This window comes from Bacillus aerolatus (genome assembly GCF_009183655.1).
Classification (GTDB): Bacteria; Bacillota; Bacilli; order Bacillales; family Domibacillaceae; genus Pseudobacillus; species Pseudobacillus aerolatus.
In genome coordinates, this window is record NZ_WEIO01000007.1 from 56,991 (window position 1) to 172,333 (window position 115,343).

Annotated in this window: 106 protein-coding genes and 3 other annotated features (2 of these 109 cut by a window edge); of the genes, 84 read left to right on the forward strand and 22 right to left on the reverse strand. The window is 43.4% G+C overall.

Annotated features, from left to right (window positions below):
* The 6 genes from F9802_RS12445 to motS form a co-directional block, all read left to right on the forward strand.
* Positions 1 to 324, forward strand: partial view of a YtxH domain-containing protein gene (locus tag F9802_RS12445; RefSeq protein ID WP_225435340.1) — the final stretch only. It extends 402 nt beyond the left edge of the window; the window shows 324 of its 726 coding nt (coding positions 403-726); its start codon lies off the left edge, out of view; it ends in the stop codon at positions 322 to 324.
* Positions 325 to 373: 49 nt separating this feature from the next.
* A complete protein-coding gene (gene ytxJ, locus F9802_RS12450; protein ID WP_152152393.1) occupies positions 374 to 694 on the forward strand; it encodes a bacillithiol system redox-active protein YtxJ in 321 nt (106 codons plus the stop codon).
* A gap of 284 nt (positions 695 to 978) precedes the next feature.
* Entirely contained in the window at positions 979 to 2,055 is a 1,077-nt protein-coding gene (locus F9802_RS12455) for a bifunctional 3-deoxy-7-phosphoheptulonate synthase/chorismate mutase (protein WP_152152395.1), read from the forward strand.
* Between the two features lie 72 nt (positions 2,056 to 2,127).
* Positions 2,128 to 3,123, forward strand: a complete 996-nt coding sequence (ccpA, locus tag F9802_RS12460; protein WP_152152397.1) for a catabolite control protein A — start codon at positions 2,128 to 2,130, stop codon at positions 3,121 to 3,123.
* A 60-nt stretch (positions 3,124 to 3,183) separates the two neighbouring features.
* The gene (gene motP, locus F9802_RS12465; protein WP_152152399.1) at positions 3,184 to 3,993 is read left to right on the forward strand and encodes a flagellar motor protein MotP; all 810 of its coding nucleotides are present in this window, start codon (positions 3,184 to 3,186) and stop codon (positions 3,991 to 3,993) included.
* Entirely contained in the window at positions 3,990 to 4,709 is a 720-nt protein-coding gene (motS, locus tag F9802_RS12470) for a flagellar motor protein MotS (protein WP_152152401.1), read from the forward strand. Before motP ends, motS begins: the two co-directional genes overlap by 4 nt.
* 197 nt (positions 4,710 to 4,906) lie before the next feature.
* Here motS and F9802_RS12475 read toward each other — a convergent pair whose 3' ends face one another.
* The 3 genes from F9802_RS12475 to F9802_RS12485 are packed head-to-tail and all read right to left on the reverse strand — an operon-like array spanning position 4,907 to position 7,361.
* The gene (locus tag F9802_RS12475; RefSeq protein ID WP_152152403.1) at positions 4,907 to 6,067 is read right to left on the reverse strand and encodes an acetoin utilization protein AcuC; all 1,161 of its coding nucleotides are present in this window, start codon (positions 6,065 to 6,067) and stop codon (positions 4,907 to 4,909) included.
* The gene (locus F9802_RS12480) at positions 6,064 to 6,711 is read right to left on the reverse strand and encodes an acetoin utilization AcuB family protein (protein WP_152152405.1); all 648 of its coding nucleotides are present in this window, start codon (positions 6,709 to 6,711) and stop codon (positions 6,064 to 6,066) included. Before F9802_RS12480 ends, F9802_RS12475 begins: the two co-directional genes overlap by 4 nt.
* Before the next feature lie 17 nt (positions 6,712 to 6,728).
* Positions 6,729 to 7,361, reverse strand: a complete 633-nt coding sequence (locus F9802_RS12485) for a GNAT family N-acetyltransferase (RefSeq protein ID WP_152152407.1) — start codon at positions 7,359 to 7,361, stop codon at positions 6,729 to 6,731.
* A gap of 191 nt (positions 7,362 to 7,552) precedes the next feature.
* On the opposite strand from F9802_RS12485, the gene acsA reads away from it, so the two are divergent.
* From acsA to tyrS, 8 genes are all read left to right on the forward strand, one after another.
* Entirely contained in the window at positions 7,553 to 9,271 is a 1,719-nt protein-coding gene (acsA, locus tag F9802_RS12490; RefSeq protein ID WP_152152409.1) for an acetate--CoA ligase, read from the forward strand.
* 447 nt (positions 9,272 to 9,718) lie between these two features.
* Complete coding sequence (locus tag F9802_RS12495; RefSeq protein ID WP_152152411.1) at positions 9,719 to 11,320, forward strand: ATP-binding protein; 1,602 nt, start codon at positions 9,719 to 9,721, stop codon at positions 11,318 to 11,320.
* 18 nt (positions 11,321 to 11,338) lie between these two features.
* Positions 11,339 to 12,016 carry a response regulator gene (locus F9802_RS12500; RefSeq protein WP_152152413.1) on the forward strand — a complete coding sequence of 226 codons (678 nt, stop codon included), beginning with the start codon at positions 11,339 to 11,341 and terminating at the stop codon, positions 12,014 to 12,016.
* 35 nt (positions 12,017 to 12,051) lie between these two features.
* Positions 12,052 to 13,020 (forward strand): tripartite tricarboxylate transporter substrate binding protein, encoded by a 969-nt coding sequence (locus F9802_RS12505; protein ID WP_152152414.1) that lies wholly within the window; start codon positions 12,052 to 12,054, stop codon positions 13,018 to 13,020.
* 184 nt (positions 13,021 to 13,204) lie between these two features.
* A complete protein-coding gene (locus tag F9802_RS19700; RefSeq protein WP_191991930.1) occupies positions 13,205 to 13,363 on the forward strand; it encodes a hypothetical protein in 159 nt (52 codons plus the stop codon).
* Between the two features lie 285 nt (positions 13,364 to 13,648).
* The gene (locus tag F9802_RS12510) at positions 13,649 to 14,773 is read left to right on the forward strand and encodes an AbrB family transcriptional regulator (RefSeq protein WP_152152416.1); all 1,125 of its coding nucleotides are present in this window, start codon (positions 13,649 to 13,651) and stop codon (positions 14,771 to 14,773) included.
* 231 nt (positions 14,774 to 15,004) lie between these two features.
* Complete coding sequence (locus tag F9802_RS12515) at positions 15,005 to 16,312, forward strand: CitMHS family transporter (RefSeq protein WP_152152418.1); 1,308 nt, start codon at positions 15,005 to 15,007, stop codon at positions 16,310 to 16,312.
* 74 nt (positions 16,313 to 16,386) lie between these two features.
* Positions 16,387 to 16,600 (forward strand) — a binding site (T-box leader).
* Positions 16,601 to 16,969: 369 nt separating this feature from the next.
* Entirely contained in the window at positions 16,970 to 18,232 is a 1,263-nt protein-coding gene (gene tyrS, locus F9802_RS12520) for a tyrosine--tRNA ligase (RefSeq protein ID WP_152152420.1), read from the forward strand.
* A 357-nt stretch (positions 18,233 to 18,589) separates the two neighbouring features.
* Here tyrS and rpsD read toward each other — a convergent pair whose 3' ends face one another.
* From rpsD to hisJ, 3 genes are all read right to left on the reverse strand, one after another.
* Positions 18,590 to 19,192, reverse strand: a complete 603-nt coding sequence (gene rpsD / locus F9802_RS12525; protein ID WP_152152422.1) for a 30S ribosomal protein S4 — start codon at positions 19,190 to 19,192, stop codon at positions 18,590 to 18,592.
* Between the two features lie 244 nt (positions 19,193 to 19,436).
* A complete protein-coding gene (locus F9802_RS12530; protein ID WP_152152424.1) occupies positions 19,437 to 19,916 on the reverse strand; it encodes a GAF domain-containing protein in 480 nt (159 codons plus the stop codon).
* Between the two features lie 31 nt (positions 19,917 to 19,947).
* The gene (gene hisJ / locus F9802_RS12535) at positions 19,948 to 20,766 is read right to left on the reverse strand and encodes a histidinol-phosphatase HisJ (RefSeq protein ID WP_152152426.1); all 819 of its coding nucleotides are present in this window, start codon (positions 20,764 to 20,766) and stop codon (positions 19,948 to 19,950) included.
* Positions 20,767 to 20,964: 198 nt separating this feature from the next.
* On the opposite strand from hisJ, the gene ezrA reads away from it, so the two are divergent.
* The 4 genes from ezrA to mbcS all read left to right on the forward strand — a co-directional run bounded on the left by ezrA (position 20,965) and on the right by mbcS (position 27,041).
* Positions 20,965 to 22,653 (forward strand): septation ring formation regulator EzrA, encoded by a 1,689-nt coding sequence (gene ezrA / locus F9802_RS12540; RefSeq protein WP_152152428.1) that lies wholly within the window; start codon positions 20,965 to 20,967, stop codon positions 22,651 to 22,653.
* 280 nt (positions 22,654 to 22,933) lie between these two features.
* Positions 22,934 to 24,070: a cysteine desulfurase family protein gene (locus F9802_RS12545; RefSeq protein WP_152152430.1), complete on the forward strand. Its 1,137-nt coding sequence runs from the start codon at positions 22,934 to 22,936 to the stop codon at positions 24,068 to 24,070.
* Between the two features lie 5 nt (positions 24,071 to 24,075).
* A complete protein-coding gene (thiI, locus tag F9802_RS12550) occupies positions 24,076 to 25,278 on the forward strand; it encodes a tRNA uracil 4-sulfurtransferase ThiI (protein ID WP_152152432.1) in 1,203 nt (400 codons plus the stop codon).
* 182 nt (positions 25,279 to 25,460) lie between these two features.
* Positions 25,461 to 27,041, forward strand: a complete 1,581-nt coding sequence (mbcS, locus tag F9802_RS12555; protein WP_152152434.1) for an acyl-CoA synthetase MbcS — start codon at positions 25,461 to 25,463, stop codon at positions 27,039 to 27,041.
* 211 nt (positions 27,042 to 27,252) lie between these two features.
* Here the strand turns inward: mbcS and F9802_RS12560 are convergent, their stop codons facing one another.
* Positions 27,253 to 28,053 (reverse strand): NAD kinase, encoded by an 801-nt coding sequence (locus F9802_RS12560; RefSeq protein ID WP_152152436.1) that lies wholly within the window; start codon positions 28,051 to 28,053, stop codon positions 27,253 to 27,255.
* Positions 28,054 to 28,193: 140 nt separating this feature from the next.
* Here F9802_RS12560 and sppA point away from each other — a divergent pair, with 140 nt between their 5' ends.
* The 8 genes from sppA to F9802_RS12600 all read left to right on the forward strand — a co-directional run bounded on the left by sppA (position 28,194) and on the right by F9802_RS12600 (position 35,584).
* Entirely contained in the window at positions 28,194 to 29,204 is a 1,011-nt protein-coding gene (gene sppA, locus F9802_RS12565; RefSeq protein ID WP_152152438.1) for a signal peptide peptidase SppA, read from the forward strand.
* A gap of 88 nt (positions 29,205 to 29,292) precedes the next feature.
* A complete protein-coding gene (locus F9802_RS12570) occupies positions 29,293 to 29,817 on the forward strand; it encodes an RDD family protein (RefSeq protein ID WP_152152681.1) in 525 nt (174 codons plus the stop codon).
* Between the two features lie 111 nt (positions 29,818 to 29,928).
* Positions 29,929 to 30,540, forward strand: coding sequence for a DUF2953 domain-containing protein (locus F9802_RS12575; protein WP_191991932.1), 612 nt, complete (start codon positions 29,929 to 29,931; stop codon positions 30,538 to 30,540).
* A 15-nt stretch (positions 30,541 to 30,555) separates the two neighbouring features.
* The gene (gene ytfJ / locus F9802_RS12580) at positions 30,556 to 30,987 is read left to right on the forward strand and encodes a GerW family sporulation protein (protein ID WP_152152442.1); all 432 of its coding nucleotides are present in this window, start codon (positions 30,556 to 30,558) and stop codon (positions 30,985 to 30,987) included.
* A 117-nt stretch (positions 30,988 to 31,104) separates the two neighbouring features.
* Positions 31,105 to 31,605 carry a thiol peroxidase gene (gene tpx, locus F9802_RS12585; RefSeq protein ID WP_152152445.1) on the forward strand — a complete coding sequence of 167 codons (501 nt, stop codon included), beginning with the start codon at positions 31,105 to 31,107 and terminating at the stop codon, positions 31,603 to 31,605.
* Positions 31,606 to 31,690: 85 nt separating this feature from the next.
* Positions 31,691 to 32,680 (forward strand): class I SAM-dependent methyltransferase, encoded by a 990-nt coding sequence (locus F9802_RS12590; protein WP_152152447.1) that lies wholly within the window; start codon positions 31,691 to 31,693, stop codon positions 32,678 to 32,680.
* 55 nt (positions 32,681 to 32,735) lie between these two features.
* Complete coding sequence (locus tag F9802_RS12595; RefSeq protein ID WP_152152449.1) at positions 32,736 to 33,926, forward strand: acetate kinase; 1,191 nt, start codon at positions 32,736 to 32,738, stop codon at positions 33,924 to 33,926.
* A gap of 317 nt (positions 33,927 to 34,243) precedes the next feature.
* On the forward strand, positions 34,244 to 35,584 hold the full coding sequence (locus F9802_RS12600; RefSeq protein WP_152152451.1) for an outer membrane protein assembly factor BamB family protein: 1,341 nt from the start codon (positions 34,244 to 34,246) through the stop codon (positions 35,582 to 35,584).
* Positions 35,585 to 35,656: 72 nt separating this feature from the next.
* Here the strand turns inward: F9802_RS12600 and F9802_RS12605 are convergent, their stop codons facing one another.
* The gene (locus tag F9802_RS12605; RefSeq protein ID WP_152152683.1) at positions 35,657 to 36,241 is read right to left on the reverse strand and encodes a YitT family protein; all 585 of its coding nucleotides are present in this window, start codon (positions 36,239 to 36,241) and stop codon (positions 35,657 to 35,659) included.
* A gap of 285 nt (positions 36,242 to 36,526) precedes the next feature.
* Between F9802_RS12605 and F9802_RS12610 the strand changes: the two genes are divergently transcribed.
* Positions 36,527 to 37,372 carry an EcsC family protein gene (locus tag F9802_RS12610; RefSeq protein ID WP_152152453.1) on the forward strand — a complete coding sequence of 282 codons (846 nt, stop codon included), beginning with the start codon at positions 36,527 to 36,529 and terminating at the stop codon, positions 37,370 to 37,372.
* Between the two features lie 16 nt (positions 37,373 to 37,388).
* Here F9802_RS12610 and F9802_RS12615 read toward each other — a convergent pair whose 3' ends face one another.
* The gene (locus F9802_RS12615) at positions 37,389 to 37,685 is read right to left on the reverse strand and encodes a hypothetical protein (RefSeq protein WP_152152455.1); all 297 of its coding nucleotides are present in this window, start codon (positions 37,683 to 37,685) and stop codon (positions 37,389 to 37,391) included.
* Between the two features lie 209 nt (positions 37,686 to 37,894).
* On the opposite strand from F9802_RS12615, the gene F9802_RS12620 reads away from it, so the two are divergent.
* Positions 37,895 to 39,109 (forward strand): argininosuccinate synthase, encoded by a 1,215-nt coding sequence (locus F9802_RS12620; protein ID WP_191991954.1) that lies wholly within the window; start codon positions 37,895 to 37,897, stop codon positions 39,107 to 39,109.
* Positions 39,106 to 40,500 carry an argininosuccinate lyase gene (argH, locus tag F9802_RS12625; protein WP_152152459.1) on the forward strand — a complete coding sequence of 465 codons (1,395 nt, stop codon included), beginning with the start codon at positions 39,106 to 39,108 and terminating at the stop codon, positions 40,498 to 40,500. Before F9802_RS12620 ends, argH begins: the two co-directional genes overlap by 4 nt.
* Positions 40,501 to 40,720: 220 nt before the next feature.
* Here the strand turns inward: argH and F9802_RS12630 are convergent, their stop codons facing one another.
* Together F9802_RS12630 and F9802_RS12635 are read right to left on the reverse strand one after the other, a co-directional pair.
* Positions 40,721 to 41,170, reverse strand: a complete 450-nt coding sequence (locus tag F9802_RS12630) for a universal stress protein (RefSeq protein WP_152152685.1) — start codon at positions 41,168 to 41,170, stop codon at positions 40,721 to 40,723.
* Between the two features lie 81 nt (positions 41,171 to 41,251).
* On the reverse strand, positions 41,252 to 42,346 hold the full coding sequence (locus tag F9802_RS12635) for a M24 family metallopeptidase (RefSeq protein ID WP_152152461.1): 1,095 nt from the start codon (positions 42,344 to 42,346) through the stop codon (positions 41,252 to 41,254).
* Between the two features lie 141 nt (positions 42,347 to 42,487).
* On the opposite strand from F9802_RS12635, the gene F9802_RS12640 reads away from it, so the two are divergent.
* Positions 42,488 to 43,168, forward strand: coding sequence for a metal-dependent hydrolase (locus tag F9802_RS12640; protein WP_152152463.1), 681 nt, complete (start codon positions 42,488 to 42,490; stop codon positions 43,166 to 43,168).
* Between the two features lie 114 nt (positions 43,169 to 43,282).
* Positions 43,283 to 44,596, forward strand: a complete 1,314-nt coding sequence (locus tag F9802_RS12645; protein WP_152152465.1) for a DRTGG domain-containing protein — start codon at positions 43,283 to 43,285, stop codon at positions 44,594 to 44,596.
* Between the two features lie 442 nt (positions 44,597 to 45,038).
* On the opposite strand, the gene F9802_RS12650 is transcribed toward F9802_RS12645, so the two are convergent.
* A complete protein-coding gene (locus tag F9802_RS12650) occupies positions 45,039 to 45,341 on the reverse strand; it encodes a YtpI family protein (protein WP_152152467.1) in 303 nt (100 codons plus the stop codon).
* 97 nt (positions 45,342 to 45,438) lie between these two features.
* Between F9802_RS12650 and F9802_RS12655 the strand changes: the two genes are divergently transcribed.
* Positions 45,439 to 46,380, forward strand: a complete 942-nt coding sequence (locus tag F9802_RS12655; RefSeq protein WP_152152469.1) for a DHH family phosphoesterase — start codon at positions 45,439 to 45,441, stop codon at positions 46,378 to 46,380.
* A gap of 3 nt (positions 46,381 to 46,383) precedes the next feature.
* Here the strand turns inward: F9802_RS12655 and ytrI are convergent, their stop codons facing one another.
* Positions 46,384 to 46,893, reverse strand: a complete 510-nt coding sequence (gene ytrI, locus F9802_RS12660; protein ID WP_152152471.1) for a sporulation membrane protein YtrI — start codon at positions 46,891 to 46,893, stop codon at positions 46,384 to 46,386.
* Positions 46,890 to 47,225 carry a YtrH family sporulation protein gene (locus F9802_RS12665; protein WP_152152473.1) on the reverse strand — a complete coding sequence of 112 codons (336 nt, stop codon included), beginning with the start codon at positions 47,223 to 47,225 and terminating at the stop codon, positions 46,890 to 46,892. Before F9802_RS12665 ends, ytrI begins: the two co-directional genes overlap by 4 nt.
* 144 nt (positions 47,226 to 47,369) lie before the next feature.
* Between F9802_RS12665 and dnaE the strand changes: the two genes are divergently transcribed.
* From dnaE to F9802_RS12705, 8 genes are all read left to right on the forward strand, one after another.
* The gene (gene dnaE, locus F9802_RS12670; protein ID WP_152152687.1) at positions 47,370 to 50,723 is read left to right on the forward strand and encodes a DNA polymerase III subunit alpha; all 3,354 of its coding nucleotides are present in this window, start codon (positions 47,370 to 47,372) and stop codon (positions 50,721 to 50,723) included.
* A 108-nt stretch (positions 50,724 to 50,831) separates the two neighbouring features.
* Positions 50,832 to 52,070 (forward strand): NAD(P)-dependent malic enzyme, encoded by a 1,239-nt coding sequence (locus F9802_RS12675; RefSeq protein ID WP_152152475.1) that lies wholly within the window; start codon positions 50,832 to 50,834, stop codon positions 52,068 to 52,070.
* Between the two features lie 4 nt (positions 52,071 to 52,074).
* Positions 52,075 to 52,692, forward strand: a complete 618-nt coding sequence (locus tag F9802_RS12680) for a FadR/GntR family transcriptional regulator (protein WP_152152477.1) — start codon at positions 52,075 to 52,077, stop codon at positions 52,690 to 52,692.
* Between the two features lie 77 nt (positions 52,693 to 52,769).
* Positions 52,770 to 53,642, forward strand: coding sequence for an acetyl-CoA carboxylase, carboxyltransferase subunit beta (gene accD / locus F9802_RS12685; RefSeq protein WP_152152479.1), 873 nt, complete (start codon positions 52,770 to 52,772; stop codon positions 53,640 to 53,642).
* A complete protein-coding gene (gene accA, locus F9802_RS12690; RefSeq protein WP_152152481.1) occupies positions 53,639 to 54,589 on the forward strand; it encodes an acetyl-CoA carboxylase carboxyl transferase subunit alpha in 951 nt (316 codons plus the stop codon). The genes accD and accA overlap by 4 nt, the downstream gene beginning before the upstream one ends.
* Positions 54,590 to 54,873: 284 nt before the next feature.
* Positions 54,874 to 55,833: a 6-phosphofructokinase gene (gene pfkA / locus F9802_RS12695; RefSeq protein ID WP_152152483.1), complete on the forward strand. Its 960-nt coding sequence runs from the start codon at positions 54,874 to 54,876 to the stop codon at positions 55,831 to 55,833.
* Positions 55,834 to 55,861: 28 nt separating this feature from the next.
* Positions 55,862 to 57,622, forward strand: a complete 1,761-nt coding sequence (gene pyk / locus F9802_RS12700) for a pyruvate kinase (protein ID WP_152152484.1) — start codon at positions 55,862 to 55,864, stop codon at positions 57,620 to 57,622.
* A gap of 128 nt (positions 57,623 to 57,750) precedes the next feature.
* A complete protein-coding gene (locus F9802_RS12705) occupies positions 57,751 to 58,137 on the forward strand; it encodes an FxsA family protein (RefSeq protein WP_152152487.1) in 387 nt (128 codons plus the stop codon).
* 207 nt (positions 58,138 to 58,344) lie between these two features.
* On the opposite strand, the gene ytvI is transcribed toward F9802_RS12705, so the two are convergent.
* Complete coding sequence (gene ytvI, locus F9802_RS12710; RefSeq protein WP_152152488.1) at positions 58,345 to 59,475, reverse strand: sporulation integral membrane protein YtvI; 1,131 nt, start codon at positions 59,473 to 59,475, stop codon at positions 58,345 to 58,347.
* A gap of 164 nt (positions 59,476 to 59,639) precedes the next feature.
* Here ytvI and F9802_RS12715 point away from each other — a divergent pair, with 164 nt between their 5' ends.
* The 21 genes from F9802_RS12715 to rplT all read left to right on the forward strand — a co-directional run bounded on the left by F9802_RS12715 (position 59,640) and on the right by rplT (position 81,674).
* Positions 59,640 to 60,071, forward strand: coding sequence for a DUF441 domain-containing protein (locus F9802_RS12715; RefSeq protein WP_152152689.1), 432 nt, complete (start codon positions 59,640 to 59,642; stop codon positions 60,069 to 60,071).
* Between the two features lie 286 nt (positions 60,072 to 60,357).
* On the forward strand, positions 60,358 to 61,476 hold the full coding sequence (gene citZ, locus F9802_RS12720; RefSeq protein WP_152152490.1) for a citrate synthase: 1,119 nt from the start codon (positions 60,358 to 60,360) through the stop codon (positions 61,474 to 61,476).
* Positions 61,477 to 61,584: 108 nt separating this feature from the next.
* Positions 61,585 to 62,853: an NADP-dependent isocitrate dehydrogenase gene (icd, locus tag F9802_RS12725; protein WP_152152492.1), complete on the forward strand. Its 1,269-nt coding sequence runs from the start codon at positions 61,585 to 61,587 to the stop codon at positions 62,851 to 62,853.
* Between the two features lie 78 nt (positions 62,854 to 62,931).
* Positions 62,932 to 63,870, forward strand: coding sequence for a malate dehydrogenase (gene mdh / locus F9802_RS12730; protein WP_152152494.1), 939 nt, complete (start codon positions 62,932 to 62,934; stop codon positions 63,868 to 63,870).
* Positions 63,871 to 64,048: 178 nt separating this feature from the next.
* Entirely contained in the window at positions 64,049 to 64,762 is a 714-nt protein-coding gene (locus tag F9802_RS12735; RefSeq protein ID WP_152152496.1) for a response regulator transcription factor, read from the forward strand.
* Positions 64,759 to 66,534, forward strand: a complete 1,776-nt coding sequence (pnpS, locus tag F9802_RS12740) for a two-component system histidine kinase PnpS (RefSeq protein ID WP_152152498.1) — start codon at positions 64,759 to 64,761, stop codon at positions 66,532 to 66,534. Before F9802_RS12735 ends, pnpS begins: the two co-directional genes overlap by 4 nt.
* A 263-nt stretch (positions 66,535 to 66,797) precedes the next feature.
* Complete coding sequence (gene polA, locus F9802_RS12745; RefSeq protein WP_152152500.1) at positions 66,798 to 69,425, forward strand: DNA polymerase I; 2,628 nt, start codon at positions 66,798 to 66,800, stop codon at positions 69,423 to 69,425.
* 30 nt (positions 69,426 to 69,455) lie between these two features.
* Positions 69,456 to 70,292: a DNA-formamidopyrimidine glycosylase gene (gene mutM / locus F9802_RS12750; RefSeq protein WP_152152502.1), complete on the forward strand. Its 837-nt coding sequence runs from the start codon at positions 69,456 to 69,458 to the stop codon at positions 70,290 to 70,292.
* Positions 70,293 to 70,358: 66 nt separating this feature from the next.
* Entirely contained in the window at positions 70,359 to 70,991 is a 633-nt protein-coding gene (gene ytaF / locus F9802_RS12755; protein ID WP_152152504.1) for a sporulation membrane protein YtaF, read from the forward strand.
* A gap of 21 nt (positions 70,992 to 71,012) precedes the next feature.
* Positions 71,013 to 71,615 (forward strand): dephospho-CoA kinase, encoded by a 603-nt coding sequence (coaE, locus tag F9802_RS12760; RefSeq protein WP_152152506.1) that lies wholly within the window; start codon positions 71,013 to 71,015, stop codon positions 71,613 to 71,615.
* Between the two features lie 502 nt (positions 71,616 to 72,117).
* Complete coding sequence (locus tag F9802_RS12765; protein ID WP_152152508.1) at positions 72,118 to 72,330, forward strand: helix-turn-helix transcriptional regulator; 213 nt, start codon at positions 72,118 to 72,120, stop codon at positions 72,328 to 72,330.
* Entirely contained in the window at positions 72,320 to 72,622 is a 303-nt protein-coding gene (locus F9802_RS12770) for a DUF2178 domain-containing protein (RefSeq protein ID WP_404799168.1), read from the forward strand. Before F9802_RS12765 ends, F9802_RS12770 begins: the two co-directional genes overlap by 11 nt.
* Positions 72,623 to 72,867: 245 nt before the next feature.
* The gene (locus tag F9802_RS12775; protein ID WP_152152513.1) at positions 72,868 to 73,896 is read left to right on the forward strand and encodes a glyceraldehyde-3-phosphate dehydrogenase; all 1,029 of its coding nucleotides are present in this window, start codon (positions 72,868 to 72,870) and stop codon (positions 73,894 to 73,896) included.
* Positions 73,897 to 74,277: 381 nt separating this feature from the next.
* Positions 74,278 to 74,655: an adenosylmethionine decarboxylase gene (gene speD / locus F9802_RS12780; RefSeq protein ID WP_152152515.1), complete on the forward strand. Its 378-nt coding sequence runs from the start codon at positions 74,278 to 74,280 to the stop codon at positions 74,653 to 74,655.
* A gap of 274 nt (positions 74,656 to 74,929) precedes the next feature.
* Positions 74,930 to 75,388, forward strand: a complete 459-nt coding sequence (gene nrdR / locus F9802_RS12785) for a transcriptional regulator NrdR (RefSeq protein WP_152152517.1) — start codon at positions 74,930 to 74,932, stop codon at positions 75,386 to 75,388.
* Positions 75,389 to 75,568: 180 nt separating this feature from the next.
* On the forward strand, positions 75,569 to 76,969 hold the full coding sequence (locus F9802_RS12790; protein WP_152152519.1) for a replication initiation and membrane attachment family protein: 1,401 nt from the start codon (positions 75,569 to 75,571) through the stop codon (positions 76,967 to 76,969).
* A complete protein-coding gene (gene dnaI, locus F9802_RS12795) occupies positions 76,956 to 77,888 on the forward strand; it encodes a primosomal protein DnaI (protein WP_152152521.1) in 933 nt (310 codons plus the stop codon). The genes F9802_RS12790 and dnaI overlap by 14 nt, the downstream gene beginning before the upstream one ends.
* 62 nt (positions 77,889 to 77,950) lie before the next feature.
* Positions 77,951 to 78,177, forward strand: a binding site (T-box leader).
* Positions 78,178 to 78,270: 93 nt separating this feature from the next.
* A complete protein-coding gene (thrS, locus tag F9802_RS12800; RefSeq protein ID WP_152152523.1) occupies positions 78,271 to 80,211 on the forward strand; it encodes a threonine--tRNA ligase in 1,941 nt (646 codons plus the stop codon).
* 122 nt (positions 80,212 to 80,333) lie between these two features.
* Positions 80,334 to 80,464: a sequence feature (ribosomal protein L20 leader region), on the forward strand.
* A gap of 77 nt (positions 80,465 to 80,541) precedes the next feature.
* A complete protein-coding gene (infC, locus tag F9802_RS12805) occupies positions 80,542 to 81,060 on the forward strand; it encodes a translation initiation factor IF-3 (protein WP_191991956.1) in 519 nt (172 codons plus the stop codon).
* 22 nt (positions 81,061 to 81,082) lie between these two features.
* Complete coding sequence (rpmI, locus tag F9802_RS12810) at positions 81,083 to 81,283, forward strand: 50S ribosomal protein L35 (RefSeq protein WP_041097707.1); 201 nt, start codon at positions 81,083 to 81,085, stop codon at positions 81,281 to 81,283.
* Positions 81,284 to 81,314: 31 nt separating this feature from the next.
* A complete protein-coding gene (rplT, locus tag F9802_RS12815) occupies positions 81,315 to 81,674 on the forward strand; it encodes a 50S ribosomal protein L20 (protein WP_152152527.1) in 360 nt (119 codons plus the stop codon).
* A 60-nt stretch (positions 81,675 to 81,734) separates the two neighbouring features.
* Here the strand turns inward: rplT and F9802_RS12820 are convergent, their stop codons facing one another.
* Positions 81,735 to 81,944 carry a hypothetical protein gene (locus F9802_RS12820; RefSeq protein WP_152152529.1) on the reverse strand — a complete coding sequence of 70 codons (210 nt, stop codon included), beginning with the start codon at positions 81,942 to 81,944 and terminating at the stop codon, positions 81,735 to 81,737.
* A 348-nt stretch (positions 81,945 to 82,292) separates the two neighbouring features.
* Here F9802_RS12820 and F9802_RS12825 point away from each other — a divergent pair, with 348 nt between their 5' ends.
* From F9802_RS12825 to F9802_RS12840, 4 genes are all read left to right on the forward strand, one after another.
* Positions 82,293 to 82,514, forward strand: coding sequence for a DUF1294 domain-containing protein (locus F9802_RS12825; RefSeq protein ID WP_152152691.1), 222 nt, complete (start codon positions 82,293 to 82,295; stop codon positions 82,512 to 82,514).
* A gap of 17 nt (positions 82,515 to 82,531) precedes the next feature.
* Positions 82,532 to 83,020, forward strand: a complete 489-nt coding sequence (locus tag F9802_RS12830; RefSeq protein ID WP_152152531.1) for a dUTP diphosphatase — start codon at positions 82,532 to 82,534, stop codon at positions 83,018 to 83,020.
* Positions 83,021 to 83,095: 75 nt separating this feature from the next.
* Entirely contained in the window at positions 83,096 to 84,181 is a 1,086-nt protein-coding gene (locus F9802_RS12835; protein WP_152152533.1) for a M42 family metallopeptidase, read from the forward strand.
* 392 nt (positions 84,182 to 84,573) lie between these two features.
* Positions 84,574 to 84,900, forward strand: a complete 327-nt coding sequence (locus F9802_RS12840; protein WP_152152535.1) for a CHY zinc finger protein — start codon at positions 84,574 to 84,576, stop codon at positions 84,898 to 84,900.
* Between the two features lie 424 nt (positions 84,901 to 85,324).
* On the opposite strand, the gene F9802_RS12845 is transcribed toward F9802_RS12840, so the two are convergent.
* Positions 85,325 to 85,771: a YueI family protein gene (locus F9802_RS12845; protein ID WP_152152537.1), complete on the reverse strand. Its 447-nt coding sequence runs from the start codon at positions 85,769 to 85,771 to the stop codon at positions 85,325 to 85,327.
* 215 nt (positions 85,772 to 85,986) lie between these two features.
* Here F9802_RS12845 and F9802_RS12850 point away from each other — a divergent pair, with 215 nt between their 5' ends.
* The 8 genes from F9802_RS12850 (at position 85,987) to F9802_RS12885 (ending at position 95,088) form a co-directional block, all read left to right on the forward strand.
* Positions 85,987 to 86,298, forward strand: coding sequence for a hypothetical protein (locus F9802_RS12850; RefSeq protein ID WP_152152539.1), 312 nt, complete (start codon positions 85,987 to 85,989; stop codon positions 86,296 to 86,298).
* Positions 86,299 to 86,394: 96 nt separating this feature from the next.
* The gene (locus tag F9802_RS12855; RefSeq protein ID WP_152152541.1) at positions 86,395 to 86,883 is read left to right on the forward strand and encodes a DUF1648 domain-containing protein; all 489 of its coding nucleotides are present in this window, start codon (positions 86,395 to 86,397) and stop codon (positions 86,881 to 86,883) included.
* Positions 86,884 to 87,352: 469 nt separating this feature from the next.
* Positions 87,353 to 90,112 carry a response regulator gene (locus F9802_RS12860; RefSeq protein WP_152152543.1) on the forward strand — a complete coding sequence of 920 codons (2,760 nt, stop codon included), beginning with the start codon at positions 87,353 to 87,355 and terminating at the stop codon, positions 90,110 to 90,112.
* 37 nt (positions 90,113 to 90,149) lie between these two features.
* Positions 90,150 to 90,992 (forward strand): CheR family methyltransferase, encoded by an 843-nt coding sequence (locus tag F9802_RS12865; protein ID WP_152152545.1) that lies wholly within the window; start codon positions 90,150 to 90,152, stop codon positions 90,990 to 90,992.
* Positions 90,964 to 93,015, forward strand: coding sequence for a PAS domain S-box protein (locus F9802_RS12870; protein WP_225435341.1), 2,052 nt, complete (start codon positions 90,964 to 90,966; stop codon positions 93,013 to 93,015). The genes F9802_RS12865 and F9802_RS12870 overlap by 29 nt, the downstream gene beginning before the upstream one ends.
* Positions 93,016 to 93,527: 512 nt before the next feature.
* Positions 93,528 to 93,716, forward strand: a complete 189-nt coding sequence (locus F9802_RS12875; RefSeq protein WP_152152549.1) for an antitoxin VbhA family protein — start codon at positions 93,528 to 93,530, stop codon at positions 93,714 to 93,716.
* Positions 93,709 to 94,293 carry a Fic/DOC family protein gene (locus tag F9802_RS12880; protein WP_152152551.1) on the forward strand — a complete coding sequence of 195 codons (585 nt, stop codon included), beginning with the start codon at positions 93,709 to 93,711 and terminating at the stop codon, positions 94,291 to 94,293. Before F9802_RS12875 ends, F9802_RS12880 begins: the two co-directional genes overlap by 8 nt.
* A gap of 198 nt (positions 94,294 to 94,491) precedes the next feature.
* Positions 94,492 to 95,088 carry a hypothetical protein gene (locus tag F9802_RS12885; protein ID WP_152152553.1) on the forward strand — a complete coding sequence of 199 codons (597 nt, stop codon included), beginning with the start codon at positions 94,492 to 94,494 and terminating at the stop codon, positions 95,086 to 95,088.
* Positions 95,089 to 95,249: 161 nt separating this feature from the next.
* On the opposite strand, the gene F9802_RS12890 is transcribed toward F9802_RS12885, so the two are convergent.
* Positions 95,250 to 95,834: a GbsR/MarR family transcriptional regulator gene (locus tag F9802_RS12890; RefSeq protein ID WP_152152554.1), complete on the reverse strand. Its 585-nt coding sequence runs from the start codon at positions 95,832 to 95,834 to the stop codon at positions 95,250 to 95,252.
* A gap of 333 nt (positions 95,835 to 96,167) precedes the next feature.
* Between F9802_RS12890 and F9802_RS12895 the strand changes: the two genes are divergently transcribed.
* From F9802_RS12895 to F9802_RS12915, 5 genes are all read left to right on the forward strand, one after another.
* A complete protein-coding gene (locus tag F9802_RS12895) occupies positions 96,168 to 97,412 on the forward strand; it encodes a quaternary amine ABC transporter ATP-binding protein (RefSeq protein ID WP_152152556.1) in 1,245 nt (414 codons plus the stop codon).
* Positions 97,413 to 98,261 (forward strand): ABC transporter permease, encoded by an 849-nt coding sequence (locus F9802_RS12900; protein WP_152152558.1) that lies wholly within the window; start codon positions 97,413 to 97,415, stop codon positions 98,259 to 98,261.
* A complete protein-coding gene (locus tag F9802_RS12905) occupies positions 98,258 to 99,169 on the forward strand; it encodes a glycine betaine ABC transporter substrate-binding protein (RefSeq protein WP_152152560.1) in 912 nt (303 codons plus the stop codon). Before F9802_RS12900 ends, F9802_RS12905 begins: the two co-directional genes overlap by 4 nt.
* Before the next feature lie 174 nt (positions 99,170 to 99,343).
* A complete protein-coding gene (locus tag F9802_RS12910) occupies positions 99,344 to 102,067 on the forward strand; it encodes an ATP-binding protein (RefSeq protein WP_152152562.1) in 2,724 nt (907 codons plus the stop codon).
* A gap of 304 nt (positions 102,068 to 102,371) precedes the next feature.
* Positions 102,372 to 105,086 carry a sensor histidine kinase gene (locus F9802_RS12915; RefSeq protein ID WP_152152564.1) on the forward strand — a complete coding sequence of 905 codons (2,715 nt, stop codon included), beginning with the start codon at positions 102,372 to 102,374 and terminating at the stop codon, positions 105,084 to 105,086.
* 158 nt (positions 105,087 to 105,244) lie between these two features.
* On the opposite strand, the gene F9802_RS12920 is transcribed toward F9802_RS12915, so the two are convergent.
* Together F9802_RS12920 and F9802_RS12925 are read right to left on the reverse strand one after the other, a co-directional pair.
* Complete coding sequence (locus F9802_RS12920; RefSeq protein ID WP_191991934.1) at positions 105,245 to 106,633, reverse strand: S-layer homology domain-containing protein; 1,389 nt, start codon at positions 106,631 to 106,633, stop codon at positions 105,245 to 105,247.
* A gap of 153 nt (positions 106,634 to 106,786) precedes the next feature.
* Entirely contained in the window at positions 106,787 to 106,930 is a 144-nt protein-coding gene (locus F9802_RS12925; RefSeq protein WP_152152568.1) for an acid-soluble spore protein N, read from the reverse strand.
* Positions 106,931 to 107,493: 563 nt separating this feature from the next.
* Between F9802_RS12925 and F9802_RS12930 the strand changes: the two genes are divergently transcribed.
* A complete protein-coding gene (locus F9802_RS12930) occupies positions 107,494 to 108,945 on the forward strand; it encodes an N-acetylmuramoyl-L-alanine amidase (protein ID WP_225435345.1) in 1,452 nt (483 codons plus the stop codon).
* Between the two features lie 66 nt (positions 108,946 to 109,011).
* Here F9802_RS12930 and F9802_RS12935 read toward each other — a convergent pair whose 3' ends face one another.
* Positions 109,012 to 109,215 (reverse strand): hypothetical protein, encoded by a 204-nt coding sequence (locus F9802_RS12935; protein WP_152152571.1) that lies wholly within the window; start codon positions 109,213 to 109,215, stop codon positions 109,012 to 109,014.
* Positions 109,216 to 109,309: 94 nt separating this feature from the next.
* Between F9802_RS12935 and F9802_RS12940 the strand changes: the two genes are divergently transcribed.
* The 4 genes from F9802_RS12940 to F9802_RS12955 all read left to right on the forward strand — a co-directional run bounded on the left by F9802_RS12940 (position 109,310) and on the right by F9802_RS12955 (position 112,512).
* On the forward strand, positions 109,310 to 110,749 hold the full coding sequence (locus tag F9802_RS12940; RefSeq protein WP_152152573.1) for an FAD-binding oxidoreductase: 1,440 nt from the start codon (positions 109,310 to 109,312) through the stop codon (positions 110,747 to 110,749).
* Positions 110,746 to 111,285: an MFS transporter gene (locus tag F9802_RS12945; RefSeq protein WP_152152574.1), complete on the forward strand. Its 540-nt coding sequence runs from the start codon at positions 110,746 to 110,748 to the stop codon at positions 111,283 to 111,285. Before F9802_RS12940 ends, F9802_RS12945 begins: the two co-directional genes overlap by 4 nt.
* Positions 111,286 to 111,310: 25 nt before the next feature.
* Positions 111,311 to 111,697 carry a hypothetical protein gene (locus F9802_RS12950; RefSeq protein ID WP_152152576.1) on the forward strand — a complete coding sequence of 129 codons (387 nt, stop codon included), beginning with the start codon at positions 111,311 to 111,313 and terminating at the stop codon, positions 111,695 to 111,697.
* A 107-nt stretch (positions 111,698 to 111,804) separates the two neighbouring features.
* Positions 111,805 to 112,512 carry a DUF4306 domain-containing protein gene (locus F9802_RS12955; RefSeq protein ID WP_191991936.1) on the forward strand — a complete coding sequence of 236 codons (708 nt, stop codon included), beginning with the start codon at positions 111,805 to 111,807 and terminating at the stop codon, positions 112,510 to 112,512.
* 63 nt (positions 112,513 to 112,575) lie between these two features.
* On the opposite strand, the gene F9802_RS12960 is transcribed toward F9802_RS12955, so the two are convergent.
* Positions 112,576 to 113,964 (reverse strand): Mur ligase family protein, encoded by a 1,389-nt coding sequence (locus F9802_RS12960; RefSeq protein WP_191991938.1) that lies wholly within the window; start codon positions 113,962 to 113,964, stop codon positions 112,576 to 112,578.
* A 311-nt stretch (positions 113,965 to 114,275) separates the two neighbouring features.
* On the opposite strand from F9802_RS12960, the gene F9802_RS12965 reads away from it, so the two are divergent.
* Positions 114,276 to 115,343: the 5' portion of a M48 family metallopeptidase gene (locus tag F9802_RS12965; protein WP_152152582.1), read on the forward strand. 336 nt of this gene lie beyond the right edge of the window; only the first 1,068 of its 1,404 coding nucleotides appear in the window; its start codon is at positions 114,276 to 114,278; its stop codon lies beyond the right edge, outside the window.

A 115,343-nucleotide genomic window follows, 5' to 3' on the forward strand; every position in this document is an offset into this window, starting at 1 on the left:
GATTCCGTGAAAGAATCTGTTGCGCAAAAGCTCGAAGAAACAAAAAAAGCGTTTGAACAAACGGAAAAAAGCATAGATCAATCAAGCGGGTCAGCGAGCAGTTCAACAAGTGCCCTTAGCAGCTCTTCCGACTCATCTAAACCAGCGTCTTCAGCCCAGGCGAATCCGGCTGATGTGGGAATTAATGAAAAAAGCGGAAGTCAGAGTACAACAGGCATCGCCACTAAAAACAACAGCAATTCTTCCAACAAACCGGGCCTGAATAGTAATAGTTCCAATAACAATAACAGCAGCAGACAAAATAATAAAAAGAACAATAAGTAATGAAAACAGCGGGTAATGCCCGCTGTTTTTGAATGGAAAGGTGACTATTTTGGAAAAAGTTGAATTGATTGCTGATTTTGAAAGACTCGTGGAAGAGAACGAACGCTTCTTTTTTTTCAAACACAGTACGACATGTCCGGTAAGCGCTAATGCCTTTGATGAATACACGGCATTTTTAAATGAGCACCCGGATGAAAAAGGCTATTATTTAGCTGTGCAGGATTCAAGAGAGCTGTCGAACTACATTGCAGATGAATACGGTATTACTCATCAATCTCCGCAAGCGTTTTTATTTGAAAGCGGAAAGCCTTCCTGGCATGAATCACATTGGAAAATCACACAGGAACAATTAAAAAGCTCAAGTTCTTAAAAAAGACACAAAATGATAAAGATGGCTAAAAAGGCTTTTTAACGCCTTTTTAGCCATTGTTTTTTCACTCTCCCGCTTTAACGCTTAAAAGCGTTTAATAAATAAAGAAAATTATTCGTGACATTTCAGAATGTTTGATTTATAATAATCCCTAATATTAAAAATAAATGTTTCTCCTCTGGACCATTCTTTCAGCCGGCGAAAGAGTGGAAGCTTATTAGAGGAAAGATTCAAGTGAATTTATTGGAAAATTTGGACACCATAAAAGCGGAAGGATGATAATTGTGAGTAACCAAGACTTAAATCAGTTAAGACAGCGTGTTGACGAAATAAACGGAGAGCTTTTGAACCTTATTAGCGAGCGTGCATCGCTTGTTCAGGAAATTGGAAGAGTTAAAGAAAAGCAAGGTGTCAACCGTTATGATCCTGTCCGCGAAAGAGCTATGTTGAATAAAATCGTTGACAGCAACAATGGTCCGTTTGAAAATTCAACGATCGAACATTTGTTCAAAGAAATTTTTAAAGCAGGACTGGAATTACAGCAGGACGATCACCGCAAAGCGCTTCTCGTTTCCCGTAAAAAGAAGCCGGAAGACACAATCGTCGAGATTCGCGGGGAAAAAGTAGGGAATGGTTCGCCGACATTCGTGTTTGGACCGTGTGCAGTAGAATCTTACGAACAAGTAGCAGAAGTGGCACAAGCCATTAAAGATAAAGGATTAAAGTTAATCCGCGGGGGCGCATTCAAACCGCGTACATCTCCTTACGATTTCCAAGGACTTGGTCTGGAAGGACTGAAAATCTTAAAGAGAGTAGCTGATGAGTACGATCTTGGCGTTGTCAGCGAAATTGTTAATCCGGCCGACGTAGAGCTTGCTTGCGACTACATTGACGTCATTCAAATTGGTGCCCGTAACATGCAAAACTTCGAGCTGTTAAAAGCAGCCGGCGATGTGAAAAAGCCAGTATTGCTGAAGCGCGGTTTGGCAGCAACGATCGAAGAATTCATTAACGCGGCCGAGTACATTATTTCACGTGGAAATGATCAAATCATTCTATGTGAGCGCGGCATCCGTACATACGAGCGCGCGACACGCAATACACTCGACATTTCAGCAGTGCCGATTTTAAAACAAGAAACACATTTGCCAGTCCTTGTTGATGTGACACATTCTACGGGACGCCGTGATTTATTAATTCCAACAGCGAAAGCAGCGCTTGCTATCGGGGCAGACGGTGTGATGGCTGAAGTGCATCCGGATCCGGCAGTAGCCCTCTCCGACTCCGCTCAGCAAATGAATTTGCAACAATTTAATGAATTTTACAGTGAAGTCCTTCAATCTATTCCTGTAAAAGCGTAACTCCTGTGTATTCACAGGGGTTTTTTTTGTTAAGATAGAGATAGAAGCTAATATGAAGGAGAAGATAATAAAATGAATATAACGATCTACGATGTGGCGAGAGAAGCGAGTGTCTCGATGGCAACCGTTTCCCGGGTAGTAAACGGCAACCCAAACGTGAAACCAGCTACACGAAAAAAAGTACTTGAAGTGATTGAGCGGCTCGGCTACCGTCCGAATGCCGTCGCCCGCGGACTCGCCAGCAAAAAAACGACGACAGTCGGTGTGATTATCCCTGATATTTCAAATATTTTTTATGCGGAGCTGGCGCGAGGCATTGAAGACATTGCGACGATGTATAAATACAATATTATTTTAAGCAATTCTGACCAAAATGCAGACAAAGAACTCCATTTGATCCACACGATGCTCGGCAAACAAGTAGACGGACTTGTGTTCATGGGCGGACAAATTACGAAAGAACATGTGGAAGAATTTGAACGCTCGCCTGTTCCAGTTGTACTCGCAGGCTCTGTAGAATCAACCGGCCGGATCCCATCGGTCAACATTGAATACCGGGAAGCAGCCATTGACGCTGTCAGCATGTTAGCGGAAAAAGGCCATAAAAATATTGCTTTTGTCGCCAGCCCGCTTCACGATACGATCAACCAATACGTGTTAAATGGGTACAGGGATGCACTTGTTTCTGCTGGTTTATCGACAGCAGATGAACTTGTAGTGGAAGGCGATTATACGTATGACTCCGGCATAGAAGCGTGGCATAAGCTTCAGGAAGCATCGGTCAAACCAACCGCTGTTTTTGTCAACAATGATGAAATGGCTCTTGGTGTCATTCACGGTGCCCAAGACAGCGGTGTGAAGATTCCTGAAGAACTCGAAGTTATCAGCTTTGACAGCTCAAGACTTGCCTTAATGGTTCGCCCACAGCTGACGTCTGTCGTTCAGCCGCTATATGACATTGGAGCGGTCGCAATGAGACTGTTAACGAAATACATGAATAAAGAAGAAGTTGAAAGCCCGATTGTCGTACTGCCCCACCGAATCGAAAAAAGAGGGTCAACAAAGTAAGTTTTCCTCCGATAGTAAAAGTATACTTAAGTTTTTTCGATAGAGAATAGGGGAGGAAAGATGAAAAAGTTTGATGCACTGACGCCAATTGGAATTCTCATTGGATTTGTGCTGCTGATGCTTGCAATTTTAACGAGCGGCGGCACAGAAGGCTTCTCTTCATTTGTCCATTTGCCGTCAATCTTAATCGTTTTGGGCGGACTGACAGCCGGCTTGCTGATCAATTTTCCGCTGAGTGATGTCAAGCAGTTATTTACAGTTGCGAGCCAAGCTTTCCGTGAAGAAGAGAATGATTTGGAAGCGCTCATCCAACGATTCGCAACGTTGTCAGAAAAAGCCCGCCGTGAAGGGTTGCTTACACTCGAAACCGAATTGAAGGATGGAGAAGATGAGTTTTTAAAAAAAGGCATGCTGCTGGCGGTCGACGGTCTTGAACAAGACATGATCGTAGACATTTTAAATGCTGAGATCATTGCTTTAGAAGAGCGGCACCGCAAAAAAAGAAGCATGCTGGAAAAAGCAGGGGAATATGCACCGGCTTGGGGAATGATCGGTACACTGATTGGCCTCGTACTCATGCTGAAAAGCTTGGATGACCCAGCTTCACTCGGGCCTAATATGGCAGTAGCACTTTTGACAACCTTTTATGGGGCACTGCTTGCGAACCTCGTCTTTTTGCCACTGGCTGCCAAGCTGGAATTAAAAACAGAAAAAGAAGTGTTTTTCCGTGAAATCATTATTGAAGGAGTTGTCGGGGTACAGTCGGGACAAAACCCTAAAATCCTTCAGGAAAAGCTGCAGGCATTTTTAGCTAAAGACAAAAGGAAAATAAAAGAAGTCATAGCAGCAAGTGAGGCGGCAAGGGCATGATTAGCCGGCGCCGCCCCTCCCGCAAGCCGAAACAAAAGGGGTCTCCTAAATGGATGGTGACGTTTGCCGATCTTGTGACGCTCGTATTAGTTTTTTTTATTTTACTTTTTTCTATGTCCCAAATCGATATGATCAAATTTAAAGCCATCGCGCAGGCATTCAAACAAGATGCCGTCTTTGAAAAAGATTCTTCTATCATCCCGGGGGAATATCCGGCGGAAGAAATGAATAAAGAAGAAGCGGATCTAAATGAACAATCACTTGATCAGCTTGCTGAAGAAGTGCAGAAGTATTTACAGAAGAATGAGCTGGAAGATACAGCGGCGGCGATCAGGAACGAACGCGGCGTTGTACTCGTGTTGCAGGAGCAGATCGTGTTTAGTACGGGGGATGCTGTCGTTTTACATGAAGCGTATCCATTTTTAGAAAAAGTCGGCAAATTGCTGGAAACGATGCCTAACTTAGTAAAGGTGGAGGGACATACGGACAACCGGCCGATTAAAAATTCGATTTATCCGTCTAACTGGGAACTATCCAGTGCGCGGGCAAGCAGCGTCATCCGTTTTTTTATTGAAAATGGCCGGCTGGCCCCCGAGCGGTTCATCGCTGTCGGATACGGAGATACGAGACCGCTTGCTCCGAACATAAGTAAAGACAATATGCAAAAAAATCGCCGAGTAGAAATCATTATTTCTGACCCGGCTTATAAAGAATAAAGAAAAGCGGAAGCGCCTTGATCAGCCCCGACAAGCAAATGTTCTTTCACCAAAGAAGTCCGCTTTTTGACTTCCTTGGTGAAAGGTTATTTGACCTCGAGGGGCTAGGCGCTGGAGCTAGACAACAAAACTAAGTATAAAAAACTTATACTTTTTTATTCATTAAAGAAAAGCTGCCGATGATTCGGCAGCCTTTTTCATTTTTTTTGCTGGCGAAGTGAGTACAATGCTTTTTCCAGCGTCAACCGGTTTTTCTCTTCGATTTCTAGTTTCCGCGGAATAGCGGGATAGACCCCTGTCGGATCTTCCCACTCGGCCGGCAGCTGTGCCGGTGACTTAGGCTGCCAACGGTTCAGCCACTCAGCCGGCAGTGGGCCTGACACGCCCGTTTGACCGGTCATTGCGAGCCAGATAAGTGACCAAGCCCGCGGCACGACCCTCCATATATCATAGCCGCCTCCGCCGACAGCAATCCAGCGCCCATCACAATACTTATGGGCAACTTGATGAGCAATTTCCGGAATGCGCCGGTAAATATTCATTGTTGCTGATAAATGAGTAAGTGGATCGTAAAAGTGGGCATCCGCTCCGTTTTGAGTCAAAATAACATCGGGCTTGAAGAAATCGGCGACTTCCCAAATAGCAGTTTCATAGGTTTCAAGCCATGAATCATCTTCTGTAAACGCATCTAAAGGAAAGTTAAAAGAAAAACCGTATCCTTTCCCTTGGCCTCGTTCATTGATGTTTCCTGTACCGGGAAAAAGATAGCGTCCTGTTTCGTGGATGGAAAACGTGCACACACCCGGATCATCATAAAACGACCATTGCACACCGTCTCCATGATGTGCATCTGTGTCAATGTACAGCACTCGTGCGTTATACTTTTCCTGCACGTATTTAATGGCGACCGAGCTATCGTTATAAATGCAAAAGCCCGATGCTTTGCCGCGAAAGCCGTGATGAAGGCCGCCGCCTAAATGGAGGGCATGCGCTGCTTTTTCCTGCATCACCCAGTCAGCGGCTGTCAATGTGCCGCCGACGAGAAGAGCGCTGGCCTCGTGCATGCCTTTGAAAATAGGCGTATCTTCTGTTCCGAGGCCGTACCCTTCCGCTGTATCCGCAGACAATTCGCCATTTCCAGCTTTTTGAACGGCTTCTATGTAGGTCGCATCATGAATAAGCTGCAATTCTTTTTTTGAAGCTTCCCGGGGAGGGACAATGTCGCTGTCTTGCAATCCGTTGATTTTTTTTAAAAGATCGATCGTTAACGTGAGCCGGAATTGGTTAAAAGGGTGATGTTCAGAAAACTTATAAGAAAGCAGCTGGTCCGAATAAACGAATACTGCCTCTTTTTTCATGAGGACATGCCTGGCATGTTCGGCCACAGCACAATATGCCCTTCCTTTTTTAAGTCGTCAATCACCCCGATAGGGTTCATAATCCGCACTCGAAACACAACAATTTTCGAATTGTCATCTTCTTTATCCGGATACACAAAGACGCTGTGGATATTCGCGCGCCGCTTATTCAAAATGCTGACCACTTCAAACAATTCCCCCGGTTTGTTCGGCATTTTAATTTCAATGCGAGAGCCTGGCTGGTTAGCCCCAGTGAGTTCAACGAACGTATGAAGCACATCTGTTTCCGTGACAATGCCGACAATTTCTCCGCCTTGAACGACCGGCATGCAGCCGATGTCATGCTCATAAAAAGTAGCAGCAATATCTTCCACAAAGTCGAGCGGATGGCCAGTAACTACATCCCTCTCCATGATCATGGAGAGGGGTTTACCCAGTTCCTCGTCGCTCAAATCTTTTTGTAAAATGGACGGCGTGGAATCTTTTACGTCGCGGTCTGTGACAATGCCGACAAGTGTGCCTTCTTGATCAACGATCGGCACGTGGCGAATTTTTTTGTCTCTAAATAATTGCAAAGCTGTACCGATTTTGTCATCCGGAGACAGCGTATGTACTTTACGCTGCATAATTTCTTCCACTATCATTTGTTCGTCCCCCTTTGTTAATACATAAAGCGATTCATGAAACGGATTTGATCAAAACGCTGAATCGATTCTTGATCAACGTTTTTTCCGATGCGCACCATAAGGCAGTTCGCCGGATGTGAGCTGATTTCCGGATCATCCGTTGCAAACCAGACAAGTCCGCCGGCGTTCATCATTTTCTCCATGACTTTTCGGTATTCCCATACATTCAGCCCAGTCCCCTTTAAATCCCAGTGCCAATAGTATTCCGTCGTAATAATAATATAGTTTTCCATAAATTCATCGAGCATGGACAGCTTAATCATATTTTTGCCGAGATGAGCGCCGCGGTAAGCGGGCGCGACTTCAACGGCCCCGAGTTCAATCAAATTATCAAGCTTCGCTTCCGACCATCTTTCCAGCGGATCAGGATAAAGATACGTCACATAGCCGACAACAACATCGCCGCTGCGGGCAATAATAATACGACCATCGGGAAGACCAGCGATTTCGACGATCGCTTTGTGCTGCTGTTCCGGCGGACGGAAAGCCACCAGTCCTTCATGAAATGTCATGGCAGCCAATGTCTCTGAAGGAATCGGCCCTTCAATAATGACTGCTCCTTCTGGAGTGTCCACTTCCTGCGAATGATATTTTTTAATATGTTCCATTAATTCACCGCCTTCATTCCATATATGTATTATACCTAATTTGGCATTCAACGAAGCGTTTTCACTAAATTTTCAGATATGGAATGGGACAAGAAATTGATCACACAAAATAGATTGTTTCAAAAATTGAGAAAAATATAAAATTATTATATAATAAAAATTGTATTCTTACATAAGGGGGATTCGGTCATATGAAATTGGAAACGCTGACAGTAAAAGAGGGGAAGTATAATTTAAAAAACTATGAGGAATTATATGCCTCATTTGATTGGAAAGAAGCTGAAAAACATTTTTCTTGGGCTGAAACTGGCCAGGTGAATATGGCCTATGAGGCAATTGACCGGCATGCGGAGTCCAGCCGCAAACAAAAAGTCGCACTCTATTACAGAGATGCGGACAGAGATGAAAAATATACATTTGAAGAAATGAAAGAAAATACGAATAAGGCAGCTAACGTGCTGAAAACATTTGCAGGCGTGGAAAAAGGGGATCGCGTTTTCGTGTTTATGCCGCGCTCGCCGGAATTGTATTTCGCTGTACTCGGAACGATTAAAGCAGGAGCGATTGTTGGCCCGCTTTTTGAAGCATTTATGGAAGGCGCTGTTCGCGACCGCCTGGAAGACAGCGGCGCTAAAGTGCTTGTTACTACGCCTGAATTGCTCAGCCGCGTGCCTGTCGATGAACTGCCTGATTTAAAAACGATTTTCCTCGTGGGCGACAACGTGCCGGCAGGAGAAAAATACGTGGATTTCAACGCAAAAATGAAAGATGCGGATGCTTCTTTTGACATTGAATGGATGAACCTTGATGATGGCATGATTCTTCATTACACATCCGGCTCTACTGGCAAACCGAAAGGCGTTCTGCACGTACACCGGGCGATGATCCAGCAATACGAGACCGCCAAATGGGTGCTCGACTTGCAGGAAGACGACATTTACTGGTGCACAGCCGATCCGGGCTGGATTACGGGCACATCGTACGGCATCTTCGGCCCATGGCTGACAGGTACGACGAATGTCATCGTCGGCGGCCGTTTCAAGCCGGAAAATTGGTATCAAACGATTGAAGATTACAAGATTACTGTCTGGTACAGTGCACCGACTGCTTTCCGTATGTTGGCGGGTGCCGGAGATGAAATTGTGAAGAAATTTGATTTAAGCTCTCTTCGTCACATTGTAAGTGTCGGGGAGCCGCTCAATCCGGAAGTTATCCGGTGGGGCGCGAAAGTATTTGACCGCCGCATTCATGATACGTGGTGGATGACTGAGACAGGGGCGCTTGTCATTTGTAACTATCCGGCGATGGATATTCGACCGGGTTCCATGGGTAAACCGGTTCCAGGAGTGAAAGCGGCGATTGTGGATGATCAAGGAAATGAATTGCCGCCAAACCGAATGGGCAACCTCGCCATTAAAAAAGGCTGGCCGGCAATGATGGCCGCTGTTTGGAACAACCCGGAAAAATATGAATCTTACTTTATGCCGGGTGACTGGTATGTGTCCGGAGATTCTGCTTATATGGATGAAGATGGATATTTCTGGTTCCAAGGCCGTGTCGATGACGTGATCATGACAGCAGGTGAGCGAGTAGGTCCATTTGAAGTCGAAAGCAAACTTGTGGAGCACCCGGCTATTACAGAAGCGGGTGTTATCGGCAAACCGGATCCGGTCCGCGGGGAAATTATTAAAGCATTCATCGCGCTTCGCGAAGGATATGAAGCGACAGATGAATTAAAAGAAGAAATCCGCCAGTTCGTGAAAAATGGCCTTGCCGCCCATGCTGCACCGCGCGAAATTGAATTCCGCGACAAGCTGCCAAAAACACGCAGCGGAAAAATTATGCGCCGCGTCTTAAAAGCGTGGGAGCTTGATCTTCCAACTGGCGATTTGTCCACGATGGAAGACTAATGAAGTGATATGCCCTTGAGAAAAGAAAGACTTTTCTCAAGGGTTTTTTAATATAGGCTGTTTTCTAAAAGATTATTGTTTTTGTAGTATATTCTTATGGAAAAAAGTGTAGCAAAAGGGTTGATTGGAGCGGAAGGTGTGAGACTCCTGCGGGATTAGCGGGACAGGTGAGACCCCGCAGGAGCAAGGTGACGAGGAGGCTCACCGCCCGCCCCGCGGAAAGCGAGCATCGTGGAGCGGAAATCAACCAACCCCTTTCCAATAGCAACAAAGTTTACGAAAATAGCTTTAATATAAGAAAGTATAAAATTTCACTCTGCCACAGATCTTGATACTGTGGTATTTTTTTATACTCTAAGAAGATTAGAGGAAAGGTGTACTCTATAAATTAATATATGGAAATGCTATGATCAAAGGGAAAGTTACTTTTAAAAAGGGTTAAAAACAATGAACAAATTAAAAAAGATCCCATTACAAACAAAAATATTAGGACTAATTAGTACGTTAATTCTTTTAATCATTATTCTTCTTGCAAGCATATTTGCTTACTTACAATCTGTTGACACAAGGAACCAAGTGAAACAATTAGCTTTGCAGTCAGCTAAGACGATTTCTCTCATGCCCGAGCTTAGGGAGGCAATTGAAAAAAAAGATTTAGAAGCCCATTTTCGGCCAATTGCTGAGCAAGTAAAAGATCAGGTGAATGCGGCAAATATTATCATCGAAAATCGTGAGGAGATCATTTATTCGCACGCAAATCCAAGCCAAATTGGTAAGAAGAATGTAGACCACACAAATTATCATGCGTTAATTTTTGGCGGATCTAATAACTTTGAAGCAGAACGAGAGCAGGGCTCAGTTTTAATTGGGAAGGTTCCTATTATTGCAGACTATGGAGAGTATACTCGAGTGATTGGCACGGTATCTGTTGAATTTTTGGAAAGAGACATTTATCAAAATATATATAGTAGAATTAAAACTATTGTTATTGCATCATTGATTGTTTTGCTTTTAGGAATCATTGGTGGTATTTTTCTAACAAAAAGTATTAGAAAAGATACAATGGGGCTGGAACCACATGAAATTTCTTCATTATATAGGGAAAGAAGTGCCATTCTTTTATCAGTCAAAGAAGGAATTATAGCTATTGATCAAAATGGCTTATTAACTTTAATCAACCATTCCGCAAAGTCCATGTTGAATCTTAAGGATGAAGACTTTATAGGTCAGCACGTCAATCATGTTCTGCAAAATATAAAAATAGATGATGTGTTACAGACAGGAAAAACGATTCATAATGTCGAGGTCTTGATTAACGAAAAGGTGTTTATCTTTAATTTAATCCCCATCATTGAAAATGAACATGTTGTAGGTGTCGTTTCTAGTTTCCGGGATAAAACAGAATTAAAAAAGCTTATTGATACAATATCGGAGGTTCGTGATTATTCAGAGGGGCTTCGTGCGCAAACACATGAGTACGCCAATAAATTATATTTGTTATCAGGATTATTACAATTAGAACGATATGAGGATGCATTTGAATTTATCCAAAAAGAGTCTGCCATTCATCAGCATCGAAACCGGATATTATTTAATCAAATTCATGATGCAAATGTTCAAGCTATTTTATTAGGGAAACTTGGAAAGGCATCAGAAAAGAAAATTATCCTTGAAATTGATGCCGATAGTTATGCAGATCCCTTACCAAGTCATATAGAGGTAACAGATATTATTACAATTATCGGAAATCTTATCGATAATGCGTTTGATGCAGTCGCACATCAGAAAGAGAAAAAAGTGACTTTTTCAATTACGGGAATTGGAAACGATATCATTATAGAAGTAACAGATAACGGAAAAGGAATTTCTGAGGACGTGTTACATTCTTTGTTTTCTTTAGGATCCTCCTCTAAGGGGAAAAATAGAGGGTATGGCCTATTCAATGTTAAACGCATTGTAGAATCATTAGGCGGAACAATTGAAGTGAATAATGAAAAAAATGGAGGGGCCATTTTTACAGTATACCTTCCAAAAAAGGTGTTGGAATAGCGTAAGGAGAGGAACAAAATGATTAAGGTTGTAATAGCAGAGGACGATTTTCGAATTGCCCAAGTACAAGAACAGTTTTTACAAAAGCTGACGGGTGTAAAACTCGTTGGGAAGGCTCTAAATGCGAAAGAAACAATGCAAATTCTAGGTGAATGTGAAGTTGATTTGCTTTTACTAGATATCTATATGCCTGATGAACTTGGTACAGATTTATTATCAAAAATTAGAGAGAATTATCCAACGGTTGATATTATTATGGTGACTGCTGCAACGGAAAGAACGATGCTAGAAACAGCTATTAGGTATGGGGTATGTAACTATTTATTGAAGCCAGTAACAATGGAGAAATTTGTTGAAACAATTGAAGATTATAAAAAGAAGAAAAAATTACTCAGTAATAGTGAAGAGGTGGATCAGACATTGATTGATCGATATTTTGGCATCTCTAATCAATCAACAATAAGTCAAAAAGATCTCCCTACAGGTATTGACCGCCACACTTTAAAGAAAGTGAAAAAAGTGATGGAAGAACTTAGAGGCGGCATTTCCATCGAGGAAATGGGTGAAAAGATAGGAGCATCCAGAACAACGGCAAGAAGGTATTTAGAGTATCTCGTTTCGATAAATATCTGTACGGCAAAACACGAATATGGAATTGTAGGAAGGCCTGAGAGGAAGTATTACTGTATAGAATAACAAGGAAGATTCAATAAGTGAACGGGGTACGAACAATGGGAAAAAAAATGATTGTCGTTTTCACACTTTTTGTCATGCTTTTCGCCGGATGTTCACTAAAAGAGAAACAGGAAGCGATTACGGATGAAGTAACGATTATTGCTCCAAGCTCTACTGGTGGAGGATGGGACATAACAGCCCGAGCGATACAAGACATTTTAATGAGTGAAAACTTAATTGATGAGGATATTCGTGTACTTAATAAAATTGGAGCTGGCGGAGAGTTAGGCTGGAAATATACACAACAGCAAAAAGATCATGTATTAGCTATGAATTCAAGCCTGCTCATTACCAACCACTTATTAGGCCAAAGTAAGATCACTTATAAAGATTTTACACCAATCGCCACTTTGGCTACAGAATGGGAGGTTGTGATTGTTTCGAAAGATTCAAGCATAAGCAGTGCAAAAAGCTTAATGGAAAATCTGAAAGAAACACCTCATGCTTATAAAATCGGTGTTTCCCCAAGATTAGGGAATGACGATCAGCTCTCTTTCGTATTAGCGGGCAAACAAGCTGGAGTGCAACCTGAAGAACTTGACTTTTTTGTATATGAAAATAGCGGCCAAGTAGTTGATGCATTATTGAAAAAGCAAATAGATGTTGCGACAATGACTTTATCAGAGGCTAAAAAATATTATGATTTAAATCAAGTAAAACTGCTCGTGATCTCATCTGATGAAAGATTAAAAGAACTTCCTGAAATCCCGACATGGTCAGAAGAAGGAATTGAGTTAGTCTTTGAACATTGGCGCGGTATTATGGGACCGCCTAATATGACGAAAGATGAAATTCAATTTTGGGACAGGACGATTGAAAAAATGGTGAGAACAAAAAAATGGGAACAAACGCTGCAGAAGTATATGTGGAAAGATTTTTATAAGAACAGCAATGAAACTTCTAAATTTCTTGAAGAGCAGAGCAAGATGTATGAGACATTAATGAGGGCTTACAGAGAAGACTAGTAACTCTTGAACAAAATAAACAAAATAATTTAAATGGATTTAATAAAATAATTTTTCTTATTATTTACTTCCTATTATGATGGTTATATGATATTGGCAAAAGTATACGACAGCTACTTTAGACCGCATCTAGATACTTCTTCTACAACGTTACTTTTTAATATACTATTGGGGGAACGAATAAATGTGGGTAATAACTGTTTATACGGGTGAAGGCAGTATTAAAATGTTTGAATTTGAGGATGAAAAAGAGGCAAAAGAATCCATTCAAAAGATAAAAGGCAGTAAAATTCTCTCGCATGTTGTCTATTTTAACGATCATTTTGTAGAAGCTGTTATTTAATAGGAATGATATTATTACGAGGTTGGCTCAAGAGTAGATGTGTTAACAGCTCCGCCATTTCATACAAGATGGTCAGGAGTTATGACACGATCCGAGTCAGCCTCGTTTTGTTCGTAATAAAGAAAGTATAACTTTTTTACTTAGACTAGTGTCTAGCTCCAGCGCCTAGCCCCTCGAGGTCACAAACCAATCCTCTATGAAAGGAAAGATCACCTTTCAGAGAGGCTTGTCTTGTGCTTGTCGGGGCTGACCAAGGCGCTTGCGCTTTTCTTATAGGGGGGCAACATGACTTTTTCATCGATCACCAAGTTGATTAGTAGAAGAAAAAAAAGACAACTTCAATTTATAGAAACTTTACTATGTGGAATAGCAGGTGGTATTTTATTCACGCTGCTGCATTTACCGCTGTTATGGATGTTAGGACCATTAACGGCTGTTTTGATTTGGAAACTTATATCCAAACGAAATTTATATTGGCCAGTTAGTTTCAAAAATGGGGGGCAGATGTTATTAGGCTATAGTATGGGTTTATCGTTTACGATTGATAGTGCGAGACAGATTGCCAATCAATTGCCATCAATGGCTATTGTTACTGTTCTAATGGTAGTTTTTGGACTGGCCATTGCGTATTTTGTTTCAAGGTTAACTGGTATTAATATACCAAGTGCTGTAATGGGGACGACACCAGGTGGTTTATCGCAAATGGTTGTGTTGAGCGAAGAGATCAAGGGAGCAGATTCAACAATTGTTACATTCATGCAAACAATTAGAATGTTGACCGTTATTTTCGTTGTACCAACATTATCGATTCATGCATTTTCAAGTGGCGGAACACAAAACAGTGCCCCTGCAATCGATACAGTAACACAAGTTGAATACGGCAGCTTTTTTCAGTTTATTACGGTCCTTGCGATTGTTTTATTCATCACTACATGTGCGGTTCGCTTCAAATGTCCAACCCCATGGATTATAGGGCCCCTGCTCTCATCAGCTATTTTAACTGTAAGTGGCTTTGAAACACCTCAACTGCCTCCTATCCTTATCGTTATTGCACAACTTTGCTTAGGTATTTATTTAGGCCTTGGAATAAAAATAAATATGTTAAGAAATTGGAGAAAGCTGCTGCCGTTTTCACTCATTTCCGGATTATTGATTGTCGGGTTTGCTCTCGTTTTATCTTATGTCTTACATATAGTGTACCCGGTTACAATGACAACTGCATTTTTATGTATAGCTCCAGGCGGTTTACCAGAAATGGGTGTTACGGCTCATACGGTTCATGCAGACGTATCAATGGTTGCTGCTTATCAGTTGTTTCGTGTTTTTTTCATATTGTTCATCGTGCCGATTTTTTTAAGATATATATTTGGTAGACAGGATGTTCTTGAAAGATCGGTAAAATCATTATAAATGATTAGAAAAACGCTTGGATTTTTCCAAGCGTTTTTCAATGCGGATTCATCCATTGTCACCTGGTGAACAAAATGAACAAAATGGCTATTAGGAATTTAATAAACGATATTTTGTAAACGTTTACAGAGAAGGGTTGTTATTTTATATTAATACATAATATTCGAAATGTTAAATTGTTTTTCACGTGTAATAAATGACTTCAGTGAAGAGGCATAAGGGAGGAATAGTATGTTAGCATTTTTAGGTTTTTCAATGATTGTCGTATTTATGTTTTTAATAATTACAAAGCGAATGTCCGCGTTAGTTTCATTAATTGTGATACCCATCTTATTCGCGTTAATAGGAGGATTTGGACCCGGCATCGGTGAAATGATGCTAGAAGGTGTTAAGCAAGTTGCACCGACTGGTGTCATGTTAATGTTTGCTATACTTTATTTTGGGATAATGATTGATGCAGGCTTATTTGATCCGCTTGTTTCAAAAATTTTAGGGATTGTTAAGGGAGATCCGTTAAAGATTGTTCTAGGTACAGCTATCCTTTCGATGCTTGTAGCACTTGATGGGGATGGAACGACAACTTATATGATTACGGTATCAGCAATGCTTCCGCTTTATAAGCGTATTGGAATGAATCCGCTCATATTAACATGTGTTGCGATGCTTTCATTTGGTGTGATGAACATGACTCCTTGGGGGGGACCGACAGCGAGAGCAGTAGCGGCACTGCAACTTGATGTAGCAGATGTGTTTACACCTCTTATCCCTGTTATGGCGGCTGGGATCTTATGGAACTTATTTACGGCGTTTGTTCTTGGGAAAAAAGAGCGCAAAAGATTAGGAGTTGCCAAGATTCAATATTCAACGGAAGAGATGCTTGCTTTAAGTCAACAAAGTGCAGCTTTAGCAGTAGAAGACTATAAGCGTCCAAAACTGTTATGGGTGAATCTCGCTTTAACCATTACACTGCTTATTTGTTTGATTACTTCTGTATTACCGTTATCTACTTTATTCATGATCGCCTTCGTTATTGCACTTATGATTAACTATCCAAATTTAGATGATCAGAAAGAAAGAATATCCAGCCATGCAGGAAATGTACTTGCAGTTGTTGGGTTAGTTTTTGCTTCCGGTGTTTTTACAGGAATTTTATCTGGAACTGAAATGGTTGATGCGATGGCCAACAGCTTAGTTGCAGTAATTCCAGAATCTTTAGGTTCGTACTTTGCCGTCATTACAGCTGTAACAAGTATTCCGTTTACTTATTTCATGGCAAATGATCCTTACTATTTTGGAGTACTGCCGATTTTGGCACAAACTGCGGCATCTTATGGTGTCGATCCAGTAGAGATTGCCCGCGCTTCTATACTAGGTCAGCCAGTGCATGCGATGAGCCCGCTAATGGCTTCCGCCTATTTACTTGTTGGTATGGCTGGTGTGGAATTTGGAGACCACCAAAAGTTTATTTTTAAGTGGGCATTAGGATCAAGTTTTGTCATGATTATAGCAGCGATTATCATGGGAGTTATTACTTTCTAATTTTTAATAAATTGAATAGATGAATTTGACATTTCTGTGCCCGCCTGCTTATAATGTGACTTATACATTTATATATTTAGGCGTTGAAAGGATTCAGTAGTTCGCTATCCCTGTTTCTAGAGAGCCGGTGGTTGGTGGGAACCGGTAACATATAGTTGAATGAATTACCTCCTGGAGCTTTTGTTGTGAACGATTGAGTAGCAGCAAACGGGCAAACCGTTATTTCAATGAGTGGAGAAATTTTTTCTCAAGCTTGGGTGGTACCGCGCGAATTTATGCGTCCCTGCAATTGTTGCAGGGGCGTTTTTATTTTTTTAGGAAACTATAAAATAATCGTATGGTGGCTATCTTTGCTGATGGAGCGGGTCTGCGTCCAGCTCCAGCGCCTAGCCCCTCGAGGTCAAATAACCTTTCCTCAATGAAGTCAAAAAGCGGACTTCTTTATAGAAAAGCGGAGCCGACTGCTCTGGGGCGACAAGCATATGACAGGCTGACGAAATGGCGTTTTTCAGCCATGCAGTCAGACTGGCATATGACCTCGAGCCCCAAGGAGGCGCAGCTAGACATCGAGGAAAGAACATTTTTGCCTAAGGCTGATCAAGGCGCTTGCGCATTTGTTTTGTGCATTAAATGAAGAAAAAGAGAGGAAGAAATCAGATGAATTTAATACAGGAATTACAGTGGCGGGGGATCGTCTACCAGCAGACGGATGAAGAAGGCATACAAGAACTTTTGGAAAAAGAGCAAGTATCACTTTACTGCGGAGTTGATCCGACAGCCGACAGCATGCATATTGGCCATTTGCTCCCCTTTTTAACGCTGCGCCGTTTTCAAAATAATGGACACCGTCCAATTGTCCTCGTCGGCGGGGCAACGGGGCTGATTGGTGACCCGAGCGGCAAGAAAGAAGAAAGACAGCTGCAGACGCTTGAAATGGTTCAGCACAACGTCGCCTGCATTAAAGGCCAGCTCGAGAAAATTTTTGATTTTGATGGAGAAAATGGTGCTAAGCTTGTGAATAACTATGATTGGGCCGGTTCGATGGATATCGTGACGTTCTTGCGTGATTTTGGCAAGCATATCGGCGTCAATTATATGCTGGCGAAAGATACGATCGCTTCCCGGCTTGATACAGGCATTTCGTTTACAGAATTTACGTACACGATTTTACAGGCGATGGATTTCCTTCATTTATATGAACACCATAACTGCAAAATGCAAATCGGCGGCAGCGACCAGTGGGGCAACATTACAACCGGCCTTGAACTAATCCGAAAAATGAAGCCGGAAGGAGAGAAGGCATACGGGTTAACGATTCCGCTCGTGACAAAAGCAGACGGCACGAAGTTCGGAAAAACGGAAAGCGGCGCTATTTGGCTCGATCCAGAAAAAACATCACCGTATGAATTTTACCAATTCTGGATTAACACAGCTGATGCGGACGTCGTTAAATACTTAAAGATTTTCACGTTCCTGACGCCAGAAGAAATCGAACGTCTAGAAGCGTCTGTCCAGGAAGAACCGCATCTTCGCAAAGCGCAAAAAGCACTCGGAGAAGAAATGACTCGCTTAATACATGGAAGCGGGGCGCTGGAACAGGCACAGAAAATTACGGCTGCTTTATTCAGCGGAGACGTGAAAAGTTTAGCTGCTTCAGAAATCGAGCAAGGCTTTAAAGATGTGCCATCATTTGAACAGACAAGCGGCGAAGAAACAGGCTTAGTCGACTTGCTCGTGGCAGCTGGCATTTCCTCATCTAAACGCCAGGCGCGTGAAGACATCCAAAACGGCGCCGTCTCCATTAATGGCGACAAAGTAACCGACACAGCTTATGTCCTAGCTGAAACAGACAAAATGGAAGGCAAATTCACGATCATCCGCCGTGGAAAGAAAAAATATTACTTAATTAAGTATAAATAAGCGGAAGTTCTGCCGCAGCGTTCAGTCGCTATGGGGGCGTGCACATTCTGGAAATGTTCGTGCATAAATAAGGCGTGAACGCGCAGAAGCTCGGGCAACTCGTGCACAATGCCCGGCGATTAGTGCATAAGTGTGCTTGGCCGTGCATATTTCTTCAATACTTGCGCAGAAAATCGTATTATCTGTGCATAAACGCCAATAACCCGTGCACAATGCAATAACAATTCATTCAAAAGGGGCTGCTCTAAAGACAGTTATTCACTGACTTTAGAGCAGCCCCTTTCTGACTGTGAACTAAAAAGAGGATGTTCCAAAAGCCAAGCTTTTGGAACATCCTCTTTGAATAGATGCCTCTTATTAACGAGAGTAGAACTCTACGATTAGGGCTTCGTTGATTTCAGCTGGAAGCTCAGAACGTTCTGGAAGGCGAGTAAATGTACCTTCTAGTTTTTCTGCATCGAACGTTAAGTAATCTGGTACGAAGTTGTTTACTTCGATCGCTTCTTTAATGATAACAAAGCTTCTTGATTTTTCGCGAACTGTGATTGTTTGACCAGGTTTTACTTGGTAAGATGGAATGTCTACGCGTTTTCCGTCTACAAGGATATGACCGTGGTTAACGAGTTGGCGAGCTTGGCGGCGAGTGCGAGCCAAACCAAGGCGGTAAACAAGGTTGTCCAGGCGAGCTTCAAGAAGGATCATGAAGTTTTCACCGAGAACGCCTTTTAATTTGCCGGCTTTCACGAATAAGTTTCTAAATTGGCGCTCAGTTACGCCGTACATGTGACGAAGCTTTTGCTTCTCTTGTAATTGAAGTCCGTATTCAGACAATTTTTTACGTTGGTTAGGACCGTGTTGTCCAGGTGCGTAAGGACGTTTTTCTAATTCTTTACCTGTACCGCTTAGAGAGATTCCAAGACGGCGGGAAATTTTCCAGCTTGGGCCAGTATAGCGAGCCATAATATAGCTCCTCCTTTAATGTTTTTATTTTGTTGTAAAATAAAAACCGGTGAGACAGCAATCAGGCCATTTTGTTTTCATGCACCATCGCCCCAGCAGCAGAGGGTTACGCGATGCACCATTTGCCAATTTGATAGCAAAGGAACAAAATGAGCACATAAAGGTGTTCACGTAGGCTGCGTTATTTTACACAAAGACTAGTATATAATTTACTAGCATCTCTGTCAAGATAAGATCTCTTTTCTTATAAAAATTCAATTAAAACGGCAACAAAAGCTTCGAGCATTTTTTCATCCGTTTCGTCAAAACGGTCTTTTTCCGGGCTGTCAATATCGAGAACGCCGATGATTTGTCCGTCTTTAAGCAAAGGGACAACAATTTCCGATTGGGAAGCGGCATCGCATGCAATATGACCTGGAAACGAATGAACGTCCGCAATGCGCTGCGTTTTTTGTTCGCTTGCTGCCGTGCCGCAAACGCCTCTTCCGAATGGGATGCGCACGCATGCCGGCAGCCCCTGAAATGGACCAAGAACAAGTTCATCTTCTTCGGTTAAGTAAAATCCGACCCAATTCACCCGGTCAAGAAATTGGTTTAATAGGGCAGAGGCATTGCTGAGATTGGCTATTTGGCTGCTTTCTCCTTCAAGCAAAGCACGCAGCTGCTTGATGACGAGTTCATAATTTTCTGTTTTAGTCCCTGTATACATAGCTGTTTGAAACATAAAGTATCGCTCCTTTTTCTAGAAGATGCATTTATGGTTGCGCCGGTAATTCGTGCGGAGAAAGAAGCATGTCTTTCCACCCCTGGCCAATATCTTTTGCCTGATGGGCGTCCGACCCATACACGAGCGGGATGCCCATTTCATTTGCTTGTTGAGCAACTTTTGGCGGCGGATATGATTCTTTACAGAGCGGTTTCCTTAAACCAGCTCCGTTGAAATCAATTTCATAGCCGTTGTTTTTTATCGCTTGAAGCAAGCTGTCTATTTCGCTGCTGAAATCCGCTTCACACGGAAATTGTTTTTGAAACTTGTGTACGAGCGTAATGTGGCCGATGCGCTTTGGTTTAAATGGGCCGAGGTCTGCTTTGATTGAGCGTTCCACCGTCTTAAAATACGCTTCATATACAGCCGCTGTTGACCCGAAAATCCCGGTCATTTCCCCGAATAAATCAGCGCTGTAATCGAGGCAGTACCAGCTGGAACTTTTCTTTAAAAAATGAACAGACAAAATGGAGTCATCGAGAAGTGAGCCGTATTCATTTAAAAAAGAAGCTGTTTCTTTTTCAAAGCCTTCAATAAAATCGACTTCAAGTCCAATATCAACTGTCAGATCGGCTGCGTATTCTTGTTTCACCCGCTGTAAAGAAGCGAAATAAGCGTCCAGCTTTTCGGGATTCATCCCGCTGTCCTGTGTAGGCGTGCTGTCTGTAAAGCCGGCAGGCAAAGGAGCGTGCTCAGTAAACGTCAGGCGGGAAAAGCCTTGGCGGATCGCTTCTTCAATATAACTGTCCAGCGTATCCTTCGTCCCATGAGGACAAAAAGGCGTATGAATGTGCCCATCTCTTTTCATAAAAATCCTCCCGAATAAATGTTCATACACTTAGTGTAACAAAAATTTCACGTGTCAGCTTAAAAAAAAACGAATTTTGTCGTCAAAAAATGTCATATACATGGTATCATTATTAATAATTGAGATAAATGTGCATAATACACGACTATAAATAGATAAAACGACTACTTTTGCAGGCAGAAGAACAGGGGGCTTACGATGAAATTCGTCATTGGCGCAATAATAATAGCAGCCATTCTATTAATTATTGCCTATTTGAATAGAAAAAAGATTTACAAGGAAATTGATGTACTTGAAAAAAAGAAAGTGGAACTGATGCACCGGCCGGTCACCGATGAACTGGCAAAGGTGAAGCGGCTTAACATGACCGGGCAAACGGAAGAACTGTTTGACCGCTGGCGCCAAACATGGGACGACGTGCTGACGGTTGATTTGGCGGAAGTGGACGAGCGGTTGTTTGAATCAGAAGAGCGCGTTGACCAATTCCGATTCGGCAAAGCGAAAGAAACGAATGAAGCCATTGCCCGCAAACTGGAAGAGTCAGAAAAGAAAGTGGACGGCATTTTGTCTGAGCTGGATGAGTTGATCGGCAGTGAAGAAAGCAACCGTGAAGAAAGTGAAGAACTCAAAACGAAGCAGAGGGCAGCCAGGAAGCAGCTTCTCGCACACCGCCATACATTCGGTAAAGCGGCTGCTGTACTTGAAGTGCAGCTTGACGCTTTATCATCACAATTCGATAAGTTTGAAGAAATGACCAATGAAGGGAATTATCTGGCAGCGAGAGAAATCATTTTAAAGCTTAAGCATGAGATGGATAGTATTTTATACAAAATGGAAACTATCCCCGTACTGATGGCTGAAACGACAAACTTACTGCCGGCACAGCTGAATGAAATAGAGTCCGGCTATAAAGAAATGACACAAAAAGGATATTTGCTCGATCACTTGCAAATTGAAAAAGAAATTGTGAGCTTGCGCGAACAGCTTTCCCTTTATAAAGATTTTATTTTAAAAACAGAAACGAACGAAGTGGAAGCTGGGATTCAAGACGTAAAAGAAAACATTGACTTTTTCTACGATCTACTTGAAAAAGAAGTGGATGCGAAACATTTCCTCGTGAGTTATGACAGACAAACGAAAGAGCAGCTGGAAGGCGTGAGAGCAGCTAACGAAGATTTACAGGCCGAAACGGAACATGTGCGCCAAAGTTACCAGCTGGCAGAAGAAGAATGGATCGTTCCTCGTAAATTGGAAGAGGATATTTTCCGCCTTGGCAAAAAATATGACTTGCTTGAAGCGAGAATTATAGAACAAAATACTGCCTATTCTTTTTTACATGAAGAGTTGCAAGAAATTCATACACAGTTGGAAGAACTGCAAAAAGAACAAATAAGCTTCAGCCGTTTTTTAAAGACGCTTCGTAAAGATGAGATGGACGCTCGTGAAAAACTGGCTGAGCTCCGAAAAAAAATCAATGAGATTTTTCGATTGGTCAGCAAAAGCAACATGCCAGGTGTGCCCGATTTTTACCAGTTGCTGACGGAAGAAGCGACTGAACGCATCGGCGAAGTCGTACAATCGTTAAATGAGAAACCACTGAATATGAAGGCTGTTCAGGAAAAACTAAGCGAAGCTGTTTCCTCCGTGACCAATCTTGAACGTAAAACGGTGGAAGTGATCGACCAGGCGGAACTGGCGGAACGCATTATTCAATACGGAAACCGATACAAGCGCTCCCACCCAGTCGTTGGTGCCCAGCTTCATCAAGCTGAACTCGCTTTCAGAAACTATGACTATCGTACAGCCCTCGAAGAAGCCGCCACAGCGATTGACAAAGTTGATCCGAAAGGTCTAAAACAGCTTGAAGACATGATGAACAAAAAATAAACGATGCGGCCCCGGCAGATTGGCTTCCAATCAAGCCGGGGCTTTTTTGTGCGTTGCTCTGCGATTGATGGAATGTTGTTCCTCAATTTGAGGGATTTGTTCACGCAATTGGCCCGTTGTTTATTATTTTGCGGGGGTGTCCACGAATTCAGCTTCTTTTTCATCTTATCACTGAGCTTGTTCAAAATGTCGCAGACAATCAACTCATGTGAAGTTTCCTTCAAAAAGCGGCTGTGTTATGATAAATAGTTGAACAAACTGAAATGAAGCAGGTGTGAAAATGATTTATTTTGATAACAGTGCGACGACGAAACCGTATAAAGAAGCTTTAGATACCTTTGTAAAAGTGAATGAACAATTTTTTGGCAACCCGTCTTCTCTGCATCATCTGGGCATTCAGGCGGAACGGTTATTGACGGAAGCCCGCAAGCAAATTGCTTCATTAATGGGCGCAAAGAGCGAGGAAATCATTTTTACATCAGGCGGCACGGAGTCAAATAATTTGGCGATTAAAGGAGCTGCCTTTGCTAACAGGCACCGGGGCAGCCACATTATTACCCAACAGACCGAACACCCTTCCGTCATCAATGCGTGCCGTCAGCTGGAAGAACTCGGCTTTCAAGTAACTTATTTACCTGTGGATTCAGAAGGACGGGTGGCTGTACAGGAAATAGCACAAGCGCTTACGGATGAAACGATTGTCGTCTCTATCATGCATGTGAATAATGAAACGGGAACGATTCAACCGGTGAAAGAAATCGCGCAGCTGCTTCAAAAACATCCGAAGGCTTTGTTTCACGTCGATGATATTCAAGGGCGCGGAAAAGTGGAATTAAACTTGGACGGAATTGATCTTTGTTCCTTGTCAGCTCATAAGTTCCATGGTTTAAAAGGAAACGGCGTGTTATACAAGAAAAAGGAAGTAAAGCTGTCTTCGCTTTTATCGGGGGGCAACCAGGAAAGCGGCTGGCGAAGCGGCACAGAAAATGCAGGCGGCTTGGCTGCAATGGCGAAAGCGCTCCGCTTAACAGAAGAACAGCGGGCGGAAAAAGGCCATGTGATGAAAGATATCCAATTGTTTTTGCGCACCGAACTTGAGAAAATGGAACGTACAGTGATTCATACGCCTGAAGAAGGCTGTGCCCCGCATATTTTAAATTTTTCTATTGCAGGCATCAAAGGAGAAGTGCTCATTCATGCGCTTGAAGAAAAAGGCTGTTATTTGTCGACGACGAGTGCTTGTTCTTCTAGACAGAGAAAAACAAGCACGGTTCTGACAGCGATGGGTCTTTCGAAATCGGCAGCCGACAGCAGCATCAGGCTCAGCTTGTCGTACGGCAATACGATAGAAGAAGCGAAAGCATTCATTCGTCTATTAAAAGAAACAATTCCAAACTTAACGAAAGTTCAGAGGTGACAGCAATGAATTATGACCGCATATTAGTCCGGTACGGCGAGCTTTCCACGAAAGGGCGCAACCGCAATCAATTTATCAATAAACTGAAAAAAAGCATCCTGCATGTGTTACGGGACTATAAAGACTTAAAGATTGAATTAGGGCGTGACCGGCTGTTTATCCACTTAAATGGCACACCGTTTGAAGCGGTAAGAGAGAAGCTGAGACGTGTATTCGGTATTCAGTCATTTAGTCCGGTTGTCCGCACCGGCAAAGACATCGAAGAAATGAAGGCCGCGGCTTTAGAACTTGTGAGACGGAATTTCAGCGAAGGAAAAACATTCAAAGTATCTGCCCGCCGTTCTGACAAGCTGTTTGAACTGGACACGAATGAAATCAATTATACGATTGGCAGCCACGTGCTCAGAAACTTGGAAAAGCTGAAGGTCGATGTGAAGAACCCCGACATTAATTTGCTTGTGGAGGTCCGGGCAGAAGGCGTATTTTTATCGTGCGAAAAGTACTCTGGTGCTGTCGGATTGCCGACAGGAGCAAGTGGAAAAGCGATGCTGTTGTTGTCGGGCGGAATCGACAGTCCAGTCGCCGGTTACTTTATGCTGAAAAGAGGCGTGGAAATCGAAGCCATTCACTTTCACAGTCCGCCTTATACGAGTGAGCGGGCGAAGCAAAAAGTGATTGATCTGGCGTCTAAACTGACGGAATTCGGAGCCAGAATGAAGCTTCATATCGTTCCGTTTACCGCCATTCAGCAAAAAATCCAAGAGCAAGTGCCGGAGAATTATACGATGACTTCGACAAGAAGAATGATGCTTGCCATTGCTGATAAAATCTGCAAACAGCGCGGCGGCCTCGCGATTGTCACGGGAGAAAGTCTCGGACAAGTGGCCAGTCAGACACTTGAGAGCATGCGGGCGATCAACGAAGTGACATCGACTCCTGTTTTGCGGCCGCTCATCGCTATGGATAAGCTCGATATTATCGATGTCGCTCAAACGATCGGCACACATGACATTTCTATCTTGCCTTATGAAGATTGCTGTACAATTTTCACGCCGCCGTCTCCGAAAACAAGGCCGAAGCTCGAAAAAGTACAATTTTTTGAAAGCTTCGTTGACTTTGAAGAAATGATGGAAGAAGCCGTTCGCGACATGGAAACGATTCAGCTGCCGGAAGAAAAAGCGGCCGGCGAATTTTCAGATTTGCTTTAAAAGAAGCCTGCCGGTCGGATTAACAAGTACAAACTAGCCGATCATACAAAAAAACACAAGAGTGTTCGCAATGAAAACCTCTTGTGTTTTTGTGTGGATTTTTCAGCGTATCCACCGTAAAATATTTCAAATCTTTCAATTGTTCTGTATAATAGAGTTATACTAACCAAGGGGGTATGATGATGAAAAGAGAGGACTTGCTTGCACCTGAACAATACAATATCGTGATGGAAGTAGAGAAGTTCGCAAAAGATCCAAATCGCCTAGCGTTAAAATGGGAAAATGAAGCCGGAGAGAAAAAAGAGATTACATATGCAGAATTAATAAAAACAACGAATAAGATTGGAAACGCTTTCTTAGCGAGCGGCTTGAAGAAAGGCGATCCGATTTTAATTATGGTGCCACGCTTAATTGAAGCGTATCAAGTATTCTTAGCTGCGTTAAAAACCGGCCTAGTCATCATCCCCAGCGCTGAATTGCTGCGCACGAAAGATTTAAACTACCGAATTGAGCATGCAGGCGTTAAAGGAGTTGTCTGTTACGCCCCCTTTGCCGATCAGTTAAAAGAAGCGGATAAGATAGACGAACTAATTAAGTTTTCATTCGGCGGAAAAACAGAAGACTGGATGGCGCTTGAAGAAAAAATGGCGGAAGCGTCAGACGAACTAGCCATCGCTGAAACGTCAAAAGACGATATTGCGTTTCTTCCGTATACGTCCGGTACGACCGGAAACCCAAAAGGCGTGGTGCATACTCATGCATGGGGCTATGCCCATTTAAAAACAGCGGCACCGAACTGGCTCGGCATTAAAGATGGGGACGCCGTCTGGGCGACGGCAGGGCCTGGCTGGCAAAAATGGACGTGGAGCCCATTTCTCTCTGTGCTTGGTTCAGGAGCGACAGGATTTGTGTATAACGGCAAATTTGAACCGAGAAAATATCTTAAACTGTTGGAGCAAAATAAAATTAACGTGCTTTGCTGTACGCCGACTGAATATCGCTTAATCTCCAAAGTAGATAACTTGGCAGATTACGATTTATCAAGTCTGCACAGCGCGGTTTCTGCCGGCGAGCCGTTAAACCGTGAAGTCATTGATACGTTCCGCAAGCATTTTAATGTGGATGTGCGTGACGGTTATGGCCAGACAGAAAGCACACTTGTGATCGGCGTGATGAAGGGAATGGAGGTCAAGCCTGGTTCCATGGGCAAACCGACGCCAGGTAACCGCGTGGAAATCATTAATGAAGACGGCGAGCCGGTTGAAACGGGTATCGTCGGCGATATTGCGGTTCACATCGATACACCGGCGCTTTTCAAAAACTACTACAAAGATCCGGAACGGACAGCTATGCAATTTAGAGGCGATTATTATTTAACGGGCGACAAAGCGAAAAAAGATGAAGACGGTTATTACTGGTTTGAAGGCCGCGGCGATGATATCATCATCAGTTCCGGCTATACGATCGGCCCGTTCGAGGTTGAAGACGCACTCGTGAAGCATCCGGATGTAAAAGAGTGTGCCGTTGTCGCGAGCCCTGATGAAATCCGCGGACACATCGTCAAGGCCTTTGTTGTGCTGCAGGACGGAGTGGATGCCAAGGAGCCGGAGCTTGTAGAAAAGCTGCAAAATCACGTAAAAGAATTAACAGCTCCTTATAAATATCCGAGAAAAATAGAGTTTATTGATGATTTACCGAAGACGACCTCCGGAAAAATCCGCCGCATTGAGCTGCGTCAGGCGGAAAGAGAAGTAACAAATTAATTCCAATTGCCAAGAGACCCGCTTAAATAGCGGGCTTCTTTTTTGAAGACCGAAATAGTCGAAAAAGACAATATTTCGCGAAAAAACCGAAAAAGGAAGTGCGTAACGAGCCGCGGCTTGTTCGCACTTCCTTTTCGGTTATCCCACATGCAGGTCTCTGTCTCAAGGCATTGAGTGTCACGAAGAAATCCTCACTGCTGGAAGTCTCATTTTATAAAAAGGAGCGCTTCACTTTATGCCAGAATGAGTTATCTTTCAGCTTCAGCGTTTTAATGCGTTTCTCGCTCAGTGAGATTTTAATCTCTTCAATATGCTGTACACTTAGCGCTTCGTTATCGATGCCCATAATCGGATAATTGTTGCTGCCTTTGAGCATTTTCAGCATAAGTGTGCGATCGCCGCTTAAAATAAAAGAAGAACCAAGTGTGCGGTACCGCTTATTGTTCAGTGAAGCGAGTTCGCTTACTTGCATGCACGGAAGTAGCGGATCGACAACAGCCCCGCTTACTGATTTGTTATAAGCGGTACTGCCGGTCGGTGTGGCAATGATCATGCCGTCGCCGCGAAACGTTTCAAAATGGAGGTCGTCTATGTACACGTTCATTTCCATCGTTTTAATAATGCTTGATTTAATGCTGAATTCATTTAAACAGTAAAAAACCGCTTCTTGATCTAAAGAAATTTGCAAAACAGGATAGCGGCGCACTTCCATTTCCGCTTTCGACATCACTTCGATTAAGCTCGCTGTATCATTCGCCTGGAAATCACAATACATATTCAAATCATCGAAAATAGAAATTCCGACATACAAACAATCTTCCCGGAATCCGCTTTTTTGAACGGCTTGTAAAAATGTACCGTCGCCGCCGACACTGACGATAATGTTCGCCTCATCAGAATGATCGACAATCGTAAAGCCATATTGGACGGCTAGTTTTTTCAGTTCTTCCACTTTTTCCGCTACGTTTTTCCGGCGGGTTTCATAAAAATATAGATTACGGCGCTGATCCATAAGAAAAACTCCTTTTTGGTAAAATTAGTATGAGAGTTCTTGCATGTTTTGTTAGAATAAGGTGAGCCTGTTTTTAGTGTACCATGCATCGGCTGATTTTTCGAAGTCGGGGCGTTAAATAAGAGAAAGGGGAGATCAGAGTGAATAAGAAAAGAATCATTGCTCTAGCATTAGCTGCTGGATTATTAATTGTGTCCGTCATTGTCAATACAGCTTCAGTTGCACTGACATCCGATATTTCCACAGCGTGGGAAACAGCCATGGGTGCAAGCGAAGAAGATTTTACTGAACGAGTGGAGGAAGAAGGAAGCGCCCGGAAGAAAATTGCTGTTCTTCCGGTTGAAGGTGTGATTCAAGACACAGCAACAACGGAATCATTTCTTTCTTCACCAGGCTACAACCATCAGCAATTTATGAAAAAACTTGATAAAGTGCAAGAAGACCAGTCGGTAAAAGCGATTGTTCTTCAAGTGAATTCACCGGGTGGAGGTGTTGTGGAAAGCGCGCAAATCCATGATAAAATCCGCGAAATAAAAGAAAAAACGAAAAAGCCAGTCTACGTATCAATGGGATCGATGGCAGCGTCCGGCGGCTATTACATATCCGCTCCCGCCGATAAAATTTACGCGAGCCCGGAAACGCTGACCGGCTCACTCGGCGTCATTATGCAAAGCGTGAACTATTCGGAGCTTGCGAAAAATTATGGGGTCGACTTTGTCACGATTAAAAGCGGCCCGCATAAAGACATTTTAAGCCCGACGCGTAAAGTAACTGAAGAAGAAAAGAAAATCTTGCAATCGATGATCAACAATTCTTACAACGGCTTTGTGGACGTCATCGCGAAAGGACGCGGCATGTCTAAAGAACAAGTGAAAAAAATAGCCGATGGCCGCATTTATGACGGCCGCCAGGCGAAAGAGTTAAACTTAATTGATGGCTTCGGTTATCTTGAAGACACGGTTGAGGCGCTGAAAAAAGCAGAAAATTTAAAAGGCGCTCAAGTGATAACGTATGAATCCAATTCCGGCCTGCCATCTTTCTTAACGATGAAAGCACAGCAGCTACTCGGTGGAAATGAAGAAATCAATGCATTGATGAAAATCTTTTCGCATCCAAATTCTCCGCGGCTGATGTATTTGTATGCAGAATAAATAAAGGAGGAGATCGATGATGAGGGAAGACTCAAATAAAGAACTGGAAGAGAAAGAAAGTCTAGAAGCAGAAGAGCAGCTGGCCCGCATGGTGCAAGAGCAGCATCCGATAGAAGAAGAGCAGCTTGCGGAAGAAAAGATGCCGTATGCCGCTTCCGCTGTTTCCGTTCTGCATTATGCTGGGTTTTGGATGCGGTTCTGGGCGTATCTTTTAGATTTAATCGTGATCGGCAGCATTTCCCGTCTGCTTGTGTACCCGTTATTTCGCGCAGCGGAGCTGGATACAACGTCAGGTGAGCTGTTTTCCGCAATTAACATAGCTGCAGCCGCCGTCTTTTATTTGTATTTTATTTTGATGACGAAGCGGTGGGGGCAAACGATTGGCAAAATGGTCTTTGGCTTAAAGGTCATTTCACTAAAATCATCTGACCTTTCCTGGCAGGCTATTTTATTTAGAGAATGGATCGGCCGCTATTTATCAGCGACGATTTTTATTTTGTACGTGCTCGTTGCCTTTTTGCCGAAAAAGCAAGGGCTGCACGACTACTTTGCCGACACGACCGTTATTCATGAACGCTCGTTGGTCGTTCAAACACCTATCCAAACTGTGTAAACAAAGAGTTTGTCCCGAAAGTCAATGAATAATTGGCTGTTGGGGCAGATTTCTTTGTGTTTACAATCTTTTTCCTGTGGGCAGACTGTTTATCGGAAAAGGAGGGGGGACATGGAGTTTTTATGGTGGGGGCTGGCAATCCTTGCAGGGCTGATGCTAATCGTTTGTCTGTTGAAGCTACAGATACTGTTTTATTTTTTACGTGTTCCTGGGCACACGGAGGCGCACGTTCGTTTCCACTTGTTCCGCGGTCTATTGACGTACACCTTCCATATTCCTTTGAAAAAGCTAGCGGAGGAGGGGGAAGAAAAAGTGGAGAAAGAAGTAGAACAGCTGGCAGCACAAGTAAAAGCGAAGCTGAAGCAGGCGGCCCGGCTTCATGCCGTCATCCGCTCTTTTTTAAATAAAGTAGAAGTCCGCGGCCTCCGCTGGCAGACGGCTGTTGGCATGAGGGATGCGGCTTGGACAGCAACGGCAGCAGGCTCTCTCTGGGCGTTAAAAGGAAACGCCGTATCAGCGGTGAGCCGCATGGTGAACATGACAGCAAGACCGGAGCTTGCTGTTACTCCCGTATTCGGGCAATCGATCTGGAAAATGGAATGTTCTTGTATGATTTCTTTTCGAATTGGACATGCTATAGCTGCAGTCATTCAACTATTTTTTCGCCGGCGCAGCAACAACAAGCGAGTAGAGGATGGGCCGGCCTTTCAAAAAAATGTCTAAACGGGAGGGATGAAAATGAGTGACCATCCAATCCAGGGCTTGATGACAACAGCCATGGAAAATTTAAAAGATATGATTGATGTCAACACGATCATCGGTGATCCAGTCGAAACGCCCGACGGCAGCATCATCATGACCGTTTCCAAAGTAGGCTTCGGGTTTGCGGCTGGTGGCAGCGAATTTACGATCAACAAGCAGGGCGGCGGCCAGGAGAAAAGTCCATTTGGCGGCGGAAGCGGCGGTGGCGTGTCGATTACACCTATTGCTTTTTTAATCGTCAACTCTAACGACGTACGCGTACTCCATTTAGACGAAAACACCCACTTGCTCGATAAAATTATCGATTTAGCTCCTTCTGTGATCGAGAAAATTCAAAGCATGATGAATAAAAATAATCAGTCTAAACAAACATCAGCGAAAAAGACAGCTTCAGACTTTACCATTTAAAAGAAGTTTGAATCTTTTTCTCCCTTGCTGTTCGCCGGCAGGGCTTTTTCTTTGCAATTCTTTCTTTTAAACAAGTATGATGGTAAGTGTGAAAAAGATGGAGGAGGGATTATTAACATGGCAAATGTAACATTTAAAGGAAATCCAGTCACATTGCTTGGAAATGAAGTGAAGGTGGGCGACCAGGCACCTGATTTTAAAGTACTCGCAACAGACTTATCCGAGGTCACGTTAGCTGACTCTAGTGGGAAAGTACGTTTAATCAGCGTGATTCCTTCAATTGATACAGGTGTTTGTGAAAAGCAAACACGCAAGTTTAATGAAGAGGCATCACAGATTGATAACGTGCAAGTTATTACGATTTCCGCCGACTTGCCGTTTGCGCAAAAACGCTGGTGTGCGGCAAATGGACTGGAAAATGTTAAAACATACTCCGACCATCGCGACCTTTCGTTTGCAGAAGCGTACGGTGTACATATGAAAGAATTACGCCTGCTCGCACGCTCTGTATTTGTCGTTGACAGCGAAGGCAAAGTTACATATGTAGAGTATGTGGGTGAAGGAACCGATCATCCGGATTACGAAAAAGCAATTGAGGCAGCAAAAGCCGCCAAATAAAAAGTGAAAATAAGAGGCTGGCTCTTTATGGGCCAGCCTTTTTAAAGCCTTCAAAAGCGATAAAAGGGACACAGGAGGAACGAAGATGAACGAATTATCCCCAATCGAACGCTTATTTAACACCTTCGACGAAACAGCCGCCACTCTTCAACAAGAGCTGTCATGCACGTATTTGGATGCCCTAGCAGAAACGGCTGAAAACTTATTCCAACAGAAAATCTTGCAGGATGAAATGAGCGATCTCGCGAAAAAGCGGGTATGGAAAAAATACGAGGAAACGAAACTTGCGGGCTATTCGAAAGAAGAAATCCGCCAAGCTTATCAACTCGCCATTTTAAAAGGCATGCAGGAAAACGTGCAGCCGAATCACCAAATGACGCCGGATTCCATCGGCCTGTTTATTAGCTATTTGCTGGAGAAATTCATGCGCGGAAAAAAAGAGTTCGCGATTCTCGATCCGGCGATTGGGACAGGTAACTTGCTGTTGACAATGTTAAACAGGCAGCCGGAAGCGTCCGTGTCAGCCATTGGCGTAGATGTAGATGATCTGCTGCTTAAACTTGCCTGGTGCGGAGCGAACTTGATGGAGCAGCCCGTTCAGCTTTATAATCAGGATGGACTCGAGCCACTGTTCATTGATCCGGCAGACGCGGTCGTGTGTGATTTGCCGGTCGGCTGGTACCCGAATGACGTGAGAGCGGCCGATTATGAACTAAAAGCAGAAGAAGGGCATTCTTTTGCCCACCATTTATTTATGGAACAAAGCGTGAAGCACACGAAGCCCGGTGGCTATCTTTTCTTTCTAATTCCGAATGGCTTGTTTGAAGAGGCCGGCGCCGACAAGCTGCATCGCTTTTTCCAAAAGCATGTTCATATTCAAGGAATCATTCAACTGCCGTTGACGATGTTTAAAAATAAACAAGCGGCAAAAAGCATTTTAATTTTACAAAAACAACAAGAAGGCGTCCTTGCACCGAAAAGAGTATTTCTCGCGAATATGCCATCGATGAAAGACCGGCAGGCGATGCAGTCGATCATGGTAAAAATGGATGACTGGTTTAAAGAAAGCAAATAATATAGAATAACTTATCGGCTAGTCGCATCTTGTTTAAACTACTGAGGAGGTTTATATGTCTAAAATTATTGCTATCAACGCCGGAAGCAGCTCGTTAAAGTTCCAGCTGTTTGATATGCCGGAAGAACGGGTCATTACAAAAGGACTCGTTGAAAGGATTGGTTTGCCGCAGGCTTTGTTCAATATTTCCGTTGACGGCCATAAACAAAAGGAAATTATGGACATCCCAAACCATGCGGAAGCTGTCCGTATTCTGTTAAGTAAATTAACCGATCTCGGCATTATTCAATCGCTTGAAGAAATAGACGGCATCGGCCACCGTGTCGTCCACGGCGGGGAAGTATTTACCGAGTCTGCTTTAATTACTGAAGAAGTAGAAGAGCAAATTGAACAGCTGTCTGATTTGGCTCCGCTGCATAATCCGGCGAACTTAACGGGAATCCGCGCGTTTAAAGCGGCATTGCCGAACGTGCCGGCAGTGGCAGTATTTGATACAGCCTTTCACCAAACAATGCCCGAAAGCTCGTTTCTTTACAGTTTGCCGTATCAATACTATACAGATTACGGTATCCGTAAATACGGCTTTCACGGCACTTCTCACAAATACGTTTCGCGCCGGGCGGCTGAGTTGCTCGAACGGCCGCTTGACCAGCTGCGCTTAATTTCCTGCCACTTAGGAAACGGGGCAAGTATTTCCGCCATTCAAGGCGGAAAGTCAATCGATACATCAATGGGCTTCACGCCGCTTGCGGGGGTTACAATGGGCACGAGATCAGGCAATATTGATCCGGCGCTGATTCCGTTTATTATGGAAAAAACGGAAAAAACAGCTGACGAAGTACTCGATGTATTAAACAAAGAATCGGGCATGCTCGGCGTGTCGGGCTTCTCAAGTGACCTTCGCGACATTGAAGAAGAAGCGGCCAAAGGTAACGAACGCGCCCAGCTCGCACTTGAAGTATTCGCGGGCCGGATACACAAATACATCGGCTCGTACGCCGCGCGCATGTCTGGCGTGGATGCCATCATTTTCACCGCAGGCATTGGCGAAAACAGCGACGTCATCCGCGCCCGTGTTTTGCGCGGACTCGAATTTATGGGCATTTATTGGGACCCTGCTCTCAACCAAATCCGTGGCAAAGAAGCCTACATCAATTACCCGCACTCACCAGTCAAAGTGCTCGTCATTCCGACTGATGAAGAAGTCATGATCGCCCGGGATACGGTGGAATTGGCGGGATTATAATAGAAGGAAGCTGCCGTTTTGAACGGCGGCTTTTTTTGCGAGGGATTTGCTTGTCAATCGGTGTCATCTTAAGCAGTGGTATAAGACTAAAAATGTCGGACACCACCTGGCTTGGTAAAGAAAAGCGAATCTTTTCTTTAGTGTATAACCAGTTAAAGAAATTCATAATAAAAATGTTTTATGGTGAAAAATAGAGGGAAGTGATCAGGGAGAGAACCAGATGGTGTAAAAACAAAGACAGCAATGAGGAGAATGGCCGTCAATGGAAACGGCAGGTGTGAGGTCAGCAAGGTGAAATAAAGTATGTGGAGGCAAATATGAAAAGAAATTCACTTCTTCTTTCTTTACTTCTTTTCCTAATAACAGGATCGGTTGTTCAAGCAAATCAAGATATGACTTCTTTTGGGCCAACAGAATGGGAGCAATACAGAATTAATACATCTAACAATGCTGTTTTTTCAAATGGAAATACGCGTACGACCACCCAAACTTATAAAACCAGTGATGAAGTGAGAGCAAATCCTGTAATCGTAGAAAACAGTCTATATGTCGGTACCCATAATACAGGGGACTTATATTCTTTTGATGTTTTTTCAGGAAAGATAAATTGGAAAGCCCAGGTGCCAAATTGGATACACACAGATGCTATTTATGCTGATGATTTAGTGTTTGTTGGCTATGGGAACAGGAAGTTTGCTAACCCATATTTGCAAAAGATTAGAGGGACAGGAGAAAGCGGGGTTGCTGCATTCGATGCTAAAACTGGAAGAAATGTTTGGCGATATCGGACAAGAGGAGAAGTCATGCCTGCACCGGCTTATCAGAATGGCACCATTTATATCGCTGCAGGAAACAGCAAGCTCTATGCTATTGACGCTGAAACCGGAGAATTACAATGGGACCTTTCGCTTCCAGGCTGGGCAAGTATGTCTTCACCACATATAAAAAATGGAATCCTGTATGTCGGCGCTCGAGAAAAGCTAGTAGCCGTAGATCTTGAAAAACAAGAGATTATCTGGAAACAGGGCAAGCTTGGTTCGGTTACAGATGTGCCGCCAGCAGTATCAGAAGGTAATATAGTAGTTGTAAGCGGAGCAAAGATGAATCTTGAATTGAATAAAAAGCAACTTATTGAAGTATATGGAGAAAATATGCCGAATCTCCATTTCGCATTAACTCCTGCAGAGCGAAAAAGATACGGCGGAGATGCGGAGAATTATCACTTTATTTATGCGTTTGACAGTGTATCTGGGAAGCTGTTATGGAAGGACCTGATGGGAACAGGTCCAGATCAGAAAGTTCCGATCCCGCACACTAATACATCGGGAGCTGTCACAATTGAAGGGGATGTCGCCTACGTTGGCAGCCCTTATACTAAATCCATGATGGCTTACCAAATTTCAACTGGAAAAAAGATTTGGGAAGTTAGAACTGGAACGGGCATAAAAGGAGCGCCCGCTGTTAAGGATAGGTTAATATACTTTGGTGACACTGAAGGAAATTTGTATACAGTTCAAGGGAAAGATGGAAAAACCATTCATAAGCAAAAACTGGGCGGACCGCTTTCTCCGGGAGGCCCAGTCATCATAAATGAAACTTTGTTTATTGGCAGCCAAGATCATCATGTTTATGCCAGACAGTTGAGTGAACTTCAGTAATATCAACATATTGAATGAATAGTTCACTCTTGGATAATATATTATGCGCGATAGTATGTACCGCCTATCCAATTATCTAAAATAAACATTTACCGATCTAAATGAAGTCAGTATACCTACAATAAGGCTAACGCCAATTATTGTAAAAAGTGAATAAATTAATGTTCCATCTTTAAAGATCAATAAACCAGAAGCAAGGATAAGTGCATCAATAAAAAAAATGATGAATCCTGCATTAATGGAGAAATGTTTTGAAATGATAAGCGCCAGTAAATCGACTCCGCCTGGGGATGTGTGATGTCTTAACATTAAACCGGATCCCAATCCGATGAATAAACCCCCAACAGCGGCACTAATTAAGATGGGGAGATGGATCATCCCTATTAATGGAACGAGTAAATCAATCATAATAGAGGTAAAGAGAGTGGCATATAAACTGTTGAAAAAATAGGATCGATCATACTTAAAGGCGAAAAGGTAAATAGGTATATTTAAACACGTAATAGTGATGCCTATTTTGAGTCCCCATAAATAGTTAAATAATAGACCAATCCCAAAAACTCCTCCATCAAGGAGGTGAAAGGGAAGAATGAATACGTTAATGCCTATTCCAATAAGTAGCCCCGCACATCCAATGACAATGATCTTCTTCAGTATTTTCCTCCTCCTTGTCCAAGTTCTTACTTAAAAAACTATGCATGCAAAAGAATGTTATGCCTGGGCACCATCCACCCTTTACAAAAAAACGGAAGATTAGCCTGCAAATCGGCACCAGCCGACTGTAGATATGAGGAGACCACCTGTAAAATTTTTCTTAACTTCATATCCGCATCTCTAATGAACCGCATGTTGAATGTCCGGAGGAAAACGCGGGAAATTGACATTTTTTCATCAATAACAGAAAATGAAAAGACAAGACTGAGTTTGATGGGGGGATTTCACATGACTTGGACAGAACGGGATGAAGCGGTCTGGGAAGAAATTATGGCGTGGGAACAGTCGCTTGCGGAGTATGTAGGCAATGATTTTCAATATACATATTCTAAATGGCTGAACGCGGCGCTCGAAGCGATTCCGGAAGAGGCGCTGTCTGCTTTTTTTGCCCAGCTGGATGGAGTGCTGTTCCACATGCATTCGCTGCTTCAAGGCTCCCAGTTTCAAAATGAAGCGAGAGAGCGAATTTTAACGTCTGCCCGTGTATTCAGAGAAGACGTGGAAGCAATTGCAGATTTGAAAAAGCTGACGCTCGATCAAATCCGCTACTTAAGCAGCCAGCAGGCGTCAAGACATCGACTGTATTCACTTATTCAAGGCGGCATTACCGGAACGGGAGGAGCTGTTCCACTCAGCACCGACTTTGCAGCAATGGTTGTTCTTAATTTGCGGGCCGTGCAAGTAACCGCTATGTCGTACGGATATGACCCCCAGCTACCGTTTGAAATGGTGGCTTCGTTAAAAGTTTTTCATGCGGCTACGCTGCCTAATCGATTGAAAGCTGAGGGGTGGCAGGAGCTGCTGCTTGAGTTGGAAGGGAGCGATCAGTTTTATTTTTACAATGAAACAGAACAGCTCACTGACCCGACGTGGATGGAAGGCCCGGTAAAGCAGCTCGGCAAACTCCTTGCTATCACACTGTTTAAAAACAAAAAGATGTCCAATTTGCCGCTTATTAGCCTGGCTATTGGGGCAGGAACGAACTATCGCCTGACAAAAAATATTACTGATTTTGCTGAAAAATATTATCAATACCGCTGGCTGCAAGAAAAAAAAGAAGCTGCTCACACATAAAGTGAGCGGCTTCTTTTTATTTATCCACAGATGGTGCCGTGCGGAACCAGAGCCATAAATCATTAATAATAGAAGCAAGCTCGCTGATTTCTTCGTTGAGGCGGCAGGAAAGGGGGAAATCGTCTTCTTGGTCGAGCCGGGCCTGCCGGTCATTGATTTTAAATTCTAGTTCTTTGATCCGGTCGGGGATGCGGCCGCGGATCGTTTCCCATTCGTGAAGCAGTTCTTCCTGCTCTGTGGCAGAATAAAGGCTCCACTCTTTCTCTAAATGGGGCAATGGAATACCTAATCGTTCATTTAGTTGAAAATGCATATTTTTCTCCTTTTTTTCTTTTATCGTAGCTGTTTCCCGCTTTTTCTGCAAAAGAAAATAAATAGATGAGTATTTATTCAACAAAATGAATTTTTTTAAAATAAATACTTGAAAGCATGGAAAGAACATGTTATTCTTTATTCATACAAAAGAATAAAAATAAAATTTAATGTATATTTATACTAATAGATAGCAGCTCAGAGGAGGAAATTATAATGAACAAAAAAGTCGTGTTAGCTTATTCCGGTGGCTTAGATACATCAGTGGCTATTCCGTGGCTGAAAAATAAAGGATATGACGTCGTGGCGTGCTGCCTGGATGTCGGTGAAGGAAAAGACTTACAATTCATTAAAGATAAAGCATTGAAAGTTGGAGCGGTAGCCAGCTACATGATCGATGCGAAAGAAGAATATGCAAACGAATATGCATTGCTTGCGCTGCAAGGGCACACATTGTATGAAGGCAAGTATCCGTTAGTATCCGCGCTGTCCCGTCCGCTTATTGCGAAAAAGCTAGTAGAGGTAGCTGAAAAAGAAAATGCGGTCGCTGTTGCTCACGGATGTACGGGTAAAGGAAACGACCAAGTTCGTTTCGAAGTTTCTATTAAAGCGTTAAATCCAAATCTTGAAGTATTAGCTCCAGTGCGTGACTGGAAATGGTCACGTGAAGAAGAGATTGAATATGCAAAACAAAACAATATTCCGATTCCGATTAACCTTGACAGCCCGTTCTCCATTGATCAGAACTTGTGGGGGAGAAGTAATGAGTGCGGTATTTTAGAAGATCCGTGGGCAGCTCCGCCCGAAGAGGCGTATGAATTAACAACGGCACTTGAATATACACCGGACGTGCCGGAAGTAATCGAAATTGATTTTGAACAGGGTGTACCGGTTGCACTTAACGGCAAAAAATACTCTGTTGCCGAACTGATCCTTGCGTTAAATCAAATTGCAGGCAAGCACGGCGTGGGCAGAATTGACCATGTGGAGAACCGTCTTGTTGGTATTAAATCAAGAGAGGTGTATGAGTGCCCGGGCGCAATGACGTTAATTTTAGCGCATAAAGAGCTGGAAGATTTAACGCTTGTGAAAGAAATGGCGCATTTCAAACCAGTTATCGAGAAGAAATTAACAGAGCTAATTTATGAAGGCCTATGGTTCTCACCTTTGAAAAAGGCGCTTGAAGCGTTCTTGAAACAAACACAACAATTTGTTACAGGTACAGTGCGCGTGAAATTATTCAAAGGCCATGCGATTGTTGAAGGAAGAAAATCTGAGTACTCACTATACGACGAAAAACTCGCTACGTATACAACAGAAGACGAGTTTGATCACGAAGCAGCTGTTGGATTCATTCAGCTGTGGGGTCTGCCGACAAAAGTGAACTCTATGGTTCAGCAAGAGAAAGTGAAAGTCAATCAATGAGCAAGCTTTGGGGAGGGCGCTTTCAAAAATCAGCAGAAGAATGGGTAGACGAATTCGGCGCCTCTATCCACTTTGATCAAGAGCTTGTTTTTGAAGATCTCGAAGGCAGCATGGCACACGTGACGATGCTTGGCAAAAGCGGCATTTTAACAGAAGAAGAAACGAATCAAATTCTGGGCGGCCTTGAAGCTTTAAAGGAGAAAGCTTCAAAAGGTGAATTAACGTTCTCGGTTGCCCAAGAAGACATCCATTTAAACTTGGAGAAATACTTGATCGAAGAAATCGGCGCGGTCGGCGGCAAGCTGCACACTGGCCGCAGCCGTAACGATCAAGTCGCCACTGATATGCATTTGTACTTGAAGAAGCAGGTCAAGCTTATCATTGGATTGATTGAACAGTTTCAAGAAGCACTTGTGGGGAAAGCAGAGCAGCACGTGGAAACATTGGCGCCCGGCTATACCCATCTGCAAAGAGCACAGCCGATTTCATTCGGCCATCATTTAATGGCGTATTTTTGGATGCTGCAACGAGATAAAGAGCGGTTTCAAGAGGGATTGAAGCGCATCGATGTCTCGCCTTTAGGGGCGGGAGCGCTTGCTGGAACCACTTTCCCGATTGACCGTCAATTATCTGCAGATCTGCTCGGATTTTCCGGCGTGTACGCCAACAGCATGGATGCGGTTAGTGATCGTGACTTCATTCTGGAATTTTTAAGTGATTCCTCCATTTTAATGATGCACATGTCCCGTCTCGCTGAAGAAATGATTCTTTGGTCGAGCCAGGAATTTCAGTTTATTGAAATGGACGATGCATTCTCGACCGGCTCAAGCATTATGCCGCAAAAGAAAAACCCTGACATGGCGGAGCTTATCCGTGGAAAAACAGGGCGCGTCTACGGCAATCTCTTCAGTTTATTGACCGTATTAAAAGGCTTGCCGCTTGCGTATAACAAAGATATGCAAGAGGACAAAGAAGGCATGTTTGATACGGTACATACGATCATCGGTTCCTTAAAAATTTTCACAGGGATGGTCCAGACGATGAAGGTGAACGAGGGCCGCTTAGAGGAAGCAGTCCACAATGACTTCTCCAATGCCACGGAGCTCGCTGATTACTTAGCGTCAAAAGGCATTCCATTCCGTGAAGCACATGAAATCGTCGGAAAACTTGTGCTTCACTGTATTCAAAACCAATGCTACCTCGCCGACCTGTCTTTAGAGAAGCTAAAGTCAGCGTCAGAGAGCATTGAAGAAGACATTTATCAAGTGTTGTCTCCATATGAGGCCGTTAAAAGAAGGAAGTCTTTAGGCGGCACCGGTTTCGACCAGGTTCAGCTCCAAATCGAGACAGCAAAATACTTGATCAATGACAAACAGCCCCTTAAGGAGTAAGGGGCTGTTTTGCTGTGGAAAAGATGCGATTAGTATTTAAAATGCTCTAGGTGACTTCTGAATTATGGAACCAATTTGTGGCGGAAAACACTCAAACTCGTGAACAACTCGCCCGAAGTGATGAACAACGCTCCCAAATCGTGAACGACTCGCCTGAAGTGATGAACAACACCCCAAAAGCAAACATCCGCCCCGGAAGTCCGGAGCGGATGTTTACGAGTTATTCACCTTTGTCTGTCCGAACGACGAGGACATCGCAATTGGAGGCGCGGACGACGTGTTCGGAGACGCTCCCGATTAAGAAGCGTTCCATGGCGTTCAGACCGGTTGCTCCACATACGATTAAGTCGGCTTTTACTGCTTTCGCTGCGTCTTTAGGGATGATTACTTTTGGTGAGCCGTATTCGACATACGTGTTGACGGCTGGCACGCCTGCTGCTTCAGCTGTCGATTTATACTCTTTCAGCAAATCACTGCCGTACGTAGTAGCCCGGTCAGCGATGGAGCGGTCATAAGCTTCGATGGCTGCAAATGAACGAGTGTCAATGACATGTACAAGGTTTAGTACGGCGCTATTGCGTTTGGCAATTTCGATTGCTTTTCGAAACGCCCATTCGGCTTCTTTTGAACCGTCAACTGCAACAAGAATGCTTTCATACTTCATGCTCATCATTCATTCCCCCTTTTTCTTTTATTCTACATGAAAAGAGGAACGCATACATCTTATATGTTTCTGAAAATGCGAAATTTATTAAACAATTGTTAATTCTTTCGGGAAAGAAGTTAAAATTTCAACGCCGTCAGCGGTGACATAGACGTCGTCTTCAATTCGTACACCCGCCACATCTGGGACGTAAATACCGGGTTCAATCGTAAACACCATGCCTTCTTCTAAGCGTAATTCATTCTTTTCTGTAATACCCGGGTATTCATGGACGCTGATGCCAAGCCCGTGTCCAAGGCGATGCGGGAAAAATTCACCGTAGCCTGCTTCCGTAATAATGCGTCTGGCGGTCAGGTCGATGTCTTTTGCCATCATTCCTGGTTTCACAGCCCCTATTGCTGCTAGTTCTGCTTTCAAAACCGTTTCGTAAATTTCGCGCTGCTTGTCTGAAATCTCGCCAAAGGCGATCGTGCGAGTAATATCCGAGCAGTACCCTTCGTACACAACACCGAGGTCAAACAAAACGAGATCGCCTTTTTGCACTTTCGATGCGCCCGGTGTCCCATGCGGAGAAGCAGCATTTTTCCCAGTCAGTACCATCGTGGAAAAAGACATTTCGGCAATGCCTTGCTTTTTCATTTCAAATTCTATTTCCGCAAGAATCTCCAGCTCTGATTTGCCTTCTCGGATTGCTTCGGCACCTGTTTTTACAGCGAGGTCAGCATATTCAGCCGCTTTTTTCAGGCGGGCAAGCTCATCTTGGTCTTTAATTAGGCGCAGCTGCTCCATTTTTTCTTCAGCGGCGATAAAAGCAGCGCCCGGAAAGCGTCCGGAAAGCTCTTCATACCGCTCTACATTCAAATGCTGTTTTTCGACTGCAATCCGCTGTACGCTGCTGCTTCGGCTTTTTACACGTTGATCAATCATATCCCACGGGTTTTCAATATCTGTGTAGCCGACAACTTCAAAGCTCCAGCCGCTGTTTTTTGCATCATTCACTTCCATTTTTGGACAGACGAGAAAAGGCTCGGCTTCAGGAAATACAGCTACACCGAGCAGCCGCTCGTGCGGATCACTTCTGAAGCCTGTTAAATAAAATACATTTTCAGGAGTTGTGATAAAAGAAAAAGGAACGTCTTTTTCTCTCATCCAATCCATTAATTTTGTTAATCGTTTGTTCATTATGTGTCCTCCTCGAAAAAATTGGGCCAATAAAAGCCTATCAACAAATGATGAGTAAGTAAATATATAGACATGCAGGGGAATTTGATGTTTCATCGAATAGTACGAGTGGGAATATTTTTATTGAAAGGGGTTTTACATATGAAAGTATCTTATCATGGACATTCCATCGTGAAAGTGGAAACAAACGGAAAAACGATTTTGATTGACCCGTTTATCACAGGCAATGACTTAACAGATTTGCAGGTGGAAAATGAGCGGCCGGATGTCATTATTTTAACGCACGGACATGGTGATCATGTTGGTGACACGGTCGAACTCGCAAAAAAAAGCGACGCGCTCGTCATTGCGGTGAATGAACTGGCAGTTTATTTAAGCCATCAAGGAGTTAATACGCATCCGATGCATATCGGCGGCAGCCGTGAATTTGATTTTGGGCGGGTGAAGTTTACGCAGGCGTTTCATGGCTCAGGTATCCAACAGGAAGACGGCACATTCCTTTACATGGGTATGCCGGCGGGCGTCTTGTTAATGATTGAAGGGAAAACGATTTATCATGCCGGCGATACCGGAATCTTTTCCGATATGAAGTTGATTGGCGAGCTTCATCCGATTGATTTGGCGTTCCTCCCGATCGGAGATAACTTTACGATGGGGCCGGATGACGCAGCGCTTGCGGCTAAATTTTTACAGGCAAAGCAAGTAGTGCCGATCCATTTTAACACCTTCCCGCCAATTAAACAGGATCCTTATGTATTCGTTGAACAGCTGGAAACGAAAAATGGGAAAGTGTTAGAGCCTGGCGAAGTGATCGAATTGTAACAGTTTCAAGGCTGCAAGGAGTCCCTTGCAGCCTTTTCTGAATGCAATTGAATCCAATCCCCTTTCAAAGTATAATAACTGTATTAGCGAGTTTGAAAGGAACAGGTGAAACAGTTGATTACAAAACACGAGCAAATTTTACAATATATAGAGGGATTGCCGATCGGAGAAAAAATTTCTGTCCGCCAAATTGCTAAAGCATTGTCGGTCAGTGAAGGAACGGCGTACCGGGCGATTAAAGATGCCGAAACGAAAGGATTTGTTTCGGCGATTGAGCGTGTTGGGACGATCCGGATTGAGCAAAAGAAAAAAGAAAATATTGAGAAGTTGACGTTTGCCGAGGTAGTCAACATTATCGATGGCCAAGTGCTTGGGGGGCGTGCCGGACTGCATAAAACGCTGAATCGGTTTGTCATTGGCGCCATGAAGCTGGAAGCAATGATGAGGTATACCGGGCCTGATAACCTTCTGATCGTCGGCAACCGGACGAAAGCACATGAACAAGCTTTACAGGCAGGAGCAGGCGTGTTAATTACCGGCGGTTTTGAAGCGGATGACCACGTGACAAAACTTGCGGATGAATTGGAGTTGCCGGTCATTACTACGACGTATGATACGTTCACAGTGGCGACGATGATTAACCGCGCCATTTATGACCAGCTCATCAAAAAAGAAATTGTGCTTGTCGGAGACATTTTTACTCCTTTTGACCAGACCGTTTCATTGTCTGTTAGCGATAAAGTCAGCCATTGGATGGAGAAGAACCAAGAAACGCTCCATAGCCGCTTTCCGGTGCTTGATCAGCAGCTGAAAGTTCAAGGAATTGTGACAGCGAAAGATATTATGGGGTTTGAAAAAGAAACGGCTATCGAAAAAATTATGACGAAGCAACCGATCGTTGCTACAGCAAAAATGAGCGTGGCTGCAGCCGCTCACATGATGATTTGGGAAGGCATTGAGCTTTTGCCAGTCGTTGATGATCAGAACCGCATTCAAGGTATCGTCAGCCGCCAGGACGTTCTGAAAACATTGCAAATGACGCAGCGTCAGCCGCAAATGGGAGAAACGCTCGATGACACGATTACGAATCAAATCGATTTATTAGGAGACAAAACAGAAGAAGCATATAAATTTGAAGTCACACCGCAAATGACGAACCAGCTCGGCACAATTTCGTACGGTGTTTTTACGACGCTCGTTACAGAAGCGGCGAGCCGCTCACTGCGAACGAAGAAAAAAGGCGATATCGTTGTAGAAAGCATCACCATTTATTTCTTTAAGCCCGTGCAAATGGAAAGCATGTTAGAAATCCATCCAAACGTACTCGAAGTCGGACGGAAATTCGGAAAAGTCGACGTCGAAGTCTACAACGGCGGCAGGCTCGTCGGAAAAGCACTAATGATGTGCCAACTACTCGACCGGCAATAACGAAAAGCGGAAGCGGCCGTTTAGACTCGGCAGGCATAAGACGGACCGCCGAAGTGGCGCTCTTTGCCACATAGGCGTGCCGGCTTATGACCGAGAGTCTGGCCGTTGCAGCTAGACAATAACGAAAAGCGGAAGCGCCTGTCCAGCCGCGACAAGCAAATGGCTGACAGCGAGGAGGCAGTATTTCAGCCACCACAGCTGGCAGACATTTGACCTCGAGCGGCTAGGCGCTGCAGCTGGCCAATAACGAAAAGCGGAGCCGACTGTTTTGGGGCGGCAAGCATATGCCAGAATGACGAAATGGCGCTTTTCAGCCATGCAGTCAGACTGGCATATGACCTCGAGCCCCAAGGAGGCGGAGCTGGCCAAACAAAAAGCGGAAGCGCCTGTCCAGCCACGACAAGAAAAAACCGCTCTCAAAAGAAAGCGGCTTATACAATCATTAATTTTTTAATTCTTCCGCTTCTTTGCGGGCGTACGGAAGGAAATGCCGGTACGCTTTAAAACCGGCCCAAAGGCTCGCAAATCCGATGAGCAGGAAGAAAGCGGCAACAATATAAGAAATAGTAGTCTGTTGGATAAACAATGTATTCAAGCCGAAACAGCCGACAAAGAGGCCGAGAGCCATGCTTGATTTTGCGGACAGCCATTTTTTCTCCATCGGGCGTCTGCTTCTGACGTATTGAACCTTATAAATAATATAAAAAGAAAACGATAAAACGATCAAAAATACTAAAACCGGCATAGTTTTTCCTCCATCTATTTGTTCAAACATCTCTATTTTACCGGGAATGCGGGGGAAATTCTACTTAAAAAACTTGCCTGCTGCAAAGGAGCTTAAGATGAAGAAGCAAATCATCCAAAAAATAAAAGAATATGAAACGATCATTATCCACCGCCATGTGCGTCCTGATCCCGATGCGTACGGGTCGCAAGGGGGACTTGCGGAAATGATCCGCGCTTCTTTTCCTCATAAACGAGTGTACACAGTTGGAAAAGAAGAACCGACACTTAATTATTTGCGCAAGCTCGATGTGATTTCGGACGAAGCGTATGAAGGTGCGCTTGTCATCGTTTGTGACACGGCCAATCAAGACAGAATTTGCGATAACCGTTATAAGTTTGGCAAAGAGTGGATCAAAATTGACCACCATCCGAATGAAGACCCGTACGGCGATCTTCTTTGGGTAGACACGTCCGCCAGTTCTGTCAGTGAAATGATTTATGATTTGTTCAAAAGCGGCATAGAAGATGGTTTGAAGCTGAACGATGAAGGCGCACGCCTCTTGTTTGCCGGCATTGTCGGCGATACTGGCCGTTTCCTTTACCCGAGCACGACGATGCGCACGATGGAGTATGCCGGTGAACTGCTTCAATTTGACTTTGACCGCAACGAGCTGTTTAACCGCATGTATGAAACGGAAGAGAAAGTATTAAAGCTGCAAGGCTATATTTTGCAGACATTCCGTTTGGCGCCGAACGGGGCGGCTTCTGTCACGTTGAAAAAAGAACTTCTTGATGAATATGGTGTCGTTCCGTCTGAGGCATCGCTGCTCGTCAGTACGCTCGGCAGTGTGAAAGGAATTAAAGCGTGGGTCTTTTTTATCGAAGAAGAAGATCAAATCCGTGTGCGCCTGCGTTCAAAAAAGCCGGTAATTAATGAAATTGCCAAAAAGTATAAAGGAGGCGGCCATCCGCTCGCTGCCGGCGCTTCCGTTTATTCGTGGGAAGAGGCAGAGGAGGTGGCAGCTGATCTTGAGGCTCTTTGCATGGAGAGCATGTAAGATTCAACTGCCTTCAAGTTCCATTTCTAGCTGGATGTGGATCGTCGTATAAAAGTGCCATTCTTTGACGTGCAAAGAATAGCTCCGTTTGTTAATTTTCAGCGTTTTGTTTTCTATGCTCTGCCGAATCAGTTCTTTATGGGAATAAACGGTTTCAAGGTCTTTCGCATATAAAACGGATAAATCTTTTTTTATTTGTTCTTTGGCGGAGAAAATGCTCTGGGCGTCATCGATGCCGTATTTTTCATAATTGATAATATCAACTTCAATTTCCTGCACAGTCAGCTTGTGCAGGTTTTTTTTATTAAGCTCTTTGAATTCTTCCTGCCAAATCTCGAGCTGTGTCCGCAGCTCGCTAATGTCATTTTTCTGCTTTTCCAGCACGACCGTTTGCCGTTCCTGCATAGCGCCGAACATATAAAGAAAGAGCAGCCAGCTTAAACAAAAGCCGATCGCCGCCCCGGCCAGTACCCATTTTGCCTTCGGTTTTTTATGAAGCGATGGCACTCTCATGGAGAGATGTGCTCCCCGATCAGCCACACGATAATGACTTTGCCCGTGTAGGCACCTCCCATGGCTGATAAAATTAATAAAAACTGTTTGAACAAATCTTTCGTTTCACCATCTAAAAAGCCTTTTTCAAAGCTGTACAGCGTATCAAATGTCCCCCCGATAGCCGCGATAATTGCCCAAATCCGCAAACTTTCACTTATTTGCTCAATGCTTGTATAAAGCGGTTTTCCTGTCGTAAAAGCCGCCAGCCCTCCGATTAATGAACCGCCGAGCAGGACACCGAATGCGATAAAATAACATTTAAATAATTCATGAAAAAAAGTTTCGGCCATATGTCCTCCATCTGTGCTTGTCTTTCTATTTATATATGTGCGGCCGGCAAGCTATATGAAAACAGAACATATTTTCTTTTTTCAAGCGGCCGACTTATAATGAAAGTATGAATAAAGAACGAAAATTGTAAATGAAGGATGATGATGATGTTTACGCATCTGCAAGTTCAAACAGGCTATAGCCTTTTGTCGAGTACTGTGTCAATCGGCAAGCTGACGGCAAAAGCAGAGGAGCTGGGCTATCGTGCGCTCGCCATCACGGACCGCAATGTTATGTACGGTGCTGTGCCTTTTTACAAGGCGTGTAAACAGGCTGGCATCAAGCCGATTATCGGTTTAACTGCTGATGTGGAAAGCGGGCTTACGGAGGGAAAATCATTTCCGCTCGTGCTGCTGGCTAAAAACAATACCGGCTATCATCACCTGCTGAAAATATCAAGTGCCATTCAAACGAGAGCGAAAGAAGGCATTCCGTTAAAGTGGCTGAAAGGCTATTCTTCAGGGGTGTTTGCTTTTACTCCGGGCATTGAAGGAGAAGTGGAGCAGTTGCTTATGAAAGACCCGGAGCAGGCGGCAAAAGCCGCTTTGCTGCTGCAAGAACAGTTTGAACCGGGACATTTCTTTCTATCTGTCGGGCGCTGCGGGCAACAAGGGGAAGAAGCAGCAATTGAAGCGATGAAGAAACTGAGTGCTTCGCTGTCGGTTCCGTTGCTTGTATCTAATCGGGTCACTTATATAAACAAAGAAGAAGCGTTCGCCGCCCAGTGCCTAGAAGCAATCCGCGACGGAGTAAAGTTGGCAGATAAGCACATAGACGAGAACGATCAAGCATATTTTACTTCTAAAGAAGAAATGGCCGAGTTGTTTGTTGATCTGCCGGAAGCGCTCGAGCAGACGGCCCGGCTCGCGGATGCCTGCCAAGTGGATATTCCGCTCGGCCGCCGCCTGTTGCCGAGATATCCTGTACCGGATGGAGGGTCAGCCGCTCTTTATTTACACGAATTGTGCCAAAAAGGACTGGAAGAATCAGAGAGAGCGCAGCAGCCCGAGTATGAGGACAGGCTGGCCTATGAACTCGACACAATTGAAAGAATGGGCTTTAGCGATTATTTTCTGATTGTCTGGGACTTTATGAAGTTTGCAAAAGATGAAAATATTTTGACAGGACCGGGCAGGGGGTCGGCGGCTGGTTCGCTCGTTGCTTATGTGCTCGGGATTACGACCGTCGATCCGCTTGAACATGGGCTTTTATTTGAACGATTTCTGAATCCGGAACGTGTGTCTATGCCCGATATCGATCTCGATTTTCCTGACCACCGGCGCGATGAAGTGATCCGCTACGTGGCTAATAAATACGGAATGCTCCATGCCGCGCAAATTATTACGTTCGGTACGCTGTCTGCCAAAGCGGTTATGCGTGACGTAGCGAGAGTGTTTGGCTTTTCTACGAAAGAGCTTGAACAGTTGTCAAAACTGATTTCATCGCGTTCCGGCTTAACGCTGAAGCAACAGTACGCGGAATCTGCGGGCTTTCGTGAGTGGGTGCATCAGACGAGGGAAAATGAAAAAATATACAAAACGGCATTAACACTTGAAGGGCTGCCGCGCCACACGTCCACTCATGCAGCTGGGATGGTCATTACAGAAGAGCCGCTGACAGAACTCGTTGCCATACAAGAAGGGCATGACGGAATTTTTTTGACACAATTTCCAATGGACACGCTGGAAGAACTCGGCTTGCTGAAAATTGATTTGCTCGGTTTGCGCAATTTGACGATTCTTGAAAGAATGATTGATTCTATTTATTATGTAGAAGGAAAAAGACTAACTTTGCAGAATATACCTTTACAGAATGAAGAAACGTTTCGGCTTTTAGGAGAAGGAAAGACGACTGGCATTTTTCAACTGGAATCAGAGGGGATGCGCAAAGTGCTGACGAAACTAAAGCCAAATCGTTTTGAAGATATCGTTGCAGTGAACGCTCTGTACCGGCCGGGTCCGATGGAAAATATTCCTCTTTATATTGAGCGCAAGCACGGCCGCCAGCCGGTTGACTATCCTCATCCTGATTTAAAGGATATTTTAGAACCAACGTACGGCGTGCTCATTTACCAGGAGCAAATTATGCAGATTGCCTCCAAGCTTGCGGGTTTTTCTCTCGGAGAAGCTGATTTATTAAGAAGAGCCGTCAGCAAGAAGAAAAAGGGGCTACTGGACAGTGAGCGCCGGCATTTTGTCGAGGGCGCAGTGAAAAACGGCTACAGTGAGGAAACGGCGGAGAGCGTCTATCACCTCATTGTCCAATTCGCTAATTACGGTTTCAACCGGAGCCACGCGGTTGCTTACAGTTTTATTGCTTACGGTCTTGCGTACTTAAAAGCGCATTACCCGGCGATTTTTATGGCAGCGCTGTTAAGTTCCGCTGTTGGAAATGAAGACAAGATTAAACAGTATGCCGCGGAAGTGAAAGATATGGGGCTTGCCTTGCTGCCGCCTTCCATTAATCGCAGCCATTATCCATTTAAGGCCGAAGACGCCGGCATTCGTTTTAGCCTGGCAGCGATCAAAGGTGTGGGAGCGGGCGTGCTGAAAGCAGTGACAGCCGCCCGGGAAAAGGGGCCGTTTATTGATTTATTTGACTTTTGTATGCGCGTGCCGCTCAATGTGGTAAACCGCAAGGCAATGGAAGCTTTCGTATTTGCTGGGGCATTTGACGATTTTAAAGAAGACCGTGCTGTGCTGCTTGCCACTCTTGACGCAGCGATTGAACATGCGCAGCTCATTCAACCGGAAGAAGGGGCAGACGGAGCGTTATTTGTGGAAGATGACTTTTTTCCGAAGCCGAAGTACACGCAAGTCGACCCGATTCGGATGGAAGATAAACTTACGCTTGAAAAAGAAGTGCTCGGCCTTTATTTATCGGCGCATCCGACAGAACCGTATGAAAAGCTTTTCAAACAGGCGGGAGCGGTTCCGATTTCCCGCCTTACTTCCGGCAGCCGCAGCGTATCTGTCGGTATTTTCATGAATGAAGTGAAGTCGATCCGCACGAAAAAAGGAGAAAACATGGCATTTGCCGATTGTTCAGACAGGAGCGGTGACATAGAAGGCGTTGTGTTTCCTGCCGTCTACCGTACACGCACGGCTGTCATCCAAAAAGGCGCTGTTCTTTATTTGACAGGGGACGTGGAAGAAAGAAACGGACGAAAGCAGCTGATCGTTAAAACCGTAAAAAGCGTGGAAGAATTGCAAGAATGGCAGTTAGAAAAAGAGAAAACGTTGTACTTGAAAATACCCGAATCGCCGGATGAACATTTAATCCTTGAAGATGTTCACCGGCTGCTCGGCCGCTTCAAAGGGGAAACATCGGTCGTTCTTCATTATGAAAGAAGCCGCCAGACCGTGAAACTTCGTGAAAAGAGTTCCGTTAAACCGACAGAACAATTACTGGAAGAATTAAAGAAAATAATTGGAACAGAGCATGTCGTGCTTAAATAAAATTACTTTACAACTTTTCGCCGATGGTTTATTGTGTGTAATAGACAAAAATGTGGTCTGACCACTAACTGGCGGACAAGGATTGCGAAAAGCAGGGAGCGAAAAATTATGTCAATTAGAGAAGAAGCTTTACATATGCATAAAATCAATCAAGGAAAGCTATCTACCGGCATTAAAACAGCAGTGAAAAATGCCAAGGATTTAAGTCTTGCTTATTCGCCCGGTGTGGCAGAGCCATGCAAGGAAATTTATGAAAAGCCGGAAACGGTATTTGACTATACAATTAAAGGCAATACTGTGGCTGTCGTTTCAAACGGTACAGCGGTGCTTGGACTTGGAAATATCGGTGCGGAAGCGGCCATGCCGGTCATGGAAGGAAAAGCAGTATTGTTTAAAAGCTTTGCTGGTGTAGATGCATTTCCAATTTGTTTAAACACAGAAGATGCGGATAAAATTGTGGAAACCGTGAAATTGATGGAACCGACATTTGGCGGCGTCAACCTAGAAGACATAGCTGCTCCGCACTGCTTTGAAATTGAGGAGCGTTTGAAAAAGGAAACGAACATTCCGGTGTTTCATGACGACCAGCATGGTACAGCAATCGTTACCGTCGCCGGACTGTTCAATGCGCTCAAATTAACAGGCAGAAAGTTCAAAGATATTAAAGTGGTTGCCAATGGTGCAGGTGCGGCCGGCATTGCCATCATTAAATTGTTATCAAGCTATGGTGTCCGCGACATTATTATGTGCGATTCGCGCGGAGCGATTTATGAAGGGCGCCCAGAAGGCATGAATCCAGTGAAAGACGAAGTCGCCAAGTTTACTAATATTGGCCGCGAAGAAGGTACACTTGAAGATGCGATCAAAGGCGCGGATGTATTTATCGGCGTGTCTGTTGCCGGCGCATTAACAAAAGAAATGATTGAAACGATGAATCCGGAGCCGATTATCTTCGCGATGGCGAACCCAGTTCCGGAAGTGATGCCGGAAGAAGCAAAAATGGCTGGTGCCCGAGTGATTGGAACCGGACGATCGGATTTTCCAAACCAGGTGAATAATGTACTGGCGTTTCCAGGCATTTTCCGGGGGGCATTGGATGTGCGTGCGACGCATATTAACGAAAAAATGAAGCAGGCGGCTGTAGAAGCCATTGCCGGTTTAATTGATGAAAGCGAGCTTAATGCTGATTACGTTATTCCCGGTCCTTTCGATCCTCGTGTCGCACCGGCAGTCGCAGCAGCAGTGGCGAAAACAGCGATGGAAACAGGCGTTTCCCGCTTAAAAGCAGACCCTGAAGAAGTGCGAAAACGGACGATGCAGCTGTCTCTCATTGGAAAAGGTGAATAAATTCGTGCAGCATGAACGGCCGCAATCCAAATTCGCGGAAGTCGTCGAAAAGATTCGTGATATGATCGCGGCAGACGAGCTGCTTCCCGGAGATAAGCTGCCGTCGGAACGAGAGCTGTCCGAGCGGCTCTCTGCTGCGCGCTCTTCTGTTAGAGAAGCGCTGCGGGCACTGGAGCTGCTCGGGTTAATTGAAACGAAGCGGGGAGAAGGCACTTTTCTCCGCGATTTTAGCGACCATCAGCTTGTTCAGCTGTTGAGCACGTTTATTTTAAACAAGGACCAGACGAAAAAAGATGTCCAACTGACGAAAGAAATTGTGGAAATGGGCTGTTTGTCTTCCGTAGCGGCGCAGCCAGGCTTAGATGAACAGCTGGCTGAGCTCTCTGCGAAAATGAAAAAATCTTCTTTTACGGAACACGATTTTTTTGCTTATTTAATGGATGTAAGCGGCAACTCACTACTTAAAAAAATCTGGCTGATTGTATCTGATTATGCAGCTGCGATTCATCAGGAAAACAGGCCCGCAACAGACATGGAAGCTTTTGATCATTTAATTTATTCATTAAAGACAAAAAATATAAAAGATATTTTTGAAGCATACAAACAGCTTTCCAGCCGGTGAGCTGTTCCGTTATTTTGCCGTCCATCTCATGAAAACAGATGATTAGGTTGAAGCTTTTACAGGGGAGAGGATGCAAGTTGATTAAAGATTTATTTAATAAACAAAAACCGAAGAAGAAAAAATATGCGACGATACCGACAGAGGCGAGTAAGCAGGACGTTCCTGAAGGGATTATGCAAAAGTGCCCGAAATGCAAAAAGATCATGTATACGAAAGAATTAAAGAAAAACTTACAAGTCTGTCTGCAATGTGGCCATCACCATGGAATGACTGCATTTGAACGCCGTGATTCCTTTATTGATGAAGGTACATTTCAAGAGCTCGATGCCGGACTCGCTTCAACGAATCCGCTGAACTTCCCGGATTACATGGAAAAAGTCGAGGCGGATAGACAGAAAACAAAAATGAATGAAGCCATTTTAACTGGTGTCGGCCGGATCGATGGCTTTGAAGTCGTCGTTGCCATCATGGATGCCCACTTTCGAATGGGCAGCATGGGATCGGTTGTCGGCGAAAAAATCACGAGAGCGATTGAAGAAGCGGACAGACGCAGTGTGCCGTTCATTATTTTCACGGCTTCAGGCGGCGCCAGAATGCAAGAAGGTGTCCTTTCATTAATGCAAATGGCGAAAACAAGCGTGGCTTTAAAGCGCTTCAGTGAAAACGGCGGATTGATCATTTCAATTATGACCCATCCGACGACAGGCGGCGTATCCGCAAGCTTCGCGTCACTTGGTGATTATAATTTTGCAGAACCTGGCGCGCTGATCGGATTTGCCGGCAGACGGATTATCGAACAAACAATTCATGAAAAACTGCCGGAAGATTTCCAGACGGCTGAATTTTTATTAAAACATGGCCAGTTGGATGCGGTGATCCACCGCCACGATATAAAAGAAAAAATTTCCTTTTTACTTGACATACATCAACCGGGTGGTGAACTCGCATGATAGGATTAGAATTTGAGAAACCAGTAACGGAGCTTAAAGGGAAAATCGCTGAACTAAAAGAGTTTACTTCTACGTCTGACGTTGATTTAACGGAAGAAATTGAAAAGCTCGAACAGCGGCTCAAAAAACTGGAAAAAGATATTTACGAAAGCATGACCCCTTGGGACCGCGTGCAAATGGCCCGTCATCCGGAGCGGCCGACCACGCTTGATTACATCGGCCATCTGTTTACCGATTTCATGGAACTGCATGGTGACAGGCTATTTGGTGATGATGCAGCCATCGTCGGCGGGATTGCTAAGTACCATGGTCTTCCTGTAACAGTGATCGGTCATCAGCGCGGACGTGATACGAAAGAAAACATCAAGCGTACATTCGGTATGCCACATCCGGAAGGCTATCGGAAAGCACTCCGCTTAATGAACCAGGCGGTGAAGTTTAAACGTCCAATTATTTGTTTGATTGACACAAAAGGGGCTTACCCGGGAAAAGCGGCAGAAGAACGCGGACAGAGCGAAGCGATCGCCAAAAATTTATTTGAGATGGCTGGCATGGAAGTGCCTGTTATTTGTATCGTTATAGGCGAAGGTGGAAGCGGCGGGGCGCTGGCACTCGGCGTCGGCGATAAATTGTTTATGCTGGAGAACTCTACGTATTCCGTTATTTCACCGGAAGGAGCAGCGGCGTTGCTTTGGAAAGATGCTTCTCAGGCAAAGCGGGCAGCAGAAACGATGAAAATTACGGCGGGCGACTTAAAAGCGCTTGGCATTATTGACAGCATCATTCCTGAAGTAAGCGGCGGCGCTCATCGTGATGTCGTCCAGCAGGCGGCGCTCATTGATGAAACACTGAAGCCGGCACTGAAGCAATTGCTTCAATTGTCAGCGTCCGATTTATTGGATCAGCGCTATATGAAATACAAAACAATCGGAGAATACAGTCTCTGATTGTTTTGGGCGAATAAATAGCGGGAAAAGAAGAACGTGCAGCTGAGGGCAAAAAGCACGTTCTCTTTTTTTGGAAAATCGAGTCTTTTTTTGTGATATAAAAGAGTAAACGCTTGCAAAAGGACGCCATTCCGATTTAATTGCGAAGGCGGTGTATAAGCGTTGTGAAGGTCAGACCTTTCTGTTATTTTAGAATAGACGAGCAGAGAACAGACTAACATTAAGTAGAAGGTCGTTTTCTTATAGACAGTCAATCAAGTACATATTAAGACGGGGGGATTCATGTGAAGCGTATCGGAGTGCTGACGAGCGGCGGTGATGCACCGGGAATGAATGCAGCCGTTCGCGCTGTCGTCCGTAAAGCTATTTATCACGGGTTGGAAGCGTATGGTATTTATCAAGGCTACCAAGGGTTAATTACTGGCAACATTCAACAGATGGAAGCGGGCTCAGTCGGCGATATTATTCATCGCGGCGGAACCATTCTCCGTTCAGCGAGGTGCCCCGAGTTTCAATCAGCAGAAGGACAGAAAAAGGGGCTGGAGCAGCTGGAGAAATATGAAATCGACGGGCTCGTTGTCATTGGCGGCGACGGTTCTTATCGCGGGGCGAAAGCGATTACTGAGCTTGGCTATCCGTGTGTCGGTGTGCCCGGGACAATTGATAATGATATTCCGGGAACAGAGTTTACAATTGGGTTTGATACGGCATTAAATACAGTCATTGATGCTGTGGATAAAATTCGTGATACGGCCAGTTCCCATGAGCGGAATTTTATTGTAGAAGTAATGGGCAGAAACGCCGGAGATCTGGCGCTGTGGGCCGGCCTCGCCGGCGGAGCGGAAACGATCGTTATCCCAGAAGACCCTATCGATATGGAGTCCATTAAAGTGCGTTTATTAAAAGGGCTTGAACGTGGCAAAAAACACAGTATTATTATCGTGGCTGAAGGAGTCATGAGCGGAAATGAATTCGCCGAAAAAGTAAAAGAATTAACCGGAATTGAAACGAGAGTATCTGTCCTTGGCCATATGCAGCGGGGCGGTTCTCCAACAGCTGTAGACCGCATGCTTGCAAGCCGTTTGGGGGCAAGGGCAGTAGAACTTTTACTTGCCGGAAAAGGCGGACGCGCGGTCGGAATTGAACGGAATGAACTCGTCGACTACGACATCATAGAAGCCCTTTCTCTCCCTCACAAACTTGATTTGGACATTTACCGGTTATCAAAAGAGCTATCCATTTAATATATTTTCCATAGGAGGCTGTCAAAAGATGAGAAAGACAAAGATTGTATGTACGATTGGCCCTGCAAGCGAAAGCCCGTCCATGCTTGAGAAGCTAATGGAAGCGGGCATGAACGTAGCCCGATTGAACTTTTCACACGGAAATCACGAAGAGCATGCGCAGCGAATTAAAAACATTCGCGAAGCAGCAAAAAGGACCGGGAAAACGATCGGTATTTTATTGGATACGAAAGGACCCGAAATCCGCACGCATGAAATGGAAAACGGTTCGATTGAACTCACAGCCGGCAGCAAGGCGACGATTTCCATGTATGAAACGCTCGGCACGCCTGAAAAATTTTCGGTATCGTATGAAGGGCTGATTAATGATATACAGATCGGGGGAAAGATTCTCCTGGATGATGGTTTAATTGCACTCGAAGTCACAGGTATTGACAAACAGCAAGGGGAAATTCAAACGAAAGTGCTGAACAGCGGAACGCTTAAAAATAAAAAAGGCGTCAACGTACCAGGAGTATCTGTCAACCTTCCGGGAATTACAGCAAAAGATGCGGAAGACATTAAGTTCGGCATTGAGCAGGAAGTTGATTTTATCGCTGCTTCTTTCGTCCGCCGGGCATCTGATGTACTGGAAATTCAAGAGCTGCTGGAACAGTATGGGGCGGGCCATACTCAAATCATCCCTAAAATTGAAAATGAAGAAGGCGTCGATAACATTGACAGCATACTTGAAGTGTCTGATGGATTGATGGTGGCACGGGGGGACCTCGGCGTGGAAATACCTGCGGAAGAAGTGCCTCTCGTCCAGAAAAAATTAATTCAAAAATGTAATATGCTTGGCAAACCGGTTATTACAGCTACACAAATGCTTGATTCGATGCAGCGCAACCCTCGGCCAACACGCGCAGAGGCAAGCGATGTGGCGAATGCTATTTTCGACGGAACGGATGCAATCATGCTTTCAGGAGAAACAGCAGCTGGCATGTATCCGCTTGAAGCTGTTCAAACGATGCATAACATTGCCGATAGAACAGAAACGGCGTTAAACTATTCGGAAATTTTATCTATACGCAGTAAAGTGAGCGGCCATACGATGACTGATGCGATCGGGCAATCTGTAGCTCATACGGCCAACAATCTTGAAGTAAAAGCGATCGTAACACCAACTGAAAGCGGCCATACGGCACGGATGATTTCGCGCTACCGCTCGAAGGCACCTATTGTGGCTGTCACATCTAATGAACAAGTATCGCGCAGTCTGGCGCTCGTCTGGGGAGTATTTTCGCATATCGGGCCAAAAGTAAAAACGACCGATGAAATGCTGGAATTATCTGTACAGCAAAGCCTGCACACCGGCCTTGTGAAGCACGGCGATTTAATCGTGATCACAGCGGGTGTGCCAGTCGGTGAAGCAGGCACAACAAACCTCATGAAAATTCATGTCGTTGGAGATGTTTTAATCAAAGGACAGGGAATCGGCCGTAAGTCAGCCTATGGAAAGGTAGTCGTTGCCAAAGATGCAGCGGAAGCACTCAGCAAAGTAGAAGAAGGATCGATCCTTGTGACGATTGGCAGCGACAGAGACATGGTGCCGGCTATTGAAAAATGTGCCGCTCTCATTACAGAAGAAGGCGGATTGACGAGCCATGCGGCAGTTGTTGGCATTAATCTTGGCATGCCGGTTCTCGTTGGCGTCAACGATGCAATGTCTATTTTAAAAGACGGCCAGGAAATCACAGTCGACGCAGCAAGAGGCATTATTTATAACGGGCATGCAAACGTCCTTTAATTGAGCGGGGGTGTCCCAGAAGTCAGTGAATTACCGACTTTTGGGCCGCTTCTTTTTTTTGCTGAAGAAGCCGGGGGAATGGTATAATAAATCCAGGCATAAACTGAAAAATAAAAGGGGATAAGCCGTTGAAATATTTACTTTTTATTTTTATTATCATTCCGGCGCTTGAGATTGGGCTGCTGCTTTTTTCAGGAAAAATGATCGGGGTGTTTCCGACAGTCCTTCTCATTTTGGCAACAGGCTTTACAGGGGCGTATTTAGCTAAAAAACAAGGAGTGCATGCGCTCACCCGCTTGCGTGAAGATGTGCAAAACGGCCAGTTTATCGGTGAGGCTGTGATCGATGGTGTTTGTATTTTAATCGGAGGCCTCTTGCTGTTGACACCTGGATTTGTGACCGACTTACTTGGCTTTTTGCTTTTGTTTCCATACACAAGAAGAGTATTGAAGCCGCTCGTGCTAAAAACATTTAAAAACTCATTTCAAAATGACCGTGTCATCATAATGAAATAGTAAAAGAGGATGTTCCCAAAAGCCAGGCTTTTGGGAACATCCTCTTTTTTTCAGTGGCCGGAAATGGTGAACAAAGCTATCAAAGTGATGAATAACGCGCTGGAATCGTGAACAAAGTCCTCGAAGTGATAAATAGCGCGCTAGTCTCGTGAACAAATCTTCCCGCATTTCTCCTCAGGATCAAAAACATACTAAGCTTAGTATGTTTTATTGAGGCGGCGGAGGGACGTCTTTGCCAATCACATACCCCCATAAGTCAGTAAATACGCCTGCACTATGAAGAGAATTGATGACGACGAGAACGACCGGACCGAGAATTAAGCCGAAGAACCCGGCAAGCTTAAAACCGACGAATAAAGCAATGAGCGTGGCAAGAGGATCAAGCCCGATGTTCGAAGACAGCACTTTCGGTTCCATAATCTGGCGCTGGACAATGACGATGACATATAACACGGTCAGCCCAATGGCAAGACTAGTATCGCCTGCGATAAACTCATAGATGATCCACGGGACAAACAGCGTACCTGTTCCGAGATAAGGAAGTAAGTCAACGAGACCGGCAACGAGTGCCAATGTAATCGCGTAATTTACCCGCAAAATAAGCAAACCGACAAGGACGATGAACGTTGTAATCGAAATGAGCGTCAGCTGAGCCCGCATAAAGCCGAACAACGCTTTTTTCAAAGCGGTAAACACTTTTCTTAAGCTTTCGGCCGCTTTGACCGGCAAATAGGTCATCGATCGCTGCTGAAGTTTCTCCCAATCTTTACTGATGAAAAAAGCAGCAAGAAATGAGAAGATTAAGCCTGTAGCAAAATTGGGAATCCATGAAATGAGTGTAGGAAGCTTTAAGAAAAAGGTCTGAATAAATTCGCTTGCTGTTGAAGCGAACTGCTCGCCCGTTTCCCGGATGTTCGCGGAAATCGTTTCTTGCTGGCCGGTATCCAGTGATTTAAACAGCCCGGCTGCCCGCTCGTAAAACGGGATGACTTGCGAAGCGAACATTGTTTCCATCTGGCCGACAACGACATGAATATGACGCGGTACGACCGAGGCGAAATAGTTGGCTCCCGAGACGATTTCAGCAATTAACAGTGTCATGCCGCCGGCAAAGACAGCCAAGATGAGAAGAATGGCTGTCGCGACAGCCGCCACTCTCGGTAGTTTTGCTTTCGTTTCCAGAAAGCGGACGAATGGCTTCATGAGAAAAGCAACAGCAAAACCGATAACAAACGGGTATGTTACTTTTGCAATATAGTATAAGGACAGAAGCAGCAGAATAGTGGAAACAATAACAATGATGAAACGAATAAGCCTGTCCCGGCTCGTTGGACTCAAGGACCCACCTCCCTGAATATAGGGTTGTTCTAATATTGTAACAAGCAGTCAAAGGGAAGAAAAGAGAGAACAACTCACATAATACCGACAAAAACTGCGCCGGAGTCAAAAGCGCTTGCTAAAATGAAAGGAGTGAAAGCGTGTATCCTTATTTATTTTTACTCATGCTGCTTGTGATTGGTTTCATTGCTAAAAATCAATCGCTGCTTATCGCGGTCACCGTTCTGCTCGTTATGAAGATTATCGGCCTTGACGACAAGTTTTTTTCCGCGATTCAGGCGAAAGGAATCAACTGGGGAGTGGCGATTATTACCCTCGCCGTTCTTGTTCCAATTGCGACAGGGGAAATTGGTTTTAAAGAGCTCGGGGCTTCGTTAAAGTCGCCATTTGCCTGGATTGCTCTTATTTCAGGCGTGGTTGTGGCAATCCTTGGTAAAGGCGGTATCATTTTGCTGGCGGAAGATCCGGAAATTACAACAGCGCTCGTTTTCGGAACGATCGCAGCTGTTGCTCTTTTTAATGGAGTGGCTGTCGGACCGATTATCGGCGCCGGCATCGCTTATACGGCCATGAAAGTTTTTGAGTGGTTTCAATAGAAATTTTATTTATCAACATGTATAATGAGCACAGGAAGTAAACAATTTTTTAGTATAACATGAATCTTCCCCATGTTTTATTTAAAAGCCACAACAATTTTGTATATTTTTAGACACATGTCATTCACAAATATCAGATAATTGTTTATAATAGCAGTTGAAAGCGCAACCTTTTAATAAAAGTATTTATATTTTACGCGAAGCCATCTTGAGCATCCGCTCATTAACGATAGTGGTTTTAAAAAAAGGTAATGGGGAAACTAATAGTCGAAGGAGAGAACGAATTATGACGACCGCTCGTGGATTAGAAGGAATAGTGGCAACAACATCTTCAGTAAGTTCCATTATTGATGATACACTTACATACGCAGGTTACAACATTGATGATTTAGCAGAAAACGCAAGCTTTGAAGAAGTGATTTATCTGTTGTGGCACCGGAAGCTTCCCACACAGGCAGAGCTGGACGAGCTGAAACAGCAACTGGCAGACAATTATGATCTTCCTCAAGAAGTACTCAACCACTTTAAACAGTATCCAATTGATAAGGTCCATCCAATGGCAGCTCTTCGCACAGCCGTTTCGTTAATCGGTTTATACGATGAAGAAGCAGATGTAATGAATGATGAAGCAAATTACCGCAAAGCGATCCGCTTGCAGGCGAAAATTTCTGCGCTTGTCACAGCTTTTGCCCGGATTCGCAAAGGGCAGGAACCGATCGCGCCGCGCAAAGATTTCGGTCTGGCAGCGAACTTCCTGTACATGCTTTCCGGAAAAGAGCCGGAAGCAGTAGAAATCGAAGCATTCGATAAAGCGCTCGTTTTACACGCGGACCACGAACTAAATGCATCTACCTTTACGGCACGTGTATGTGTCGCTACTTTGTCTGACGTTTATTCCGGTGTAACAGCAGCGATCGGCGCCTTAAAAGGGCCGCTTCACGGCGGAGCGAACGAGCAAGTAATGAAAATGCTGTCTGAAATCGGCTCTGCAGACAATGCAGAACCATACATTTTGAATAAATTGAACAATAAAGAAAAAGTCATGGGCTTCGGCCACCGTGTGTATCGCCAAGGCGACCCGCGTGCGAAGCACTTAAAAGAAATGTCCAGAAGACTGACAGAATTAACAGGAGAGCCCCAATGGTACGAAATGTCCACGCAAATTGAGGAGCTTGTTACGACTCAGAAAAAGCTGCCGCCAAACGTGGACTTCTACTCAGCTTCTGTCTACCACAGTCTCGGCATCGACCATGACTTGTTCACGCCGGTCTTTGCAGTAAGCCGTGTATCAGGCTGGCTCGCGCACATTCTTGAACAGTATTCAAACAACCGCTTAATCCGTCCGCGTGCAGAATATACAGGCCCGGATATGCAAACGTATGTGCCAATTGGTGAGCGGAAGTAATTCTAATATTTACAAAACGCAAAAAAATTGGTGTAATATAGAGTGAGTAACAAAGGTTAGATGGCGAATGCCTCTAACCTTTGATTATGGAATTGGAGGTATTGTAAGATGACACAAGGCGAAAAAATTACTGTAACAAACGGAGTTTTAAATGTACCAAACCATCCGGTGATCCCATTTATTGAGGGTGACGGCATTGGCCCGGACATCTGGGCAGCAGCTTCCCGAGTGCTGGATGCAGCTGTTGAAAAAGCATACAACGGCGAAAAGAAAATCGAATGGAAAGAAGTATATGCCGGAGAAAAAGCATTCAACAAAACAGGTGAATGGCTTCCGGAAGAAACATTGGAGAGAATCCGCGAATACTTAATCGCGATTAAAGGTCCATTAACAACGCCAATCGGCGGCGGTTTCCGTTCTTTAAACGTAGCGCTTCGCCAGGAGCTGGACTTATTCGTCTGCTTGCGCCCGGTACGCTACTTTGATGGAGTCCCTTCTCCAATTAAGCGTCCTGAAGATACAGACATGGTCATCTTCCGTGAAAACACAGAAGATATTTATGCCGGTATCGAATATCAGGAAGGCTCAGATGAAGTGAAAAAATTAATTAACTTCCTGCAAAATGAAATGGGTGTGAACAAAATTCGATTCCCTGAAACGTCAGGCATCGGTATTAAACCTGTTTCTCAAGAAGGAACTTCCCGCCTCGTACGTGCAGCGATCAATTACGCCATTAAAGAAGGACGTAAATCTGTTACTTTAGTACATAAAGGCAACATTATGAAGTTTACAGAAGGCGCTTTTAAAAACTGGGGCTATGAGCTGGCTGAAAAAGAATTCGGCGATAAAGTATTCACTTGGGCTCAATATGACAAAGTGAAAGAAGAGCAAGGTACAGATGCAGCGAACAAAGCGCAAGCTGATGCGGAAGCAGCCGGCAAAATCATCATCAAAGATGCGATTGCAGACATTTTCCTTCAGCAAATCTTGACTCGCCCGAAAGAGTTCGACGTAGTAGCAACAATGAACTTGAACGGCGACTACGTTTCTGATGCACTTGCAGCACAAGTAGGCGGTATCGGTATCGCTCCAGGAGCAAACATTAACTATGAAACAGGACATGCTATTTTTGAAGCGACACACGGAACAGCTCCTAAATATGCAGGTCTTGATAAAGTAAACCCTTCTTCCGTTCTGCTTTCAGGTGTATTATTGCTTGAGCACTTAGGATGGAACGAAGCGGCAAAACTCATCACGGAATCCGTTGAGAAAACGATCGCATCTAAAGTAGTTACTTACGACTTTGCCCGTTTAATGGAAGGCGCGAAAGAAGTAAAAACTTCTGAGTTTGCTGACGAACTAATCAAAAACCTTTAATTAGCAGCATAACCGTTCCTCTTCCACTGAGGAACGGTATTGCATATATTCTACCTAACTTTAAGGGGGAACTTTCTAATGTCTTTAAAACGTAAAAAGATTTCCGTTATTGGCGCGGGTTTCACAGGAGCAACTACTGCATTTCTACTCGCGCAAAAGGAATTAGGAGACGTTGTTATCGTTGATATTCCACAAGCCGAAGGTCCGACAAAGGGGAAAGCATTGGATATGCTTGAAGCAAGCCCTGTACAAGGCTTTGATGCGAACATCATCGGCACGTCCAACTATGAAGACACGAAAGACTCAGATATCGTCATTATTACAGCTGGTATTGCGCGTAAACCTGGCATGAGCCGTGACGATTTAGTTCAAACAAACCAGAAAGTTATGAAAGCAGTTACATCGGAAATTGTTAAATATTCACCAGAGTGCACAATCATCGTATTAACAAACCCGGTTGACGCGATGACTTACACAGTATTTCAAGAATCCGGATTCCCTAAACACCGCGTAATCGGACAATCAGGTGTACTAGATACAGCTCGTTTCCGTACGTTCGTTGCCCAAGAGTTAAACTTATCCGTAAAAGACGTAACAGGCTTCGTTCTTGGCGGCCACGGTGATGACATGGTTCCGCTCGTACGCTACTCTTATGCAGGTGGTATTCCGTTGGAAACACTTATTCCTAAAGAGCGTCTCGATGCGATTGTTGAGCGCACGCGTAAAGGCGGCGGCGAAATCGTAGCCTTGCTTGGTAACGGTTCTGCTTACTATGCACCGGCTGCTTCCCTTGTGGAAATGGCTGAAGCGATCTTGAAAGACCAGCGTCGTGTGATTCCTTCCATCGCTTTTCTGGAAGGCGAATACGGATTTGAAGGCATTTATCTTGGTGTTCCGACTGTGCTTGGCGCAGGCGGCATTGAAAAAATTATCGAGCTTGAACTGACAGAAGACGAAAAAGCAGCCCTGCAAAAATCGGCTGATTCCGTCCGCAACGTCATGAAAGTACTTGCTTAATCTATACATCCTCAGAGAACCCGTCAGCTCGGCTGATGGGTTCTCTGTTTTTTATTAATACATCAAGGCAAAAAAACCATCTGTTTGCGGCCTTGTCTTTTTCCCGCCTTTCCGAAGACGCTCCAATTCTATATAATGAGGAGGGAGAGGTTAAATATTTTTTCTCGGGGAGGACGAAATGAATAAAAAGATTTTAGTAGTAGATGATGAACAGTCGATTGTGACATTGATTAAATATAATTTGGAGCAGACCGGATATGAAGTCATCACCGCGTTTGATGGAGAAGAAGCGATGGAAAAAGCATTGGGGGAACAACCGGATTTAATCGTTCTGGACTGGATGCTCCCAAGACTGGATGGAATGGAAGTGTGCAAGGAACTGCGGCAGCAAAAAGTGACAACGCCGATCTTAATGCTCACTGCGAAAGATGAAGAATTTGATAAAGTGCTTGGCCTGGAACTTGGAGCGGATGATTATATGACAAAACCGTTCAGCCCGAGAGAACTACTGGCACGGGTAAAAGCGATTTTGCGCCGCCTGCAGCACGTGCCGAAGCAAGAAGAAACGAATTCGCAGGAAGAAGGCTTTACTGTATTGGATATTCAAATTTTTCCTGAGAAATATGAAGCGTATTTTCGGGGAGATTTGCTGGATCTAACACCGAAGGAATTTGAATTGCTGCTTTATTTAATGGAAAATAAAGGCCGCGTATTAACGCGTGACCAGCTCTTGAGCGCCGTTTGGAAATACGACTTTGCCGGTGATACGCGCATCGTCGATGTACATATTAGTCATTTACGTGAAAAAATTGAAGAAAATACGAGAAAACCGGAATACATAAAAACCATCCGCGGGTTAGGTTATAAATTAGAGGAGCCAAAGCCTTCATGATCAAATTTCGTACCCGGTTAATTCTTGCGCTTATTTCCTTAATTGTGCTTGTTCTCGCTGCCCTTGGTATTATACTTGCTCAAATGTTTAAAGGCTATTACTTATCCACATTTAATGAGCGGTTAGAAAAAGAGACGGATATTCTGGCTGAGCAAATCAGCCGGGAAGGCGGGCTTACTGCTTTCAACACGGAACTGGCGAAAGATTGGAGCGAAAGACTGCAAGTCCGGATTTCTCTCGCTGATACATCAGGCAAATTAATTTTTGACAGTGGTGCTTTCGATAATTCAACGATTTCCGATCACCAAAAAATCGTCAAACAGCTAGCGGGTATAGAACATTCTTCTGCCTATCAAGAATCCCTTGCCAATAAATTTGAGGAACATTATCATTGGCGGATAGTGAAAGATAAAGCTGGTCAGCCTGATGGCCTGCTCGTGTTAAATACAAAAGTGAAAGAGCTTAATCACATATACCAGCAAATCTGGCTTATTTTGCTGTTTTCACTTGGTGTCTCTCTCGTGCTGCTCACGCTGTTCGGCACGAAAATTACAAACCGTTATACGAGGCCGATTGAATCAGCAACGAGAGTAGCCATTGAACTCGCCAAAGGCAATTACCGGGCGAGAACGTACGAAATGCCTCCCGATGAAGTCGGGATGCTAAATACATCGATCAATATTCTCGCCCGCAATTTGCAGGAAATGATGCAGGCGCAGGAAGTACATCAAAACCGGCTTTCCACTTTAATTGAAAACATCGAAAGCGGGCTTTTACTAATCGACGACCGCGGGTTCATTATTATGGTCAATAAATCATTTAAAAACTTTTTTCATTTGGAAAATCAACGATTGATCAAAAAAAGATACCATGAAGCTATTCCGCATCGTGAAGTCATTGACGTGATTGAGGAAGTATTTATGACTGAACAAAATGTACGCAGACAGCTGCTGCTGCCGCTGCGCATTGAACGGAAGCATTTTGAAGTATCTGGTGCGCCGATTATTGGCACGCATGATGAATGGAAAGGAATTTTAATTGTTTTTCATGACATCACCGGTTTGAAAAAGCTCGAGCAAATGCGCAAAGACTTTGTAGCGAACGTTTCCCATGAATTGAAAACACCAATTACTTCAATTAAAGGTTTCACCGAAACCTTGTTGGACGGCGCGCTCGAAGATAAAGAGGCGCTGACGATGTTTTTAAACATTATTTTAAAAGAAAGCGAGCGGATGCAGACTCTCGTAATGGATTTGCTGGAGCTGTCCAAAATTGAGCAAAAAGGAATTGCCCTCAATATGACACGATTTGCTATTGATGAAATTATTGAAGACATGGTGCCGACACTTCAAAACCGTCTTGAAAATAAACGGATTGACTTATTGCTTCATCTAGAAAAAGAACTGTGGACTGAAGGGGATGCGGACCGGTTAAAACAAGTGTTTTTCAATTTAATGACCAATGCCATTTTATATACACAAGAAGGCGGACGCGTGGAAATCCGGGCATTTGGGCAGGATGAACGTGTGCTCGTGGAAGTGAAGGATAACGGCATTGGCATCGCTTCTGATGAGCTGCCACGCATCTTTGAGCGCTTCTACAGAGTGGATAAAGCGAGAAGCCGTAACTCAGGCGGTACCGGACTTGGGCTTGCGATCGTCAAGCATATCATCGAAGCGCACGACGGAGAAATTTTTGTTGAAAGCAAAGTGAATGAAGGAACAACGTTTACTGTTTGCTTGAAAAAGCTTCCTGCGGGGGAAGGGAAATAAAGGTTTTTTTACAAAAAATTCACGAAACCTTTATTCTTCCTTCACAATTGCTTTGTATAATAAACATATCAACCCCCGCTTCAAAACTGTTTTTTTTTTGAGGGGCGTTTACGCCCCTCACTTTTTTTCAGGCAGAGGGAGAAATAAGGCCGTTATTTTCTTTTTTCATTCTGGACATGGTAGAATAAAGAAGAAAATAGCGGCTTTTTTGTGCCGTTTTTTAGAAGAACGAATGGCATTGCTCCAAGAGGGGGACGACAGATTTGAAGAAAAAAATCGTATTAATTGACGGCAACAGCGTGGCGTACCGGGCATTTTTTGCATTACCTTTACTGAGTAACAGCAAAGGGATGCATACGAACGCGGTATACGGTTTCACGATGATGCTGTTAAAAGTATTGAAAGAAGAAAATCCGACACATTTACTTGTCGCTTTCGATGCCGGTAAAACGACTTTCCGGCATAAAACGTACGATGAATACAAAGGCGGACGACAAAAAACGCCGCCAGAGCTTTCTGAGCAGTTCCCTTACATTCGTGAATTGCTGAAAGCGTATGGCATCGCGCAATATGAACTGGAAAACTATGAAGCAGATGACATTATCGGCACGCTGTCGCTGCAGGCTGAGAAAGACGATTTTGAAGTGAAGATCTATTCCGGCGATAAAGATTTAACTCAGCTGGCATCAGAGGCAACAACTGTCTGCATTACGAGAAAAGGCATTACGGATATTGAAGTATACACACCAGCCCACATTGAAGAAAAGTATGGCCTGACACCGGAACAGATCATCGATATGAAAGGGTTAATGGGCGATTCTTCCGATAACATTCCGGGCGTGCCGGGCGTCGGCGAGAAAACAGCTATTAAGCTGCTGAAGCAATTCGACACTGTGGAAAAGCTGCTTGCATCAATTGGGGAAGTGAGTGGGAAAAAGCTGCAGGAAAAATTGGAAGAACATCAAGACCTCGCAGTGATGAGCAAAGAGCTCGCCACAATCTTACGAGAAGTGCCTATGGACTTTTCGTTAAGCAGCCTGCAATATAACGAACCTGATAATGAAAAAGTATACGAGCTGTTTAAAGAACTCGGCTTTAACTCTTTGCTTGAAAAGCTGGACCGCCCGGCGGAAGAAGCCGCTATACGCGAAAAAGTGAGCTATGAATTTGCAGCAGAGCTGAAAGAAGAGCTGTTCAACGACGATTCCTCTTTTTACTTAGAAATGATCACCGAAAATTATCATCATGCCGACGTAGCGGGCTTTGGACTAAGCGGGCAAAGCGGTACTTATTTTATCCCGGCAGAAGCAGCGTTTCAGTCCGCTGTGTTTAAAGCATGGGCGGAAGACGAAACGAAGAAGAAATCGGTGTACGATGCGAAGCGCACCGTCATTGGATTAAGACGCCGCGGAATTGAACTGAAAGGCATCGACTTTGACATTTGGCTGGCCTCTTATTTGCTGAATCCATCGGAGTCGCCAGAAGACTTCGCAGCCGTGGCGAAGCTGCACGGCATGCAAACGATTCAATCGGACGAAGCGGTGTATGGTAAAGGCGCGAAACGCAAGCTCCCGGAAGAAGCGGAATATGCGGAGCACATTGCGTCAAAAGCGGCAGCGGTCGAAGAATTAAAAACGATTTGCTTAAAAGAGCTGGAAGAAAACCAGCAGCTTGAACTGTTTTACGAACTCGAACTGCCGCTTGCGCTCATTCTCGCTGACATGGAGTCAGAGGGGGTGCAAGTGGATGTGGAGCGTCTAAAGGAAATGGGTGAAGAGTTAAAAAGTAAGCTCGCTGGCATTGAACAAACGATTCATGCGCTCGCCGGTACGGAGTTTAACATTAATTCCCCGAAACAGCTGGGCACGATTTTATTTGAAAAGCTCGGCTTGCCGCCTGTAAAAAAAACGAAAACGGGTTATTCTACTTCAGCGGACGTGCTGGAGAAGCTGGCACCGTCTCATGAAATTGTCGAGCATATTTTAACTTACCGCCAGCTCGGCAAGCTGCAGTCCACTTATATTGAAGGGCTGTTGAAAGTGGCAGATCCTATCACTCATAAAATTCATACACGTTTTAATCAGGCGCTTACTCAAACGGGACGATTAAGTTCCACAGAGCCGAACTTGCAAAACATCCCGATCCGGCTCGAAGAAGGCAGAAAGATCCGCCAGGCATTCGTGCCGTCAAACAATGACTCTGTTATTTTTGCGGCAGACTATTCGCAAATCGAACTGCGTGTGCTCGCTCATATTGCGGATGATGAAAAATTGATTGAAGCATTTCTTCACGATCTGGATATTCATACAGCAACAGCCGCTGATGTGTTTCACGTGTCTCAGGAAGAAGTGGACAGCAACATGCGGCGTCAGGCAAAAGCCGTTAACTTTGGCATCGTGTACGGCATCAGCGATTACGGCTTATCGCAAAGCCTCGGCATCACGAGAAAAGACGCCGGGATCTTTATTGACCGCTATTTGCAGTCTTATCCGGGCGTGAAAGAATACATGGAATCGATCGTCCGCCAAGCGAAGGAAAAAGGCTTTGTTACCACGCTGCTTCAGCGGAGACGGTACATTCCGGAAATTACGAGCCGCAATTTCAACTTGCGCAGCTTCGGAGAACGAACAGCGATGAACACACCGATTCAAGGAAGCGCGGCCGATATTATTAAAAAAGCGATGATTGATGCAGCAGAAATGCTTGAAAAAGAAAACCTTGCGTCCAAACTGCTGCTGCAAGTGCACGATGAATTAATTTTCGAAGTGCCGAAAGCAGAAATTGAAACGATGAAGAGATTAGTTCCTGAAGTGATGGAGCAGGCAGTCGAACTGAAAGTCCCGTTAAAAGTCGATTATTCTTACGGGCCGACATGGTATGACGCTAAATAAACAGTTTTCGTACAGAAAGGAGAACGTTACTTGCCGGAAATGCCAGAAGTAGAAACTGTCCGGCGCACACTCAAGCAGCTTGTCGTTGGCAAAACGATTCAAGAAGTAGAGGTCCGCTGGCCGAATATTATTAAAAAACCGGAGCAGGCTGAACAATTTGCCGATGCATTAGTCGGGGAAACCATTCATGATGTGCAGCGCCGAGGGAAGTTTTTAATTTTTGCGCTCGATCATTATTCGCTCGTTTCCCATTTGCGAATGGAAGGCAAATACCATCTGCACGAACGCGGGGAAGAAGAAGAACCGCATACACATATCTTGTTTACATTTACGGACGGGTCGGAGCTGCGTTATCGCGATGTGCGCAAATTCGGCACGATGCATTTATTTTCAAGAGGACAGGAGCACGATTCCCTTCCTCTTTCGCAACTCGGTCCCGAGCCGTTTTCCAGTGATTTTTCAGTTGATTATGTGCGCAGCAAACTGAAAAAAACAGAACGAAATATTAAAGCGGTACTGCTCGATCAAAAAGTGTTTGTCGGTCTCGGTAACATTTATGTAGATGAAGCACTGTTTCGTGCACGCATTCACCCGGAGCGAAAAGCAAATTCGCTTAGAGAAGAAGAAATAGCTGTCCTTCATAAAGAAATTGTGGCTACGCTGCAAGAAGCCACTGATAAAGGCGGAAGCACGATTCGCTCTTACGTTAACAGCCAGGGGCAGGCCGGCACATTTCAAGAAACTCATTTTGTATACGGCCGCAAAGGGGAACCGTGTAAAACATGCGGTGAACCGATTGTTAAAATGAAAACTGCAGGCAGAGGCACACATATTTGTCCGAATTGCCAGCCGTATCCGACTGTGTAAAATTGAACGTTCCCAATCCTCCTTCCATATACTATCTTAACGTTTCGACAGGGGAGGAACAGTTTGATGAATGGGTATCTTTCGTTGTTTATGCTTGCGGCTGCGGTCAGTTTAGACAGTTTCAGCACGGGTCTTGCCTATGGATTGAAGAAGTTAAAGCTGCCAGTGAAGTCTTCCATCATTTTATCGCTTTGCTCAGCAGGAGCGCTTCTCGTTGCCATGGGAGCGGGGCACTGGCTCAGCAGATGGATCGACGAGGCTGCTGCCAGCCGGCTTGGCGGCTTTATTTTAATCGCGCTCGGTGCCTGGGTACTCTGGCAATTTTTTCGGGGAGCACATAAGCAGAGCCCGCATGATGAAAATCAGCTCGTTCACCTCGAGTTAAAACGGCTCGGTGTCGTCATTCATGTATTTAAAAGACCTGCAGCCGCGGATTTGGATCAGTCGGGCACGATCACTGGCCTTGAAGCATTGCTCCTCGGCTTGGCGCTGTCGCTCGACTCATTTGGAGCAGGGATCGGTGCGGCTATGCTTAATTACCCGGCTGTGGTTCTTGCTGCTTCTGTAGCAGTCATGAATTTCCTATTCGTGACAAGCGGCTTGTCGTGTGGACGAAAATTTGCCGGTATGCAATGGGTGCAGCGAGTCGCTTTTTTTCCCGGTATCTTGTTAATCATTATAGGTACGTTAAAAATGTAAATTATGCAGAGGGGGAGAACGATGGCAGTTATTATCGGACTGACCGGCGGCATTGCGAGCGGCAAAAGTACGGTCAGCCGCCTGTTAAATGAATTAGAATACACAATAGTGGATGCGGATGTAGCCGCCCGTGCAGTAGTTGAGCCGGGCCGGCCGGCGCTTTCGCAAATTGTTGAAGTGTTTGGAAGCGGCATGCTTCAGTCAGACGGTTCACTTGACCGGGTCAAGCTCGGCGAACGTATTTTTAACGATGCAGAGCAGCGAAAAAAGTTAAACAGCATCGTACACCCGGCGGTCCGCCAGTTTATGCTGGCCGAAAAAGAAGCCGCGATTCATGCAGGCAAGCAAACCATCGTTATGGATATCCCGCTTTTATACGAGAGCGAACTGACATGGATGGTGGAAAAAGTCATTGTTGTATATACAGACGAAGCTACGCAGCTAGAAAGACTAATGACCCGTAACGGTTTGGACGAAGCTGCAGCCAGATCCCGCATTGCTTCTCAGCAGCCACTCGCCGAAAAAGCAGAACGAGCTGACGCCGTCATTAACAACAACGGTACAATTGAACAAACGAAAGAGCAGCTCCTCAAAATCATTCAAGATTGGCAGCTCATCCCTTAACCCGTTCCTAAAGTGGACGGGGCTTTTTTATTTTTTAGGAAACTATAAAATCAGCGCATTGTAGATAACTTTGCTAATGAAGCAAGGCTGCCGCAAGTGCAAGCGCCTGCAGCTAGACATTGAGGAAGGCTGTTTTCTAAAAGATTGTTGTTTTTGTAGTATATTCTTATGACAAAAAGTGTAGCAAAAGGGTTGATTGGAGCGGAAGGTGCGAGACTCCTGCGGGATTAGCGGGACAGGTGAGACCCCGCAGGAGCAAAGCGACGAGGAGGCTCACTGCCCGCCCCGCGGAAAGCGAGCATCCTGGAGTGGAAATCAACCAACCCTTTTCTAATAGCAACAAAGTTTACGAAAACAGACTTGAGGAAAGAACACTTTTGTTGAAGGCTGGCCAAAGCGTTTGCGCATTTGTTCTTTTTTGTAAAGTCTGCTTGACATATAGCTTGTCTGTAAAGTAGACTTTACGTAAAAACAGCTTTACTAATTTAATGAAGGAGGACAAATGAAAAATATCATTCGTGAAAAGCGCACAGAAATGAATATTACCCAAGAAGAACTTTCGAAAAAATTAAATGTCTCAAGACAAACCGTCATTTCGCTTGAAAAAGGCAAGTACAATCCTTCTCTCGTGTTAGCCCACAAACTTGCCCAAGTGTTTCACTGCCAGATTGAAGACTTATTTATTTTTGAAGGGGATGAAAACATTGATCAATAACTTAATCGGTTTATCAGGCTTACTACTTGGGGCAGGAATTACGATTGTCATTTTATTTATCAACCGCCGCATTGGCGAGAAAAAGAGGCTGTTCGATGAACGCCAGCAATACGTTACTGCCCGCGCGAAAGCAGCTTCCTGGAACATCACATCCGTCATTCTCCTGATTGCCTGGGCAATCATTATCCTGTACGAAGGCATTTCTTTCTCATTTTTCCTTATGACCGGCATCTGGGTCGCCCACAACTTCTCGCTCGTCTTTACTGCGACTTACTTCAGCAACCGGAACTAAGAAATTGGCAAGCCGTTAGGGCGTTCAGGCGGGGGAAAATCGCGGGTTGCAGTTGGTGACCAGTGAAATACAGTCAGTGGGACAACATTTGCAATCAAACGAGCGCCTTTTACTCATATTTTCTGAATAATTAAACTTTTTGTTTTGTATTTTTTGAGGTTCCTTTTAAAGTTAATTATGTTATACTAATTGTAGTTAAAAAAACAATTAAGTATAACATTTATAGATATAGGAGGAGCCGGTATATGAAGGCGAAAGTAGCAATTAACGGATTTGGCCGTATCGGAAGAATGGTGTTCCGCAAAGCAATTTTAGAGGATAATTTGGAGATTGTAGCGGTGAACGCGAGCTACCCTGCAGAGACGCTTGCTCATTTGATTAAGTATGACACAAATCATGGAAAGTTTGATGGGGATGTACAAACGGAAGAAAACGCATTGATCGTGAATGGCAAACGTGTTCAATTAGTAAGCAATCGTGATCCGCGTGAGCTTCCTTGGAAAGAGCTTGGTATTGATATCGTAATTGAAGCAACAGGAAAATTCAACGCTCGCGAAAAAGCAGCTCTTCACTTGGATGCTGGTGCGAAAAAAGTAGTATTAACGGCTCCAGGTAAAAATGAAGACGCGACTATCGTTATGGGTGTGAATGAAAGCGATTTAAATATCCAAAAAGACGAAGTCATTTCCAACGCCTCCTGCACGACGAACTGCCTGGCTCCGGTAGCGAAAGTGCTGGATGATAAATTTGGCATTGAAAATGGTTTGATGACAACTGTTCATGCTTACACTAATGACCAGAACAACATAGATAACCCGCATAAAGATTTGCGTCGTGCCCGCGCATGCGCGCAGTCCATTATTCCAACGTCTACAGGGGCAGCGAAAGCATTGTCACTCGTTCTTCCTCATTTAAAAGGAAAAATTCACGGCATGGCTTTGCGCGTGCCGACTTCAAATGTGTCGCTTGTAGACCTTGTTGTTGATTTGAAACGTGAAGTGACAGTTGATGAAATCAATGAAGCGTTTATTGAAGCATCCCAAGGTGCATTGAAAGGTGTTCTTGAATTCACAACAGAACCGTTAGTATCGGTTGATTTCAATACTAATCCTCATTCTTCCATCATCGACGGTTTGTCAACAATCGTGATGGAAGGAACAAAAGTGAAAGTTCTCGCCTGGTACGACAACGAGTGGGGCTATTCTTGCCGCGTCGTTGACCTCGTGAACTACGTCGCGGAAAATATGAAAAAAAAAGTTGAGGTAACTGCTTAATTTTATGAAATCGGCTTGAGTGGATTTTTCAAGCCGGTTTTTTTGCGTGTCGGCGGAGCGGTGTACAAAAGGGGTTTGTGTATAAAAGTGAAAAGTCCATACACAAATCGTTGGACTCCGTGCACAACGCCAAGAAACCGCAGCAAAAAAATATCTACCTTGAAAAAATGGTTTGATTTTAAATAAAGTCAATTATTCAAAAACCTTTCGAAAAAAAGTTAGACAGGATGTTGCAAAATTATACTGTTCACAGTATACTAATTTTCGTGAAATAAAATAGCTGCTTAAAGGGTTAGGACCTCTTCGGACTAACTTTCCCCCGTGGCGGTTATCACTTTTACAACGAATCTTTTAAAAAATTGTAAAAGGGGGAAACGATCATTGGAAACTATGGGTCGTCATGTAATTGCGGAACTTTGGGGCTGCAATCTTGAAAAGTTGAATGACATGGAAACAATTGAACAAATTTTTGTGGATGCAGCATTGAAATCTGGTGCTGAAATCCGAGAGGTGGCTTTTCACAAATTTGCCCCGCAAGGCGTGAGTGGAGTCGTCATTATTTCTGAATCGCATTTAACGATTCACAGCTTTCCGGAACACGGATACGCAAGCATTGATGTGTATACTTGCGGAGATCTTGATCCGAATATTGCAGCAAATTACATCGCAGAGGCATTAGAGGCAGATGTACGGGAAACAATGGAAATGCCTCGTGGATTGGGCCCTGTTCAAGCGAGACAAAAAGCAAGTGTCCTATAAAATGAAACTTTCATCAGTGAGGAGGGTTTCATTTCCTACTGATGGTTAGTTGAATAAATCGGGCGTTTATTGGCAGGTGACCCTCCGCTTATGTGACTTTGTTTTACCCAAAGCTTTGAGGCGGGGGGTCTTGCTGCCAGTTCATGCGAAGTAAAAAGAGGTGTATGCGATGAGCATACACCTCTTTCATTTATACGGTGAACCATTGTCTTGTACATTTCGCTTCTTTTTAATATGATTGAGGTAGTGAAATTAAAATCGGAGTTGAGATACAATGAAATGTCCGGCTTGTCAGCATAATGGCACACGTGTAATTGATTCAAGGCCTGTGGACGAAGCGCGTTCGATCCGGCGCCGCCGCGAGTGTGAATCTTGTTCTTATCGATTTACCACATTTGAAAAAGTAGAGGACTTGCCGCTGATTGTCGTGAAAAAAGAAGGCACGCGGGAAGAATTTAGTCGTGAAAAACTTTTGCGCGGGCTGATCAAAGCGTGCGAAAAGCGTCCGGTCTCACTCGACCAGCTCGAAAAATTGACGATGGACGTGGAAAAAGACATACGCAGCCAAGGCTTTTCCGAAATTCAATCGGAAAAAGTCGGAGAAATGATCATGGATCGGCTGGCAGATGTGGATGAAGTGGCTTACGTTCGCTTTGCTTCTGTATATCGCCAATTTAAAGATATTAATGTGTTTTTGGATGAGTTAAAGGAATTGATTAAAAAGGAAGACTAGCAAGCTGGAGCAGTAAAGCAGCAGTCATTTTGAGGGAAAAGTAAATACAAAGTTGGTCACTTAGTCTTTTCGTACACGCTATATACGAATGACTATGTTGTGAACAGGAGGAAAACAGATTCTCCTGTTTTTTTCATCGATCAGCAAGCAGTTTCAACAGTGAAAGGTTAGATGGATTATATGAAATTACATTGGAACGAAATTCAGCCGGTGGATGAATATACAGCCTGTCTCGGCGGAACGATGCACGAAACCGACCGGCGCATCTTAACGTTTTTATACCAGCCGCTGCTCGGTTCCACTTGCTTCAGCTTATATATGACTTTATGGGCAGAAGTGGAAGAAAACCGGCTGTGCGCTCAAACCGCCAGCCATTATCATTTAATGAACTTTCTTGATAAAAATCTTCAGGAAATTTACGAAGCCCGGCTAAAACTCGAGGCACTTGGTTTATTAAAAACATTTGTCAGGAAAAACGGCGATTTACGTGAATTTGTATACGAGCTGCAGCCGCCGCTCACCCCGGAACAATTTTTCAACGATGGCATGCTCAATGTTTTCCTTTACCGCAAAATTGGCCGTACCCACTTTTTGAGACTGAAAGAATTTTTTGCCGATGAGGTGGCGTACACAGATGAACATAAGGAAATAACAAAAGACTTCCGAGAAGTGTTTTCTGCCGGGCCGCCGCCGCTTGACCACGAGGTTATGGAAGACAGTCTGCCTCCGGAAGGAAAATTATATGTGACCAAATCAAGCAGCAAAGGTATCCTGCTAAAGGTGGATCAATTTGATTTTAGTGTGCTCGAAAGTTCTCTTCAAGGGGCGATGCTGCCGAAATCAGCGATGACGCCGGCGGTAAAAGAAACGATTGTCAAATTAGCCCACTTGTACGGCATCGAACCGCTTGAAATGAAAAATTTGCTGCTGACGGCAATTGATGAGAAAGATGAAATTGACATGGAAGTTTTGCGCAAATCTGCTCGCGATTGGTATCAGCTGGAAAGAAATGAAGAGCTGCCTGAACTTATTCATTTAGTGCAGCCGGCGGCGCTGCGCACTATTCAAAACAAGCCGGCATCGAAAGAAGAAGAACTGATGCATTATTTAGAAACAACGTCGCCGCGCCAGCTGCTGATCGATATTTCCGGCAGTCTGCCGTCCAGCTCCGATATGCAAGTGGTCGAAGGAGTCCTTTTCCAGCATAAACTGCCGGCAGGTGTCGCCAATGTGCTTATTCAATACGTTATGCTAAAAACGGACATGAAGCTGACGAAGAGCTATGTGGAAAAAATCGCTTCGCACTGGGCCCGCAAAAAAGTAAAGACGGTGAAAGACGCAATGGAACTCGCGAAAAATGAGCACCGTCAGTATGCGGAATGGGCGCAAAATAAACGAAAGCCAAAACAAAAGGCGACACGTACGGAAATGCTGCCTGACTGGTTTCATGAAGAAGGAACAGCAAAAGCGGAAACTCCGGCCGTTGATCAGGAATTGGAAGCAAAAAGACGTGCGCTCGCTGAGAAAATTAAAAACAGGCGATTAAAGAGGCAGGTGACAAACAGCGATGAAGAGAATTGATGAAACACTGAATAAACTGACGCGATCTCCGGATTTTAAAGCTCGTTATGAAAGCACACGCCAGGAAATTTTAAATGATCCGACTGTTAGTGCCTTTTTGCGCGAGCATCAAGAACAAATCACACCGGATATGCTCGAGAAAAATTTAATGAAGCTATACGAATTTAAAGAACAAAGCTTTTCCTGCGGTAAGTGCCCAAGCCTTGACGGGTGCATCAATGTAATGAAAGGCTTTGAACCGAAGCTCGTGTGGCGCCGCGGCGGCATTGATATCGATTACCACCGCTGTCCGCGCAAAATCCGCGATGATGAACAAAGAAAAAATGAAAAGCTGATCAACAGCATTTACGTGCCAAAAGATATTTTGAACGCTGACTTTTCGAGCCTCGACTTAGGTGACCCTGGCCGGCTGCGAGCAATTGAGCTTGCCCAGCAATTTACGGAGGCATATTCGAAAGACAACGAGGCGAGAGGGCTGTTTATTTACGGACCGTTCGGTGTCGGGAAATCTTATTTGCTCGGGGCTGTTGCCAATGATCTTGCCGAAATGAACGTGTCTTCTCTGATCGTGTATTTTCCGGAGTTTATTAGGGAAATGAAGCAATCATTTAGTGACCAGTCGATGAACTCGAAGCTCGAGGTGGTTAAAAAAGCGCCAGTGCTGATGATTGATGATATTGGAGCAGAAGCGATGTCGAGCTGGATGCGCGACGACATTCTCGGTACGATTTTGCAGTTCCGCATGCTTGAAGGACTGCCGACGTTTTTTACATCTAATTTCAGTTATGAAGGGCTTGAACATCATTTAACGTATTCGCAGCGCGGCGAAAAAGAAGAGCTGAAAGCGAAGCGGGTCATGGAGAGAATCAAGTTTTTAACGGTGCCTGTCGAAATGAAAGGCCCCAACCGCCGGAAATAAAGATGACCCTATTGATTTTCAGGCGCGCAAGTCATATAATACGAACATACACGTAAATAGTGAGACAGGTTTTGATAAGGACATGAGTATTTTTTTACGGTTTCCAGAGAGGGAGAGCCAGGCTGAAACTTTCCTAACACGAAAAATTTGCTTACCGCCTTTGAACCTCGGCCGTGAACGCAGAGATGCCAGTAATGGACCGCCGGCAGCAGCCGTTATCTGATCTGGAGATTTCAACAATTTATGTTGAAAACAAGGGTGGAACCGCGATTTAAACCTCGTCCCTTCATTTATGAAGGGATGGGGTTTTTTGTTGTTTTTAACCATGTAATCGTCCAGTGAAGCTAAAGAATGATTTATTAAAAAGCAAGGAGTGTTAGTTATGTCTGAAATGATGAATATTACGTTTCCTGACGGATCGGTCAAGGAGTTTTCAAAAGGAACAACGACAGAAGAAATTGCCCAGTCGATCAGCCCGGGCTTAAAAAAGAAAGCACTCGCCGGGAAAGTAGATGGCAAGCTGGTAGATTTGCGCACGCCGATTGAAGAAAGCGGAAGCCTGGAAATCGTAACACAGGACCATGAAGATGCACTTGAAATCTTGCGTCACAGCACGGCCCACTTAATGGCGCAGGCCATTAAACGTCTGTATGGCGGAGATAAAGTGAAGCTTGGTGTCGGCCCAGTCATCGAAGGCGGCTTTTATTACGACATCGATATCGATGATTCGATCACACCGGAAGACTTGCCGAAAATTGAAAAAGAAATGAAAAAAATCGTCGGTGAAAACGTGGAAGTTGTCCGCAAAGAAGTGAGTCGCAATGAAGCGAAAAAACTGTATGAAGAAATTGACGACGAATATAAAATCGAGCTAATTGACGCCATTCCAGAAGATGAAACGGTAACGATTTATGAGCAGGGAGATTTCTTTGATTTATGCCGGGGGGTGCATGTACCGTCGACAAATAAAATTAAAGAATTTAAGTTGTTAAGCATTGCCGGTGCTTACTGGCGCGGCAACAGCGACAACAAAATGCTGCAGCGCATTTACGGCACAGCTTTTTTCAAAAAAGAAGAGCTTGAAAACCACTTAAAAATGCTTGAAGAAGCAAAAGAACGCGATCACCGTAAAATTGGTAAAGAACTTGATTTGTTCATGAACTCACAAAAAGTCGGCCAGGGACTGCCGATGTGGCTGCCAAAAGGCGCGACGATTCGCCGTATTGTTGAGCGCTATATCGTCGACAAAGAAGAAAGTCTTGGTTACGACCACGTGTACACCCCGGTAATGGGAAGTGTAGAACTGTATAAAACGAGCGGTCACTGGGATCATTACCAGGAAAACATGTTCCCGGTAATGGACATGGACAACGAACAGCTCGTTTTGCGTCCGATGAACTGCCCGCATCACATGATGATTTACAAAAATGGTATTCATTCGTACCGCGAGCTGCCAATCCGCATAGCGGAACTTGGCACGATGCACCGTTATGAAATGTCAGGTGCCTTGTCAGGACTGCAGCGCGTGCGCGGCATGACATTAAATGATGCCCATATTTTCGTTCGGCCAGATCAAATTAAAGAAGAATTTAAGCGCGTCGTCCGCTTAGTCATGGAAGTATATAAAGACTTTGACTTGAACGATTACTCGTTCCGCGTGTCGTACCGGGATCCGGCTGATACGGAGAAGTATTATGATGATGACGAAATGTGGAACAAGGCGCAAAGTATGCTGAAAGAAGCGATGGATGAGCTTGAGCTTGACTATTTTGAAGCGGAAGGCGAAGCGGCATTTTACGGGCCGAAGCTTGATGTGCAAGTAAAAACAGCGCTTGGCAAAGAAGAAACGTTGTCCACGGTTCAGCTTGACTTTTTACTGCCGGAAAAATTCGATTTAACGTATATCGGCGAAGACGGCAAGCAGCACCGCCCGGTCGTTATTCATCGTGGTGTCGTATCCACAATGGAGCGCTTTGTTGCCTTCTTAATTGAAGAGTACAAAGGCGCCTTCCCGACATGGCTTGCACCAGTGCAAGTACAAGTGATCCCGGTATCTGCTGATGTTCACTTTAACTATGCAAAAGAAGTGCAAGAAAAGTTGCGTCAGGCTGGCATTCGTGTCGAACTGGACAGCCGTGATGAAAAAATCGGCTATAAGATTCGCGAAGCGCAAATGCAAAAAATCCCGTACATGCTCGTTGTCGGTGACAAGGAAATCGAAACGGATTCCGTCAATGTCCGCAAATACGGCGAACAAAAATCGGAAACCGTGGCCTTTGCCGACTTCCTTGACTTGATTAAAAAAGAAGCGAAAAAAGCATAACTTTTGAAAAAAGTCTTGCGTATTTAAGTTAGCTTTGTTAAGATAAGTCGTGTTGAATTGCTTTCGATGAGTTGACGAAGAACATTCGTTATGATATAGTTACTAAGGTGAACAGAATACACATAAACAAGCAGAAGCACCCGCTTCTCACCTGATTGACGCACCAGCAGTTGGCAGGTTTGAATGTAATAATAAATGACCTATTGCGTCGTTTAATGCGGGTATGCACTCATGCCCGCATTTTTTTATTGCTTAAAAACAGAAAACGCTGGGCGTCAATGTGTGTTCCGGAATAGAATCGTTTATTCTCAAAAACCTTGGAGGTGGCTCATTATTAGCAAAGATATGTTTGTAAACGAGGGGATCCGCTCCCGTGAAGTTCGTCTGATTGATCAAAATGGAGAGCAGCTTGGTGTCAAGTCAAAGAATGAAGCGCTTGAAATTGCTGGACGCGTCAACCTTGATCTTGTGCTTGTTGCGCCAAATGCAAAACCGCCGGTCGCCCGCATTATGGACCATGGCAAGTTTAAGTTCGAACAGCAGAAGAAAGAGAAAGAAGCCCGCAAAAACCAGAAAATCATTAACTTGAAAGAAGTGCGTCTCAGCCCGACAATCGAGGAACATGATTTTAACACGAAACTGCGTAATGCGATCAAGTTTCTGGAAAAAGGCGACAAAGTCAAAGCTTCCATCCGCTTCAAAGGACGCGCGATCACTCACAAAGAGATCGGCCAACGCGTACTTGACCGTTTTTCTGAAGCTTGTCAAGACGTAGCTACTGTGGAAACAAAGCCAAAAATGGACGGCCGCAGTATGTTCTTAGTATTAGCACCTAAAAACGAAAAGTAATCAGTTTGAGGAGGAATACAAAATGCCAAAAATGAAAACTCACCGCGGCTCAGCGAAGCGTTTCAAAAAAACAGGTTCTGGTAAATTAAAACGTTCCCACGGCTACACAAGCCACTTATTTGCCAACAAATCTACGAAACAAAAACGTAAGCTCCGCAAAGGAACTCTTGTATCTAAAGGCGATTTCAAACGCATTCGTCATATGCTCGACAATCTTAAGTAAGACCAGGAATTATATCTAGGAGGGAAATATTATGCCACGCGTAAAAGGCGGAACAGTAACTCGCAGACGTCGTAAAAAAGTTCTTAAATTAGCAAAAGGTTTTTTCGGTGCTAAACACCGTTTATATAAAGTAGCCAACCAGCAGGTTATGAAATCCCTGCAATACGCTTACCGTGACCGTCGCCAGAAAAAACGTGACTTCCGTAAGCTTTGGATTACTCGTATCAACGCAGCTGCACGCATGAACGGCCTTTCTTACAGCCGCTTAATGCACGGCCTGAAACTTGCCGGCATTGAAGTAAACCGCAAAATGCTTGCTGACCTTGCTGTTAGCGACCAACAAGCTTTCAATCAATTAGCTGAAGCTGCTAAAGCTCAACTTAATAAATAAGAAGTATTCAAAAATCAGACCCGAATGAGCGGTCTGATTTTTTTATGTTACAGGCAATCTTCACTTTTCTCCATCAAAGAACTGTTTAAAACTTTCCATTTCCTCATCCTTTTTCAAAGCTGTTACGCGATAAGGGCTTTCTGATTGTTTGGGATCGATGCGAATACCCATTTGTGAAGCGCCTAACGGATCGGAAATAATACCTTCATTTTTCCCATCAACATGCGGGTCGCTATTACCTGAGTGTATATTTCGCATTTCTTTTGTCAATGAGTCTTCACCTGCTTCCATTATTATCGGTTATATTCTTCTCTGGTGTTCGTCTCTTTATGCAGAAGCTGATTCTAGCAGTCGTTTTAGGAAAAGTGAGAAGTAATTCCGGATAAGAAGTGGGTGATTCATGATAAATGGTGCGTGATTCAGGATAAAAGCTCTCATTCATGATAAATGATGCGCGATTCAGGATAATGAGCTCACAATTCATGATAAGAAGCTCATGATTCAGGAAAAACATCATTCAATTCAAAAAAGCATAAGTGAATCACCACTTTACTTGTGCTTTTTTGCTAAAATAGCAGGGAGGTGAGCCGTTTGTTCATTTATTTTATTTTAATCAACATGATCAGTTACATTGTAATGGGAAATGATAAACGAAAAGCGAAACGCGGGGCATGGCGGACGAGTGAGAACATGCTTTGGCTGCTGGCGCTCATTGGGGGAGCGGTTGGCAGTTGGATTGCCATGCAGGCGCACCGCCATAAAACGAAGCATATTTCATTTAAATATGGCATGCCGGTTTTAGCGATGATTGATCTTGGTCTGCTCGCTTATTTTTCATAAAGAAAGGGGAAAAAGGAATGAATGTATCAAAGTTATTTCACATGCAGCGGGCACTTGACGAATACATTGAATCGGAGCACGGCCTGAAAAAAGCGGATTTGTTTGATAAAAAAGTACTGGCTTTGCTTGTTGAAGTCGGGGAGCTCGCCAATGAAACGCGCTGCTTTAAATTTTGGAGTCTGAAAGAGCCAAGTGCCCGTGCAGTGATTTTGGAAGAATTCGTTGACGGCGTGCATTTTATTTTATCACTCGGACTGACACTTTCGTTAGAAAAAGAAGCAGCCATTATCGAAAGTGGCTCCGCTGATTCAGCAACGGAACAATTTTTGCTTATATATGAAGCAGCTAGTTTGTTTAAGCAGGAAAAATCAGCGGAGGCGTATCACCGGCTGCTCAACGATTACTTTGCGCTCGGCCGCCTGCTTGGTTTTTCGGCAGAAGAAGTGGAAGAGGCCTATGTCGCTAAAAATGAAGTGAATTATGAACGGCAGCAACAAGGGTATTAAGCGGAATTTTTGTGCATTTCCGGAAAATCCCGTATAATGCAAGCGGATACATATTTTGTATAGGAGGAATTTTCCATGACCAAACTGGACGAAACATTAACGATGCTAAAAGACTTGACGGATGCAAAGGGAATTGCCGGCAACGAACGCGAAGCCCGCTCCGTCATGAAAAGGTATATAGAACCGTTCGCCGATGAAGTGACGACAGATAATCTGGGCAGTTTAATCGCCAAAAAAACGGGCCACGAAAACGGGCCAAAAATTATGGTAGCTGGCCACCTAGATGAAGTCGGCTTTATGATTACACAAATTGACGATAAAGGCTTTCTCCGCTTTCAAACAGTGGGCGGCTGGTGGAACCAGGTTATGCTTGCCCAGCGCGTGACGATCGTTACAAGAAAAGGCGATCTTACAGGTGTGATCGGATCGAAGCCGCCGCACATCTTGTCACCGGAAGCGCGCAAAAAGCCGGTAGATATTAAAGATATGTTCATCGACATCGGTGCGTCCAGCAAAGACGAAGCACAGGAGTGGGGCGTGCGCCCGGGCGATATGGTCGTACCTTATTTTGAATTTACTGTGATGAACAACGAAAAAATGCTGCTTGCCAAAGCGTGGGACAACCGCATCGGCTGTGCGATTGCGATCGACGTCATGAAATACGTCAAAGACAAACAGCACAACAACACTGTTTACGGTGTTGGTACAGTGCAGGAAGAAGTCGGTCTGCGCGGCGCAAAAACGTCCGCACAAAAAATTCAGCCGGACATCGCATTCGGCGTTGATGTAGGCATTGCCGGCGACACACCAGGGGTATCCGACAAAGAAGCAATGAGTAAAATGGGCGACGGTCCACAAATTATTTTGTACGATGCCTCTATGGTTTCACACAAAGGTCTGCGCGACTTTGTCACAGATGTGGCTGACGAATTAAATATTCCATATCAATTTGACGCTATGGCCGGCGGCGGTACAGACTCAGGTGCGATCCACGTCACATCAGGCGGCGTACCGAGCTTGTCCATTACGATCGCGACACGCTACATCCATTCCCACGCCGCTATGCTCCACCGCGACGACTACGAAAACGCCGTTAAACTCATCGGCGAAGTCGTCCTGCGCTTGGACAGTGACACAGTAAATAAAATTAAATTTGACTAAAGAAAAGCGGAAGCGCCTGTTCTGCCCCGACAAGCAAATGTTCTTCCCCGAGGAAGTCCGTACTTTGACTTCATTGGGGAAGGTTATTTGACCTCGAGGGGCAAGGCGCTGCAGCTGGACAATAAAGAAAAGCGGAAGCGCCTGTTCTGCCCCGACAAGCAAATGTTCTTCCCCGAGGAAGTCCGTACTTTGACTTCATTGGGGAAGGTTATTTGACCTCGAGGGGCAAGGCGCCGCAGCTGGACAATAAAGAAAGCGGAAGCGCCCGTTCTGCCCCGACAAGATTTTGGCAAGTAAATTCGCTAAACCGGTCAGTAAATTATCTAGTTCGGCTCGTAAGTAAAAAAACGGAGCCGAAAACTGGCAGGCGCTCGCCTGGAGGTCGAAAAATTATGCAAATCAAAGGCCATACTGTGCGCGGCAGTGTACTCGACGAAGAAACCCGCTGCACCCATTATCATAAAGAAATAGACCGAATTGCCATCAAGTTTTATTGCTGCCAGACGTATTATCCTTGCTTTCAATGCCACGAAGAACACGGCTGCGGGCAGGCAAGCGTCTGGCCGCAGGAACAATTCGATGAAAAAGCCATTTTGTGCGGCGCCTGCGGGAACGAATTAACAGTGAACGAGTACCTTCAGTGCCAATCCAAATGCCCGCATTGCCAGGCTGCTTTTAACCCAGGCTGCAGCCTTCACCGCGAATTTTATTTTGGGTAAGAAAAGCGGAAGCGCCTGTTCTGCCCCGACAAGCAAATGTTCTTCCCAAAAGAAGTCCGTACTTTGACTTCATTGGGGAAGGTTATTTGACCTCGAGGGGCAAGGCGCTGCAGCTGGACAAAGAAAAGCGGAAGCGCCTGTTCTGCCCCGACAAGCAAATGTTCTTCCCAAAAGAAGTCCGTACTTTGACTTCATTGGGGAAGGTTATTTGACCTCGAGGGGCAAGGCGCTGCAGCTGGACAAAGAAAAGCATAGCTCAAACAACGATAAAAGGCTGTCCTAAAAGCAAAATGCTTTTAGGACAGCCTTTATATGTTTCAGAAGAATAAATTACAAAATGAATGACAGGCTGGACTGACGTCAAGAATTCAAGTTAGTCCAGCCTTATTATCCCAATTGAGTCTGTGACAGGGACGTTTGCTTTTTATTTTCTCTTCAACCATTTAAAGAGCGAAGCCAATTTACTTTTTTTCTTTACGGGTTTCAACTTTTGTTTCTTTTGTTGTCTGACGAGAAAGATCTCTTCTTTATCAATGGCATGGTCGTAGGCCAAAACAAGGCCGATATCTGTGTGGTGATTCTTGTTTACTACGACTGTGTAGCCAAGTTTATTTTTTTCTGCAGCTGCGATATATTTTTTCAAATAAGTGATATCTAATGTGCCATTTAAGTAAAGTTTCGCTTGTGGATGCTTCTTCATAAGCTCGATCAGTTCAGGGTAAACTTCTTTTTCCCTCACCTGTCCTTGTAGCAGCACGGCGACAATTCTTTCCCTTAACGTGCCGAGAAACCTTCTCCGTTCTTCCGGCTTAATTTCTTTTTTTCCATAGATACCTTCCTGTAAAATATCGTCTACACTCTTTTTAGACATAATATAACTCTCCAAACATCATATTTTTCGATGACAGTTCGTAATAAAAGCACAATCCCTGATATATTAGAGAATATGCTTCAACCTCAGCTTTGGCAAATGATAATTTACCTATCATTTGCCAAAGCTGATCGCGGCTCCGGGGATGGGCTGTTTCTTTCAACCAGTGTAAATGCCTTGGAAGAATTGGTACAATTGTGTAGAAAGGGGGATATATGAAAATATATAGTATGTCGTCTGTTGTCTTTGCCATTATTGGACTATTATTTATCGGTCTTTCGTTTGTACTCCAGAATTTTGTTGAGTTTCTTTTAGTTGTCGGTTTAGCTTTTTTAGTGGCAGGAGTGGTCGTCAGTGTCAAAGCCATATCGAGAGGCGAAAAAGGGAATGTGAAATTTATCGCGATCGCCGCTTTCTTTTCGATCAGTCTAGTTATTATCCTAGTAGTACCTTTTCACATTGTCCGGGTGTTCACGTGGGTGAAGAACTGGCCGATCATTGAGGAGCTGCTAAGGAGAATGGGCTGATGGACCGGCTGCATTATGACACTGAGCCTTTAAATTTTAATGAATCAGATATCGTTTTAAAGATAATAAAAGAAGCTAAAAAGCTGGAGGTCCGCCATGGCTAAACTTGTTTATTTGCCGAAAACCTCATTTGAAAAAATATCGACGATCGTCTCATTGCTTTTAATCATTGGAAATGTCATTTATTTGCTTATTCAATGGAGCACGCTTCCGGACCAAGTGCCGATTCACTTTAACGCCAAAGGAGAAGCGGACGGCTGGGGCGGCAAAGGGATGATTTGGTTTGTGCCGGCGGTGACGTTGCTTTTATGGGCGGGCTTGACCGCTTTGGAACGAGTGCCGCACGTATACAATATCCCGAATTTGACAGAGGAAAATAAGGAAAGGCAATACGTCAACAGCCGGATGATGTTCAATGTGTTGAAAATGGAACTTGTCTTTTTTCTCGTGTATACGAGCTGGCAAAGTGTACAGTGGGCGCATGGAAATGAGACGGGGATCGGCTGCTTTGAGCTGCCCGTTTTTTTGACGGTGATTCTTGGCACGATGGGTGTGTTTCTTTTCCGTGCGTACAAAATAAAGTAATAAATAAAATTTCAAGCATGTAAAGACTCGTTGCTAACTAGACAAAATCATCCGGCTTATAAGATCGCGTAATAAAGCAGCATCTCGTAAGCCGGTGCTACCTTTTAACTTGCCGTTTAAGATTTCTTGTTGCGTGACACGTTAGTTTAACGCAGTCGGGACGTAAGAAATTATTTTCATCAAGAATGGCTGATAAGTAAGATCGAACTAACGCAGTTTCAGGGGCGTAAAGGTTCGATTTCTTTGTCTTTTTTACCCTTTTTTTGTCGAAAAAAAGGGTTTTTTCTTTTTAGTCATTTCAGTCTGCGCTTTCTAATAAAAAAGCAATTAAATATTAGTTTGAAAATTAACACTATTCATCTTATTATATATAATATTGATACTAAAGCAACGGTAAAAGAAGAGCTGGTTTTATTCCTTTACAATTGTATGCTTTAGCCGCAAATGATTGTTGAGGGAGGGGAAAAGTATGAAATTCAAAACAAAACTGTATATAGGATTTGGTTTTCTTTTCGGACTATTTATCATCTCTTATCTCATTTTTATGATCATGATGAGCCAGATTAATCAAAACACGAAAAACGCCGTGAAGAATTATGAGATGCTTAGTTTGGCTAATACGATTCAAAATGAATTGAATGTGTTCAGCAGGGAAGCAAGAGGCTTGCTCGCCAATCCCCCCGAGGAACTTAAAAGGCCATTTAAGGAAAGTAGAGATCAAGCTCTCCACAATGTAAATATAGCGATAGGCTCCCTTGAGAAGTTAGATAGCCGGGAACAATCGCAACATTTAATTCAGGAATTAAAGACAATGAGCAGAACACTCGGCGAAATGGAAAAAGAAGGCGATGGATTAATAAAAGAAGGTAAATATGCGGAAGTAACCCAACTGTTTTGGTATGATAGCTTAAAAGTTAGAGAAGACATGGTCAAAGTGGCTAGTGAATTGCAAGCTATACAAAAACAAACCGTTGACACGGAGCTGAATCAATCCCGCAAGACGTATAAACTAATGAATCAAATGATTTTTATTTATATGATCGCCGGTTTTTTGGCCGGAATTAGTATGACGATCTGGATTTTTCGGAGTGTAACAGGTAATTTGAACAAGGTTACTTCCGTTATGACAAAAGTGGCTTTTGGCCAGTCTGATCAATTGCCGCGCATCAAGGTCACTTCAAAAGATGAAATCGGGGAAATAGCCGTTGCATTTAATGAAATGGCTCAAGCTTTGGAAACGCATACGATGCAGGAAAAAGAATTAAAACATGCCGCAGAGGAACATAGCTGGTTAAAAACGAAAGTGGCTGAAATCGCTACCATGTATCCTGGTATAGATAGTTTAGAAATATTGGCCCAGCTATTTATCACAAAAGTTGCGCCTATGACAGGGGCGAAATATGGTGTCTTCTATATGAAACAGGGAAATGGAGAGGAAACGAAATATCAAAAGCTCGCTGCTTATGCTTATAACGATCAGGAAGCGGGCAAAGACAGCTTTTGTTTAGGGGAAGGGCTCGTTGGACAGTGTGCATTAGAGAACCGAACGATTTCGCTCCATCAAGTGCCTGCCGATTATATTAAAATTGCTTCTGGGCTCGGTTCGGCATCACCTGCAAATGTACTGGTCATTCCAGCGGAGTTTCAAGGAGAAGTACTGGCTGTAATTGAATTGGCCTCATTTGAACCGTTCAACCCTCTCGAACAAATGCTTCTCCAAGAGGTCATGGATAACATTGGCATGAATATAAACAGTATTTTAAGACATATGCAAGTAGAAAAGCTGCTCGAAGACTCACAGACGTTAACGGAAGAGCTGCAAAGCCAATCGGAAGAGCTTCAATTGCAGCAAGAGGAGCTTCGAACAGTGAATGAACAGCTTGAAGAACAATATGAAAACTCTGAACAAAAGACAAGGGAACTGGAAAAAACAAAAAGTATGCTGGAAGAAAAAGCAAAGCAGTTAACCGTTAGTTCACAATATAAATCAGAATTTCTTGCTAATATGTCCCACGAGCTGCGAACGCCGCTCAATAGCCTGCTTATACTAGCTCAAATGCTGGCTGAAAATGCAGACGGAAACCTTACTGCCAAACAAGTAGAGTATGCGGGAACGATTTTCTCATCAGGAAATGATCTCTTGCATTTAATTAACGATATTTTAGACATAGCCAAAGTGGAAGCAGGGAAAATGGAAATTCTGTTTGAAGATGTGAAGCTTAGTGACGTGAAAGAGGTTGTGGAAGCGCAATTTATTCCGATTGCCCGCGAGAAAAAAATTCAATTAAACGTTCAGCTTGCTCCTAATTTGCCAAAGGTCATCTATACTGATAAACAGCGGTTGCAGCAAATATTGAAAAATTTATTATCCAATGCGTTCAAATTTACTGAGCATGGAGCTGTCTCATTAACGATACAAAAAGTTGAAAAAGAAGTCTTTTCAAAAGCGAATGAGATCCCTTATACGGATATAGAACTTGCCTTCGCTATTAAAGATACAGGTATCGGTATTCCAGAAGAAAAACAGGACAATCTATTTGATGCATTTAAACAGGCGGACGGAACAATCAGCCGTAAATATGGCGGCACAGGATTAGGTCTTTCGATCAGCCGGGAAATCGCTCACTTATTAGGCGGCTTTATTGAAGTTGAAAGTATCGAACATAATGGAAGCACATTTACTTTATATTTACCGAATGATCGGCAGATGAAACAGTCAGAATTATCCATTGTGGAAGCTGAAGTGGCTGCAGGGGTTATCGAGGATTCAGAATCCATAGCTATTGTTGATCCAGTTGAGTTTTTAATTCAGGCCGATGAAATAGAAAAACAGTCATATGGAAAAAAAGCCTTGCTTGAAGGGAAGAAAATATTAGTAGTAGATGACGATATGCGTAATATCTTTGCGTTAACGACAGCACTTGAAAGTTATTTAGTGGAAGTTTTGTTTGCGGAAAATGGCAAAGAAGGGATTGCCGTACTACAAGAACATCCAGATATTGATCTCGTTCTCATGGATATTATGATGCCCGAGATGGACGGGTTTGAAGCCATTCGCTTCATACGTCGAAAAGAGGAATTTTTGCATTTGCCGATTATTGCGCTTACTGCTAAGGCAATGAAAGACGACCGCAAGCAATGTATTGATGCAGGGGCCTCTGATTATATTAGTAAACCGGTAAATTTAGAACAGCTATTTTCAACGATGCAAGTATGGCTGTACAGATAGGTGGAATTTAGAATGAATTATGGGGTAAGAAAACAAGATGAATAGCATTGAACGTCACGTTAATCATGAGTTGGAAGCAATTGAGATCGACTTATTACTTGAAGGAATATACCGCTACTACGGTTTTGATTTCCGAAACTACGCTGTGCCCTTTTTAAATCGCCGAATTTGGAACAGGGTACGTGCAGAGAATGTATCTAGCATTTCAGGTCTGCAGGAGAAGATTTTCCATGATCCTTCCGTTATGAAAAGATTAGTCTATGATTTCTCGATTAATGTAACGGAGATGTTTCGCGACCCAAGCTTTTTTTTCTCCTTTCGAACAAAAATAGTTCCCCTTTTAAGAGACTGTTCCGCCATTCGCATTTGGCATGCTGGGTGTTCTACCGGAGAAGAGGTCTATTCCATGGCCATTCTTTTACACGAAGAAGGGCTGTATGAAAAAACGAGAATTTATGCTACAGATATAAATGAAAACGTGCTGAAACATGCGCAAGCTGGGGAATTCCCTTTGCAACGAATGCAATTATATACGAGAAATTATCTTGCTGCCGGAGGAATAAGATCGTTCTCGGAGTATTATACAGCTAAGAATGAAAATGCAATCTTCCACCCGTTTTTAATGAAAAATGTTGTTTTTGCCCAGCATAACTTGGCAACGGACCGCTCATTTAATGAATTTCATGTCATTATCTGCAGAAATGTGATGATTTATTTTAATAAGATGCTTCAAAATCGTGTCCACCATCTTCTGCATGAAAGTTTAAGCTTGTCAGGAATTCTTGCTTTAGGCAGCAAAGAAGGAATTAAATTTACGAGCATTGCAAATTCTTATGAGGAAGTTGATTCGTTTGAAAAAGTATACCGAAAGATCAAATAATTCGATACCTGCCCCAGTCAAGCCGTTAAATAGGGAAGAAAGCGAGACCACTAGTTATCAAAAGGTGAATATTTTAATCGTTGACGATCATCGGGAAAATTTGCTGGCATTAGAAGCGGTACTCGAGTCTCCGGAATATAACTTAGTGTATGCAAGCTCTGGTGAAGAAGCATTAAAATGGGTGCTGAAAGAGGATTTTGCCGTTATTTTATTAGATGTGCAAATGCCTGGAATTAATGGGTTTGAAACAGCTAAGCTCATTAAAGCGAGGGAAAAATCGAAGTATATCTCGATTATTTTTATTACAGCGATAAATCAAACGACGGAGCATGTCCTTCAAGGGTATAGTCTCGGTGCAGTGGATTATATATTTAAGCCATTTCATCCGGAAACGTTAAAACTGAAGGTTCAAGAGTTTGTAAAAATTTACCAGAACCATGAGCGGATAAAACGCCAAAGTGAACTGCAGCGTCAGTCTGAGCTTAAAGAAGTGAATGCAAAGTTAGAGCGCACCACTTTCGATTTACGTAAAAATGAAGAGCTGGCTAGAGTGATCGGTGAAACGCTGCTCGATACGATTATTACTTTTGATGATCAAGGGTATATATTATCCTTGAATCCTGCTGTAAAAAGCATGTTCGGATATACAGTTGATAGTTTGTTGGGGCGGCATATCGTTCACCTTTTGCCAGAGTTCACCTTACACTGGATGAATTCAATCAATGAAGTGACGGGACAGCTATTTGAAGCTGTCGCAAAGCACAAAAGCGGCCACGATGTTCCAGTTGATATTCAAATTGGAGAAGCGCAAATCGAGGACGAACGAATCTTTGTATGCTCAGTTCGTGATATCACCTTACGAAAACAAGTGGAACAAGGTCAGAAGCAGCAATACAATCTTCTGGAAAAGTTGGTGGAAGAAAGGACGCAAGAACTTTTGACAGCTAACGAAAAGCTCCGGAAAGAAGTGGATGAGCGAAAAAAAATAGCAGAAGATCTTCGGTTATCAAGAGAACACTTTTATAAAATATTTGAATCCAGTCCTTGTTTAATTGAAATTCGCTCATTAAAAGATGGGAAATATATAGATGTAAATGCCAGTTGGTTGAAATCTATCGGTTACGACTATGAAGAAGTGATGCAGCAAACCACCTCTGTCTTACATCTTACAGCAAATTTGGATGAAGGAAAAAATGAGACTCACCGTTTGCAAACGGAAGAATGTGTTCGAAATGCGAAGGTTTACTATCAAACGAAGACAGGTGAAGTACGTGAAGGGCTGTTATCAACGGAGATTTTTGACATACGCGGGGAGAAGTGTATTCTTAGCGTCATCACAGATATTACAGAACGGGTAAGGTTGGAGAATGAAGTAGCCCGCCTGGACCGTTTGTACTTAATAGGAGAAATGGCAGCAGGAATTGCTCACGAAATTAGAAATCCAATGACGACCGTTCGCGGATTTTTAGAGTTGTCAAAGAGCGATCCTGAAAACTTAACCGTCAAGTATATTGATTTAATGATGGGGGAATTAGATAGAGCGAACTCGATCATTACTGAATTCCTTAACTTAGCGAAAAACAAAGTAAGCCATAAAACATTGCAACCGCTTAACTCTATTATAGAAGCGCTTTATCCGTTAATACAGGCAGAGGCTTTGCTGACGGGAAAAACGATCTCGCTTCAGTTAAGCGAATGCCCTGAGCTTCATCTAGATGAAAAAGAAATCAGCCAGTTGATTTTGAATTTATCATTAAATGGATTAGAAGCCATGTCTTCAGGGGGAAGGCTAACAATAGAAACATATACAGAAGATCAAGCGGTTGTTTTGGAAGTAAAGGACGAAGGCAGTGGAATCAAATCAGAATGGCACGAAGCCATCGGTACGCCTTTCTTCACGACAAAAGACACCGGAACAGGGCTCGGACTCGCCATCTGCTACAGTGTGGCCGAGCGGCACAACGCCGTCGTCGACTTTAAAACGAGCGAGCAGGGAACTGTCTTTTTTATCCGGTTTGAATAGGTACGGGCCGCATTCTAGGAGATTGGATAATAAAAAGAGGTAGTTGGATAACAAAGTGAGTTATTCGGACAATATTCGATGCAGAAAGCCATAATAAGTTAAAATATCCATGTCAGTTTCCATTGCGCTAAAGCATCAGGAGGCTGGCATTTTTCTTCGTCTAGAATTCCAAGCAGTGATTGCTATCCAACTGTGAGCAAAATCTATACTAATGATGACCCTTTCATCCCTTTTATTTACTGAATTTCACGCGTGTTGATTAACCAAAATTAGACAGAGCTCCTCTTACATTTTACAAGAAGGTGTCCCTTTTTGTCGTTTCTTTATGGAAAATTATTCATAATCAACACGCGTGATAGTTTATTGAACTTTAACTCATTTCTCGTTTTGTAGTACATAATAAAATCCGTTATAATAAGGGTATAAGTAAAAAAGCTGTTGTGATGGCTCTGTTCATGCATGCGGCCGTGCAGCAGATGATGCGTTGTAACGTATAGGAGGGAAATGATCGTATGAAGCTAAATAAGAAAGTTCTTAGTCATGAACGCGCGCAGAAAGCGATCCGATACGCTTCACATTCTCTCAAAGTTGAAGGGTTTAATGTAACAAAAGAAGACGAAGCTCTTGTTTATAAAGCGCTAGTTGGAAATATAACAGAAGAGCAATTCCATCAGGAAGTGAAAAGAATCGTCAATGTCTAAGTATCAAGCGGATTCTTTTTATTGCTACAAAGGTACGGATATTTTAAAAAATAAGCTGGGCCTTCGAGATCCTGATGCATTAGAGAAAGCGGAAAATTTATATACAATGTTTAGACTGGGGCAATTAAGTGAACAACCTCCACCTCATACATTTGACGTCCAGTCGCTTAAAGACATTCATCAATATATATTTCAGGATATTTATGACTTTGCCGGGGAATTTCGTCAAGAGGGAATTGCAAAAGGATCAACTGTGTTTGCCCATCCCCGATTTATTGATGAAGAAGCTAAACGGATTTTCACAGAGCTTTCCCGGGATCGTTATTTAACTAACTGTTCAAAGAAAGAATTTGCGGAAAAAGCAGCTTATTACGCGGCAGAGTTAAATGCGCTTCATCCTTTCAGAGAAGGAAATGGGAGAGCAATTAGAGAGTTTTTAAGGCAGCTAGCCATTCAATCAAATTATGAGTTAGACTGGCAAAATGCAAAGGAAGAGGAGTTATTACACGCTTTCATTCGCTCCTATAATCTGTCATTAACAGAGCTTTCTAATTTGATATTAGACTGTTTGGAATAGGTGCTTCCTGAAAAAATTCGGATTTGTTGGAGGCCGATAGAGATAGAGATAGAGAGTTGTTTGTCGCAGCTCTCTTTTTTTATTGCATTTTTTACATTCAATATTAGACTCAAAGGTAGGCAGTTTTAGCAAGTTAAGGGGGTTTTTTGGCTCAAATTTGTTACATGATAAAAAATTAGAGAAGCTGATGGAGGGTATATGATTAGAAATTTTTTCAAAAAAAGCTTTAGTGAAAGAGATTTTTGGACTTGGTTTGAGAAGCATTCAGAGGAATATTTTCATCTTGATGAAAATAACTATGAGCGCTTGTTTAATAAGCTTGATTTGCAATTATCGAAAATTAACGGGGATTTAGTGTTTGAGTTTAGTGCGGACATTCAAAACGGAAGAAGGGAGTTCATTATTAGCGCAGACGGATTGGCTTCGGCATTTCCAGATGTTATTCGGCTGACAGAATCCGCGCCGCAGCTGGCTCAGTTTCATATAATTGCGTTTAGACAAAGGAAAGATGAAGAGCATGAAATTCGCTATAATGAAGTCAACTTGAAAACCGAGGACATCTTTTTTACTTACGAACGAGATGAGCGAACAATCCAGCTGGATCTTATTATTTATATAAAAGAGTATATAGAGGAAAACGATGATTTCATCGGTGCTGCCTTTATCATGATTGACAGTCTGATTGGAGAATACGATGCAGGTACTAAACTGGGGGAAATTGAATTTAAAGCATATCGAGGGGAAAAAGAGGCAAAGCCGATTATGGCTTTACCTGAACTAATTGATAGCTTATAAAAATCCTAAAGCTATTATATATTAAACTAGAAAAGCAGACTGATTTTTGTGACATAAAAAGACCGCTCCGATGTTCGTGCATCGAAACGGTCTAATAATAGCACGTTCCCTCTAATTGGGGTCGACACCACAGCAGCTAAAACCGCCATGAGGGACCAATCTCAAGGGCGGTTTTGTTTTTTTATGAAATTGTACAAGTCATTCTTTTGTTCTTCGTCATTTTTAGGGATGAACGTGAAAATCTCGTGGCTTTCAAACGTGTCGATCAGTCTGTTCAACCAACCATAATAGTTGAGCATGTCTTGTAATTTAACAAGGTCTTCTTCCACGAATTGTTTTACATCATCGCTCATCTCTTCAGCAGCTTGTAATTTCTTTAAATCATTTATGGCTTTTTTAATAGCGTGGATATTCATGGAAATACTTGTACGCCATTTTGTTGAAAAAAGGTCGATAAAGTTTTGGTACCAATCTTCCTTTACTTTATATAAGTCTTTTCGTATCCCTTTTTTCCATACTCTTTCTACCATTTTTAAGTCTGAAAGGGTACGAACAGAAGTACTCATGCTTGTTTTGCTCATCCCAAGCTCTTCTTTCATTTCGTCTAAAGTTAACGGATCATGGTGAAAAAGCATCATCCCGTAAAGTCTTCCTATAGACGGTGTAACTCCAAATAAATGGATATTTTGAGCGATCGATTCAATCACTCGTTCACGAACTTTAGTCAGTTGTTCTTTCCCTGTCACTAGATCTTCACATCCTAATTTTTATTAAGCTTGGTGACAGCCAATCTCACATAAATTACTTTATCGTACGATGAACATAAAGTATTCATGCATAGAGAGACTAATTTTACATATAGAATACATATAGACCCACTTAAAGTAAAGAGTAGGTGTCCGATAGGAAAAGGGAGGAAATAAGAGGAAATATAAGAAAAACTGCTGTAAGTTACGTACAGTTTTAACTGTACGTACTTTACTCAGAGAATATCACGCATTATGGAGTTTGTGCATGGAATATTAAAAATATTACAATAATATAGTCGGTGCAAAAAACATGTAATGAGGGGTGAGAGAATGAATGAGTCGAATCTGAAGAAAATCGAAGTCAAGAACGTGACGAAAGTTTTTGGGAAAAATGTAAAAAAAGCGACGCAGCTTTTAAATAGTGGAAAATCCAAAAATGAGATTTTGAAAACAACCGGTGCAACGATTGGCGTGAACAAGGCAAACTTTGACGTATATGAAGGTGAAATATTTGTCATTATGGGGCTTTCAGGAAGTGGGAAGTCGACGCTCGTCCGTTTGCTCAACAGACTGATTGAACCATCAACAGGAAATATTTTAATAGATGGTCAAGATGTTGTGAAAATGAATAAAGAACAATTGCGTGATGTAAGGAGAAAAAAGATCGGAATGGTCTTCCAAAACTTTGCGCTTTTTCCACATCGTACAATTTTGGAAAATACAGAATACGGCTTGGAAATCCAGGGAGTTGCTAAAGCAAAAAGAAAGGCAAAAGCGAAAGAATCACTTAAGCTCGTTGGACTAGAAGGATATGAAGAACAATATCCAAACCAGTTGAGCGGCGGGATGCAGCAACGGGTTGGACTGGCGCGTGCCCTTGCGAATGAGCCTGATATTTTACTGATGGATGAAGCATTTAGTGCGTTAGATCCGCTGATCCGCAAAGATATGCAAAATGAATTACTTCAATTACATGATTCAATGGGAAAAACGATCGTCTTTATTACGCATGATTTGGATGAAGCACTCCGAATCGGTGACCGGATTGCCTTAATGAAAGATGGGCAAATTGTTCAAATCGGAACACCTGAAGAAATTTTAATGAGTCCATCGAATGAATATGTGGAGAAATTCGTTGAAGATGTTGATTTATCCAAAGTCTTTACAGCCGCGCACATTATGAAACCTGCAGAAACCGTCCAAGTAGATAAAGGACCAAGAGTAGCACTCACCTTAATGAAAAACCTCCGAATCTCTTCTATTTATGTCGTGGATAAACAAAATCGACTGTTAGGAGCAATCACAGCCCAAGGTGCGAAAGAAGCGGCCGAAACAGGTGCAACATTGCAAAAAGTCATGATTCAGGAGATTTCAACGGTGCCGGCGGAGACTCTATTAATCGATTTATTCAATCTTGTATCAACCGCTGCTGTTCCAGTTGCCGTAGTGGATGAAAGTCACCGGATGCAAGGGATTGTTATTAGAGGAGCTTTGATCGGTGCATTAGCTGGAAATGACGTATACATTAACAACCCAGATATACATAAGACAGATGATTTAAAGAAGGTGGATTAATTGAACGGACTACCAAGAATTCCGTTAGCAGATTGGATTGATCTTTTCGTCGATTGGTTAGTGAGCCGCTTTGGCGGTATATTTGATGGCGTGGCGAATTTTCTCGAACAAACAGTTGAAGGTATTGTCAGCGGTCTTGGCTTAATTCCAGCGATCTTAATCGCCCTATTCATAGGGCTAGTCGCATGGTTAGTTTCGAAAAAAAGTATCGCGATATTCTCTTTTACAGGTTTTTTAATGATCGATTATTTAGGTTATTGGGATGCAATGCTTCAAACATTAGCCCTCGTACTAACCTCTGTTATCATCTCGATTGTGGTCGGGGTTCCTATCGGCATTTGGGCCTCACAAAAAGAAACGGTGAGAAGAATCGTCACGCCGATGCTCGACTTTATGCAAACGATGCCTGCATTCGTCTATTTATTACCAGCGATATTCTTCTTTAATATTGGGGTTGTTCCTGGCGTTGTTGCATCCGTTATTTTCTCGATGCCGCCAACGATTCGTTTAACAATCTTAGGTATTCGTCAAGTCCCAAGGGACTTGATCGAAGCGACTGAAGCGTTTGGTTCCACAACAGGGCAACGATTAATGAAAGTGCAACTCCCGCTCGCCATGCCAACGATCATGGCTGGAATTAACCAAAGTATTATGCTGGCCCTTTCCATGGTCGTTATCGCTTCAATGGTAGGAGCGCCAGGGTTAGGTGAAGAAGTGTACCGGGCCGTTACACAATTGAAAACCGGCGTTGGCTTTGAAGCCGGAATTGCGATCGTCATTTTAGCGATCGTCTTAGACCGAATCACACAAAATATTGGAAGACAAAACCAAGGAGGAAATGTGTCTTGATTAAAAAATTAGTAGGTTTTAGTAGTGCGGCGATTTTATCGTTCGGATTAGCCGCGTGTGGCGGTGATAATGCCAACAAGGACAGCGCGGACGCGAAAGAGAACACAAGCGCGTCGTCCGTTGGAGAAAGTGTCAATTATAAAATCACCGGGATTGACCCGGGTGCAGGAATTATGGAAGCAACGGAAAATGCAATTAAAGATTACGAGTTAACAGACTGGAATCTCGTAACAGGTTCAGGTGCGGCGATGACCGCTGCACTGAAAAAAGCATATGACAAAGAAGAACCAATTATCGTTACAGGCTGGAACCCGCACTGGATGTTTGCTGAATATGATTTGAAATATTTAGAAGATCCTAAAGGCTCATACGGAGAGGCGGAAGAAATTCATACGATCGCACGTCTCGGCTTGAAAGAGGACCTTCCAGAAGCGTATCAAGTGCTGGACCAATTCAAATGGGAAGATGCTGATATGAGCGCGGTTATGGTTGACATTCAAAATGGGGACAAACCTGAAGAGGCAGCAGGAAAGTGGATTGAAGAAAATGCTGATAAAGTAAGTGAATGGACAAAAGGCGTGGAAAAAGTCGATGGCGACAAAATCAAGCTGGCATACGTCGCATGGGATAGTGAAATTGCGAGCCATAACATCATGAAAAAAGTACTTGAAAATATTGGCTATAAAGTGACATTGACACAAGTAGAAGCAGGTCCAATGTGGACAGCGGTCGCAGATGGCAGTGCCGATGCCACGCTTGCGGCATGGCTGCCAGGCACACATAAAACATATGCCGATAAATTTGAAGGTAAATATGATGATCTTGGTGCGAATATGGAGGGTGTGAAAATCGGCTTAACCGTTCCTGCTTATATGGACATTGATTCAATTGAAGGTTTAAAAGAATGATAGAAAAAAGCTCGCCTGTGGGAATAACCGCAGGTGATTCTTTTTGTTGTTGGTAAATAATTATTCTGCCAATCCGGAGATCTGCAAAATAGTTTGAAAATTAACACTACCCGCCTTATGATATATAGTATTGATATTAAAGTACGTAAATGATTACCGGGGGAAGAGAAAAGTATGAAGTTCAAAACAAAACTGTATATAGGATTTGGTTTTCTTTTCGGGCTATTTATCATTTCTTATCTTATTTTTATGATTATGATGAATCAGCTGAATCAAAGTACGAAAACTGCTGTTAAAAACTATGAGATGCTTAATTTGGCTAACACGATTCAAAATGAGTTGAATGTTTTTAGCCGGGAATCAAGAGGAATGTCTGCCAATCCGCCTAAAGAACTGATCGGAGAATTAAGAGAAAATAGAAATCAAGCTCTTCGTAATGTAGATATGGCAATAGAGTCCTTGGAAAAGTTAGATAAACGTGAACAGTCGCAGCAAATAATCCAGAAATTAAAGAGGATGAGTAAAACATACGATGCGCTAGAAGAAGAATTGGATGCATTAAGGGAGGCAGGGAGGTATGAGGAAGTAGATGCCCGTTTTTGGTATGAAAGCCTAGAAGCAAGAGAAGGGATGAGCAAACTTGCCGGGGAATTACAGACGCTGCAAAAGCAAACCGTTGACAAGGAGCTGAATCAATCCCGCAAGACGTATAAATTAATGAATCAAATGATTTTTCTTTATGCGATAGCTGGTTTTTTGATCGGAATAAGTACGACGATCTGGATTTTGCGGAGCGTAGCAGGCAATTTAAATAAGGTTACTTCCGTCATGACAAAGATAGCTTTTGGCAAATCTGATCAATTGCCGCGCATCAAGGTCACTTCAAAAGATGAAATCGGGGAAATAGCCGTCGCCTTTAATGAAATGGCTCAAGCTTTGGAAACGCATACGATGCAGGAAAAAGAATTAAAACATGCCGCCGAGGAACATAGCTGGTTAAAAACGAAAGTGGCTGAAATCGCTACGATGTATCCTAGTATAGATAGCTTAGAAACGTTGGCACGGCTATTTATCACAAAAGTTGCGCCTATGACAGGGGCAACTTACGGTGTCTTCTATATGAAGCAGGGGAACGGGGAGGGAGCGAAATATCAAAAGCTCGCTGCCTATGCTTATAACGATCAAGAAGTAGGCAAAGACAACTTTTGTGTAGGGGAAGGGCTCGTTGGACAGTGTGCCTTAGAGAACCGTATGATTTCACTCCATCAAGTTCCTGACAATTATATTAAAATTTCTTCTGGACTTGGAGCAGCGTCTCCTGCAAATGTGCTGGTCATTCCAGCGGAGTTTCAAGGAGAAGTACTGGCTGTGATTGAATTGGCCTCATTTGAACCGTTCAACCCTCTTGAACAAATGCTGCTCCAAGAGGTCATGGACAATATCGGTATAAATATAAACAGCATTTTAAGACATATGCAAGTAGAAAAGCTGCTCGAAGAATCACAAGCGTTAACGGAAGAGCTGCAAAGCCAATCGGAAGAGCTTCAATTGCAGCAAGAAGAGCTCCGAACAGTAAATGAACAGCTTGAAGAACAATATGAAAGTTCTGAGCAGAAGACAAAGGAACTGGAAAAAACAAAAAGTATGATGGAAGAAAAAGCAAAGCAGCTAACCGTTAGTTCGCAATACAAGTCAGAATTTCTTGCCAATATGTCCCACGAGCTGCGAACGCCGCTCAACAGCCTGCTTATATTGGCTCAAATGCTGGCTGAAAATGCAGGTAAAAACCTTACTGCCAAGCAGGTGGAATATGCAGAAACGATTTTCTCGTCGGGAAATGATCTCTTACATTTAATTAACGACATCTTAGATATAGCCAAAGTGGAAGCAGGGAAAATGGAAATTATGTTTGAAGATGTGAAGCTTAGTGACGTGAAAGAGTTTGTCGAAGCGCAGTTTATTCCGATTGCCCGCGAGAAAAAAATCCAACTAAATGTTCAGTTCGCTCCTAATTTGCCAAAGGTTATCCATACTGATAAACAGCGATTGCAGCAAATCTTGACAAATTTATTATCCAATGCGTTCAAATTTACTGAGCAAGGTGCGGTATCTTTAACAATAGAAAAAATTGAAAAAGGAATTCATTCAGATATGGAGCTTGCCTTTTCTGTTAAAGACACGGGCATTGGTATCCCAGCAGAAAACCAGGATATTATCTTTGAGGCATTTAAACAAGCTGATGGAACGATCAGTCGTAAATATGGGGGAACAGGATTAGGCCTTTCGATTAGCCGGGAAATCGCTCATTTATTAGGCGGCTTTATTGAAGTGGAAAGTGTAGAAGGCGATGGAAGCACGTTTACTTTATACTTGCCGAATTATATCGACATGAAAAGTACAGAATTAGCTAGTTATGAAGCGGAAGCAGCTGCAGGGGTGGCAGAAGACTTAGACTCTGTATCCGCTGTTGATTCAGTTGAACTTTTATTAGAGGCGGATGAAACAGGGAAACAGAAAGCCTTGCTAGAAGGAAAGAAAATACTTGTGGTGGATGACGACATGCGTAATATATTTGCGTTAACGACAGCACTTGAAAGTTATTTAGTGGAGGTTTTGTTTGCGGAAAATGGCAAAGAAGGGGTTGCTGTACTACAAGAACATCCAGATATTGATCTCGTTCTCATGGATATTATGATGCCTGAGATGAATGGATTTGAGGCGATTCAAGCAATACGCGAAATTCCCGAATTCGAACGCCTGCCGATTATTGCCCTTACAGCGAAGGCAATGAAAGATGACCGCAAGCAATGTATTGAGGCAGGAGCCTCAGATTATATTAGTAAACCGGTGAATTTAGAACAGTTATTTTCAACGATGCAAGTATGGCTGTATAGATAGATTGGGAGAAGTGAGAGTTTCCCATAAAATAAAAAAACCCGCCTATCATTTTGCTGATAAGTGGGTTTCTTCTGTTTTTTTAAACCAATTCTTCTTGATTTTCTGTAGGAGTCTTTATATAAGATTCAATGATTTTATCGAAAAAAGAAGGAAAATTAGGAATAATAAGGAATACCTAAAAATGGTTCAAAAATTGATATTATTCTATCTGTTTTTTAGTAGAGATAAAAGGAAAATGTGACTATGCTCTCGTATATACATTATATATTTTAGTGAAAAAAGTTGGGCAGGGGGAGGGGAATATATGAAATTTAAAACGAAATTATATATAGGGTTTGGTGTTCTTTTTGGGCTGTTTATTATCTCTCATTTCATTTTTATGATCATGATGAACCAACTGAATCAAAATATGACGAATGTTGTTAAAAACTATGAGAGGCTTAATTTGGCTAACACTATTCAAGGCGGTTTGTTTGATTACAGCATGGAATCAAGAGGTATGATGGCCAACCCGCCTGAAGAGCTTCGAAAAAAGTTTCTGAAAAATATGGAGGAAGCCGAACAAAGTGTGGATACAGCGATAGAGTCCCTGGAAAGACTAGGCAGCGGTGAACGTTCAGAAGCATTAATTCGAAAATTAAAGACGTTGAATACACCCTTTTTTGAAAATGCAAGAGAAACTGATGCACTAATAAAAGACGGTAAAATTAAGGAAGCAACTCAATTGTATTGGTATGATGGGCGAGAAATGAGAGAAGAAATGATCGAAGTTGCTAATGAAATACAAACCATACAAAAACAAAGGGTCGACAAGGAGCTAAGTAACTCCAGCCACACTTATCATTTAGTTAATCAAATGATTATTGTGTTTATAATAATAGGTTTTCTAATCGGGAGTGGAATGATTATTTGGATTCTGCGGAGTGTAACAGGCAATCTAAATAAAGTCACTTCCGTCATGACAAAGGTTACTTTTGATAAATCAGATCAGTTGCCGCGTATAACGGTAACATCAAAAGATGAAATCGGGGAAATTGCTGTGGCGTTTAATGAAATGGCTCAAGCTCTCGAAACGCATACGATGCAGGAGAAGGAATTAAAACATGCCGCAGAGGAACAAAGCTGGTTAAAAACAAAAATTGCTGACATCGCTACGATGTATCCTGGTATAGATGATTTAGAAACTTTAGCGCAACTATTTATCACAAAGGTCACACCTATCGTGGGGGCAAATTACGGTGTCTTCTATATGAAGCATGGCAAAGGAAACGGAGAGCAGTTTCAGAAGCTTGCTGCTTATGCCTATAACGATCAAGAAGTGGGCAAAGACAGCTTTCGTTTAGGGGAGGGGCTTGTTGGGCAGTGTGCGTTAGAGAATCGTGTCGTTTCGCTCCAGCAAATTCCTGACAATTATATAAAAATTGCTTCGGGTCTTGGTTCAGCATCCCCATCCAATATATTGATTATTCCAGCCGAATTTCAAGGAGAAGTACTGGCTGTGATTGAACTGGCCTCTTTTGAATCGTTTAGTGAGCTGGATCAAATGTTTCTTGAAGAGATCATGAGCAATCTCGGTGTCAATATAAAAAGCATTTTAAGGCATATACAAGTAGAAAATCTGCTTGAAGAATCGCAGGCATTAACAGAAGAACTACAGAGCCAATCGGAAGAGCTTCAATTGCAGCAAGAAGAGATGAGAACAGTGAATGAACAGCTTGAAGAACAATATGAAAACTCTGAACAAAAGACAAGAGAATTAGAAAAAACCAAAATTATGCTGGAAGAAAAAGCAAAGCAGTTAACCGTTAGTTCACAATATAAATCAGAATTTCTTGCTAATATGTCCCACGAGCTGCGAACGCCGCTCAATAGCCTGCTTATACTGGCCCAAATGCTGGCTGAAAATATAAATGAAAACCTTACTGCTAAACAAGTGGAATATGCGGCAACGATTTTCTCGTCAGGAAATGATCTCTTGCATTTAATTAACGACATCTTAGATATAGCCAAAGTGGAAGCGGGGAAAATGGAAATTCTGTTTGAAGATGTGAAGCTTAGTGACGTGAAAGAGTTTGTCGAGGCGCAATTTATTCCGATTGCCCGCGAGAAAAAAATTCAATTAAACGTTCAGCTCGCTCCTAATTTGCCAAAGGTTATTCATACTGATAAACAGCGGTTACAGCAAATATTGAAAAATTTATTATCCAATGCGTTCAAATTTACTGAGCATGGTGCGGTATCTTTAACAATAGAAAAAGGGGTTCATTCAGATACAGAGATTGTCTTTTCTGTTAAAGACACGGGCATCGGTATCCTAGCAGAAAACCAGGATATTATCTTTGAGGCATTTAAACAAGCCGATGGAACGATCAGCCGTAAATATGGCGGCACAGGGCTGGGTCTTTCGATCAGCCGGGAAATCGCTCATTTATTAGGCGGCTTTATTGAAGTAGAAAGTGTAGAAGGCGATGGAAGCACGTTTACTTTATACTTGCCTAATTATAACAACATGAAAAGTACAGAATTAGCTAGTTATGAAGCGGAAGCAGCTGCGGGGATGGTTGAAGACTTAGGCGCTGTACCTGCTGTTGATTCAGTTAAACATTTATTAGAGGCGGATGAAACAGGGAAACAGAAAGCCTTGCTGGCAGGCAAGAAAATACTTGTGGTAGATGACGACATGCGTAATATATTTGCGTTAACGACAGCGCTTGAGAGTTACCTAGTTGACGTTTTGTTTGCAGAAAATGGCAAGGAAGGGGTTGCATTATTACAAAAAAATTCGGATATAGATCTGATTCTTATGGATATTATGATGCCTGAGATGGATGGGTTTGAGGCGATTCGAGCGATACGCCGGATGCCTGAATTCGAACGCCTGCCGATTATCGCCCTTACAGCGAAGGCAATGAAAGATGACCGCAAGCAATGTATCGATGCAGGAGCCTCTGATTATATTAGTAAACCGGTGAATTTAGAACAGCTATTTTCAACGATGCAAGTATGGCTGTATAGATAAGAAAAGTTTAGAGTAAGTGACGGATTTAGTTTAGCTCATCTTTGCATAAGCAGATTAAAATTGCCGACAGAAAAAGTGGATGTTTTAGGAGAATAAATGCAGGGCCAGTCCCCGCCGCATTAAAGCGATGGGAACTGGCCCCTTTTTGTTTCGTTCATTTACTGTAAAGTCTTACTTGCCGCAGCCGTTTTGGCACCGGCTTCAAATTCACCAAACTGCATCGTGTAAAAGCTTTCTTTGTCACTCAATGCCATAATAGTGCCGTTTGTTGTGGACATAGTTTCTGCACCGGCGTCTGTCAGTCTTTTTAAGACGGAGGCATCAGCATAATTGGCTCCTTTGCCGTGCGATAAAGCAGCAAAGACTGGAGCAACGGCGTCGACAAATTCTTGTGACGTCGCTGTGGCTGCTCCGTGCTGGCCTACTTTCAATACTTCTGCATCAAGGTTATATTTAGCCATGAGCTGTTTTTCTACTTCAATCGTTGCGTCTGACATGAGCAAAAAGTCGATCTCGCCGTGGCTGACTTCGAGAACGACCGAGCCATCATCTGCGTTTGCGGCTTTGCTGTTGGCGTGTAAGACGGTGATGGATACTTCTTCATCAGTTGACAAGTTTTGTCCTTCTTGTGCATTCGTCAAAGTTACTTTGTTTGCTTTAGCTGCGTTCGCATAATTTGTATAATCTTTGGACGTGCTTTTTAAACCGGAATCAATGACTTTTTGAACGTTGAAGTGATTAAGCACATAGTCAGCGCCGCCGATATGTTCCGAATCGGGCTGAGTAGCGATAAATGTGTTGATTTCTTCAATGCCAAGAGCGTCAAGTTCCTGCGCGATCGCTTCATCGGATGGACCGGCATCAACGAGTACCGTCTCTCCATTCGGAAGGCCGATCAATGTAGCATCACCTTGTCCGACGTTTAGGAAGAATACTCCAAATGCGTCAGTAGTAAAATAAGACAATGCTCTTGATAAAAAGGCTGCGAACTGCCCGCGTGTAACAGGATTATTCGGTTTGAATGTACCATCTTCATACCCGTATGTAATCTCGGTAGAGACAATCTTTTTAATATACGGATAGGCTGCTGAACTTGGTGAAACGTCGGTAAATTCAACCTCTGCTTCATCTGTCAGTTCAAACGCTTTTGCGAGAATAATAGCCATTTGGGCACGAGTCACGGTTTGGTTCGGACGAAATGTTTTGTCCGGGAAACCGGAAATAATGCCTTCTTCCACCGCAGATGTAATGTAGCCGGAAGCGGTATTAGATGAGCTCACATCAGCAAACGGCGTTTTTCTTTTTTCCCCGTCAAGATCAAATGTTTTTCCGATTAAAATGGCTGCCTGGGCACGAGTCACCGCCTGATCAGGTTTAAAGGTGCCATCCGGATAACCGGTAATGATTTCAATATCGGATAAAAAATCAATATCATCAAAGAAGCGGTGGGAGTCCGGCACATCCTTAAATGTGGCCGCCTGTGCAAACGGCGTGAACAAAGTAAAGGTAAGAATAAGAATGAAAAACAAAGATAACGATTTTTTCAAATTAGTAACTCCTCTCATATGTTACAACGATTATAAAATAAGAAAAAATAAAAGAATAGAGGAAAAAAATGGATGAAAAAGTACCTGTCACTCCTCAAGATTTGTCGAATTCATTCGACATAAACCAAGAAGTGACAGGCACCCATTTATAGATTATTCGCCCTTTGTTTGTATTACTTGTGCGTGTTTTCCTGAAGTGTCCTGCATTTTCTTCCCTTTATTTCCTCCAAAGCCACGAGATTGTGTGCCCATTTCGTTTGGTGCGAAATCTTTTCCATTTCTTTTGGGATTGCCCATTTATATCCCTCCTTTTCAATTATAGCTTTGCCAAAATGAAAGGAGATATAAATGGTTTTAAGTGGTAGTTATTCGCCGCTTTTCCCCTTTATGGAAGCAGTGGGTGAAAAAATACTTTAAATTAGCAAGTATATATATCATGGTTAATCAAGGGACATTTTATGCTGAATAAGTTGAAGTAGTTGTGGCATACTATCACCAAAAACGAAGTGGTTTTCTTCTTTCGTTTTCAAAGTGATTCGGACAGACAGGCACTTATGAAAAATGAACAAAATCCAAATTCGCTGTTGATGCTTATGCTGTTTTATACAGCGGGCGCGTCCATAATAAATAAAAAATGCAGAGAGCCGACAAGCGGTTCTTTTCTTTTTTTGTTTAAAATTAGATTAGATATTATATTACAGAAAAATTACAAAAATGTTTTTATTATTACGTTTATGCTAAAAATCTACATAACTAGCGTTTTTTTGACGAAAAGGTAATTAGTAAGTAAAAAAGATATGTTTAGAAATAAATATATATGCTAGACTTAAGTGGTAAATTTTGCGAAAGGAGACAGATTTGTGAAGAAAAGTTCGATTTTTGTTGTTTTGATGTTTTTCTTAATTATTCCTCTCTTTGGGTTTCATACAACGGCGCAGGCAAGTGGTTTTACAGATGTCCCTTCCCGGGCATTAAAAGAAGTTAATTATCTGGCGGAAGGAGGCATTGCCAACGGTTCATCTGCCACAATTTTTGCGGCTGAGAGAATTGTCACGCGGGAAGAAGCAGCGGCTTTCATCGGGCGAGCTCTGCAATTAAACGGCACAAAGCGCGAGACGACCTTTAAAGATGTGCCAGCTGGCAATTTTGCATCCGGCTATATTCAATCAGCAGTCGAAAAAGGAATCTTGTCCGGCTATGATGGCGGACGGTTTCTTCCATATAAAGAAGTGACGCGCGGCGAAATGGCTGTTATGATATCAAAAGCGTTTGGCTATGAGTTTGGCGGAACTCTCTCCGGTGCGGCAAATGCATTAATGTCACGCGGAATCGCAAGAGGCGTGGAGGATGGAACATTTGGAGCGGATCAGCACCTCATCCGTGCTGACTTCTCCGTATTCCTTGCTCGTGCTATCAACCCGGAATTCCGGACGACAGACACAGCAAGCCCTGCAAAAGCGCTTTGGGTCAATGTAGACAGCTTGAATGTTCGCACAGGCCCATCTACTAATTATGCAAAGAACGGTGCTGTGAAGGAAAATGAGAAAGTGCTTGGCGGACATGAAGTGGGCAGCTGGATGTACATTCAATCCGGCAGCGTCACAGGATTCGTGCATAGAAGCTACTTGCGTAATACGGAAAAAGCAGGCAATAGCGGCAACTATTCAGACAGCGACAACGATCATTCAGATTCAGGCACTATAGGAAAGGCCGATCCGCGGCTGGCGGATCAAACGATTATTCTTGATCCGGGCCACGGCGGCAGTGATCCAGGAGCGGTTGCTCTTGGATTAAAAGAAAAGGACGTTGTACTGGACACAAGCTTGAAAGTAAATGCGTTATTGAAAAAAACACCTTTCAAGGTTGAAATGACCCGCACAAACGATACGTTCCCTTCTTTGTCACAACGGACGGCCTTTGCCAAAAATAAGGGCGGTAATGTTTTCGTCAGCATTCATGCCAATGCGGGCGGCGGAACAGGAGTGGAAACATTCTATTACACGAAGGCGGCAACAAACCCCTACGTTACCGACAGTAAACTGCTGGCAACAAAAATTCAGCAGCGCATGGTTACGGCTATGCAACTGAAAGACCGGGGCGTCAAAAAGACGAGCAGCTATTATGTACTTAAGTACAATAGCATGCCGGCTGCCCTGGCCGAACTCGGCTTCGTTGATAATGCAACTGACAATGCAAAGCTGAAGTCAGACTACTGGCGGACAGCAGGCGCTAAAGCGATCTACCTCGGAATCCTGGACTACTATAAAGCGAAAGGCTACGAAGTCGATTCCCTTTATGACGCGGCAAAATAGAGAGCTAAATAGGTAATTTAAAAAGAGAGTGATCCAAAAGCTAGGCTTTTGGATCACTCTCTTTTCTTATTGGATGGAAATAATGAACAACGTTTGCTCGAAAATAGATCCCAATGAATTCACCTCTTCCTCATCTACGATCATTCTGTCTTCCCCGTAACTTCCATCCGGCAGTACTTCCTGAACGTCAACCCGTGTCAGCTGGTTGCAGCCGGCCAGCAGAAAGAGAAACACTGAAATAAAAACGAGGCCAGCTATGTCATTTTTCAAATGAATTGTCCTCCCATAATTTTCATAATAATTAAAATTGTGTTAACCCATATGTTAAGATAAAACTAGACATTTTATTTAGGGGCAGGCTCTTATGAATAAAAAAACAATCGCTTCATTTTTAATCGGATACAGTCTCCTTTTCGCGGGCTCTATCTATACGTACGAACAAAAAGTTTCCCGGCCGGTCGCTGATGATGCCGGCCAGCTGCTGCCGACAGCGGTGAAAAGCATTAAGCAGGCAGAAGGTGAAAAAGAACTGCAATCTATCGTCCACCGAGCGAATCGAACAGACGATAAACTTTCGATCGCGGGTATGCAGCACAGCCAGGGCGGGCATACGTATTATCCGAATGCGATCATGATTGATATGAAGAAATACAATAAAATACTCGATTTCAATCCACAGCAGCAAACAATCACTGTGCAAAGCGGAGCGACATGGGATGATATTCAGCGGCGGGTTAACCCGCACGGCTTAGCGGTAAAAGTGATGCAGTCGCAAAACATTTTTACAATCGGCGGATCGCTCAGTGTCAACGTTCACGGCCGCGATATCCGCAATGATTCGTTAATTGACACGGTCGAATCGTTTCGGCTGTTAACAGCAGATGGAGAAATTATTCATGTCAGCAGGGAAGAAAATGAAGAACTGTTTCCGCTCGTCATTGGCGGATACGGCTTGTTCGGAGTTATTTTAGATGTCACGTTCACGTTAACGAAGAATGAGTTGTATGAAACGAATACGAAATCGATCGATTACAGCGAATATGCTTCTTATTTTACGAAAGAAGTAACGAATAACCGTAAAGTGAAAATGCATTTAGCCCGCATTTCGACTGCGCCGGATACATTTTTAAGGGAAATGTATGTAACCGATTGGACGCTCGCTGTCAGTCAGCAGGAGCTGTCATCTTATAATAAATTAAAAGAAGACCGGATCGTGGCGGCACCGAAAATGCTCCTTGGCTTATCCCGTTACAGTGACTGGGGGAAAAATAAGTTTTGGGAGTGGCAGCAGATGTATATGAACCGGGGGAGCGGCAAGCTTGAGACGAGAAATAACGTAATGAGATCGGAAACTGCATTTATGGAATATGAAAGTAGTGCACGTACAGAAGTGTTGCAGGAATACTTTGTGCCAGTCAGCGAATTTACGAGTTATATAGATGACTTGAGAACTCTACTAGAAAAGGAAGAGGAGTTCAACTTGCTTAACATCACTATCCGCTACGTGGAAAAAAATGAACGGGCGGTGTTGTCGTATGCAAGAGACGATATGTTTGCGCTTGTTCTGCTAATCAATCAGGGCCGGTCTTCCGGCGACATGAAACAAACGGAAAAAGTCGTCCGAAAGATGATTGATGTTACGCTAGAGCATAACGGCAGTTACTATTTGCCTTACTATTCCTATCCGACGAAAGAACAGCTGCACACCGCTTACCCACGAAGCGAAGAATTTTTTCAAATGAAAAGAAAGTATGACCCAGACGAGCGCTTTACTAACTTTTTCTATGAGGAGTATGGCAAATGAATTTCCAACGATTTATTTTTTCACAAAGCTTACTCGTCATGGCGAGCAGCATGATTTTTCCGTTTTATATTTTGCTGCTAAGAAATGTCGGCGACAGCTACTCGCAATTCGGTTGGGCATATGGATTATTTGCGTTAACGTCTGCCGTCGCTTACCCAGTGATCGGAAAAATAGCGGACAAATCAGGTGATCGGCTGCTGCTCATTATGTATGCGTGGGGGATGGCGGTTATCCTGCTATTCTTTCCGCTCGTCACAGAAGTATGGCAAGTATATATTTTGCAAATCATTATGGGGCTGCTCGGCGCTTTGCAGAAAAACACAGAGAAAACCTCGCTGGCTCGCCACGTCGCCAAGGAAACGGCCGGCAAGGAAATCGGAAACTATCATATTTGGACATCGGTCGGAGCGTCTGTTGCCATCATTTTAACCGGCTACATCGTTGACTTTCTCACCATCGGGAGTATTTTCTACCTCGCTTCGTTCGTTTATGTTATTAGCGGAATCATTTTATTAAAAAAGCAGGAAGATCATTAAGTTTAAAAAAAGTGAGGGGGTTACTATGGTGAAAAAACTATTGTCGCTGTTTGTCTTGCTTACACTTATCGTTGGCTGTTCGCCTTCTTATGATGAAACAGGAGGATATAAGGAGTCAACGATTAATAAGGATTTCCCTGTTCCTGCCAACGCTGAGCCGGGGGAAGCGAATTTTGGTAATCCAAATATAGAAAAGGGAGTAAAGTATAAATTAAAGAACATTGGAGGCGAGCAAGGGCTTTTGCCTCCTCAGCGGTATTTTCAGGAAATAGAGAAATTGGGGTGGAAAGAAGAAAAAGATAAACAGATGGGTTCCGTCCACTTTTTCAAGAAAGACGACACGGTGATAGCCGTCGAAATTGAAGAAAATTCCTTTGATTTATATCAGCTGAAAGAAGGAGCGCCCTATTAAAAAGGGAGAAATATATATGCTTATTAGAAAAGCGACATCCGCCAGTCTAGTTCAGCCGTTTATTAATGCAAGCAATGATCGAGGTATACTTCGAATGGAATGAAAAAATGAAGAAAACCGGGGAAGATTTTTATTTGAAAATCTGGCTGTACCATCCTCATTTTATTCACTCGCAAATTGTGATCACTTATAAAGACTGTCTTGATTTTTATGACCGTACATTTGATGCGAGTGAAAAAGAAAAGGAATTTCCCTACTCCAATTTTGTTGGTCTAGAAGAAGAAGTGCAGCTATTCGAATGGGATCATCGCATTGAAAGTCACCCATACTTAGAAAGTGAATTGACTGAAATGGTTGAAGGTGGATGCTTAAAAGTGAACGAGGAAACAAAGATTCGCGAACAATCTTATCAAACAAATCGCCTGAAAAATGATGAGGGGGAGTGGAAACACTCAGCTATTTTCACGAAACAGTTTAGCGAAGGTACAGTGAGTACGGGTGATATTTCTGCGCTTGATTATTTTGTTTACGCGGCTAAATTCAAACCAGCTTTTCCTCTGCTCATGATGATCAGCGGAGTATATCTTTTCATTCTGGCAGGCTTCATTTTGCTGAAACGCAATGATAGAAAGTTGGTTCTTTTCCTCGCGTTGGCAGGAGTGCTGCGGGCATGTTTAAGCAGCGTTGTTTCTCAATCTCCGACGGTCGGAGGGGCAGTTATGAATATGGCGTTGAAAAGTGGGGGAGTGTTGGTTTTTATTCTTTCTTTACTCGTTTATTTAAGGACCCGTTTAAATAAAAGGACGATGGCATAGGCTTTCTCAAAACGAACAAAGAAGGCGGGGATTAAGAAAGTTATTCTTAGTCGTTTCCCCCGCCTAGATATCTTTCTTTAAATATTGAATGATCTCATCAAATACTCCATCGTTGCCGCCGGTTTTAAAGTATAGAAGATCATTGGGCTGTAAGAAAGAATCGAGGAAGGCTTTCATTTCTTCTGCTTGAGAAAAATGATAGATATTTTCCTTTTTCATTCCTGCATGAATAGCTGCTCTTCCTATATCTTTTGTGATAAAGCCTTTAGTGATAAGTATGTCTATTCCTAATTCTTTCAGCAGCCGGCCTGCTTTTGCATACTCTTCAGCTGCATATATTCCAAGTGCAGCCATTCTTCCTAAGACGGCAATCGTCCTCTGTGTCGGCAATGACATTTTCTTTAATGATGATAAACCATTTTTTAAAGAAGCAGGATTTGATTTCCATGTATCATCAATAATAGTGACTTGATTCCGACCTTCAATGATTTGAAAACGGGAATTCAAATGGTGAAAAGATGCCAGCCTTTTTATCGCAGTGTTAATATTTATGCCAACCTCTATAGCTGCTGCGATAGAAGCAGTGGCATTGTAGACATTATGCTCTCCCATCCCAGGAACAACCCCATTATACAACTTACCTTTATAATTTACTTTAAAGTGCATCTTACTTTCGTTGAAAAGAATATCTGTTATGTTAAAATCGGCATTTTTACTTTTCCCATAAGTCACAATTTTCCCTTTGTATTTAGAAAAGTTCATGGACAAAATGTTTGGATCATCAACATTAATAATAAGTGTACCTTTATTATTGAGACCTTTCATTAAATTTTCTTTTTCTGCTATATAATCTCTAAATGAAGGGAAGTTATCTGTATGGTCGACATCAATCATGGTGATGATTCCAATATTCGGGAAGAAGTGTTTGCATGTTTCCATCATATGACCATATCCGGATACTGCTGTTTCTATAATAGCTATATCCGTTTCGTCATCAATTCCCATTAAATAAGGAAGGTTGAAATATCCGGTATTCTGGTTAGAAATTGTTGCTTGAACGGTAAAATCTTTTTGTAAAATATGTTTGAGCATTTCTTTCGTCGTTGTTTTCCCACAAGTACCGGTGACGGCTACAATAGGAATATTGAACAAATGCCGGTAGTAGGAAGTGAATTTGAAGAATGATCTCACCACATCGTCCACCATTATAATTTGTTCCGGTTTTAATTTATCCATATTTACAAAAGGAGCATCTGTTACTATATAAAAATCATCATAATCCTTATATTTTTTACCATCAAGAACCGTCCTTTTTCTTAACTGGAAATATAACGTATTATGGCCTGCATAAGATTTATTATGGATGACTTCAGAAATCGAGACGCCTCTATGAGCCTTATAGGGTCTTATCCCCATAGATGTTAATATATCCTTTAAGAATAGTGTTCTCAAGCTGCTTATCCCTCCTGTTAAGTTTTGTGAAGGATAGATACAATATATAGTATGCATGTACAAGCTTACTGATTAGGCATCTACATTGTGGCGATTCCTTTCTTACCTTAAAATAAAGCAGGAAATTAGGTCTTAATGTCCTGAAAATAACTGAAGAGAAACCGATAATAATATTATAGTTTTTTTATGGGTATATCCCAATGAATATTCCACTATATTCCTATAGTATTTTATTTCTCCTGCCTTTATTCTAAGATGGTGAGATTTGAAGCAACAGGTAAAATTGGTTGGAAAAGGAGCTAATAAAGTCTATGAATCAAGAAATACATCATAAGAGTCTCGTTCACAAAAATGAGAATAAATATTTTTGGCTCGTGCTCGCGGTAAGTGTCATCGCTTATGTTAGTTTAACGATTTCTGTCGTCGGTATTTTTATTGTGCTCGGGCTGTTTGCGGTTTCATTGTTTTTGCACGCACTGACGATTGGATACATTCGCACCAATGCGGTGAAGTTAACAGAGAAGCAGTTTCCTGATGTGTATCAGCAAACAAAAGAATTGTGTGTGAAAATGGATATTCCGCGTGTACCTGATGTGTATGTGATGGAGTCAGCGGGAGCTTTAAATGCGTTTGCTGCCCGTTTTTTCGGCCGGAATATGGTCGTAATTTATTCAGAAATTTTTGAATTGACGAAGCGGCAGGCAGACGATGAATTAGCATTTGTTATTGCTCATGAGTTGGCGCATATTAAGCGGAATCATTTGTCGAAAATGCTCTTTATTTTACCAGCGATGTGGGTGCCGGGCATTGCGGAAGTGTATTTGCGCGCTTGTGAATATACGTGTGACCGCTATGCTGCTTACTATATTGAAAACAGGGAAGCAGCGAAAAACAGCTTAACGATTTTAGCTGTTGGAAAAACGCTTTACGAGCAGGTGAACCGCGCGGAATATGTGAACCAGATCAACGAGGAAAAAGGTTTTTTTGTTTGGCTGAGTGAAATACTATCGACTCATCCGCCGTTGCCGAAACGAATACATGAAGTTGGCTCTTTTTTTGGGGAGACAGAACAAGTGTCTATCTTGAAAAAATCAACGAAACTAGTGTGGCTATGGGTGCCCGCCGCTTTATTGGCTTTTGGGCTGTTTGTGGCAGGCGGCTATTATGCGATTGAAAAGCTGGCCAGTTTTGCTTTCTCTGACGACTTTGACGACTTCGAAGAAGGTGAAACGATGGCGGAAGACACTCCACCGATTATTGAAGCAGTAGTAAAAGGAGATAAAGCCAAAGTCAGCTCTTTCATCGAAAAGGGAGAAGACATCGACGCGGAAGACAATCAAGGATACACGCCTTTGCATTGGGCAGTGTTGGACGAAAAT

What these genes read in the sequence shown, in the direction of transcription:
- F9802_RS12830 (WP_152152531.1), top strand. Translation starts at nt 82,532, where the DNA reads ATGAATGTATCAAAGTTATTTCACATGCAGCGGGCACTTGACGAATAC.
- rplT (WP_152152527.1), top strand. Translation starts at nt 81,315, where the DNA reads ATGCCACGCGTAAAAGGCGGAACAGTAACTCGCAGACGTCGTAAAAAA.
- F9802_RS12590 (WP_152152447.1), top strand. Translation starts at nt 31,691, where the DNA reads ATGAACGAATTATCCCCAATCGAACGCTTATTTAACACCTTCGACGAA.
- mbcS (WP_152152434.1), top strand. Translation starts at nt 25,461, where the DNA reads ATGAAAAGAGAGGACTTGCTTGCACCTGAACAATACAATATCGTGATG.
- F9802_RS12955 (WP_191991936.1), top strand. Translation starts at nt 111,805, where the DNA reads ATGAAGAAAACCGGGGAAGATTTTTATTTGAAAATCTGGCTGTACCAT.
- thrS (WP_152152523.1), top strand. Translation starts at nt 78,271, where the DNA reads ATGTCTGAAATGATGAATATTACGTTTCCTGACGGATCGGTCAAGGAG.
- F9802_RS12895 (WP_152152556.1), top strand. Translation starts at nt 96,168, where the DNA reads ATGAATGAGTCGAATCTGAAGAAAATCGAAGTCAAGAACGTGACGAAA.
- F9802_RS12530 (WP_152152424.1), bottom strand. Translation starts at nt 19,916, where the DNA reads ATGTTTCAAACAGCTATGTATACAGGGACTAAAACAGAAAATTATGAA.
- F9802_RS12630 (WP_152152685.1), bottom strand. Translation starts at nt 41,170, where the DNA reads ATGAGCATGAAGTATGAAAGCATTCTTGTTGCAGTTGACGGTTCAAAA.
- pyk (WP_152152484.1), top strand. Translation starts at nt 55,862, where the DNA reads ATGAGAAAGACAAAGATTGTATGTACGATTGGCCCTGCAAGCGAAAGC.
- F9802_RS12640 (WP_152152463.1), top strand. Translation starts at nt 42,488, where the DNA reads ATGAAAGTATCTTATCATGGACATTCCATCGTGAAAGTGGAAACAAAC.
- ccpA (WP_152152397.1), top strand. Translation starts at nt 2,128, where the DNA reads ATGAATATAACGATCTACGATGTGGCGAGAGAAGCGAGTGTCTCGATG.
- tyrS (WP_152152420.1), top strand. Translation starts at nt 16,970, where the DNA reads ATGAATTTAATACAGGAATTACAGTGGCGGGGGATCGTCTACCAGCAG.
- citZ (WP_152152490.1), top strand. Translation starts at nt 60,358, where the DNA reads ATGACGACCGCTCGTGGATTAGAAGGAATAGTGGCAACAACATCTTCA.
- argH (WP_152152459.1), top strand. Translation starts at nt 39,106, where the DNA reads ATGAGCAAGCTTTGGGGAGGGCGCTTTCAAAAATCAGCAGAAGAATGG.
- F9802_RS12600 (WP_152152451.1), top strand. Translation starts at nt 34,244, where the DNA reads ATGAAAAGAAATTCACTTCTTCTTTCTTTACTTCTTTTCCTAATAACA.
- F9802_RS12635 (WP_152152461.1), bottom strand. Translation starts at nt 42,346, where the DNA reads ATGAACAAACGATTAACAAAATTAATGGATTGGATGAGAGAAAAAGAC.
- ezrA (WP_152152428.1), top strand. Translation starts at nt 20,965, where the DNA reads ATGAAATTCGTCATTGGCGCAATAATAATAGCAGCCATTCTATTAATT.
- F9802_RS12945 (WP_152152574.1), top strand. Translation starts at nt 110,746, where the DNA reads ATGAATTTCCAACGATTTATTTTTTCACAAAGCTTACTCGTCATGGCG.
- F9802_RS12480 (WP_152152405.1), bottom strand. Translation starts at nt 6,711, where the DNA reads ATGATAGTGGAAGAAATTATGCAGCGTAAAGTACATACGCTGTCTCCG.
- F9802_RS12850 (WP_152152539.1), top strand. Translation starts at nt 85,987, where the DNA reads ATGAAAATATATAGTATGTCGTCTGTTGTCTTTGCCATTATTGGACTA.
- F9802_RS12765 (WP_152152508.1), top strand. Translation starts at nt 72,118, where the DNA reads ATGAAAAATATCATTCGTGAAAAGCGCACAGAAATGAATATTACCCAA.
- ytfJ (WP_152152442.1), top strand. Translation starts at nt 30,556, where the DNA reads ATGAGTGACCATCCAATCCAGGGCTTGATGACAACAGCCATGGAAAAT.
- F9802_RS12560 (WP_152152436.1), bottom strand. Translation starts at nt 28,053, where the DNA reads ATGGATCAGCGCCGTAATCTATATTTTTATGAAACCCGCCGGAAAAAC.
- F9802_RS12575 (WP_191991932.1), top strand. Translation starts at nt 29,929, where the DNA reads ATGGAGTTTTTATGGTGGGGGCTGGCAATCCTTGCAGGGCTGATGCTA.
- F9802_RS12775 (WP_152152513.1), top strand. Translation starts at nt 72,868, where the DNA reads ATGAAGGCGAAAGTAGCAATTAACGGATTTGGCCGTATCGGAAGAATG.
- F9802_RS12790 (WP_152152519.1), top strand. Translation starts at nt 75,569, where the DNA reads ATGAAATTACATTGGAACGAAATTCAGCCGGTGGATGAATATACAGCC.
- F9802_RS12875 (WP_152152549.1), top strand. Translation starts at nt 93,528, where the DNA reads ATGAAGCTAAATAAGAAAGTTCTTAGTCATGAACGCGCGCAGAAAGCG.
- F9802_RS12735 (WP_152152496.1), top strand. Translation starts at nt 64,049, where the DNA reads ATGAATAAAAAGATTTTAGTAGTAGATGATGAACAGTCGATTGTGACA.
- dnaE (WP_152152687.1), top strand. Translation starts at nt 47,370, where the DNA reads ATGATGTTTACGCATCTGCAAGTTCAAACAGGCTATAGCCTTTTGTCG.
- F9802_RS12925 (WP_152152568.1), bottom strand. Translation starts at nt 106,930, where the DNA reads ATGGGCAATCCCAAAAGAAATGGAAAAGATTTCGCACCAAACGAAATG.
- F9802_RS12840 (WP_152152535.1), top strand. Translation starts at nt 84,574, where the DNA reads ATGCAAATCAAAGGCCATACTGTGCGCGGCAGTGTACTCGACGAAGAA.
- F9802_RS12515 (WP_152152418.1), top strand. Translation starts at nt 15,005, where the DNA reads ATGTTAGCATTTTTAGGTTTTTCAATGATTGTCGTATTTATGTTTTTA.
- F9802_RS12510 (WP_152152416.1), top strand. Translation starts at nt 13,649, where the DNA reads ATGACTTTTTCATCGATCACCAAGTTGATTAGTAGAAGAAAAAAAAGA.
- F9802_RS19700 (WP_191991930.1), top strand. Translation starts at nt 13,205, where the DNA reads ATGTGGGTAATAACTGTTTATACGGGTGAAGGCAGTATTAAAATGTTT.
- acsA (WP_152152409.1), top strand. Translation starts at nt 7,553, where the DNA reads ATGAAATTGGAAACGCTGACAGTAAAAGAGGGGAAGTATAATTTAAAA.
- F9802_RS12845 (WP_152152537.1), bottom strand. Translation starts at nt 85,771, where the DNA reads ATGTCTAAAAAGAGTGTAGACGATATTTTACAGGAAGGTATCTATGGA.
- hisJ (WP_152152426.1), bottom strand. Translation starts at nt 20,766, where the DNA reads ATGAAAAGAGATGGGCACATTCATACGCCTTTTTGTCCTCATGGGACG.
- motS (WP_152152401.1), top strand. Translation starts at nt 3,990, where the DNA reads ATGATTAGCCGGCGCCGCCCCTCCCGCAAGCCGAAACAAAAGGGGTCT.
- F9802_RS12880 (WP_152152551.1), top strand. Translation starts at nt 93,709, where the DNA reads ATGTCTAAGTATCAAGCGGATTCTTTTTATTGCTACAAAGGTACGGAT.
- thiI (WP_152152432.1), top strand. Translation starts at nt 24,076, where the DNA reads ATGAATTATGACCGCATATTAGTCCGGTACGGCGAGCTTTCCACGAAA.
- F9802_RS12915 (WP_152152564.1), top strand. Translation starts at nt 102,372, where the DNA reads ATGAAATTTAAAACGAAATTATATATAGGGTTTGGTGTTCTTTTTGGG.
- nrdR (WP_152152517.1), top strand. Translation starts at nt 74,930, where the DNA reads ATGAAATGTCCGGCTTGTCAGCATAATGGCACACGTGTAATTGATTCA.
- F9802_RS12910 (WP_152152562.1), top strand. Translation starts at nt 99,344, where the DNA reads ATGAAGTTCAAAACAAAACTGTATATAGGATTTGGTTTTCTTTTCGGG.
- F9802_RS12860 (WP_152152543.1), top strand. Translation starts at nt 87,353, where the DNA reads ATGAAATTCAAAACAAAACTGTATATAGGATTTGGTTTTCTTTTCGGA.
- dnaI (WP_152152521.1), top strand. Translation starts at nt 76,956, where the DNA reads ATGAAGAGAATTGATGAAACACTGAATAAACTGACGCGATCTCCGGAT.
- motP (WP_152152399.1), top strand. Translation starts at nt 3,184, where the DNA reads ATGAAAAAGTTTGATGCACTGACGCCAATTGGAATTCTCATTGGATTT.
- F9802_RS12865 (WP_152152545.1), top strand. Translation starts at nt 90,150, where the DNA reads ATGAATAGCATTGAACGTCACGTTAATCATGAGTTGGAAGCAATTGAG.
- icd (WP_152152492.1), top strand. Translation starts at nt 61,585, where the DNA reads ATGACACAAGGCGAAAAAATTACTGTAACAAACGGAGTTTTAAATGTA.
- mdh (WP_152152494.1), top strand. Translation starts at nt 62,932, where the DNA reads ATGTCTTTAAAACGTAAAAAGATTTCCGTTATTGGCGCGGGTTTCACA.
- F9802_RS12610 (WP_152152453.1), top strand. Translation starts at nt 36,527, where the DNA reads ATGACTTGGACAGAACGGGATGAAGCGGTCTGGGAAGAAATTATGGCG.
- F9802_RS12655 (WP_152152469.1), top strand. Translation starts at nt 45,439, where the DNA reads ATGAAGAAGCAAATCATCCAAAAAATAAAAGAATATGAAACGATCATT.
- accA (WP_152152481.1), top strand. Translation starts at nt 53,639, where the DNA reads ATGATAGGATTAGAATTTGAGAAACCAGTAACGGAGCTTAAAGGGAAA.
- F9802_RS12495 (WP_152152411.1), top strand. Translation starts at nt 9,719, where the DNA reads ATGAACAAATTAAAAAAGATCCCATTACAAACAAAAATATTAGGACTA.
- ytrI (WP_152152471.1), bottom strand. Translation starts at nt 46,893, where the DNA reads ATGAGAGTGCCATCGCTTCATAAAAAACCGAAGGCAAAATGGGTACTG.
- F9802_RS12825 (WP_152152691.1), top strand. Translation starts at nt 82,293, where the DNA reads ATGATCAGTTACATTGTAATGGGAAATGATAAACGAAAAGCGAAACGC.
- rpmI (WP_041097707.1), top strand. Translation starts at nt 81,083, where the DNA reads ATGCCAAAAATGAAAACTCACCGCGGCTCAGCGAAGCGTTTCAAAAAA.
- F9802_RS12675 (WP_152152475.1), top strand. Translation starts at nt 50,832, where the DNA reads ATGTCAATTAGAGAAGAAGCTTTACATATGCATAAAATCAATCAAGGA.
- F9802_RS12595 (WP_152152449.1), top strand. Translation starts at nt 32,736, where the DNA reads ATGTCTAAAATTATTGCTATCAACGCCGGAAGCAGCTCGTTAAAGTTC.
- F9802_RS12855 (WP_152152541.1), top strand. Translation starts at nt 86,395, where the DNA reads ATGGCTAAACTTGTTTATTTGCCGAAAACCTCATTTGAAAAAATATCG.
- F9802_RS12615 (WP_152152455.1), bottom strand. Translation starts at nt 37,685, where the DNA reads ATGCATTTTCAACTAAATGAACGATTAGGTATTCCATTGCCCCATTTA.
- F9802_RS12545 (WP_152152430.1), top strand. Translation starts at nt 22,934, where the DNA reads ATGATTTATTTTGATAACAGTGCGACGACGAAACCGTATAAAGAAGCT.
- tpx (WP_152152445.1), top strand. Translation starts at nt 31,105, where the DNA reads ATGGCAAATGTAACATTTAAAGGAAATCCAGTCACATTGCTTGGAAAT.
- F9802_RS12940 (WP_152152573.1), top strand. Translation starts at nt 109,310, where the DNA reads ATGAATAAAAAAACAATCGCTTCATTTTTAATCGGATACAGTCTCCTT.
- coaE (WP_152152506.1), top strand. Translation starts at nt 71,013, where the DNA reads ATGGCAGTTATTATCGGACTGACCGGCGGCATTGCGAGCGGCAAAAGT.
- F9802_RS12715 (WP_152152689.1), top strand. Translation starts at nt 59,640, where the DNA reads ATGCTGCTTGTGATTGGTTTCATTGCTAAAAATCAATCGCTGCTTATC.
- F9802_RS12570 (WP_152152681.1), top strand. Translation starts at nt 29,293, where the DNA reads ATGGTGCAAGAGCAGCATCCGATAGAAGAAGAGCAGCTTGCGGAAGAA.
- F9802_RS12505 (WP_152152414.1), top strand. Translation starts at nt 12,052, where the DNA reads ATGGGAAAAAAAATGATTGTCGTTTTCACACTTTTTGTCATGCTTTTC.
- F9802_RS12500 (WP_152152413.1), top strand. Translation starts at nt 11,339, where the DNA reads ATGATTAAGGTTGTAATAGCAGAGGACGATTTTCGAATTGCCCAAGTA.
- F9802_RS12475 (WP_152152403.1), bottom strand. Translation starts at nt 6,067, where the DNA reads ATGAAAAAAGAGGCAGTATTCGTTTATTCGGACCAGCTGCTTTCTTAT.
- F9802_RS12950 (WP_152152576.1), top strand. Translation starts at nt 111,311, where the DNA reads ATGGTGAAAAAACTATTGTCGCTGTTTGTCTTGCTTACACTTATCGTT.
- F9802_RS12885 (WP_152152553.1), top strand. Translation starts at nt 94,492, where the DNA reads ATGATTAGAAATTTTTTCAAAAAAAGCTTTAGTGAAAGAGATTTTTGG.
- rpsD (WP_152152422.1), bottom strand. Translation starts at nt 19,192, where the DNA reads ATGGCTCGCTATACTGGCCCAAGCTGGAAAATTTCCCGCCGTCTTGGA.
- ytaF (WP_152152504.1), top strand. Translation starts at nt 70,359, where the DNA reads ATGAATGGGTATCTTTCGTTGTTTATGCTTGCGGCTGCGGTCAGTTTA.
- F9802_RS12650 (WP_152152467.1), bottom strand. Translation starts at nt 45,341, where the DNA reads ATGCCGGTTTTAGTATTTTTGATCGTTTTATCGTTTTCTTTTTATATT.
- pnpS (WP_152152498.1), top strand. Translation starts at nt 64,759, where the DNA reads ATGATCAAATTTCGTACCCGGTTAATTCTTGCGCTTATTTCCTTAATT.
- F9802_RS12485 (WP_152152407.1), bottom strand. Translation starts at nt 7,361, where the DNA reads ATGGAACATATTAAAAAATATCATTCGCAGGAAGTGGACACTCCAGAA.
- F9802_RS12835 (WP_152152533.1), top strand. Translation starts at nt 83,096, where the DNA reads ATGACCAAACTGGACGAAACATTAACGATGCTAAAAGACTTGACGGAT.
- F9802_RS12665 (WP_152152473.1), bottom strand. Translation starts at nt 47,225, where the DNA reads ATGGCCGAAACTTTTTTTCATGAATTATTTAAATGTTATTTTATCGCA.